This is a genomic window from Rhizobium sp. S96 (genome assembly GCF_030382195.1).
Lineage (GTDB): Bacteria > Pseudomonadota > Alphaproteobacteria > Rhizobiales > Rhizobiaceae > Rhizobium.
The window spans coordinates 57,672-170,719 of sequence record NZ_JAUDRY010000042.1 but is presented as its reverse complement, the minus strand read 5'-3'; the positions used below and the strand labels follow the sequence as shown (position 1 = coordinate 170,719).

The window sequence follows — 113,048 nt, the reverse complement described above, 5'->3', positions numbered from 1 at the left end:
CGACAGCGCCACCTTCTCGCGCAGCGCAATCATGGGAAAATCCAGAATTTCCGAGAACGCGACAGGGGCGGACAACGGCGAGTCCGGCGGAACGATAAGCATCAGGCGGTCCGGCATGAAGCGCCAGCGTTCAAGCCCCGTCATGTCGGCGGAGGAGGCGACAATGCCGATATCGGCATCGCCGTTCTTGAGCATGTTGACGACCTCGAAGCTCGGCTTGTCCTGGACCGTGACATTGATCTGCGGATTGGTTGCCAGAAACGTGCCAAGGGCGAGCGGCATGTGTTCGGAAAGCATGTTCGTGTTGGACAGCAACCGGACGCGTCCCCTGCTGCCTGCGGCAAACTCCTGCAGCTCCAGTTCCGCATTGCGCGCATCGTCAACCAGCTGTCGCGCCCGCCGAGCCAGCATTTCTCCGGCGAGGGTCGGGCGAATGCCGCGACCCGTCCTCTCGAAAAGCTCGAGGCCAACCGATGTTTCAAGCCGGCGAAGCCGAGTGCTGACGGCGGCGACGACGACATTGTTGGCGGCTGCGGCTGCTGTAAGGCTTCCCCCGTCGATGGCGGAGAGGAACATCCTGAGGTCTGTGAGGTCAAACTTCGGCATAAGCTTTCACTTTCTGTGAAATCTGCTTCTATGACAAACTGATGTTCATTGCCAGCGCGGCAGCGCTATGAGCGTGACCAAGCCGCACACGCGACACATCGACACGCCACTGGATCGCTCCACGCGACCAGGCAACAGGCATTTCCATGCCTGAATTGCTCCCTGTGAGTGGCATTCATGCCGATGTTGGCGTCTGGAGTACGGCGACGCGGATCAGCCTTGCTCGTGGGAGGCGAAGCTGGGTCTGGTAGTTGTTGTTCATGCTTGATGAAAGCACGCCGACCATGCTCAATTTTCCTCCCACGCAGCAGCCATCGCTGTTCCGCTCGCTACGCTCGATGGGCCTCTGTCTTTCGGCGCTGGTCGCAATGGCGGGTAGCGCTTTCGCACAAGACGCGTCCGGTGCACCGTCCGACCTCGTTTCCCGCGGCCGCTATCTGGCCACAGCCGCTGACTGCGCCGCCTGCCACACGGCGCCGCATGGCGGCCAGCCTTTCGCAGGCGGCTATGGCATAGCCTCGCCGCTCGGCACTATCTTTTCCACCAACATCACTCCCTCGAAGGAAAACGGGATCGGCAACTACAGCGAAGAGGACTTCGCCCGCGCCGTTCGCGACGGTGTTGCCAAGGATGGAAGCCACCTCTATCCGGCCATGCCCTACACGGCCTATTCCAAGCTCACCGATGACGACATGAAGGCGCTCTACGCCTACTTCATGAACGAGGTGAAACCGGTCGAAAGTGCTCCGCAAAAGACCGAGCTGCCCTTCCCCTTCAACATCCGCGCATCGATGGCAGGCTGGAACCTTCTGTTCCTTGGCAGGGACCGCTTCAAGCCCGATCCGGAGAGATCCGAGCAGTGGAACCGCGGTGCCTATCTCGCCGAAGCGCTGGAACACTGCAGCACCTGCCACAGCCCGCGCAATTTGCTGATGGCCGAATCCTCCAGCAAGCCTCTGGCCGGCGGCTCGCTCGGTTCCTGGTATGCGCCGAACATTACCTCTGATCCGACAAGCGGCATCGGCGGTTGGTCCGAAGATGAGCTTGTCCAGTACATGCGCACCGGCCATGTCGCGGGCAAGGCCCAGGCAGCCGGCCCGATGGCCGAAGCTGTCGAAAACAGCCTGCAGCATCTCACCGACGACGATCTCAGGGCGATTGCCGTCTATGTGAAGTCGACCGAGCCCGTTGCTACCGGTGCCGCCAAGTCACGATACGATTATGGCAAGCCTTCCGAGACCGAAGCAACGCTGCGCGGACTGCCAGACCAGGCGGCGAACGAAAACGGCTTCCATATTTTCAGTGGCAGCTGTGCTACCTGCCATCAGGTCAATGGTCAGGGCAACACGCTCTACCCCTCGCTGTTCCACAACACCGCGACCGGCGCTGCCGAGCCGGACAACCTGATCGCTACCGTCCTCTTCGGTCTCAGCCGCACGGTGGGTGACGCACATGTCTTCATGCCGGCCTTTGGCCCGACAGCCTCCTACACCGATCGCCTGTCGGACAAGGATGTCGCCGACGTCAGCAATTACGTGCTGACGCAGTTCGGCAATCCCGATGTGAAGGTGACTGCGCAGGATGTCGCGCGCATCCGCGACGGTGGCGACAAGCCGCTGATTGCCAAGCTTGCGCCCTATGCGCTCACCGCTGCGATCGCGGCAGCGCTGATCGTCCTCGCCGCACTCGCTTTCGCGCTGCGCAGACAGACGCGCCCGGCCGTCGCCTGACGCCTGCCCCCTCATTCAATCGCATCGAACCCTTCTCGGGAGATCATTTATGCCATCAGAGATTTCTCAACCCACCGCACGTCTGGCGCAAGGAATGAGCCGCCGTGCGCTGCTGCGCGGCTCAGCCGCCATCGGTGGCCTCGCCGTCATCGCCGCCATCGGCGCACCGCTTCCGGCTGCTGCTGCCGATTCAGATATACAGACCTTCACGCGGCTCTCGGAATTCCTCACCGGCTACCAGCTGGATCCCGTTCTCGGTGCTCGCTATTTCGCGGCACTCGTCAAACGCAGCCAGACGTTTCCAGCCGACGTAACCGCGTTGCAGCAGGTCGTTACGCAGTCCGGCGCGCTTGACATGGATGCCTTCCTGGCGCTGCCAGCACTCGACCCCGCCGCCAAGGCAACGGCCACTACGATCGTCTCCGCCTGGTATCTGGGCGTTGTCGGCGAGCCGGCGGACGCAGAGCTCATAACCTATGCCGAGGCGCTGATGTACCGCCCGACGCGGGGCATTCTTCCCATTCCGACCTACGGACCCGGCCCCAACAACTGGGGCCCCAAGCCCGACAGCAAGATCTGACAGGAGCAAGACAATGGCAAACGACTCTTATGATGCCGATTTGATCGTCATTGGCTCCGGCGTCATGGGCGGCATCGTCGCCGCAAACCTCGCAAAGGCAGGCAAGAAGGTCATCGTGCTAGAGGCAGGCCCGCGCGTGAACCGCCGCGAGATCGTCGAGACCTTTCGCAACGCGCCCGTGAAGCTTTCGCTGGCCAACGCCAAGCTGCAGGGCGCGGGGTCACCGTTTCCGAGCCTTCCGCACGCACCATCCACCTATGGCGACTATCTGCAGTATGAAGGCCCGGTAAAGTACAACACCTCCTACCTGCGCGTGGTCGGCGGCACGACCTGGCACTTCGGTTCGGCGCTCTGGCGCATGATTCCGAACGACTTCAAGATCCAGTCGCTCTACGGCCGCGGCCGCGACTGGCCGATCGGCTACGACGATCTCGAACAGTATTACAACAAGGCCGAGCTGGAACTCGGCGTCACCGGCCTCGACGGCCAGGACGAGAGCGGCCAAGGCGGCGGTCCAATGCCGCCGCGCACCATGCCCTTCCCGATGAAGCAGCTTAATTCGAGCTACATGTTCAAGACGCTGGCGGAAAAGCTCTCCGTCGGCGGCTTCAACCCGGTTCTCGAGCCGCATGGCCGCGCCTCGCGCCCCTACGGCAACCGCCCGGTCTGCGCCGGCAACAACAACTGCAACCCGGTATGTCCGATCGGCGCCAAATATGACGGCTCGATGCATATCGACGAAGCTGAACGTCACGGCGCCCAGCTTCTCGACAATTCGGTGGTCTACAAGATCGAAGCCGGCGAAGATGGCAAGATCACCGCCATCTGGTACAAGAAGCCCGACAATTCCGAGCACAAGCTAACGGCCCGCTATTTTGTGCTCGCCGCCTATGGCATCGAATCGGCCAAGCTGCTGTTGCTCTCAACGTCCGACAAATACCCGAACGGTATTGCCAACTCGTCTGACCAGGTCGGCCGCAACCTCATGGACCATACCGGCATCAGCATGAACATGCTGACCAAGGAGGACATGTGGCCCGGCGAAGGCCCGACGGAACTACTGGTCTACCTGAACCAGCGCGACGGCGCGTTCCGCAAGGATTATCCGAGTTACAAGATCAAGGTTCGCAACACCGTACCGACCGCCCAGATGACGGAAGGCTTTATCAAGAAGGGCATCCTCGGCTCGAAGCTCGACGAGCAGATCCGCAAGTATTCGGCCCGATCGCTGAACTGGGCAATCGACTTCGAGCCCTTGCCTTTGGCCGAGAACCGCGTCACCCCGAGCAAGACCAAGTTCGACGCGCTGGGCATCCCGGTGCCGGTTCTGTACTACAGCGTCACGGACTACTGGAACGCCGGTCGCGACCGTGGCCTGCAGGATCTCAACAAGATCGCCGAACTGCTTGATGCCGAGGTGCTGTCGACCGACGTGAAATGGCAGAACCGCCAGCACGTCATGGGCACGACACGCATGGGCGACGACCCGAAGGACTCCGTCGTCGATCGCGACTGCCGCACGCATGACCACCAGAACATGTTCATCGCGGGCACCAGCGTGATGCCGTCCGCCTCGTGCATGAACCCGACGCTGACGGGTGCTGCGCTGAGCGTCCGCATCGCGGAGCAGTTGCTGAAGGAAATATAGGCCTCCTCGCAGGACGTCTCGTCGAACATGCGACGCGGGACGGGCAACACGCCCGTCTCACGTCAAGTTGCCGTCAATTGCCACCGTGTGCGGCAATCGCCTCCTGGAGATCTTTGAGCTCTTCGCAGCCAGTCGGGCAAAGTTGCTTCAGCGAGGCGAGCTGCAGCTTCGCCTTTTCCGTATTGCCAGTCTGCAGATAGAGCTCGCCGAGATATTCGTGCGCCGCCTTGTGATCCGGTTGCAACTCGAGAGCCTTGTTGTAGTAAGCGAGCGAGGTGTCGTATTGGCCGGTCATGCGCAGCGTGTAGCCGAGCAGATTATAGACGTCTGCCTGCTGGTTATCCTCGGCAAGACCGCGCAGCTCTTCCAGCGCACCGGCATAGTCCTTGGCCGCGATCTTGGCGCGTACCGAGGTCAGATCCGGGCCGTTGCCTGTTTGCATGTCGTCGATTGCGAAGGCTGGCATGGCCGTCAGCGTCGAGATCGCGGAACCTGCTGCCGATACCGCGCAGAAGCCGATGACGGCAGCGACGACGTAACTTGTGGACAGTCCTTTCATGACTGTGTCTCCTCAGGCTTGAATGGTTGGCGTGAAGGCATAGGCATTTCCGTCCTTTACGAAGCTGCCTGAGCCGGGGAACGGGAAGTGCGAACCGCAGATGGCGATCTTGTCGGCGATGACGCGGTCAATCAGCTTGCGGCGGCTGTCGATGGCCATCGGTCCGTCCTGGTCGTAGCTGCCCTGCCATTCCGGATGGGGAGCAAGCAGCGCCGGGACGTACATGATGTCGGCCGAAACCAGCAGCTGGTTGTTTGCGGAGCTGACGAGATAGCCTGCGTGCCCCGGGGTGTGCCCGGGCGCCGATACGAGCTGGATCCCGGGTGCCACCTCCGCGCCGTCCTCGACAAGCTTCCAGTTCTTCCAGGTCGGGAAAACCGCGGCTATCCGCTTTCCGGCGGGCTTTCGCCCCTCGGGAAGCGAGTCGACTCGGGCGGGATCCGTCCACCAGTTGTATTCGGTGGAGTGGACAACAAGCTCGGCGTTCGGGAAGACAGAGGCGTTCGAGCCCTTCTCCATCAGCCCCCAGACGTGATCGGGGTGGAAATGGGAGATCATGACCGTGTCGATCTTCCTATAGTCGATGCCGGCGGCGGCCATATTGGCCGGAAGGTGGGTCGCGTTGGCCTGCCATTGGCCAACGCCCGAGCCCGCATCCATCATGATTAGCCGGCCGCCCAGATTGAGCACGACGACGGTCAGCGGGATCGGCATGAAATCGGTCGGGAGATTGGCCTTTGCCAACGCCGCCTTGGTCTCATCGACCGAAGCGTTCTTGATGAAGGCCGGATCATGCGGCTTTCGCCAGATGCCATCGTAGATCGCGGTTACTTCGATGTCGCCGACCTTGTAGCGGTAAAAGCCGGTCGCCGGTTCGTCGGGCGATGCGGCAAGGGCTGGCGCCACTATTTCCAGTTTGGATGCCAGGCCGAATGCGGCTGCGGCAGCAGCCGATCCGAGCACGGCGCGGCGTGACATTTCGAACATGGTAATGCCTCCTTGAGCTTTGAGGGGTGGCTCTGAGCGAGGCGCAGCAATCTGCGATATCCTCGCTGGGAAAATAGATCGCACCGCCCCAGGCCTTATTCCGGCCAGGCACGCGATTTCGCGCAACCATCTGAAATAAAACGCGTAATTTCGTATCGTCATTCGAGATCAAAAAAAGTGCGGTCGCCTGGAATAAAACCGGGCCCCGGATGATCTTGATCATGAGCGGCCGTTGCGCGTGCACCGACCGGAGGGTTAGAATCGGCTGGGTCTGCAGCCCCTGAGGATGTGATGACTGATATCAGTATCGCCTGCCCCGTCCTGCTCGACGACCGGCTGCTATCGGCCGCGCGGCGCTGGCGCTCTTGGTCGCTTGCGAAACTCGTTGCACAAGCCGCGACAGTTATCGTCGGCCTCATGGAAGAGACCAGGGGCGAAGCCCGAGCAGACAAGGCCGAGGTCTCGGCACAGCGGCATCAGGCGGACCTTGCACTGCGTTTTCAGCAGACGATCCTGCCGCATATGGATGCCTGTTATAATTTTGCACGGTTCCTCAGCCGCGATGGCGATGCGGCGCAGGACATTCTGCAGGATGCGTTTCTGCGAGCCTATCGCAGCTTCGAAAGCTATCGCGGTGGGGATCCGCGCGCCTGGATATTCACCATCGTCCGCAATTGCTATCTCGCCTGGCAACAGAAGGGACGCCGCCGCGCCCGGTTCGAGACACCGCTGGACGAGAGTGGCACCGGTTCCGACGAGAGCATGCCATACCAGGTCGCCTCGCAGGACGATACTGCGGAGACCACCATGATCCGCGAAAACGAGTCGGACCTGGTTCGCCACGTGATCAATACTTTGCCCGATCCCATGCGGGAAATTCTTGTGCTGCGCGAACTGGAGGAGCTGTCTTACCGGCAGATCGCCGAGATCATCGATGTCCCGATCGGTACGGTGATGTCTCGTATAGCCCGCGCGCGTCACGAATTCGCCGAGGCGTGGGCCGCCCTAGGAGACATCGAGGTGCCCGCATGACGAAGGACCAGCAACTGGGTTGCGGGCAATGGGGCCCTGTGCTGCACGCCTTCATCGATGGCGAGCTTGATCTCATGCAGGCCGCCCAGCTCGACGCACATCTGGCAGGCTGTGCGGACTGCAAAGCGGAGATCGAAAGGGTGCGCGACGTGCGGCAACTGATCGGACGAGATGGTGTACGCTACACGGCTCCAGAGGATGTACGGGCGCAAGTTCTGGCTGCCCTGCCGCTGGAAGCGGCCGTACCTTCCCCCGCCTTACGTGCAGACATACAGCCGCGACGGACATGGGACCGCGTCTTCCGCTTCGTCCGTGATTGGAGCCTCGTTCCATCTCTGGCCGCGCTCGCGGCAAGTGCCATCCTCTTTTTCAACACGCCGGCGCCCGATCTTGGCGTTGAAAATCAACTGCTAGCCAGCCACGTGCATTCGATGCTGGCCGACCATCTGACTGATGTGCAGACCTCCAACCAGCACACGGTGAAGCCTTGGTTCAACGGCCGCATCGACTTCTCCCCCCCGGTCAACGATTTGTCGAAGGACGGCTTCCCACTCGTCGGCGGCCGAGTGGACTATATCGGCGGCCGCGTCGTCGCCACGCTCGTCTATCGGCACAACGGGCACGTCATCAACCTGTTCATCTGGCCGCAGGCGGCCGCAAGCCAGACAGACAGCGAGCACGACGGCTACAACATGGCGAAATGGTCGGCCGACGGCCTCGTATTCTGGGCCGTATCGGACGTCAGCGCGCCTGATCTTGCCAGGTTCCGGACGAGCTTCATGCGACCGCCGGGCGCTTGAGACCTGGCACCTTTGCTACTGGCGCGTTGGATTACGGGGAAAACCGCGGCCGTCCATTGCAGATTACTGTTTTGTCGAAGATGCTACCTCAAAACCTGAGGAGTGCTCGCAAATGCAGTCAGGCTTGGCAACGATCATCATCGATGATGACGGCTACAGCGAGCATGTTGCTTACGAGCTTTCAAGCCAGACCGGCCTTCTGTTTGGCGCACGCGAGCTTCTTGTCAGAGCCAAACAGGCGAAAGCGGTGCGCCTCTCGATTCTGACAACCCGCCTGGAGCATCCCATTCGCATCGGCAATATCGACGAAAGTTGCGCCAACTTCTCCATCCTTAAAAACACCAGTCGGCGTTGATGAAGCCTAAGATCGCCATACTGTAATCATCACCCGGTCGACGCATCGGTCCGGGAGGTTGCGACCGACTAAAGCGCGCGGGGCAGGCTGATGCACACGTCCAGCCCCCCATCCGGGTGATTGGATAGTGTCACGTCGCCGTCCATTTTCCGCAGCAAAGTCCGCGCGATCGTCAGCCCGAGGCCGGATCCGCCTGTTCTTCTGTTGCGGGAATGTTCGAGCCGAACGAAGGGCTTGAAGACGTCCGTCATGCGGGAGGGGTCTATTCCAGGACCGTCATCGCGCACTTTCAAAAGCACGCGGCGCTGCTCGAGAACGAGCGTCATGTGTGCCCTCGTGCCGTAGCTGATCGCATTCTCGACCACATTCCTGATAGCGCGCCTGAGCGCGATCGGGGACGCGAGACAAACGGGGCGTCCGGTCAGCCCCTCCTGCGCTTCGATTTCAATGTCCCCGTATTCGTCGGCGACGGTTTCAATGATCGACGTCATGTCGATGCGCTCAAGGGTCTCGCCCGCGGAGTCCAGCTTCGCCAGACTGATCACCGATTCAACGGTCTCCTCGATATCCGCAATGTCAGTGGTCAATGCGGATTTCTCCTTGGAGCTTTTGAGGAGAGCGAGCCGCAATCGCATCTTCGTGACCGGCGTTCTCAAGTCATGCGCAAGTGCCGCGGCGAGTAGCGCTCGTTCCTCAACGTGTTCCTGAAGCAGGGCCTGTGCCTTGTTGAGGGCCTTGGCCGCGCTGCGGTAGTCCCGGCTTCCTTTTTCGGCAAGAGGCGGGCTGTTCAGGTTCGATCCCAAGCGGGAAACCGCCGCTTCAAGCAGGTGATAAGGACCGGTAATTCGCGAGACGGCCCAAAATGCGATCAGCACAACGCACGCACTTACAAACAGATAAGTCGGCAGGCTCTCGGGATTGAGCAGCGGCCCGATGGGCGTCAGCGGGGTCACGAAGTTGACCCATTGGCCATCCTTCAGCTGCAACGAAACGGTGTATCTCTGGCTGTTGAGGAAGTCGCGGGCAACTTCCGACAGGTCCTCCTCTACCTCACCTGTGTCCTGCACGGCCGCATCGGCTGGCGGGGATGTGCCCGTCGTGTTTGGTTCATCAAGCCGCACCCGGGCATCCGCAACGCCAAACTTGGTCAGTCTGGCGACAAGAATATCCTCGACCTCGGCAAGCGTATCGGTTGCCGCGACCTGCGTCCCGACGGCGGGAAGCGATGAGAGACTGACGACGACCGTGGAATCGGCAAGCTCCCCGCTGAGATGCTTTCGTTCTTCGGCCGAGAGCGGGCTCATCAACTTTGCCAGCCAGACGGCACGTTCGTTCATTCGGTAGAGGTCGACGATCTCGCTCGAGCTAACGCGATTTCGCGCCATGATCATGAAAAGGGTTGTCTGCGAAACGAGAAGCGTGCCGATCAGGACAATCAAAAGCCATGCGGGTAGCGTACGCGGAAGGAATCGCCAGCGCGTCGTGAAAGGAGCAGTTGCAGTATCGGCCATAACGTCCTCGGGAAACCAAGCTTTAGCAGCCATACAGGTCAGGCGGAACGACTGCGTCATCAGATTTTACAAAACGGAAGCGTCTTTTACACGGTCCTGAAAAGTGCCGCGCGCGATCGCATGCGATACCTGACTGGAAAGAGATTCGCGAGACGTGCAATGCCAGAACCACAACCTGTGAGGAAACCCGCACCCGTGCCGCAGAAGGCAGGGGTCAACGACAACGAACCTCAGATCGATCGTGAGGCCGAGGAACTTCTGGCGCTGCTGGCAGGAGCCGGAGACGCCGGTCGGTTTCGAAGCCCGCGCGGCTTTGCGACGCCCAAGCCCGCCTCAACCGCGTTCGGCATGATCGATGTCGCGTTGGTCGCAGGCATCGCGACCACATCCCTGCTGCTGATCGCGCTGGCCTATTTCTATGTCTAGCTGGCTGGGAGCGCTGTTGGCGGCAGCAATTGCCGGTGACATGGTCAGCGCTGCAAACGCGCAAGAACTCCTGTCCGTACGTGACCAGCGCTGCGCGCGCATGCACCAGCAGCTTCAATCCGCCCTCATTCAGGCCGTTAGCGAGGACGCCAGCGACGAGGCGCGAAAGCTGAACAGCAAGGCGCTTCATCTCTGCGCCAGCGGCCGTCAATCGCAAGGGCTTAGAGCCTTTTCGGCCGCACTCGAGATCCTTCAAAAAGCGGGAGCCGATCGGTGAACAAGATGCGACGTCGTCAGATCTCGGTCCTGTCAATCGCGCTTGGCACCATTCTCCTGCTCGCCGGGACGGGACTGATCCTTGCTTCCGTCTTTTTTGTTGCAGCGATGCTGGCCGGCGCCTCCTACGACCTGAGCACGCCGTCCCTCCTTCTGCTGGGCGGATGCGTGCTCTGCGAGCTGGCATTCACAACCTTGAGAAAGAGGTGATGCCCATGCTCGGTCTGGTTCAGACAATCTTGAACTCCGCTGGTCTTGCGGCGGCGATCGTTTCGTTGCCAGCTTATCTTCCATTTGGCGTTCCCGCGCAGACACGGCCGTCGGAGCTCGGCTGCGAGGCGCTGGCGGGCGGCGTCACGGATCATTCCGGCCAATATTCCTGCATGCGCCTGCCGCGTTCCGATCCGATGTTCGAGCAGTACATCCTTGCCTACGTCGACGGTGTCGGCCTCTGCAACGTGGTCGCCGTCTCTCCCTACATCGAGGACGACGCCAGGGGATCGACAACACGCCACCTCTTCGACCGGGCAGCCCGCTCGATGCAGAAGGAGCTTGGGCCGCCCAGCGAGAGCATCGATCATTCACATACCCCTCTCGTTGCCGAAGACGGACATTTTCGTGAAGGCGTCATCAATCAGGACCGGCAGGTCTTCGATCAGTGGACGGGTTTGAGCCAGCGCTTCAGCAATCTCGACTCGGTCAGTTTGACCGTGTCGGGCGACCCGGACTGGGGCCTCGCTGTCTACGGCATTTACCGGTTCAGCAACAACGATGCCTGCATGCGCGAGATGGAAGTGGTGACAGGACCGGATGGCGAGTAAACCGACGGGAAAAAGCGAACGCATGACAGAATTTCGCCGACGCATGAAAAGGGCCGAGATCGGTTGGAACCTGCTCGGGCTCGGCGCGATTGCTGTCAGTCTCTTCATTCTCGGCCGACAACTGCAAAGCATCTCGCTCTCAGGATTACAAGCAAGTCTGCTTTCGATCGATCGGATGGCGCTTGCGGGATCGGCGCTGGCGTCAATGGCGGCATATCTGCTGTTGGCCTCCTACGATCTGATGGCACTGAAATATCTGCGCCGCCAGATAAGGCCGGCATACGCGCTGGCCTCCGGGGCAACTGCCTTTGCCGTCTCCCATACGATCGGCGCATCCGTTCTGTCGGGAGCGCTGCTGCGATACAGAGCCTATTCGGCAAAGGGAGTTCCTGCCTCGGAGGTCTTGACGATGGTCGCCTTCTGCCTGGCGACCTTTGTGCTCGGCATGCTGTTTGTCGGCGGCATCGTCTTCGTCATCGACCCCTATATCGCCGACCGGCTGACGGAGAGCCTGCCACTTGTCTCCCTGCGCACCGCAGGCCAGGTCATGGTCGGGCTATGCCTGCTCTATGTCGCTTTCAGCTTCTTGCCGTTGGGAAATGTGCGCGTGGCCGGCGTGACCATTTCATATCCGCCCCCGGGAATCGCACTGTGCCAGCTGTCGATCGCGGCTGCGGAGATCCTTAGCGCCTCCCTGGTGATCTATCTGGTCCTTCCCGCCGAGAACAATCCCGGCCTGCTCGTTACAGCAGGCATCTTCACGATTGCGTTCGCCGCCGCGCTGGTATCACACGCGCCCGCCGGTCTGGGCGTCTTCGAGCTGATCTTCATGGCGGGTCTGAGCGAGATGGCCAAGGAGGACGTCCTGGCGGCTCTGCTCGTGTTCCGCCTGTTCTATTTCATTGTTCCGTTCTTGCTGTCAGTCGTCGCGATCGCGATCTTCCAGCTTCGGATGCGGCGGGCGATCGGGTAACGCCGCCACCCGTGGCGACAGATCGCCGAGGTACGACGAAACGATCCCGAAACATCATTCCTGTGGATGCGCACCCGGCGTCCGCCATCACGCGACCAATCAGGTCCTGTTTAGTCCGCAGTGATCTCCGCCACGAATTGGTAACCCCCGCCTCGGACAGTTTCGATCATCGATGGGGTGCGGGGATCGTCGTCGAGCTTGCGCCGAAGTCGGCTGACGAGAATGTCGATGCTTCTGTCGAAGCTCTGGCTTGCATCGCCACCGCACGCCTCAATCAGTTGCTCGCGGCTGAGAACCCGCCCGCGCGCTTCGACGAGGGCGGCAAGCAGGTTGAATTCCGCACGTGTCAATTCAACGCGCACACCCGAGGGGTCCTGCAAGCGCCGGCGCTCGACGTCCATTGTCCAGCCTGCAAAACCGACATGACCGCTCGTGCGCGGCTGCTCCGGAGATACCTCGCCCTTGCGGCGAAGAACGGCACGGATTCTTGCCAGCAGTTCACGCGGATCGAAGGGCTTCGAAACGTAGTCGTCGGCGCCCATTTCCAGGCCGACGATCCGGTCTGCGGTATCCGCCACAGCAGTCAGCATGATGATCGGCAGTTTCGATCGGGAGCGGATCTCCTGACAGAGTTCCAGGCCGCTCTTGCCCGGCAGCATGACGTCGAGCACGACGAGGTCGATGTCGGAAACCTCCAGCGCCGCGAGCAGACCTTGACCGTCTTGCGCAAGCGATACACGCAGTCCGCGCCGCTGAAAAAAGTCCTTCAGCAAGCTGCGAATGTCGGCGTCATCATCAACGATGAGGATATGTGGCAATGAACAGGCCTTCTCGAAGTGCGGACACGCCGCCAGCACTTATGTCGGAGCAAGCGGCGGTCAACTCAATACCATAGGCAAACCCGACATAAACCTTTCAAATTGTTTCAGGACGACGATGATACAATCGAGAAACAATTCACTGAGATGCCAAACCAGAGAAACCGCCGGACAGATAGCCCGGCGGCTTTAGTGCGCCGCGTCTCGACCCGAAGCGGACTGGCGTCGGCATGAGATTGCCTATCGGTTATTCGGCTGCAACCGCCGCGCGCTTGCCGTTCAGCGCGATCAGGCGCTTTGCACGCTCGAGCGACGCGCTCTGCTCGTTGCGATAGCGGGCGCCGATTTCCATCATCAGCACGGTGCCCGGCAGGAACTCGAGTTCGCTGAAGATATCTTCCCAGTCGATATCGCCCCAGCCAAGCGGCATGTGGAGATCACCGATGCCGAGCGCCGTCGATTCCTGTAGGTGATACGGCTTGTAGAAAGCCTGCGGGCGGCCGAAGGAGTCGTGCACATGCAGGTGGCCTGCGACCGGGGCCATGGCGCGGGTCTGCTCCCGGAAGTTCAGGCCGCGATAGGTGGACTCGATGTAGGCGTGACTAAAGTCGATCAGTGCCACCAGGTTCGGGTGACCGACCGCCTTAACCGTCTCCGCGACCTCAACAGGCGTCTGACGATATTGTCCAGGCTCTGTCGTGAAGATGTTCTCGAACGCGACGCGCACATCATAACGCTTGGCGAACTCAGCGAGCTCGAAGAGCGCTTCGCGTTCGCGCTGGTCGGCGTCTGCGCGCTCGAAAAGCTGGTCCGCACGCAAGTTTCCGCCATGCTGAACGATCACGCGAGCGCCGATCTTGTCGCAGACCTCCACCAGCGCCTTTGCGGCGTCAATCTGATAGCGCGCCGTGGCTGGATCCATGAAGTTCGACGAGACGAGCCCATGGACCGTGTAGCGGAACGGAAATTGAGCCGTGATCGCCGCGAGCCGCTCGGCACGCTCCTGGACGACGCGACCGCCCGCGATCAGGTCGATGCTGGTCAGCCCAAGCTCGACGGTTTCGACGCCAAGCCCGGCAAGGCGGCGCAGATCGGCCTCAAGGCTATCGAGTTCGCCGTCGGTGGAACCGGAATTGAAACCGGTCGAGATGATGTTGCTCATGGCAAGTCCTTCTTGAGGTTACGAATAGATGGCGGTGGAGATGGCCACCGCAGGAAGAGGTAAGGCGGCCGGGCTCTTCCGGCAGGAAAGCAGCGCGGTTCAGTTGACGGTCGGGTCGAGCTTGTCACGTAGCCAATCGCCGACGAGCGAAATGGAAAGCGTCGTCAGCATGATGACGCTGGCCGGTGCCAGCATGATCCATGGGGCGCGGGTCAGGTACTCGCGCCCGAAGCCGACCATGTTGCCAAGGCTGGATTCCGGCGGCTGGACACCAAGGCCAAGGAACGAGAGCCCGCTTTCCATCAGGATGATCTCCGGGAAGGTCAGCGTCATCGAAACGATCAGCGTCGAAGCAACATTGGGCAGGATGTGACGAAGATAAACCCGCGTCGGCGTGGCACCAAGCTGCACGACCGCCGCGGCAAATCCCTGGGCTCCGGCGGCAATCGCCAGGCCGCGCGCGATCCGTGCATATCGCTCCCATCCGTAAAAGCCCATGAGGCAGACGAGCAGGATCATGGACGAACCGAAAAAGGCAAGCACCGCCAGGGACATGATCAGGAACGGAAGTGCTGCCTGAAAGTCCGCCAGCACCAGCACGAGATGTTCGACAAAGCCGCGAAAGCGCGCCGCGGCAAAGCCGAGCAATGTACCGAAGACCGCCGACAGTAGCGTCGCGCCGAAGGCGATGACGAGCGAGATGCGGATCGACTGGATAAGGCGCGAAAGCACGTCGCGCCCGAGTTCGTCCGTGCCAAGCCAGTGCTTGGCCGAGCCCGGCGGGGAAAGCCTGCTCGGCAGATCCATGGCCGTGATATTGTAGGGCTTGATATAGCCGGCAAGCACCGCGACCGCGACCATGGCGACGAGCCAAAGGATACCGAACCCGACCAGCAGCGGGACCGTTCGCCGCAGGCGCGAGATCCAGGTCATTCCTTTTCGGGCCGGCAGGGTTTCGCTGAAATCGGCAGTAGCCATCGTATTTTTCCTCAATGTCCCGCGTGCGAACGCAGCCGCGGATCAAGCCAGCCGTAGAGCAGATCGACGACGAGGTTGGAGACGACCATCGTGGCGGCGACGATCAGGAGAATGCACTGGACGACCGCCAGATCGCGGTTGCTCACGGAGACGACCAAGAGGCGGCCGATCCCGGGCCACGAGAAGATCGATTCCACGACGACGGCACCGGCAATCAGCGAACCGACCATGAAACCGACGATCGTGACGATGGGTACTGCCGCATTCGGCAGCGCGTGGCTCCAAACGACGTCGCGCCACTTCAAACCCTTCGCGGCCGCCGTGCGGATGTAGGGCTGGCCCATCACCTCGATCATCGCGCTGCGGGAGAAGCGGGCAAGAATGCCTATCCCGCCGATGCTCATCGTGATCGTCGGCAGGATGCCGTGCATCCAGGTATCCTGCCCACCGGACGGCAAAAGGCCCAGCATCACCGAGAAGATCAGCACGAGAACCAGTCCCATCACGAAGGATGGAATGGTGAAGCCAAAGATCGCGAGGAGGATCACGCCACGATCGGCAAAGCTTTGCCGATGCAGCGCGGCATAGACCCCTGCCGGGATGCCGATGACCAATTTCAGCAGCAATGCCGGCACGGTCAGCTGCAGCGTCGCCGGAACGCGCTCCATGACCAGGTGCAGCGCCGAAGCCTTGTCGCGCATCGATACGCCGAAATCGCCGGTGAAGATGGATTTGAGATAGGCGACGTACTGGACCCACAGCGGCTGGTCGAGACCCCATGCCTTTCGGAAAGCGTCGATCGAATCCTGCGGCACATCTGGCCCCAGCATGACCTGCGCCGGGTCGCCCGACATGCGCAATACGACGAAGGCAAATGTCACGACAGCCAGGATTGTGATCAGTGCGCGAAACAGCCGCACGAGAATGAAGCGGATCATGATGCCTTCCCTACGCTGCGATCCGGGCGTCTTCGCCCGCGGTCACGTGACAGGCTACGGTGCGGCCGTCGTCGATCTGCTTCAACACAGGCGCCGTCACGCGGCAGATGTCCTGCGCCAGTGGACAGCGCGGATGGAACGCGCAACCTGACGGGCGATTGGCGGGATTGGGCGGCTCGCCCTGCAGGATCGTGCGCCCCTGAAGACGTGTGCCCGGCCGAGGCACGCTGGAGACCAGCGCACGTGTGTAGGGGTGAAGCGGCGTACGGAAGATGACGGCCGACGAGGCCTCCTCGACGATGCGGCCGAGATACATGACCGCAACCCTGTCGGCGACATTGCGCACCACCTTGAGGTCATGACTGATGAACACCATGGCGATGCTGTATTGCTGCTGCAGGTCACGCAGCATGTTGACGATCTGCGCCTGGATCGAGACATCGAGGGCAGACACGGGTTCGTCGCAAACCAGAAGCTTTGGCCGGGAGGCGAGTGCGCGCGCAATCACGGCGCGTTGACGCTGGCCACCTGATAACTGGTGCGGAAAACTTGTCGCCTGATCCGGACGCAAGCCGACCGCAGCCATCAGCTCCGAGACCCGCGCTGCGCGATGCTCTTTCGGGATCAGGCGGTGGATTTCCAGCGGCTCGGCAAGCTGTGTGGCAATCGTCAGGCGACGATCGAGCGCTGCAAGCGGGTCCTGATACACCAGCTGCATCTTCGCCCGCAGCCGTCGCCAGTCGGACGTGCCCCGTGCCGGCATCTCCCGGCCCTCGAAGCGAACCTGGCCTTCCTGCGCATCGTCGATGCCAAGCAGCATGCGTCCGAGTGTCGACTTTCCTGAGCCGGATTCCCCGACGATGCCCAACGTTTCGCCCGGCATGACGGCGAGCGAGATGCCGTCAACCGCGCGCACTGGCGTGGCATGACCAAACAGACCGCGGCGAACATGGTAGATGCGAACGAGGTCGCGAGCTTCAATCAACGGTGTCATTGCATCGCCCCTTCTGCAACCCAACCTTTTGTCTCGACGACAATCGGCGCTTGCGAGACCGGGCGCGTGCATGCGAGCCGGCGGTCGTCGCCGATCGACACCAGCGGTGGTAATTCGTGGCGACAGGCCTCGACAGCGCGAGAGCAGCGCGGTGAAAACGAGCAGCCCTTCGGCAGGGACCTGGGATCGGGAACAGTCCCGGCAATCGGAATCAAACGCTGGCGAGGACCGTCGATGCTGGGGATGGCGTCGAAGAGCCCGCGGGTATAGGGGTGGCGCGGATGAGCGAAAAGCTCGCTCACGCTGCCTTCCTCGACGATGCGCCCGGCATACATCACGCAGACCCGATCGCAAACCTGCGATACGGCGCCGAGATCATGGCTGATGAAGACGGTGGCCATTCCCGTTTCGGTCCTGAGCGAGATCAGCAGATCAAGGATCTGTGCCTGGATCGTCGCATCGAGCGCTGTCGTCGGTTCGTCGGCAATCAAGAGGTCCGGCTTGCCGGCAAGCGCCATGGCGATCATCAATCGCTGACACTGGCCGCCTGAAAACTCATGCGGATAAAGATCGAAACGGCGCCGGACATCCGGTATGCCGACCATCTCCATGAGGCGCCACGCTTCTTTTTTTGCGGCCTCGCCGCGCAGGCCGCGATGGATGGCAAGCGCCTCGGTAATCTGGCCGCCGATCTTCAAAACCGGATTGAGCGAACTCGACGGATCCTGGAAGATCATTGCGACCCGACCGCCACGAATGTGCTCGAGCGCGGATCGCGGGGCTCCGCGCAGTTCCTGCCCGTCGATTTTCACCGAGCCGGCTACGCTTGCCTTGCCGGGCAAGAGGCCGAGGGCAGCAAGCCAGGTCACCGACTTTCCGCAGCCGGATTCGCCGACCAGCCCGACAGCTTCGCCTTTTGCGATGTCGAGATCGATGCCATGCAGAACCTGCACGCCGTCGAACGCGACTTTCAACCCGCGCATTTCCACGAGCTTGGTGGCAGTGGTGCTCATCTATTCGCCATTCCTGTCGATCGTTTGCGTCCGTAACGAACGAGATGGGTCCGGCAACTCATGCCGCCGGACCCGGATTTAGCGCCGGGCTCAGCTCGGCCAGTTGTTGGAACGGAAGTCCATCGCGAAGGCCGGCGCGGCCTTCCACTTCAGCGACGACTTCATGCCGGTGAATACGGCGTTCTGGTGCAGGACCTGATAGACGGGGTCTTCGCGCTCGCAGATCTCCATCATGCGGGCAAAGGCCTTCTTGCGCTGTGCGCGGTCCGTGCTGGTCTCCAGAATCTGGGACATCTGGTTGACCTCGGCGTTCGACCAGTCCTTCTTCTGCTGGACTTCGCCATTCGGACCGAACTGGGCAACGATCGAGGAAACCGGATCGTTGAAGTTGGCGGAGGCCGACCAGTCACGCACGCCCTTGACGCCTGCCGGATCGTGGATCTGACCCCAGTTTTCCTTCATTTCGATCTCGACGTTGAGGCCGACCTGCTTCCACATCTCCACCATGATCTGACCGTTGGCAGTCTGGTTGGTGTAGTAGTTGTTGAGCAGACGGAACGGGATCGCGTCGCCCTTGTAGTTGGCCTGCTTCAGAAGGTCCTGCGCCAGCGTCGGATTGTATTCCGGCACGCTCCAGCCTTCGACGAACATGTCACCATAGAACGGGAACTGAAGGCCCGCCGGGATCTTCGTCTGGCCAGCCCACAGCGCCTCGACGATCGCCTGACGATCGATGGAATGCGTCATCGCGCGGCGAACCAACGGGTTCTGCAGAATGGGGTTCTGCGTGTTGAAAACGGAGATGCGATGATTGTTGATCGTCGCGCCCTGCACTTCAAAGCCGGCTGCATTCTGAACCGTAGCGATCTGGTCGGGCGGCAGGTCGCAGGCGAAATCATACTCGCCGGACAGCAGGCCGTTGACGCGTGAGGCAACTTCGGGAACTTCGACAAAACGGATCTGCTCGAGCGGCGGGCGGCCACCCCAATACTCGTCGAAGGCCACCAGCGTCAGCGACACGTCGGGTTTGAATTCAGCGACCATGTAAGGACCCGTCGTAACCGGCTTGCGCGCCCAGTCGACATAGGTCCCCGCCTCGTCCCAGGCGCGACGGTTGGCGATCTGGCTACCGAAGGCGTAAAGGCGACCTTCGAGCGTCACGTCAGGCGTCGCGTTGTGGAAACGGACGGTGTACTTGTCGACGGCCTCGACACCGGCAAGTGCGGGCCACAGGCGGCGACCAACGCCGGGAATCGTTGCAGGCAGTTCCTTCACCGACGTCGGCTTGTTCTCATCTTCGAAAATGGTCTTGCCGCCAGCCGGCTGCGTGCTGCCGAAGACGCGCTGCGAGGAGAAGCTGAAGACAACATCTTCCGCGGTCAGCTCATCGCCATTGTGAAACTTGACGCCCTGGCGCAGCTTGAGTTCCAGCGTCTTGTCGTCGATGCGCTTCCAGTCCGTGGCGAGACCGGCGACAGGACCCTGATTGCCCATCCAGTCGCGCAGGATCAGGCCTTCCCACAGGTTCGGGAAGAACACGCGCTCGCCGACGTTCGACTGCTCGTTCCATATGTCGAGCGTGTTGTTGTTGGTGATCTTCTGAACAGCGATCGTCACGGACGGTCGCTTGCCCTGGCTGAAGGCAAAGCGCGGCAAGATCGCGACGCCTGCCGTTGCACCAAGCAGCCCCAGAGCGCTGCGTCGATTGATTGAAAGCATGAAAGTCTCTCCTTTGACGAGGTTTTCTCGGATACGGCCCCGGTACAAATGTCGCGGTGTTTTTAGGGCCGGGTGCGTGTCGTTTTCTTAATGGTGCGATGAAGTTTTCATGACATTTAATTCATTGTATTTGTTCATTAATATTGAATATTTCGGACGCAGAAAGGCATCCCGAATCCTTCCGGATTCCGGGTCTTGGGGCTCTTCGTTGAGCCGGTTCAGCACTGCAAATTTAAAGACCGTGCCTCCTTTCCCGGGGCTCGGTTGTCACGTTCCCAAAAGGCTCTGCGCTGTGATCTCGTCTGTCATCAAACCGTTGATCAGACGTCCCCTCAGCGCCCCTCGAATGGCCGGCTCTTTCCGCTCGCCCTTTGCCACCCCGATCACCAGGGTTCTGCCGCAGGACGGAATGGGCGCGCTTGCGACCCGGTCATTGGTGATCCCCGCGACCAGCTTGCCGTCCTTGTCAAAGGTCCAACCGACGATCTCACCCACCGCCCCGGCCTGCTGAAGCCGCTTCAGTTCGTCCTTGAGGATGAAGCCATCGAGAAACAGCGGCGCTTCCGGCCCCACATCCCCAATGCCGACAAAGGCAACGTCCGCGCGCGCCGCAAGCGACAGCGTCTGGCGGATGACGGGCTGGCTATGGAGGATGGTCCGCTCCTGCTGCGACGATGCGATGACGGGAACCGGCATTGGATAGCATTTCGCGGTGATCATATCGGCAAGCTTGAAGACAACATTGTAGAACCAGACCGAACCTTCCCGTGTGATGTTGCCGGTCAGGGAGACGATCTTGTGCTGCGGCGCCTCCATCGGCACCATTTCCTCGACCGCGGCCTTAAGGGTGTGACCCGTGCCGATGGCGATCACCGCAGGCTTGTCGCAAGCCAGCCGACGCTCGAGTTCGGCCGCGACCGCCTGGGCAAGACCACCGCTGAGACCGAGCGCCTGATCTCCCGAGGGAATGACCTCCACGAACTGAAGCGCAAACTTGCTCTTCAGTCGGGCCGCCAGGCTCATGCAATCGCCAACCGGATGATCGAGCCGGATCTTGATCAGCCCCTGCTGGACCGCACGCGACACAAGCCGCTGGGCGGTCTGCCGCGAGACACCCAGCTTCTGCGCGATCTCGTCCTGGCTGTGCCCGCCGATGTAGTAGAGCCAGCCAGCCTTGGCGGTGAAATCAAGCCGGCTGCTGTGATCATCCCGCCTTGCGATCATATTGGCATCTCCGCCGCCCCACGCTGGTCGGTCCGGAGCACCGTTCCTGCTGACGGAGCTTCGACCTGCCTCATGGTTCGACCTCCGCGGGCTGCCGGGCCGGATGGTGACCCACACCGAGGCGGCGCAGGATACGCCCCAAGTGTTCGGCGCCGATGGCAACCTCTTGAGCACCAGCCGCGTGCAGGACTTCGCGCCTGCCTGCGCGTGGATCATCGGGCGCTACAAATCCGAGTGCCTTGACACCCGCCGCACGCGCGGCCTGGATGCCGGCCGGGCTGTCATCGATGACAATGCTCGTTTCGGTACTCGCACCCATCCTGGCGAGGCAAAGCTCGATAAGGTCGGGGGCTGGTTTGGGCGCGGCTACCATTTCGGCGCTGAAGACGTTCGGCGCGAAATGCGCCCAGATGTCGAGAAGCCCGAGGCTCATCTTAAGGCGTTCCACCGAGCTGTTCGACGCGACGCATTTCGCGATGTCGAGCCCTTGCAGAACGTCGCCTATGCCATCCATGGTCCGGAGGTCACGCCGGAACTCCGCGAATATCTCGACATGCCATTTGGCAAAGACCGCATCGACACCAGAGAGGCCACGCTCGCGAAGGATGCTCCGCAACTCGGGCTCCGACTTGCCGGTAAACTCGACAAGAACGTCGCGCGGCGTCATCGCGATGCCCGCATGCGTGATGGCATGGGCCAGCGTACGCGCAGCAATCGGTTCGCTGTCGATCAGCACGCCATCGCAGTCAAAAATCAGAAGATCTATTTTGCTCATCAAATATACTGTTCAGTTGAAACGTGGTGGTGCCCGCTTGAAACATGTGACTATGCAGCGGCGTCGCGCGATGCGGCGCGAACTGCCAAGGCAAGAGACGGATCATCGCTCGTGATCCAGCCGACGCCCTGCCCGAGCCAATGCTCGAGTTCCGCGCGTTCGTTCAAGACCCAGCAGCACAGGCGTTCGCGCGAAATGATTGCTTCGATCTCGGCAGCGGAAGCGGCAAGCAACGTCTTTTCGACCGCGACAAGATCGGCCAGTTCGGCGGCCCGCGCCACTGTCGCCGCCACGCCGAGCCGCTCTGCAGACTTCGCGTTGATCGAACACAGGCGTCCGATCTCCGGCGCGACGCTCCGGCACTTTGCCAGGACATCAAGATTGAAGCTCGTGAGCAAGCTGCGAACGACAAGCCCATGGCGCTCAAGCGCGGCAGCGGCCAGCGCTTCAAGTCCTTCATAGGGCACACCGTCGGCGTCGGCCTTTAGCTCGACATGAAGTTCGACCGGACGCGAGGAGACAAACAGCCCAAGCACCTCGTCAAGCGTCGGGATAGACTCTTGTGATCCCCTGAGATTAATCGCCTGCCGCAGGTCGGGTGAGAGCGACCTGACCTTGCCCGTCCCTTCGGCGGTGCGATCGAGCGTAGCGTCGTGAATGACGACGAGCTCACCGGCATCGGTCAGATGCACGTCGAACTCGATGGCATCGACCGGCAGCTCCAGCGTCTTTCTGAACCCCTCCATCGAGTTCTCGAGCCACAGATTGCGCGCTCCGCGATGACCAACGATCTTCGTCATGGAATACCTCGTCCTAAAAATTGGGTGAGCGGAAAAGATTGATGCGCATCGCCGCGCGAACGGAGGGCGACAGCTGTCGCGTCCCTGTTCCCGAGATCTTTGCTAGATAAAATTGCTCAACTGCCGCTCGGTTATTGTTCGCCGGATCGTATAGCGGCGGCAAATAACCGTGGCATGACATCTGCTCCCAGCCGCGAGCAAATGCTCACAACGCGCAAGTCGTGTCTGCACGCATTGGCAATGGAGATCCCGCGGGCTGCGGCGCGCTCATTGAGCGACCTTTGTGCGGTCATCCCGCACGCTCAATCAATCGTGATCCCGTTCCCAGTACCAGGCAACATACATGTTCTTCCTGTCGTGTTGCCGGCCTTTGAGGAAGGCGCGGATGGCGCGCACGTCCTCCTTTTCGGCGGCGAACCAGACGAAGGTCTCGCTGCCCATGAGAGCCACAGCCTTCTTCGTCTCCTCCACGAGTGTGCCCTTGGCCCCAGCGGGATAATCGCAGCGATGCAGCCAGCGAACATCGAGCGAACCGGCAGAAGACAGCTGCTGCTCTTCGGGCCCATCCAGCACCTCGATAATCGCTTGCAACCGGCTACCGGCCGGCAGCTCTTCCGCGATGCGGGCAATGGCGGGAAGCGCGCTTTCGTCTCCGGCAAGGAGAATGGACTGTGTATCCGGAAGGTTACCCCCACCGGGCCCAAGCAGGGCGACGCTCTGGCCGGGCTCGACGTCTCTGGCAAAGTCGGCTCCTGGTGTTTTCACGCCGCGTGCCGGGTGCTGGAGGAAATCAATGGAGAGCTCCCGCCTGTCGATATCGACCGTCCGGATCGTGTACACCCGCACCAGGAGTTCGTCGTCTCCCTCCGGCCAGGCCACGCGGCCATCAGGCCTCAGGCCCGGCCAGACGGGAGTCCGCCCCTTGGCCGGCACGAGCAGCCGAACATGCATGTCGCCGCCAATGAACGGCGTCACGTCGGCGCAGGAAAACGTCACGCGGCGCATCCGCGGCGTAATATCTTCCGAGCGCAGAACCGTTGCCTCGTGGATGTTCGGCAGCAGCGCGAGCGGCGTGGAATCCGACCAGGACAGCTCGAGGGGATCCTCGCCGGCAAAATAGAAGAGGTGCTCCGCAATCGATGTGCGGCTCATCAGCAATGCTTCTGCGGTTGGGCAGGCAAGCTCGATCAGCAGCTTGTCGGCCTTCACGCGGATGCTCACGGTTCCCAGCTTGCTCGTCAACACGGCGACATCGTCGTTCCGCTGCACGTCGGCATGTTCCACGAAATGCTCGCAAACCTCACCGAGCATGGCAACGGCGTCCGTCGGGAACGCGATACCTGTAAGCTTGAATTCCTGAGCTGCTGTCATCGTTTTTCCTATCGAGCCCTTTCGTGGTCAGTCTTGCGGGGTCGTCATGCGGTGCCGGCCGATCGGCAGCATCATTGGCCGGCCAGACGTCGGGTCGGTGATGATGCGGCTTTCAAGGCCGAAAACCTGCCGCACGTTGTCCTCGGTCAGCACCTCTTCCGGGGTGCCGGCAGTGTGAACACGCCCTTCGTCCATGGCGACGAGGTAGTCGGCATAGCGCGCGGCAAGATTGAGATCGTGCAGCACCATGACGACGGTGGTGCCGCGCGCGTGGTTGAGATCGCTGAGCAGATCCAGCACCTCGACCTGATGGCTGATGTCAAGAAAGGTCGTCGGCTCGTCGAGCAGAAGAATGTCCGTCTGCTGGGCAAGGGCCATGGCGATCCAGACGCGCTGCCTTTGTCCTCCCGAGAGCTCGTCAACCGATCGTTCGGCAAGCTCCGATGTCTTCGTTGCGGTCAGCGCACCGTCGACCGCTTCGTCATCCATGCGTGTCCAGCGTGAAAACAGGCCCTGGTGCGGATGCCGACCACGGCTCACCAGGTCGGCGACGGTGATCCCTTCGGGTGCGATCGGTGACTGCGGGAGCAGTCCCAGCGTCCGGGCGAGTTCCTTGGGCGGAGTGCGGTGGATAGACCTGCCGTCCAGCAGGACCTGGCCGTGACGCGGTGACAGCAACCGTGACATGGCGCGCAGGAGCGTGGACTTGCCACAGGCATTCGCGCCAACGATGACGGTAATCTTGCCGGAAGGCACGACGAGATCGAGATCGTGCAAAATCTCGGCCTCCCCGTAGCCGGCGTGAAGCGCGTTGGCCGTCAGAGAATGAGGGGTCATGGCGAACCTCCGGTTCGATTGACGCGCACGATAAGAAAAATCAGATAGGGAGCCCCGAGTGCGCCGGTGACGATGCCGACCGGATAGCGGCTGGGCAAAAGGAACTGGCCCACATAATCGCCCCCGAACACGAGGACAACACCGACGAGCGCCGCGACCACAAGGACAGGCCCGTTGTTTCCAACGATCCGCGCGGCGATCGGCCCGGAAAGAAAGGCGACGAAGGCAATCGGGCCGGTGACCGCCGTCGCGGACGCGATCAGTCCGACCGCCGCGACAATGACAATGGCGCGGGTGCGCGACACGCCAACCCCAAGGGCCGCGGCCGTATCGTCCCCCAAACGCAACGCCTCAAGATCGCGCGCACGGCTGAGGAGCAGCCCACCAAACGCGAGGAGCGCGAGAACGAGCGGAGCGGCTTGGGCAAGCTGCGCGCCATTGACGCTGCCGGTCAGCCACCGGACGGCCTCCTGAAGGCTCCATGCCGGCGCCTGCGAGAGGATATAGGCAATCACGCTTTCCAGCATGGCGGAGACGCCTATACCGACAAGAATCAGCCGGGTTCCCGAAACGCCGTTCCGGTACGACAAACCGTAGACGAGGAGCGCGACGCCGAGGCCGGCGACCACGGCGACGATCGAGACGATTGGCCCCTTCAACGACAGGACCACAATGGCAAAGACCGCCGCTGCGCTGGCGCCGGAACTGATACCGATGATGTCGGGGCTCGCCAGAGGATTGCGCAGCATCACCTGAAAGGCGACGCCGCCGAGGCCGAAACTGAGGCCCGCGAGAACGGAAATTACAGCGCGCGGCAGCCGAAGCTGCCCAATGGTGAAGGCCGCACCCGGCACGTTCTCACCGAGCAGGACTCGGATGACCTCGCCGGGCGGTGTGAACGATTGGCCAAGCGACAGCGCCACCGCGAAAATCGCAAGGACCAGCAAAAGCAGAACCGCAATGACAAGAACATGCTTGCGGTTACGGCGACGGCGATTGGCCACGATCCGGTCGAAGGAGGACGCAGCCATCGTCATAGCTCACGCACCCGCTGGCGCCGCACGATCGCGATGAAGAACGGCGCGCCGATGAGGGCCGTCACGATCCCGACATCAAGCTCGGCGGGTCTGACGACAATGCGCCCGACAATATCGGCGGCCAGCAGCAGACAGGCGCCGGCAACCGTGGCGAACGGCAGCAGCCAACGGTGATCGACGCCGACCAACTGACGGCAGAGGTGCGGCACGACGAGACCGAGAAAACCGATGGGACCGCAGACGGCCGTTGTGGCGCCGCAGAGCAGGATGGCGCCAAACGACGCGACCGCCCGCGCCACAGCGATCCGTTCCCCGAGGCCGGCCGCCAGTTCATCTCCAAGCGCCAGCGAATTCAGCTTTCGCGCCGAAAGAAGACTGATCACAAAACCGATCGCGAGGAACGGCAGGACCGGCATCAGGCGCTCGAAGGTTGCGCCACCCACACCGCCGATCTGCCAAGAGCGAATGCCGCCAGCAATGTCGTTTCTCGGCAGTACGACGGCGATAACCATCGATGCGAAGGCAACCGACGTTGCTGCCCCGGCCAGCGCCAGTTTCAACGGGGTTGCCCTGCCGCGCCCCAGTGAACCAATCGTATAGACGAAGACCGCCGCACAGCCAGCCCCAAGAATTGCTGACCAGATGTAAGCCTCGCCCGAGGTGATGTTGAACCACGCCACGCCGATGACGACGGCGAGCGACGCCCCCATGTTGACCCCCAGGATGCCGGGATCGGCGAGCGGATTGCGGGTCACGCCCTGCATGATCGCTCCGGCGAGCCCAAGAGCCGCGCCAGCCATCACGGCAAGCAGCGTTCTCGGTATGCGTACGCTCACCGCCGCCTGAGCGACCGTGTCCGCATGGCCGAAAAGAGCCGTGCTGATATCGGACCAGTCCACCGCGCGCGTGCCAACGATGACCGAGAGAGCGCAAAGACCAATGAGGAGCGTCGTCAGGCTAATCAGCCAAAGGCTGCGTGCCGTATTTGACCTCCCCGATAACGGCGACAGGCGCAGGGACTGCAGACCGAGAGCCGTCATTGCGACTTGCCGGCGGCGTCGGCAAGCAGGCGCACATAGTCTTTCAGAACCCAAGAGATAGACAGCGGTGTCGGGTTGGCTGCCGTGCCAAGCGGGTTGCGCCCGAGTGTGACAAGCGCGCCCTTGGCGACGGCCGGCATTTTGGCTGTCAGCGGATTCGTCCTGAGCGCTTCAAGCAACCGGTCGTCTCCATAGGTGACGACCACATCGACGTCGTCGAAGGCGTCGATTTGTTCGGCGCTGATGGCGCCGGAGAATTTGCCCGTGACGGACGCCTCGGTAACGCTCTTTGGAGATTTGAGCCCGAGATCGGCGAAGAACTTCACGCGCGCATCGTTGGTCGTGTAGAAATTGACGGTGCTGAGATCCGATGCGTTGAGATGCGTGATGAACATGGCCGACCTGTCATGCAGCTCTGGGTGCCCTCCGGCTGTCTGAGCAATCTCGGCTTCGATCTTGCGGATCAGTGCCTCACCTTCCTCGGACATGCCCAGTCCCGCGCTATTGTAGCGGATCATGTCGCGCCAGTCGGTCGACCAGGGTGCCTGCGGATAGGCGACAACAGGAGCAATCTGGCTCAGCGTATCGTAATCCGACTGGCTAAGACCGGAATAGGCCGCCAGAATCACATCCGGCTTGGTCGCGGCGACGGCCTCGAAATCAATGCCGTCACCCTCGTCGAAAAGCACCGGCTTGTCCGCGTGGAGTTCCTCAAGCTTTTCGGCAACCCAGGGCAGGAGCCCATCACCGTCGTCATCCCCGAAGTTGGCCGCGGCGAAGCCGACGGGGACGATCCCCAGAGCCAGCGGCACCTCGTGATTGGCCCAGGCGACCGTTGCGACACGTTGCGGCTTCTTGGTTATGACCGTCGTGCCGAATGCGTGCTTGATGGTGATGGGATAGGTCGTTCCCTGCCCGGCCGCGGCGTTTCCGGCTACAACAAGCCAAAGGCATGCCGCCAATCGCGCGACGAGAAAACCAATACGCTGCATGCGCCCACTCCAACAACTCTTAAGTGGACTTTCCCTCTCAGGTTAAAACAGTGGCGTCAACCGGCGGGTTTGAGCTTCGTACGAGGAACGGTGAGATTCCCGTTGGTTTCTACAAAACCGGGATTTTTTACAATACTGGATAGTATTTCTCAAGTTAGTAGCCGTCCTGGGGTATATGGACCACGCATCGACTTGCCGAAGCACCGCGAGAGAGAAACCTTGCGGCGGCTTTGGTTGTCAGGCGCCGGTCTGCTTTGCCCAAAAATTGGCAAAGGCGATGGTCTGTCGGCGCTAGTCGACTACGACCGCACTGATTATTGGAACTTGAACATGAACTTCGAAAGAACAGGCAGTCACGCGCTAAAGGCCCCTCGCTTGCGGCTCGCGGCCCTGCTGGGTTGCACGGCGCTTGTCGCTCTCACACCGTCTCTCTCGCTCGGCCAGGAGGCCGGCAATTCAAGTTCCGCCACGGCGCTTGATCCGATCGTGCTGCAAGGCGTCGGCATCGGCCTGGATCTCGACAGCGACTCCAAAACCATTGTCGCGAGGACAACGACAGCCGGTGGTGAGATGGCGACGAATATTCTGGACACGCCCGCGTCCGTCTCCGTCATCACGTCCAAGGAAATCCAGGAGCGCGGAGCCAGTACTGTCGAGCAGGTGCTCCAATATACCTCCGGCGTAACCACCGACTTCTACGGCTCCGACGACCGCTTCGATTACTTCAAGATCCGCGGTTTTGACGCGATGATGTATCGCGATGGATTGGTGATCGGCCGCCCCTTCGGCGGGCTCCGCGAGGAACCCTTCGCCTACGAGCGCGTCGAGGTGCTGAAGGGTGCCAACTCGGCCGGCTTCGGCGTTTCCGATCCGGGTGGCGCCGTCAACTATGTAACGAAACGGCCCAAGAGCGAGCGCTTCGGCGAAGTCTACGCCACCGGCGGCTCCTTCGACCACGCCGAAACAGGTATCGACTTCGGCGACAACATCACCGAAGACGATACGCTGTCTTATCGTATCACCGGCAAGTTCCAGCGGGCCAACGAGGAATACGACTACTCCCAGAACGACGAGAACTTCATCATGGGCGGCCTGACCTGGCGCCCGAGCGGCGATACAAGCCTGTCGGTGATCTTCGATCACCTGGATCGCGACGGTGTCCCAGGCAGCGGCGGCCAGCCGGTCGGGACCGACTTTTCGCGAGACCGTTTCTTTGGCGAACCGGATTTCAACTACCGCGACATCAACAGAAACGCCGTCAGCGTCCTCTTCGACCACGACTTCGGCGAAGGTCTGACCTTCAGCTCGAATGCACGCTACAGCAAGTCGCGTTCGAACTTCGGCTATGCCTACATTTCCAACACGCCGACAGGCGGATCGACGATCGCTGACCGCGCCTTCTTTGCAAACGACGGCTCCGATCAGCAATTCATCGTCGACGCGCACTTCCAGTACGACGCGAACCTCGACAGCGTCGCGACACGCACGTTGCTGGGCGTGGAATACAACAACTACAAGAACGACAGCGCCAACTTCTGGGGCCCGGCGCCGGGTATCGACTGGACCAACCCGGTCTACACGGGCGCGCCAAGCTCGGTCCCGATCTTCGCCGACACCAGAGACAATCAGAAGACCAAGGCGATCTACCTTCAGGAGGAGCTTACCTTCTTCGACAAGCTGATCGCGACTGTCGGCCTGCGAAACGACTGGTTGGATCTCACCGAAACCGACAAGCTTGCGAACACGACGTCGGCCGCTGACTACAGTGAATTCACCACCCGCTTTGGCCTGACCTACAAGATCACCGATGAGCTTGCCGCCTATGCGAGCTATGCCGAATCCGTCGCCCCGCCGCAGGTGGGAACCGATCCGGAAACCGGCAAACAGTATGAAGTCGGCATCAAATACCAGCCGACAGAATTCCCGGCGATCTTCACCGCTGCGGTCTATGACCTGACAAAGCAGAACATCGCGGTCACCGATCCAGTTACATTCGTGCAGTCGTCTATCGGGAAGGTCCGGCATCGGGGCGTGGACCTCGAAGCCAAGGCAGAGGTCACCAACAATATCAGCCTCATCGGCGCCTACTCCTACATCGATTCCAAGATTATGGAAGACGGCGGGAACGGCACCGTGGGCAACCGCCTTTCGCTGGTGCCCACACATTTCGCCTCCGCTTGGGTCACCTATACGCTGGAGGGAAATGGGCCGCGCGGGGACATGACCTTCGGGCTCGGAAGCCGCTACACCGGTTCATACTATCTCAGCGACGCCAACACCTCGAAGTCCAAGCCTAACGTCGTCTTCGATGCATCGTATAGCTACAAGATCCAGGAAAACACTACGTTCCAGCTTAACATCAACAACGTGTTCGACGAGAAGCATGTCGCCTATGGCGGCTTCGGGGCGGATTTCTACAATCCCGGCCGCGCGATCTACGCGACCTTGCGCCAGACCTGGTGATCAGTTGGCCCGCCTCGATCTTGGGGCGGGCCCGTTCCTTGTCACTAACGAAGCTGCCGCATCCGACGCCAGGCGGCCGGTGTATCGCCGGCAATCTGGCGGAAAACCTTGGTCAAATGCGCCTGGTCGGAAAAATCGAGCTGGACCGCGATATCGGCCACTGCGAGATCGCTTTCGACAAGCAGCCTCTTGGCGTGCTCGATCCGCTTGGCCAACTGCCACTGAAGCGGCGTCTTGCCTGTGGTCTGCTTGAAGACGTTGGAAAACCAGCTTTCTGAAAGACCGACAATCTCGGCCATTTCAGCCACCGTCAGCCGGCAATTGCTGGGCCGATCCATGCGGGTAACGAGCTTGTTCATCTGCGCCTGCGTCAGCCTGCCGTTCGGTTGCTCGGCGCCTTGCCCTGACACATCAAGCAATCCGGCGACGATGCTGCCGACCAGGCTCTCACCAAAAAGCGCATGCTTCGACGGCTCGGAGACTTCGCCGACCATCAAACGGGCCAGCGTTTCGATCGCGTCCGCATCCTGAACTTCGACGGGGCGGCGCAGAGCCGCCATCGCCGCGGACGCGCCAATCGACGGAGAAAGATATTTCAGCAGTCGGTCCCGGTGCATGTGCACATTGAGATGCGAGAAGCGGTGCGTCGCACCACTTGTCGTCCACATCGGCGTACCGGGTGGAACATAGACCGCCCGTGCCATCGGACGACCGGCCTGACGAAACTCACCGTCACTGTTGGAGATTCGCACGTGGGGAGACACGTCGTTGAAGAAGACCATGATTCTCGGATCATCGGCCAGATAGTAGCCCCTGGCACCCGCCTGGCTCTCCGCCTCCCAGAGAACACCGACTAGCCCATCGAACTGGCGCCATTTGACTGGCGCCACGACCCGAACACCCTCGGTATGCCAATCTATAGAATGCCAAAAACTCAACCCAGGAATCCACTCATGTTCGGCACCAAGGAAAATGTGCCCCTTTTACTCAGGGTTACGACGGTCCCGCAGACGGGACCGATCCCTAAGCCCTCAGAGCTGGTCATTAAACCACAAATAACATGAGTTCAATATTCATGTTATTTTCGAGTGTCACATTCCGGGTTAGATCGCACCGATGTCATCACGGCGTTCGAGGCGAATGGTCTGAACAAGACCCTTGGGATGGCCGTTCGCAATCTCGATCGTCCCGCCGAAGCGCTCGATGATCTCCTTGGCGATCGCCAACCCCAGGCCCGCTCCCGGAACGGTCTTCCTGCGCGCCATATCGACCCGGAAAAATGGTTCGAACACCTGACTGAGCAGTTCCGCAGGAATCCCCGGGCCATTGTCCGCGATCGTGATCACGGCCGCGCCAGCCTGATCCCGCTGAAGCGTAACGGTCGCGCCGCCACCGTGTGTTGCAGCGTTGATGACCAGATTTCGTATCGCCCTTTTCAGCGCCAGAGGCGCGCCGCGTGCGGGGATGGGTTCAACTGCCCCCGGATGAACCTTCAGCCCAAGTTGCCGCATCTCGCCGACAATCTCGGAAATCAGATCGTCCAGCTGAACGGTATCAGACGCACTTTCGGCAGCAACCTCCTCACGCACCAGGCGGATAGCGCTGTCGGCGATGGAATCCAGCTCCTCGAGATCGGCAAGCCACTTCTCTCTTTCTTCATCGTCCACGACAAACTCGGCCCTGAGCCGCATTCGCGTCATCGGAGTCCTGAGATCGTGGCCCGCGGCCGCGACAAGCCGCATTCGGCTTTCCATCGCGGAACGCAGCCGGGCTGAGAGTCTGTTGAGCGCCTGCGCCGTCGCACGCACTTCACCGGCACCGGTTTCGGGTATGTGCGGCAGCACGCCGTCGGATCCGATGCGGCCCGCCGCACTCTGCAGCAGCTCCAACGGACCGGTGATCTTGGATGCCGCAAAGATGGATACCGCCGTGCTTCCCATGACGATCAGCACCATCCAGCCGGCAAGAACGAACCACCCGTCGGGCGGCGGCCCGTGGTTCGGGACCACGGCATACAGCCACTCCTTGTTGGCCAGTTGCACGCCCGCCGCGGCCTCATTCGACCGCGACTGCTTGGTCACGACAGTCTCGCCGAAGATACCATTGCTTTCGAGCGTCTGCGCCAAGGCCGACGACAGCAGGTCGTCGCGCTCGCCGGAGGGCGGAGCATCGCGCAGCAGCACGCCCGCCCGAAGGGCGCTGTCCCGACCGGACGAGAGCAGCGCCGTCCCCATGCGCATCTGCGCAACGACCGTCGCCAGTCTCACGTCGGTACTCGGTGGCTGCAACACCCTGCTCGCAACGAAAGTGGCGAGCGTCACGACGGTGACGATCGCCAAAATCAGGAGGGCGACAATTCTGTTTCGCAATGACTTCATCGGTTCAACGTCGATAATTTGACAGGAACCGTCAGCTGATAGCCGCCATTCCTGACCGTCTTGAACAATGGGCTCGCAGTCCCGTCGCCGAGCTTGCGGCGCAACCGGCTCACGAGCACGTCGATCGAGCGGTCCAGTGGCTCCCGGCTTCGGCCCTGCGTCACATCAAGGAGCTGATCGCGAGACAACAAGCGACCTGGACGCTCGAGGAACACCTTGAGGAGGTCGAATTCGGCGCCGGTGAGCTCGATTTCGCTGCCATCGTCGCAACGGACGCGGCGCAACTCCGGATCGACCTCGAATTTCGCGAAGTGATAGATCTTCGCCTGGGACGCTTCAGGCTCGACGACCGCCATTCTGCGCAGCACAGCCTTGATCCTCGCCAGCAATTCACGCGGGTTGAACGGCTTGCTGAGATAATCGTCCGCCCCGAGCTCCAGCCCGATGATCCGATCGACGTCTTCCTTGAGCGCCGTCAGCAGGATCACGGCCACTGGCGGACGCCGATCGCGCAGGTCGCGGCAGATATCCAGGCCCGATCCATCCGGAAGCATCACATCCAGCACGATCAGGTCAGGATTGCTCGTCGCAAGCAGGGCTTCGCATTCGCGGCGATCTGCCGCGACGGAAACGCGCATCCCCTGCCCGGTCAGGTACCGTGACAGCAAGGTCCGGATTTCCCGGTCGTCGTCGACAATCAAGATGTGATCACTGTTGCTCATCGTTCCAGCCTGTTTGACTTGCGAATAGCGACCCTATCGCGCTCATGCCGAAGAAATTTGTAACTTTGTATTGCTGGCACGGAGTCAGCAACGTTCATTTACAAATCTCGGAGATTCGGACGAACACAGCAACGTTTCGGCGAAGCGCAGACAAACTCCCCTTGTAAATCGGCTTCATCAATCACCGGGAGCTGCATGGGCAACACGTCCTCCCCTTTTCACACTGCCGCACCGCGGCCCCATGCGCTCCGATCAACCGAAGGTTCGTTGGTGCCGCTCACGCTCCTCCAGCAAACCCGTCCGTAGGGATAATGTTTGTGTCTGTAATCAAGAAAGCAGATTTTCGCCTGGCCGTATTGCCCCTTCTCGCCAGCGTGGCCTTGGCGGGCTGCAACGACAGCAAGACGGCGGCCCAGCCGCCGGTCGTCAAGCCGCAGGTCAGTGTAGTATCGATGCACCCCAAATCCGTTACCATCACCGCGCAGTTGCCGGGCCGTACGGCCGCATCACTCGTCGCGGAGGTCCGTCCGCAGGTCGGCGGCATTATCAGGGCGCGAAACTTCAAGGAGGGAACGGAAGTAAAGGCCGGCGAGATCCTCTACGAAATCGATCCAGCCCCCTATCAAGCAACCTATGACAGCGCCGCAGCCGCGCTTCAAAAGGCACAAGGTGCCCTGCCGAGCGCGCAGGCAAAGGTCGATCGCTACAAGAATCTGACGGCGCAAAACGCAGTCAGCGTCCAGGATCTGGACGACGCAAAATCGACCCTCGTGCAGGCCGAAGCCGATATCGCATCCGCAAAGGCGGCTCTTGAAACAGCGCGCATCAACCTCGATTACACAAAGATCCGGGCGCCCATCGACGGCCGCATCGACGCCTCGGCCGTGACGGTCGGGGCGCTTGTCACCGCCGAGCAGACCACGGTTCTCACAACGGTTCGCGCTCTCGACCCGATCAACGTCAACGTCACGCAGTCGAGCACCAATCTCCTGAAGTTTCGCAAGGCGGTCGAAACAGGAAAGCTCAAGCTGACGGGCGACGATGTCAGCGCTCACCTCACCCTCGAGGACGGCAGCAACTACGGGAGGACCGGCAAGCTGGAATTTGCCGAAGCCTCTGTCGACGAAAGCGTCGGCACCTTCACCGTCCGCGCGGAATTCCCGAACCCCGATCACACCCTTCTTCCCGGCATGTACGTGCGGGCAACTATCGAAGAGGGCGTGGCTGAAAAGAGCTTCCTCATTCCGCAGCGCGCGATCACCCGCGACACGAAGGGCGACCCCACGGCCCTGTTCGTGACGAGCGAAGGCAAGATCGAGCAACGTGTGCTCGGCGTGGATAGGAGCGTTGGAAACAACTGGCTCGTCCTGTCCGGCGTCAACGATGGTGACAAGGTCGTCGTCGAGGGCAGCCAGCGGGTTCAGGTCGGACAGGACGTTGCGGCCAAAGAGGTGACCATCGACGACTCGACCGGCGACATCATGACCTCACAGGCAGAACCCGAACCAACGAAGCAGGCTTCGGCCGCATCGCACTCGCAGCTCTGAGGTCGCTCGTCATGTCCCGCTTCTTTATCGACAGGCCCATCTTTGCGTGGGTCATCGCCATCTGCATCATGCTTGGCGGACTGTTGTCCGTCACCACGCTGTCGATTTCGCAATATCCGCAGATTGCGCCAACAACTGTCACCATTTCCGCGACCTATTCAGGCGCGGACGCCGAGACCGTGGAAAATTCGGTGACCAAGGTCATCGAACAGGGAATGACCGGGATCGACAATCTCGACTACATGACCTCCACGTCCCAGTCGACGGGATCCGCCTCGATCGCGCTGACCTTTACCAACAAGGCAGACCCCGACGTCGCGCAGATGCAGGTGCAGAACAAGCTGCAGCTGGTCGAGGCTCAGCTCCCGCAGAGCGTCCAAAACTCCGGCCTGACAGTCACGAAATCAACCTCCAACTTCCTGATGGTCATCGGCTTCGTATCGACCGACGGCAAGTTGAACTCGACCGATCTTGCCGACTACGTCAACAGCACGCTGAACGACACCCTGAAGCGCGTTGCAGGCGTGGGCGACACACGGCTTTTCGGCTCCGGCTACGCCATGCGGATCTGGGTCGATCCCGACAAGCTGGCGAAATACTCGTTGATGGTCAGCAACGTCACTTCGGCCATCGAGGCGCAGAACACCCAGGTCGCGGCCGGCCAACTTGGCGCGCTGCCCCAGCGCAAGGGCCAGCAACTCAACGCAACGGTCACCGCCAAGAGCCGGCTGCAGACGCCCGAGCAGTTCGAAAACATCATCCTGAAGAGCAACAGCGATGGGTCGCTCGTCCGCCTCAACGACGTGGCTACCGTCGAACTCGGTGCCGAGAGCTATGCAAGCTCCAGCACCTATAACGGCAAGCCTTCGGCCGGATTGGCCATCATGCTTGCTTCCGGCGCCAACGCTATCGATACCGCCGAGGCTGTCCAGTCGACCATCAATGATCTGAAGCAGACGCTGCCCGCCAATGTCGAGGTGGTCTATCCCTACGACACCACGCCGTTCGTCAAGCTCTCGATCGAAGACGTCGTAAAGACACTGCTCGAGGCCGTCGTTCTCGTGTTTGTCGTCATGTTCGTGTTTCTGCAGAGCCTTCGCGCAACGATCATTCCGACTCTCGCGGTTCCCGTGGTCCTGCTTGGAACGTTCGGTATCCTTTCCTACCTGGGATACTCGATCAATACACTAACCATGTTCGGCATGGTGTTGGCCATCGGCCTTCTCGTGGATGACGCCATCGTGGTGGTGGAGAACGTCGAGCGCGTCATGGAGGAAGAAGGTCTTTCGCCTAAGCAGGCGACGATCAAATCCATGGGCGAAATCACCGGTGCGCTGATCGGTATTGCCACAGTTCTCTCGGCCGTCTTCGTTCCCATGGCTTTCTTCTCCGGCTCGGTCGGGGTCATCTATCGCCAGTTCTCAGTCACGATCGTTTCGGCGATGGTGCTCTCCGTTCTTGTTGCGCTGGTTCTGACGCCTGCGCTCTGTGCAACGATCCTGAAAAAGCCGGCGCATGGCGCGAAGAATAACGGGCCGTTCGGCTGGTTCAACCGTGGATTCGACCGCGGAACGCACGCCTATCAACGCAGCGTCGGCGGCATCATCAAGCGCCGTGGGCGCTTCCTTATGCTATTTTTGCTCGTCGCAGTCGCCGTTGGTGTCCTGTTCACGCGTCTGCCCAGCTCCTTCCTGCCGGAAGAAGATCAAGGCATTCTGATCACGAGCGTCCAGCTTCCTGTCGGCGCGACCGCCGATCGCACACAAAAGGTCCTGCAGCAGGTAACGGATCACTATCTCAACGACGAAAAGGAATACGTCACTGGTGTGATGGGCGTTGCCGGCTTCGGCTTCGGCGGACAGGGCCAGAACGTCGGCCTCGCCTTCGTGAAGCTGAAGGATTTTGAGGAACGCACAACCCCACAATCGAAGGCGCAGGCGATCGCCGGCCGTGCCATGAAAGCATTCCAGGGAATTGCGGACGCCAACGTGTTTGCGCTGTCTCCGCCGGCAATTCCGGGGTTCGGCAACAACAGCGGCTTCGATTTCTATCTGAAGGACACGAATGGCGCCGGCCACGAGAAACTGATCGAAGCACGCAATCAGCTGCTCGCTGCGGCTGGAAAGAGCAGCAAGCTTGTCGGCACCCGGCCAAACGGCCAGGAAGACACGCCGCAATACTCGGTCGATATCGATCAGGAGCGGGCGAGCGCACTCAATCTCGACCTGTCGGACATCGATACGACGTTGTCGACGGCTTGGGGCGGTGACTATGTCAACGACTTCGTCGACCGCGGCCGCGTCAAGAAGGTCTATGTCCAGGCGGGCGAGAATTTTCGCATGCAGCCGGAGGATTTCGACCGCTGGTACGTGAAGAATTCCGATGGAAACATGGTTCCTTTCTCTGCCTTTGCGAGCGGCCAATGGAAGTTCGGCTCTCCGCGTCTTGAACGCTACAACGGCTCGTCTGCCGTCGAAATCCAAGGTTCCGCGGCAAGCGGCGTTTCCTCCGGCGACGGGATGAACGAGATCGATGCGCTCGTAACCCAGCTCCCCCAGGGATTCACGCATGAATGGACAGGACTATCAGCGCAAGAGCGTCTATCCGGCAGCCAGGCAATGCAGCTCTACGCGATCTCGATCCTAGTGGTATTCCTGGCTCTCGCCGCGCTTTACGAAAGCTGGTCCATTCCGTTCGCCGTCATGCTGTCGGTACCGGTAGGCGTCTTCGGCGCACTTCTGGCGGCAACCCTCTTCGGGCAGGCCAACGACGTCTACTTCAAGGTCGGGCTACTGACCACGATCGGCCTTGCCGCGAAGAACGCCATCCTGATCGTCGAATTCGCCATTGAGCAGCAGAAGCACGGAAAGAGCCTCATCGAGGCGACTTTGGAGGCCTCCCGCCAGCGCTTGCGGCCGATCCTGATGACCTCGCTTGCTTTTATCCTCGGCGTCCTGCCGCTTGCGCTCGCAAACGGTGCCGGCTCGGGAAGCCAGAACTCGATCGGTATCGGGGTCATGGGCGGGATGATTGCCTCGACGGTGCTCGGCGTCTTCTTCATCCCACTGCTGTTCGTCACGATCCGTGGCTTCTTCAAGGGCACGGTCGAAACACCCGAGGCGCAGCCTTCCGACGAAGCAGTCGCACACCAATCCTAACCAGGGAATTCCGATATGAAGAACGTCAAGTTGGAGCGCTCGCGCGCTCCCACAACGGGTCAGGTGCTACGGCTTTCAGTTGCTTTCCTGTCATTGTCCTTGGCCAGCGGCTGCGTCGTTGGTCCCGACTATCGGAAGCCGACGCTGGCAATGCCGATAAGCTGGAGCAAAAAGACCAAGCAGGAGGCTCCACCAGAGCTTTCGCAATGGTGGAAGAAGCTCAACGATCCGTTGCTCGACCAGCTTGTCGACGAGGCTGTCGCAGGCAACCTCGATGTGGCCTCGGCAAAGGCCAAAGTTCGCCAAGCCCGGGCAACGACGCGAGAACAAGCAGGAAGCCTGCTGCCGTCCGCAACCGCGTCATCGTCTGCGACGCGAAACCGGTCCGCGGCGACCGAGGGCAGCGAAGCCTCGGTCTATCCGCAGTATCAGGCCGGTTTCGATGCAAGTTGGGAACTGGATCTATTCGGCGGCAACAAGCGGGGATTGGAAGCCGCGCGCTACAGCGAACAGGCCTCGGAAGAGGAACTGCGCGACACACTCGTCACGTTGATAGGCGACATCACATCCTACTACGTCCAGGCGCGCGAATATCAGGCCCTTATCGCACTCGCGGAGCGATCGGCCAAATCCCAGCGCCAGACGGCCGCTCTCACGCGCCGGCAGTTCGAGGCGGGTGAAGCAACCGGGGTCGATGCTGCAAAGGCCGATGCCCAGGCGGCGTCGACCGAAGCCGATGTGCCCTCCTATCGCATATCTTACGCGCAGACGATCCACCGCATCGGCATCCTGACAGGAAAATCCCCCGACGCCGTTGAGGCAAGAATGTCGAAAAATGCTCCGATCCCGACGCCTCCAACCAAGGTTTCGCCCGGCATCCCCGCCGACATCCTGCTCAACCGGCCGGACGTGCGACAAGCCGAGCGCCAGCTCGCGCAATACACCGCCAAGATCGGTCAGGCAGAAGCGGATCGGTATCCCTCGATCAGCCTGACAGGCAGTATCTCGAGTTCGGCCACAAGCATCGGCGACCTTGCCAAGAAATCCACGATCGGCTGGTCGATCGGGCCGACCGTCAGCATCCCCCTGTTTCAGGGTGGTCAGTTGAAGGCTGCAGTCGATGTCGCGAAGGCACAGCGCGATCAGTATTTCGTCGCTTACCAATCCTCGGTTCTATCGGCGATGGAAGACGTCGAGAACGCAATCGTGGGGCTCAACCAATCGCGCCTGAAGAACGCCAAGCTTGCCGTCTCCGTGGCAGGCTACCGACAGGCGGCCAAGCTCTCGCGGTCGCTCAACGAAACGGGCGCAACCAACTTCCTGAACGTTCTCGATTCGGAGCGGTCGCTCTACTCCGCCGAAGAGAGCTTCATTCAGGGCCGCGTCGATATCGCCACCTACTACATTGCGCTCAACAAGGCGCTGGGCGGTGGCTGGGATGCTGCACTCGATATCGACAAGCCAGTCGTCCGGGACAAGGGCGAAGCGCCGCATCTCGTGTCGATGCGCTAGGACAACCTCAAATGAGATCGACAAGATGATCAAGAAGAAGACAGCGGGCGCCATACTGGCTCTTTGCGCCGTCGGCACCGTCGCCGCCACCATCTGGTGGCAGGCCCCCGCAAAGGCGAGCAACGTGCTGACGGCGGCAGTCGCCCGCGGTGATATCGAGCGCAGTGTTCTTGCAACGGGCACCTTCAAGCCCGTCAAGCTGGTCGCCGTCGGCGCACAGGTGTCAGGCCGCATCACGCGCCTTGCCGTTCGCCTCGGAGAGGAGATCAAGCAGGGCAGCTTGGTTGCCGAGATCGATTCCACTACCCAGAAAAACAACCTGAAAACCGCGGAGGCAGCCCTGGCCAACGTCAAGGCACAGCTCCAGGAAACGGAAGCCGACCTCGATAACGCCAAGATCACGCTGACGCGACAGCAGAACATCTATGCCAATCGGGCGGGTGCAAAGGCCGATCTCGACAGCGCCGAGGCATCCGTGAAGAAAATCCAGGCGCAGATCGCCGCACTGGAGGCGCAGATCGTCGAAGCGGAGGTTACCGTCGAAACGGCAAAGGCCAACCTCGGCTACACCAGGATCACCGCTCCGATGGACGGCACGGTCCTGGCCGTCGTCAACCAGGAAGGCCAAACGGTCAACGCCGCCCAGACGGCGCCCACCATCGTCGTCCTCGGCGAGCTGTCCACCATGACGGTGCGCGCGGAGATCTCCGAAGCTGATGTGGTGCGCGTGGCACCGGGCCAGCCAGTCTATTTCTCGATCATCGGCGAGCCTGCCCTACGCCATGACGCGGTGCTGAAGTCCATCGAACCCGCACCCGAATCCATCACCAGTGACAGCAGCATCAGTTCGTCGTCCAGCAGCAGCGGAAGCTCGTCGACATCCTCGTCCTCCTCATCCGCCATCTACTATAACGGCATCTTCGATGTGCCGAACGCCGACGGCCATTTCCGGACCTATATGTCAGCCGAGGTGCACATTGTCCTGGCATCCCGGAAAGACGTTCTCGTCGTCCCGGCTGCCGCCGTGACAACCGATCGGAAATCCGGCAAGAGCACGATCAAGTTGGTCGGTGCCGATGGCACGACTTCGCCGCGCACGATCGAAGTCGGCGAGAGCGACGGCGTCAATGTCGAAGTGCTCTCCGGCCTTGCCGAGGGAGAGCAGGTCGTCATTGGTGAAGCGGTGACGACCAAGGCGGCCACGAATGCGGGCGGACCGCCGCCACCGATGGGGATGTGAACCATGGCGCAGCCCCTGATCGAACTGAGCGGCGTTACCCGCATCTACCCCTCGGGCGACGAGAGCCTGACCGTCCTGGACGACGTGAGCCTGACAATCGAACGTGGCGAGATGGTCGCCATCGTCGGCCCGTCGGGTTCAGGGAAGTCGACGCTGATGAACATACTCGGTCTCCTGGATCGGCCGACAACAGGCACCTATGCGATCGATGGCCAAGTCACCGGTGCACTTCCGAGCGACGCGCTTTCCAAACTGCGGCGCGAGCACCTGGGCTTCATCTTTCAGCGCTACCAGCTGTTGCCCGATCTGACCGCTGTCGCCAATGTCGAGATGCCTGCGATCTACGCCGGTCAACCGGCCGCGGTCCGCCACGGCCACGCGAAGGGCCTTCTGGAGCGCCTCGGAATGGGCGCGCGGCTGCATCACAAGCCGGGCCAGCTTTCCGGCGGGCAGCAGCAGCGGGTATCGATCGCACGTGCCCTTGTCAATGGCGGCGACATCATCCTCGCCGACGAGCCCACGGGCGCGCTGGACCGGGAAAGTGGCGAAGAAGTGCTTCGCATCCTCGGCGAACTTCATGCCGACGGACGAACAGTCATCATTGTCACCCACGATCTTTCCGTCGCCTCGCGCGCCCAGCGGATCATCGAGATCGCAGACGGTCGCATCGTGGCCGACCGCCGACAGCGCGAGCAATCACCACCGCCGCCCGCAGCCAATCCTGCGACCAGCAGCAGTGGACGATTTGCGTCGCTTGGCCGCCTTGCGGAAGCCTCCGCGATGGCGTTTCGCGCGCTTGCAGCGCACCGGATGCGCACGTTTCTGACGATGCTGGGGATCATCATTGGGATCGCCTCGGTGATCTGCGTCGTGGCGCTTGGCGAAGGATCGCAGAAGAAGGTGCTGGAAAACATCAGCAGCCTGGGCACCAACACGCTTGAGATCTTCCCAGGCAGCGGATTTGGAGATACCCGCTCCGGGCGCGTCAAGACCCTTCGGGTCGCGGATGCTGATGCACTGTCGAAACTGTCTTACGTGGCCGCGGTAACCCCCACCGTCTCGACCTCAGGAACCGTCCGCTTCTCTTCCCTGGAAGCGAATGCGTTGATCAACGGCGTCGGCGAACAGTATTTCACTGCGAAAGGCTCCAAGCTTGTCGCCGGCAGGTTCTTCAATGCCGCAAGCGTGCGTGACGTTACGCAGGAAGCCGTCATCGACACCAATACCGCCGACGCACTTTTCGGCAAGGCGTCCGATGCCGTCGGCAGCGTCGTGCTGGTCGATTCCGTTCCCGTGCTCATCGTAGGTGTGATCAGCGCCCAACAGGGCGGATTCGGCTCCAGCGACAACCTCTCGGTCTATCTGCCGTATACGAGCGTGCAGACCCGCTTCCTCGGCGACATGTCGTTACGGAGCGTGACCGTGCGCGTCGCCGACGATGCCGAAAGCTCGGTAGCCGAGGCATCGGTGTCGCGGTTTCTGGAGCAGCGCCACGGGAAGAAAGACTTCTTCATCCTGAACACCGACGACATCCGCAAGACGATCACCAGCACGGCGAGCACGCTGACGCTGCTGGTTTCCGCGATCGCGGTGATCTCGCTCGTTGTCGGCGGGATCGGCGTCATGAACATCATGCTGGTATCGGTCTCCGAGCGGGTGTCGGAAATCGGCGTTCGCATGGCCGTGGGCGCCAGACGCCAGGATATCCTTCAACAGTTCCTGATCGAGGCCGTCCTGGTCTGCCTGCTCGGCGGAATACTGGGCATCCTCACGGCTCTTGGCTTCGGCATGCTATTCAATAGCTTCGCGGCAGGCTTCACGCTCGTCTATTCGCCGATGGCGATCATCCTGGCGGCGGCCTGCTCTTGCCTGATCGGGCTGGTCTTCGGATTTCTGCCTGCGCGCAATGCCTCGCGGCTTGATCCGGTTACTGCGTTGGCGCGGGACTAACATGCAGTCCAGTGGTCGGGCCTATGATGCGGCCGCGCGTACGGTGAGGTACCGTGCGCAGAGCGAAAACAGGATGAACGAGAAGGCGCAGAAGGTGACGCCGCCGGTTGCCCTGTAGCCCAGAAACCCGGCAACGCCGCCTAGAAGGAACGACAGGAGCGTTGTGACGTGCAACACGAGCCGGCGGGCGACCATCGGTCGATCCGGCGCTCTTGCGTCGCCTGTCATGAGGGCGAGACCGACTCCGATATCCGTCGCGATTCCGGAGACATGCGTCGTGCGAACCCGGCTGCCGGAAATACGCGTCGAGGCGGCATTCTGCAGACCCATGGTGAAGCTCAGAAGGCCCGCGATGGTGGCACCGTTGACCGAGGACCCGAGCTTTGCCGTATAGATGCCGACGGCCATGAGAAAAATGGCTTCCGACAGCAGCGTAAGCGCGTAGATGTTCGAAAGCCTCCGGCGCTTTCCGAGCTCGATGAAGAGAGAAGCGCTGAACGCGCCGAGAACAAACATCGTGACGATGGTCACGAATGCGATGGCAACCGTAAACTCCTGGATCGAAATGTGATCCGAGATCAGCGAGACGTTGCCCGTCATGTTGGCCGAGAAATAGCCATAGGCGAGGTACCCAGCGCTGTTGACGCCGCCAGCCACAAAGGACAGCGCGGCAGCCAGAAGCAGATCTATTCTCGATGTTCGGTTTTCGCCTTCGTGAATCAGCATCTTGCAACGGATGAAAAACGGTCTGGAGCAACAAAGACTGATTTATCCTCGGTCGCGGCTGCGATGCAAGCCGTTCCCCTCCATGCGCCGATCCGCAGACGCGGAAAGTGCGGCGCTGGGTGAGCGCCGCATTCCAGATATAGGCCCGCGAGGGGCCAGGGCTGGAGTCTGCCCCAGCCCCCCAGGGGAGGAACTCAGGCCTTGGGTGCCGTCTTTTCGTGCAGCGGCTCCTTGCGGTGCCAGTTCTCGAGGATCCGGCCGCTGGTGTGCTTCTGGTTCGCCCAGTGAATGCCGTTGCTGATAACCTTCAGGACGTGGGGGTTGTGGTAGACAGGATAGGTCTCGTGACCGGGGCTGAAGTAGAAGATGCGCCCGCGTCCACGCTGGAAGGTGAAACCGCTTCGGAACACTTCGCCGCCGGAGTACCAGGAAATGAAGATCAACTCGTCCGGCGTCGGGATGTCGAAGGGCTCGCCGTACATCTCCGAAGCCTCCACTTCAAAGTAAGGCGGCAGGCCCTCCGCGATCGGGTGCGACGGGTTGATGACCCACACGCGCTCCAAATCACCCTCCGGCAACTCGCGCCAGGAGAGGTTTGCATTGGTGCCCATCAGGCGCCGGAACAGCTTCGAATGATGGCCCGAGTGCAGGAAGACGATGCCCATGCCCTTCAGGATTCGCTGCTGGATACGGTCAACGAGGCTGTCACTGATTTCCTCATGAGCGACGTGCCCCCACCAGAGCAGCACGTCCGTATCGTTCAAGAGCGAATCCGGCATGCCCTGCTCGGGCTCATCAATGGTGGTCCGGCGGATCTCGAAATCCGGGCTCTCGATGCCCTTGGCGATAGCGCCGTCCATCCGGTCGGGATAAATCTTCTGCACCGCCTCGTCGTGCTGCTCGTGGCGTCCTTCGTTCCAGATCGTGACCTTGATCGTCATTTCTTTCCTCGTTGTCATGCATTGACCGGGCGGATTGCCTGGCCGGATTGATCGAACAGATGGCAAGCGGCGGGGTCCGCCGTCAGTGAGACCCGATCGCCCGGGCGGATTGACAGGTCGCCCTCGGTGCGGACGATCAGTGGCTGGTCGGCCGAGCCGACCGTCAGGTAGGTTTCGACCCCCAGTCGCTCGACGATGCCAACCTCGAGCGAGAAAGGACCTTGGCCGCCGGGCGCGATCTTCAGATGCTCGGGCCGTATCCCGAGCTGCAAATCACCGCGCGGCCCGTTCGTGCCGGCGCCGGGGATATCGAGCAAAATGCCTAGTGGGCTTTCAAGGCGCAGTGCGCCGTTGTCGCCAGCGGCCGCCTTGGTCGGGATCAGGTTCATCTTCGGGGATCCGATGAAGGTCGCCACGAACTCGTTTTGAGGCTGATGATACAGGCTCATCGGCGCCCCTTGCTGGGCAACTGTGCCCTTGTTCAGGACGACGATCCGGTCGGCCATGGTCATCGCCTCGACCTGATCGTGCGTGACATAGACGGCCGTTGCCTTGAGTTCGCGATGGAGGCGCTGAAGCTCGGCACGCATCTGGACGCGTAGCGCGGAATCGAGATTTGACAGCGGCTCGTCAAACAGAATGAGCGACGGCTTCTTGATGATCGCACGCCCGATCGCCACACGCTGACGCTGACCGCCGCTAAGAGCGGCCGGACGGCGATCGAGATATTCCCTGAGCTGGAGAATCTCGGCGACTTCCTCCACCTGCTTGCGGATCTCCGCGGCAGGCACCTTCTTCAGGGAAAGGGAAAAGCCGATGTTCTCGGCCACGGTCATATGCGGATAGAGCGCGTAGCTCTGGAAGACCATGGCGATGCCGCGCTTGTCCGGCGGCACGTCGTTGATGCGCTGGCCATTCAGGATCAGGTCGCCGCCGTCGATCCCTTCAAGTCCGGCGATCATCCGCAGCAGCGTGGACTTGCCACAACCCGAAGGTCCGACGAAGACCGCGAACTCGCCGTCCTCGACCGTGATGTCGACGCCTTTGATGACTTCCAGCGCGCCGTAGTATTTGCGAACATTTCTGAGCGTAATCATGAATGTGTCTCTTTCTCCATCGCGTCGATGGTCAGCCCTTCACGCCGCCGGCGAACGTCTGAACGAGAAAACGTCGCGCGAAGCTGAAGGCGATGACGGCAGGCAGGAGGTAGATGAATGCCAGGGCGGCAAGGAAACCGTAGTCGACCGTGTTGACGCGCAGGAAGGCGCGAAACAGGCCGAGCGGCAGCGGTTGAAGCTCCGGTGATGAAATGAGGATCAAGGGGAGGAGGAAGTCGCCCCAGGCGAAGATGAAGGAAAACAGGCCTGACGCGGCCAATCCCGGCAAGGCAAGCGGAATGAGGACCCGACGAATGCGCTGGGTCATCGTCGCACCGTCCATCAGGGCCGCCTCTTCGTAGTCCTTCGGCAGACCATCGAAAAAGGTCTTCATGATCCAGAGCGCCAGCGGCAACTGGAGCGTGGCGAGGACGAGGATGATGCCGAGATAGCCGTCGATGAAACCCGTATACTTCATGATTGACCGGGTGTAGCTGCCGAAGATCGGCCGCAGCACGGCACCCTCGACATTGTTCATCGTCAGCAGAACCTTGTAGAGCGGCACGATCAGAGCCGTTGGCGGCAGCACCCGGATCAGAAGGATGCCGTAGAGAAACGGCAGCTTCCACCAGGCGTTCGTCCGCGATAGCGCGTAGCCGCCTAGCCCCGCCAGGATCATGACCAGCACCGTCGCGCTCACGACGATGATCAGCGAATTCATCAACCACCGCCCACCATCTTCCTCGAGGAAGATGCGGGTGTAGTTGTTGAACGTCAGCTCGGCCGGCCAACGCAAGAAGAGCTGTGCGTTTGCGTCGAAGGACGCAATCAGAACCCAGAAGAATGGGAGCGCGCAGAAGATCGAAATGATCGACAGCGTCGCATAGGCCATGAGATCGCCCTGGCGCTTGTTTGCTTTCTCGGCAGGAGACATGACTGCCATGGTTCAGACCTCCACCTTCATTGCCTTGACGTAGCCGACACCGATCAACACCGAGATGAGGAGGACGATGACAGCCACGGCAGCGCCGTACCCGAGCTGGTAGGCCGTGAAGGACTGGTTGTAGATGTAGATGCTGACGAGCTCCGTCGCGCCGCCCGGCCCGCCGCGCGTCAGCGCGTAGACGAAACCAAATACCGCGATCGTCGAAACCGCCGAAATGAGCATGTAAAGCATGATGGTCGGCAACATCAGCGGCAGCGTGATGCGCCGGAAAATCTGCGCGGGTGTCGCGCCGTCCATGCGGGCCGCTTCATAGACGTCCTTGGGGATCGTGCTGAGCCCCGCCATCAGAAGGATCATGGCGGTCGCAATGCCGCGCCACGTATTCACGATGATGATCATCGTCAGCGGAAACGTGTTCAGCCAATCCACCGGCTCGACACCGAAAAAGGCCACGATCCGGCTTAGCGTCGCATTCTCGCCACCCGCCAACATAGAAATCCACATGAAGCCTGCGACGACTTCCGGAGCCGCGTTCGGAAGCAGAATAATGGAGGCCAAGGTCTTTCGGAACCTGATCGACCGGCCAAGCGCCATCGCCGAGACGAGCCCCAGAACGAACTGTCCGATGACCGCCGACCCGACTACAAAGATGAAAGTGACAAGAAGCGAGTTCCAGAATTTTCCGTCGCTGAAAAGGCGCGTGTAATTCCTGAAACCTACGAAGCGAGGTCGCAGTGCGCCGGCACCCGTCAGCGCTTCGTTGGTGAAGCTCAGATAGACCGAGTAAAGCGCGGGATAGATGACGAAAGCCAGCAACAGCAGCATCGATGGCAGAAGAATGAGTAGAAGCTGCCGCTGCGTGCGGATTTCATGTGGGTTCATGGGGCGCATCAAAAAGCCGTCCTTGTGCTGACGGCGGGAGACGGCACGAAGCCAGCTCCCGCCGGGAAATTGCGAGGTCGGGCTTTACTTCACCATGTCGTCGCCGAGGGTTTCGGAGACATAGTCCACGAGGATCTTCTGAGCGCCTGCGGCGTCGGTTTCCTTGCGCAAGAGCGCCTCTGTTGCGCGTGCGATACCTTCCTGCAGGGCAGAGAAGCCAGGTGCGGTCTTCAGGAACGTGCCGTTTTCGACAGCGCCCAGGATTGGAACAAGCGCGGTAAGCTTCTGGAATTCCGGATCGCTCGTCGCATCCTTGCGGGCCGGAATGTTGCCGATACCCTTGGCGTAGGCGACGTCTGCGGCAACAGAGCCGATTTCGAGCAGTACCTTCTTGGCCAGCTCCGGATCGCTCGCCTTGGCGTTCACGCCCCAGGGGCTTTCAAGGTCGACAACGACGTGCTCGCCACCGTCCTTACCCGGCATTGCCCAAGTGCCGACAGCATTCGTAACGTCGGGGATCGGATTCTTGGACTCGACGCCCCAGTCATAGATGTAGCACCATGAGCCACAGGTCGTAGCGACCAGCTTACCGGCGGGGAACATCTGATACTTCGGGATCACCCACGGTTCCGGGCCAAGCAGCGGCTGAACCGGCATCAGGTCGTTGTTGATGAGATCCGCGTAAAAGCCAAACGCATCCTTCACGCCTTCATTTTTCAGATTCAGCGTCTCGTCATCATTTGCGATCTGCGGCGTTGATGTCCCGAGTATCAGGTACTGAAAGCCTTCCTGGAATGAACCGCCACCCCAAGTGACACCAGCCGGGAACATCAGTCCGTAGTTGCCCGTCTTCGCCTTGATCTCCTTGGCACGATCCATGAGCTCAGCCCATGTCTTTGGCTGCGCGGTCGAGATGCCGGCCTTTTCCAGGATATCCTTGCGGTAATAGAGCTGCTGGACCTTCAGCATTGCCGGAAGGACATACATGTCACCATCCGCACGCGCGACCAGCTTCTTCGAGACGTCAAACAGCTGACCGTAACCGTCCCATGCCTTCAGCTCGTCGGTGATCGGAGCAAGGTAGCCGGCGGCGACCATGTCGGCGACATCCTGACTGGCGGGCGCGGTGAAGAGGTCAGGCGCATTGCCGGCGCGCAGCTCCGTCAGAAGCTTGGAGAGGTAGTCTTTTTCCGGCGCGGGATATTCAACGATCTCAATCTCTACGCCGTATTTCTTCTCGATCGCCGGCGCGACGGCTTTGAGCGCATCGATACGTGCCTGGCGATGTTCTGCAATTCGAATTGTCTCGGCGAAAGCCGACGACATCGACATGGCCAGCGCTGCGGCACTGATGCCCGTCAAGAGAAACTTCCTCAACATGCACTCCTCCCTGGAGATGACAGAAGACGACCTCCTCGATCGTCGACGGCAAATGTACACGTTTGCACAAAGTCGTCAATACGCCATCTTGAAAGCCAGTAAATAGGCCATTGTAGCCATTTTTAATTGCAAATGCCGCTGTATCGGATATTGAGGCTGTGTGTAACCGTTTACACAAATGGAGGAACCATTGCCCAACAAGTTGAGATTGGCCGTGATCGGCACGGGCCACAAGGCTGTCGAATATGCCGAGAGCTGGTCGCTGATGCCGGAAGTTCAGTTCGTCGCCGCGGCGGATGTAAGCGCTGCCTCGCGCACACGCTTTGCCGACGTCTGCGCCAGAGCCGGAAACAGGCAGCCCCGGCAATTTGAAGACTATCGCGAGATGCTCGCGACCTGCCGGGACGATCTCGACGCCGTCTACATCTCAACGCCGCACGCCTCGCATGGCGAACAGGCGCTGGCAGTCATTGAAATGGGTCTCGACCTCTTCCTGGAAAAGCCGATGGTGACCACCGTTGCCGAGGCCAAGGCGCTGATCGAAGCGCGCAAAAGCAAGGACAGCACGGTTGTTGTGGCCTTCAACGGCGGCCTGTCAAAGCTCGTCCGCGATACCCGCAAGCGCGCCGCATCGGGAGAATTCGGCAAGCTGGTCAGCGTATCGGCCGCGATCTGGGAGAGCTGGCGATCGAACTATGAAGGACATTGGAAGCAGGTGCCCGAGATTTCCGGCGGCGGCTTCATGTTCGACACCGGAGCGCACATGATGAACACGATCTGCGTCTTGGTGGGGTCGGACTTCGAGCGCGTGTCTGCCTACATGAACAATTACGACAAGCCCGTGGACATCACGTGCGCGGTTTCGGCCAAGCTGGAAAACGGCGCCCTCGTCACGTTCACGGCCGCCGGCGAAGGCCCCAAGGGCTGTGCGTCGCACATGACGCTGTTCTATGAAAAGGCTATCGTTCGGATCGACGCATGGGGGGCATGGCGTGAGATCGACATCGACGGCAAGCCTGGCCAACGCGAGGTGGCGGAAGCACCTCACGGCGCGGACCCGCTGAAAACCTTCCTCGCCGTCCGTGCCGGAACCGAGGAAAATCCATCGACCGTGGAAAATGGCCTTCGCTTTGCCCGTCTATGGGATGCTATCAAGGCTTCCGCGGCACGCGAGGGAGACTCGGTGAGGGTTGCCGAGATCGGCTGAATCGATTGTCAGGATTGCGATGAACAAGCGCATTACGTCCAAGGAACTCGCAAAGCTCGCCGGCGTCTCGTCGGCGACGATTTCTCGCGCCTTCAGCTCGGACTCACGCATCAGCGCGGAAACGCGCAATCGCATTCTGTCCATTGCCCAGGAGCACGACTACCAGCCAAACGCGCTGGCCCGCTCCCTCAACAGCCAGCGCTCCGGTCTCGTGGCGCTGGTCGTCAACTCCATCCAAAATCCACCGGAGGCGGAACAGCTGCAATATCTCGTGCAGCGTCTCCAGACGCGTGAGCTTCTTCCGATCATCCTGTGCTGCTCAGGCTATGACGACAAGGCTCACCTGATGCGCATGGCCTCGGCCTATCAGGTCGATCATGTGGTCGTATTTTCCGACATGGTCTCCTATGACGATGCGATCCAAATTTTCCGATCGGCTCGCCCGATCATCGTCTCGTCCGAACCACTCTCCGGGAAACACGCTTCACACATCAACATCGACGGCTCCAACGCGGTCAGGGAAGTCATCGACAAGGCTGTGGCCGATGGGCGAAAGCACTTCGCCTACCTTACCGGCCGCAAATCAAGCTGGATCGACAAGCAGCGAAAGCAATGGTTCGCCGATGCCCTTCGCGCGCATGGGTTGGCGTTTGAAGCGGAAGCTCACGGTGACTATTCCTACGATTCGGGCTTCAAGGAAGCGGTCGTCCTGCTCCGTCGTTCAAAAGTTGACACGGTCATCTGCGGCAACGACGTCATGGCGATCGGCGTTCGCGATGCTGCCACCCGCGTCCTTGGCAAGCGAGTGCCGGAAGATGTCGCGGTTGTCGGCCAGGACGGCATCTCGATGGCCGATTGGGAATGCCTTGATCTGACGACGATTGCCCTCGACGCTGCCGGCTTCATCGACGAAGTGGTAAGGCTGATCGAGCGCGATCAGAGCCAGGACCCTGAACCGGAGCGTGTTGTGCTCGACCTGAAAGTTCGTTGGGGCTCGACGTGCTGATCTAGCGAGAACGCGCTATCTGGTGATCTTTGCGAAAGCCGGGAGTTCGATGCGGCAGCCCATGAACCCATGGGCTGCCTCTCACACCTGTTTAGAGGAAATCGCGCGGGATCGTCTGGTCCCACTTGCGCGTCGTGACGGACTTGCCGTTCTCCTTCGCCTCCAGAGTACCGGAGATGTAGAAGTTGGTGGCGTCCGAGCGCATCTCGGTCCTGCTATCGATCGTGATCATCCAGCCTTCACGTCCCATCTCGTAGGTCTGGGTCAGGACATAACGGGCCGACAGCGGATCGTCGTCGCGGATCGTCAACTCGCGCTTCAGGCTGTGGCTAAGCTGGGTGCCGATATCGTCGAAGCGCAAGATGCCTTCGCCGAACAGGCCGCCGATGCCTTCCGTCACATAGGTGGTTTCGCCAGTCACGTGGTCCTGCGTCGTCCAGCGCCGAACGCTGCCTGGATCGAGCTGCGTGATCGGGGTGAACGGTCCGTGTGCCGGCGCTTCGAAAGCCACGGCTTTTTCCGTCTGGTCGGCCGGCCGGATCGGAAGTTCCAGCGCACTTTCGCCAGCCACGACGGACAGGGTGACGGCTGCCGGCGACGGCCAGACCATCGGCCAGTAACCCGTTGCGATCGAGAGGCGGATACGGTGACCCTTCTCGAAGCGGTAGCCGCAGTCATTGAGCTTGATCGCGATCTCGTAGACTTCGCCCGGGACCAGAGCCGCCGGCACATCGTGGCCGTTGCGGTGGTTCAGGTTGAAGACCTGGTAGCTGACACGCGTAACCCGGCCATCTGGCAGCACATCGGAGAGCCGCAGATTGACCTGAGCAACCGGCTGATCGACCGAGAACTTCAGGCGTGCGACCGGCGCGCCGAGAATGTCGACCGCCGCGTCCAATACAGCGCTGTCGAAAACGATAGCGCCGCCGTCATCCAGGCGCTGATCGGTCGGATGTTCGCCGGGGCAGCCGGTGGCCATCCACTCGCCGCCCGCCTTGCCGTGGCTCTGCGGAGAGGAAACTTTGAGCGTGACAGGCGAAGTCGCCTGTTCGCCGAGCGAATGATCGGCACCGAGCGTGTACGAGCGGCTCTTGATCGTCTTCGACGGCCAGCTCTCCTCGCCGACCCAACGTCCGGCGGTCGTGTCGCGCGAACCGTTTGGCTCGACGGTGTCGTTGATATAGGCGCGCAGCATGGGCTCGTTCATGATGCCGCGGTCCTTGCCCTTCAGCCAGTGATCCCACCAGCGTACGGCTTCCTGCAGGAAGCCGATGGCGGGGCCCGGTGCGCCGTCCTGCGGATAGACATGGCCCCAAGGGCCGATGATGCCGCGCCGCGGAACCTGCAGGTTCTCAAGCAGACGGGGCACGGCATTCGTGTAGCTGTCTGCCCAGGCGCCGACCGCCAGCACCGGGCACTCGATCGCCGACCAGTCCTCGCAGACCGAACCATGCTTCCAGTAGTCGTCGTAGCGCTGATGCTCGAGCCAAAGGGCCGGGAAGAACGGCAGCTTTTCAAGGCGCTCGATCCAGCGAGCGCGCCATTCCTCGCCCACGATCTCGGGGTCGAGCGGTCGGCTCTGGTAGGCGAGCATGATGGTGCCCCACCAGAGATTATCGTTGAGCAGCAGGCCGCCCATGTAGTGGATATCGTCGGTGAAGCGATTATCCGTCGAATAGGCAGTGATGATCGCCTTCAGGGCAGGCGGACGACGGGCCGCGACCTGCAGGCCGTTGAAGCCGCCCCAGCTCTTGCCCATCATTCCGACATTGCCATCGCACCATGGCTGCGCGGCGATCCATGCGATCACCTCGAGCGCGTCATCCTGCTCCTGCTTGAGATATTCGTCGGCCATGTGGCCGTCGGACTCACCCGTTCCCCGCATGTCTACGCGGATCGCGGCATAGCCGTTTTCTGCGAAATAGCCGTGCATCGGTTCGTCGCGGCCGCGTGTTCCGTCGCGCTTGCGGTATGGAATATATTCCAGAACCGCGGGAACCGGCGCGCCTTGCGCTCCGTCGGGCAACCAGAGGCGGGCGCCAAGGCGCACGCCGTCGCTCATCGTGATCCAGATGTGTTCTTCGATCGTCACGGTCATCATTCTTTTCCGGGTATATGGGAGAGCGTGTCAGGCGGCCGTCTGGCCGCGTGACTTCAGGACGTCGTCGAGCCAGTCGCGCCGCAGCTCCGGAACGGAACTGATCAACTGCTCGGTATAAGGCGCATAAGGCGGCTTGAAGATGTCGGCGGTCGTGCCTTCTTCCACCACCTTGCCGTGCTGCATCACCATCGTGCGGTCCGCGAGGCGCTTAACGACGCCGAGATCGTGGGTGATGAAGAGATAGGAGACCTTGAGCTCGTCCTGGAGCTTGCGCAGCAACTTCAGGATTTCCTCGGCCACCAGCGGATCGAGCGCAGACGTCACCTCATCGCAGATAATGAGGTCCGGCTTCGCCGCAAGCGCGCGCGCAATGCAGACGCGCTGCTTCTGACCGCCCGAAAGCGCGCCCGGTAACCGCTGGCCGAAATCTCCCGGAAGCCCGATCAGGTCGAGCAACCGCGCCACCTCGGTGTTTCGCTGCTCTTCGGTCATGCCGAAGTAGAACGTCATCGGGCGACCGATGATCTCGGCAACGGTCTGCCTCGGATTGAGCGCGACATCAGGCAGCTGGTAGACAAGCTGGATGCGGCGAAGTTCCTCGCGCGAGCGGCTGCGGTAGCTCGCCGCCAGCCGGTGACCGTCGAGACTGATCATTCCCGAGGAGTGCGGAGGCAGCCCGGCGATGACGCGGGCAAGCGTCGACTTCCCCGATCCGGATTCACCGACCACAGCCAAGGTCTCACCGCGCCGGATCTGGCAGGAAACGTCGGCCAGAACCTGCTTCTTGCCATAATAGGCAACGGCATTTTTCACTTCGAGAAGAAGCGGGCCGGCCTCATGCACCGAACGATCGCCGACAATGCTCGCTTCGCGCTCCGCCACCAGCTTGCGCGTATAGTCTTCCTTCGGCGCTTCCAGGACCTCCTCGGCGGTGCCGAGTTCGACCTTTTTACCGTGACGCAGCACCATGATGCGATCGGCGATCTGGGCGACCACGGCCAAATCGTGGGTGATGTAGAGTGCAGCGGTATTGTAGCGCTGGATCAGCTCGCGAAGCAGCGCAAGAACCTCGATCTGCGTCGTCACATCAAGCGCCGTCGTCGGCTCGTCAAGCACCAGAATGTCGGGGCGGCAGGACATCGCCATAGCGACCATGGCACGCTGCAGCTGACCACCGGAGACCTGGTGCGGATAGCGGTTCGCGAAGGTTTCCGGCTCCGGCAGCTGGAGCGCCGTCAGAAGCTCCAGCATCCAGATCTGCGCCTGAGCGCGGTTCATCAGGCCGTGGTAGAGCGGCCCTTCCATGATCTGCTGGCCAATCCGCTTGGCCGGATTGAAGGAGGCGGCCGCACTCTGCGCGACGTAGGCGATGCGCGCACCGCGCGCCGCTTCACGCGTCGCACGCGTGCCATCCATCATCGACACCTCGCCGATGATGATACGCCCGTCCGCGATGCGGCAGCCGCCGCGACCGTAGCCCATCGCCGCCAGGCCGATCGTCGACTTGCCGGCACCGGACTCGCCGATCAGGCCGAGCACCTCGCCACGGGCGAGGTTGAGGTCGATATGGTCGACCAGCGTCGCACCGTTCGGCGCTTTGACGACCAGACCGCGAATGGAAAGGATCGTGTCGTCGCTCATCTGTCGGCTCCCTGCATGGCGGTGCGGCTGGCGAGAAGCCAATCCACGACGAGGTTGACGCCCACCGTCAGGATCGCAATCGCGCCTGCCGGGAAAAGTGGTGCGTAGAGGCCGTACAGAATGGCCTGCTGGTTGTCCTTCACCATGCCGCCCCAGTCCGCAAACGGCGGCTGGATACCGAGTCCAAGGAAGGACAGGCCGGCCACGAAGAGGAAGGTGAAGCAAAAGCGCAAGCCGAACTCGGCAATCAGCGGCGGCAGGGTGTTCGGCAGGATTTCCTTGCGGATGAGCCAGCCAAGCCCTTCGCCGCGCAGCCGAGCGGTTTCGGCATATTCGAGCACATTGACGCCCTGCGCGACGATACGTGCCAGACGGAAGACGCGCGTGGAATCAAGCAATGCAATGGTGATGATCAGGACCGGCAGCGACGAGCCGAGCGCCTGCAGGACAACGAGCGCGGAGATCAGCACAGGAATGCACATGACGGTATCGACGATGCGCGAGAGGACCGTATCGATCCAGCCGCCGAAGATGGCAGCAAGAAAGCCGAGCGGCACACCGATCGCGAAGGACAACAGCGAGGCCGACAGCGAAACGCCGATCGACATCTGTGCCCCGAACAGCAATCGAGACACCATGTCACGACCGTTCTGGTCGAGGCCGAACCAGAAATCGGCGGACGGCGGGTCGAACGGCGCGCCCACGATCTGTTCCTGCCCGTAGGGCGCAATCATCGGACCGAAAGCAAAGAAGATCAGGTTCACGGCAACGATCGTAAGGCCGATCCAGGCCGTTACGGGAATGGACTTGCGGATATTGCTCATCGGGGATGCCTCAGGCGCGGATTGAGCGCGATGGCAGCGACATCGGCAATGATGTTGAGAACCACGTAGGCCGCTCCGAATACCATGGCTGCAGCCTGCACCAGCGGCAGGTCGCGCTTGGAGACAGCGTCAACCATGAAGCGACCCAATCCGTTGTAATTAAAGACCGCTTCGACCAGCACGACGCCGGTGATGAGGTATGCGATGTTGAAGGCGACCACGTTGACGATCGGGGCGGCCGCGTTCGGCAAGGCGTGACGCGTGACGACGCGCTTGGTGCGCAGCCCCTTGAGATAAGCCGTCTCGATATAGGCCTGATCCATGACCGACAGAACGGCCGTGCGGGTCATCCGCATCATCTGCGCGACGGTCACGAGCACCAGCGTGAGGGCCGGTAGAGCCGTTGCCTGGATCCACTCGAGGAAGGTCATGCCGTCATAGGTGTCGGCAAGACTTGGGAGGAAATTGAAGCGGATCGAAAGAAACAGGATCAGCAACAGGCCGAGGAAGTATTCCGGCAGCGACACGAAGGCCAATGCCAGGATATTGACCACGCGATCGAAAAGGCTGCCGCGTTTGACGGCACTGATCAGGCCGAGGATGATCGCCACCGGCACGCTGATCACCGCCGCGAATGCGGCAAGAGCCATCGTGTTATAGAAACGCGGCCAGAGGAGGTCGGCAACCGGCTGCTGATTGGCGAGCGAATTGCCGAGGTCACCGGTGACGAAGCCAGTCAGCCAGGTGATGTAACGTTGCAGGATCGGTTGATCGAGACCAAGCTGTTCACGCAATACGGCAAGCGATTCAGGCGTGGCATTCTGGCCAAGGATCGCCGAGGCGACGTCGCCGGGGAGCAACTGGGTACCGGCGAAAATCAACGCCGATACCAAGAGAAGGGTCAGGATCCCGAGGGCGATCCGCCTGAGGATAAGAAGAGTCATTAGGATTCCAGCCAGACCTTTTCTGCGAGGCGTGCGCCCATGAAATTGAACATGGGATGCGTTGTCACGCCCTTCAGCTTCTTCGACGTCGCGTCGAGATAGTCACCGAACATCGGGATCATCGCGCCGCCTTCATTGGAGATCAATGCCTGGAGTTCGGCGTAGATTTCCTTACGCTTGGCCTTGTCGAGCAAAGCGCGCGCTTCGAGCAGCTTGGCGTCGAAGGACTCGTTCTTCCAATGCGTGTCGTTCTGGGCGGACGTGGAGGAGTAAGCGATCGTCAGCATCTGGTCGGCCGTCGGACGTCCGCCCCAGTAAGACATGCAGAACGGCGCCTTCATCCAGACATTGTCCCAGTAGCCGTCGGCAGGCTCGCGCTTGATCGATACGTCGATACCGCTCTTTGCAGCACTGGTGCGGAAGATTGCTGCCGCATCGACTGCACCCGAAAAGGCAGCGTCGGAGGCGGACAGCGACAGCTTGAGATTATCAAGGCCAGCCTGTTTCAGATAGAACTTCGCCTTCTCCGGATCGTAGGGGCGCTGCGGCAGGTCGGCTGCGTAGAAGGGATCGGTGCTCGGGATCGGATGGTCGTTGCCGATGCGGCCATAACCGCGCAGCGCCGTCTTCAAGAGCTGCTCGCGATCGATCGCATGCTTGATCGCAAGGCGAATGTTGTTGTCGGTGAAGGGAGCCTGCGTGCAATCCATCAGGAACGTGAAATGCTGGCCGCCCGCCGACTGCACGATATTGAGGTTCGGGTTGCGCTTCAGGAGATCGACAGTCTTGAAATCAAGCTGGTTGATCGCGTGCACCTGGCCAGACATCATCGCGTTCGTGCGGGCGGAAATGTCGTTGATGACGATGACTTCGACCGCGTCGACCCAAGCCGCATTCGGCTTCCAGTAGTTCTCGTTGCGCTTGAAGCGCGCACGCACGCCCGGCTGATAAGTGTCGTAGACAAATGGACCCGTGCCGACCGGCTTGTTGAAGTCGGTCCAGCCGTCCGGCACGACGAGGAAGTGGTAGTCGGAAAGGATATACGGCAGGTCGGCGTTGCCGCTCGTCAGCACGATCTTCACTTCGCTGTCGGACACCTTGACGACATCCGCGAGCTGAGCTGCCGTGGAACGGGCTGCAGACGTCGTTTCGCCCCGATGCAGGTTAAGCGAGTAGATGATATCGTCCGCTGTCAGCGCCTTGCCGTTGTGGAACGTGACGCCCTGGCGAACCTTGAAGGTCCATTCGGTCGCGCCCGGCTTGGTTTCCCAGCTCTCGAAAAGCTCTGGAATGGCGTTGTTGTTGGCGTCGATTTCGACAAGGCCGTTCATGACCATGTAGGCCTGGTTGACCGGCACCCAATCCTTCAGAATGCGGGGATCGAAATTGTCCGTGGTGCTGCCGCCGCCAATGCCAAGCTTGAGGACGCCGCCCTTTTTTGGCTTCTCCTCGGCGGCAGCAAAAGCCGGTACGCCGAACAGCCCACCGGCCGTCGCCATGCCAAGCCCTGCAGTCCCGGCCATGAAGCGGCGGCGCGTCAATTCAAATCTGGTTTTGTTGTCGGACATTTCGTCGTTCCCTTCATTCACGGCATTTCCGCCATCGAAATTTATGCGCTTGGCCTAGCGCACATCAGCCAGCATGACCAGACCAGCAAAACGCCTCTCCGGTATGACTTTTAGTCATATGGTCATGCCATTTGCGAGCATTGGTTTTTCTCTCAGCCGGGATAAAGGAGCACTCGCCGAACGGTCGAAAAATGACCTTCCGTTCGCAAAAACCTGTTCGTTTTCTGCATCGTACCGATCCTGGAGGATCAAATGAGTCTGCCGGATATCGTCGGCCTTATCGGCGCTGTCTTCTATCTTACGGCCTATGCGCTGCTGCAGCTTCGCATTCTAACTGTCGAGGACAGCAGAACAACACTGCTCAACGTTCTTGGCGGAATTTGCCTGATCTATTCGCTATCCTGCAACTTCAATCTCGGATCGCTGGTAACGCAGGTCGCCTGGCTGATCTTCACCGTCATCGGATACGTGCGTTTCCGCGTCGGGCGCGCCAGCCGCTAAACACTCTGGCGGTGGATACCTATGATTCCAAGTCATCGTAGCTACCGCCATTGCTTGCCACCAACCACTCAGACACCTCTCGGACGATCTTGCGCTGATGACGATCCGCCGGACGCATCAGGTAGAAGTAGGCGTCGGATCGCATCAGGTGGCTGTGAACAGGAACAAGCGTGCCATTTTCGAGCTGTTCGCGGATCAGCCACGTCCAGCCAAGGGTGATGCCCAGCCCCTGTGCCGCGGCCGCCGCGCACAGGCCATAGTCGCCAAGACGCCACTCCAGCGCATTCGCGGGGGGCTTCAATTGCGCATCCTGCCACCAGTCGGACCATCCCTGCCATTCGCGCATGCTATCTTCGATAGAGATCAGCAACGGCGCATCGATATCCATGATATTGGGCGTTCCGGGCGCGGAAACGGGCACGATCTCTTCGCGCGCCAGCACCGTCAGATTGACGCCGATCGGCCGTTCCTTGCGATAAAACAGCGCCAGGTCGAATTCGTCGAGGCGCAGGTGTGCGACATCGTCCGTGACCCGCAACCGGACCTCGATGCCCGGCAGGTCCTTCTTCAGCTGCGCCAACCGCCAGAAAAACCATTGGTCCGCAATGCCGCGCGAGCAGGCGATGGTGATCTGACGTGGCCCTGACCAAGCGCGAAGTCCGTCGGTCACGGAGCTCAGTTCGCCAAGGAGCCGGCTGACGTCGGCAGCATAGCTTTCACCGATCGCGGTCAGCTGCACGCCCGACGGCAAGCGGGCAAAGAGCTTGGAGCCGATAAAAGCCTCGAGCTTGCCGATCTGTCTGCTGACGGCGCTTTGCGTCAGGCCCATTTCGTGACCCGCGCGGGAAAAGCTTCCGAGACGGGCGGCACGATCAAATACGACAAGTGCGTTCAACGGCGGCATGGAGGTGCGCCCGGCAGTCATGATCTTCCTCAATTGAGATGGCGTGGCAGCTAGCACGACACTCCCAGCAACACAATGTTTTCCCGGTCGTCAGAAGCATCAGGATGAGGACCGGGCAGAGGGGCGACAACGCGAACCCAGACCGGCATTTGGATCGGGGGAAGCTCCAGCGGTTCCGATCGATCGCCCTCGTGCCATGTCGGCATATCGCAAAAAGGCAGCGGCATGGACGCAAATCGATGCTTTTCGCATGCCGGATTATCTCCTAGTCACTGGTCGGACCGCAGTGAAAGGGATAGGGGCATGGCGACGCCATTCTATTGGAACGAGCTCAACACGTATGATTTCGCCGGCCTTTCGGCCGACACGACGATCGCCATCCTGCCCATCGCATCGACCGAGCAACACGGGCCGCATCTGCCGATCGCAACCGACGTCACCATCGCCAACGGCATGCTGGCCGAGCTTCGCCGCCAGCGACCTGAAGACCTCGACATCCTTGTTCTTCCAACCCAGGAAATCGGGAAGGCCAATGAGCATGTGTATGGACCGGGAACGCTCTCGCTCTCGGCCGAATTGCTGATACCTGTGTGGACGGCGATCGGCGCGAAAGTTGCCGAAGCGGGCGTGCGCAAGATGGTGATCGTCAATTCGCATGGCGGCAATGTCGACATCATGAGCATCGTTGCCCGCGAACTGCGCGTGCGCCATCAGATGGCGGTCGTCTCGACGCAGTGGGGTCGCTTCGGACATCCCGACGGCATGATCAGCGACCACGAGTCGCGATATGGCATCCACGGTGGAGAGGTTGAAACGTCGCTCATGCTGCATTTCCGCCCGGATCTCGTTCGCATGGAGAAGGCAGAGAACTTCGCATCCAAGGCCGAATGGATGCGGGAGCAGTCGAAGTTCATCCAGCCGCTTCCGCCGCATTCACTGGCCTGGATCGCGCACGATCTCAATCCTAACGGCGTGGTGGGCGACGCGTCACTCGGAACCGTCGAGAAGGGAGAAGCGATCTGCCGCCATCAGGTGCAAGGCTTCGTCGAACTTCTCCGCGACCTGAAGCGCTATCCCCTCACAAATCTCTATTCCCGCTAAGCTCAGGCCGCCGACGGCCTGTCGGGAGCGATATGTCCCTTGGACCGCAGTTCCTGAACGAGACCCGCCAGCTCTGCCAGCAGGTATTCGACGAAAAGGCTGGTTGCCGCGTCGAGCGGCGCGCGAGCGCGGGCAAACAGCTTCATCGGCTGGTGGCGTCCATGCGGCTCGGCGATCGGCCGGAAGACAAGTTCGCCGGCCCGGCATTCGGTAATCACGTCGAGCGGATTGAGCAGGGTCAGGCCCGCGCCACATTTGACGAGTTTCTTCAACATCTCCGATGCATTGCTCTCCAGAACCGGTTCGACGGAAACGTCAAGCCGCGCGAGCGCAAGGTTGATGACATCGCGAAGGCTCGTGCCCGATTGCGCGAGCACCAGCCTCTCCTGAACGATGTCGCCAAGATTGATCGGCCCCGGCCCGATCAAGCGATGCCCAGGCGGCAGCACGACACCGATCGGAATGTCGAAGTTGCCGAGCGTGCGGATCCCCGGGGTCGCCGGAATATTGAAACCAAGGCCGATATCGACATCGCCTGACAATACCGGATTGACCGTGGTCGTGCCGGCATCGTTCCTGATCTGGAAATAGACGCGTGGATGCTCCGACTGGAATCGCGCGATGATCTCCGCAAGCGGCCCTGACGCCAGGCCGACGGTCGTGACCAGCCGGACCTTTCCGGCCTGCTGCATCTTCAGGCTTCTGATCCGCCCTTCCAGCCGGTCGTAGTTTTTCAGAACCTCCCGAATATGTTCGATGCACAGTTCGCCGGCCGCCGTCAGCCGCAGCCCGCGCGGCAATCGTTCAAAGAGCGGCGCGCCGATCTCTTCTTCAAGCGCCAGAATCTGCCGGTTGATGGCTGACGACGCGACGTTCAAGTGCGCCGCGGCCTTGCGGATCGAGCCCGTGCGGGCGATCTCGTTGAGATAGAGCAGCTTCCTGGAATGCAGCATAAGACCCCTCATTGCATCAATTTTAAGCTCTACGCACAAATTAGGCACAGGCCCGTCAAGAGATGCCAAAAAGGCATCGTTGCGCACGAATTTTGATGCTTTTCAAACAGCAACGCAACCGCTCAAATGAAGAAAATCGGACGCCGAAGAGCGCGCTCGAACGGCCTAAAAAGGGGAACGCCGATCATGTCCAAAACATTGAATAACATGGCATTCATCGCAGCTCTGGGAATTGGTTTCACCGCTGCGGTTGCAGCTCCAGGCTACGCGCTCGACAAAGTCAGCTACGGCACCAACTGGCTCGCACAGGCCGAGCACGGCGGCTTCTATCAGGCGGTGGCAGACGGCACCTACGCCAAGCACGGGCTTGACGTAACAATCGTGCAGGGCGGCCCAAATGCGGCGAACACAGCTTTGCTGATCTCCGGCAAGATTGATTTCTACATGGGCGGCCCACAGGGCGAACTTTCCGCCGTCGAGCAGGGTATCCCGCTTGTCGACGTCGCTGCGATCTTCCAGAAGGATCCACAGGTTCTGATCGCGCATCCGGACGCCGGCATCGAGAAGTTCGAGGATTTGGCGAAGCTGAAGACGCTGTTTCTCGGCAAGGACGGCTATCTGACCTACTTCGAGTGGATGAAGGCGAACTATCCGGGCTTCAAGGACGAGCAATACAAACCCTATAACTTCAATCCCGGCCCGTTCCTCGCCGACAAGGAGTCCGGGCAGCAGGGTTACCTGACCTCCGAACCCTATGAAATCCAGAAGCAGACCGGCTGGGAGCCGAAGGTTTTCCTGCTCGCCGACAACGGATATTCGCCCTACTCGACCATGATCACCACGACCCAGTCGGTGATCGACACCAAGTCGGATGTGGTGCAGCGGTTCGTCGATGCCTCGATCGAGGGCTGGTACAACTATCTCTACGGCGACAACAGCAAGGCGAACGAGCTGATCAAGAAGGACAATCCGGAGATGACGGATGGTCAGATCGCCTACTCGATCGCCAAGATGAAGGAATACGGCATCGTTGAATCCGGTGACGCCCTCGACAAGGGAATCGGCTGCATCACTGACGCGCACTACAAGAAGTTCTTCGCCGAGATGGTCGGCATCAAGGTACTCAAAGCCGACACTGATTACACCAAGGCATACACCACGAAATACGTCTGCAAGGGCGTCGGCATGGGCCTCAAGAAGTAAGGCGCCACATGGGCCTTGCCGTCTATGGCGGCAAGGCCGCTCCCCTCATGAAAGAGACAGGCGATGCCTCTAGCCTCAGCCCAGACCCCGGCCAGCAAGGACGCGCGCAGGAGACCGCTTGTTTCCATGCAATCGGTCTCGAAGGTCTTCTCCAGCGGGACGATCGCCCTGTCGGGCATGTCGCTGACGGTGGAAAGCGGCGAATTCATCAGCCTGCTTGGACCGTCCGGGTGCGGAAAATCGACGGCGCTGCGCATCATTGCCGGCCTCGGCGATGTCTCTTCCGGAACCATCGACTGGCCAAGTTCGCGCATCAATGCGCGCGGTTTGCCGGAAGGCGACATCAGCTTCGTCTTCCAGGAGCCGACGTTGATGCCGTGGAAGAACGTCTTTGACAACGTCCACCTTCCCCTGAAGCTCCGGGGCATATCGAAGACCGCGGCGCGCGAGGAGATCCTGACGTCGCTGGCGACTGTCGGTCTGCAGGACTTCGCGGAAGCCTATCCGCGCGAACTCTCCGGCGGCATGAAGATGCGCGTGTCGATAGCGCGCGCACTGGTCACAAAGCCTAAGCTGCTCCTGATGGACGAGCCTTTTGCAGCGCTCGACGAAATCACCCGCCAGAAACTCAACGACGATGTCCTGCGGCTCTGGAAGGAGACCGGCATCACGGTGATCTTCGTCACGCATTCGGTCTTCGAGTCCGCCTATCTCTCCAATCGCATCGTCGTCATGAAGGCCCGCCCGGGGCGCGTCCATGCCGACCTGCCGCTGGTTACAAGCCTCGAGCGAGACGCCTACTACCGCAGCTCCGAAGAGTATCGGCAGGCCTGCGAGACCGTCTCGCGCTCGCTGATCGGCGCCATCAACGCCGCAAAGGAGAACCCATGAGCACGGATGTTGCCGATGCGCCGATCGCGTCCCCGCTAAGCCCGATGACGGCAAAGCGGCGCGACCTTGCCCTGCGGATTGCGGTGCCGTTCGCCACCCTTGCGATCCTCGTCATCGTCTGGGGTCTCTACGTCAAGCTATCAGGTGTCGCGCCCTACATCCTGCCCGGCCCCGGCGCCGTGGCGAGCGCCTTCGTCAACGACTGGGGAACTCTGGCGCCCGCGCTCTGGGTGACAACCAAGATCACAATCATGTCGCTGCTACTGGCGCTGATCGGGGGCGTTGGCTTTGCCATCTTTCTTGTGCAATCGCGGTGGATCGAGATCGCCTTCTATCCGCTGGCGGTGATCCTGCAGGTCACTCCCATTGTCGCGATCTCGCCGCTGATCCTGATCTATGCGCCGTCGACCCAGGTCGCACTGCTGATCTGCGCCTTCTTGGTCGCCTTCTTCCCGATCCTCTCCAACATGGTGCAGGGACTGAAAAGCGTCGATCACAATCTGATCAACCTGTTCGAGCTCTACGGCGCCTCGCGCTGGCAAACGCTGCTCTATCTGAAGCTTCCGGCAGCACAGCCCTATTTCATGACGGGCCTGCGCATTGGTGGCGGGCTCGCGCTGATTGCTGCAGTTGTCGCCGAGTTCGCTGCCGGTTCGGCGGGCGCCGGCTCCGGCCTCGCCTTCCGGCTCCTGGAAGCACAATACCGCATGAACATCCCTCGCCTCTTCGCAGCGCTGCTGATGCTCTCGCTGCTCGGGGTGGCGATCTTCGCGATCACGTCCTTCATCTCCTGGCTCAGCCTGCATCGCTGGCATGAGAGCAGCCTCAAGCGGGAAAACTGATGACATACTCCTTCATGTCACCTCCGAATGCCGGTCGCTTCGTGCTGAGCAATGCGACGCTGCCAGCGATCGCCGTCGAAGGCTTCAACGCGCCGGCAATCGAGGGCCTCGTGCGAGCCGATATCGTCATCGAAAACGGTCTTGTCGCAGCGATCCTGCCAGCCGGCAGCGCTCCTCTGGAACTGGCGAAATCCGATCTCCGCGAAGGCATGGTCTGGCCTTGCTTTGCCGACGTGCACACGCATCTCGACAAGGGGCACATCTGGGGACGCAGCAGCAACCCCGACGGAACATTCATGGGCGCGCTGCAGGCCGTCGGCGCCGACCGCGAGGCGTATTGGTCGGCCGACGACGTGCGCAAGCGAATGGAGTTCGCGCTTCGCTCCGCCTATGCGCACGGGACGAGCCTGATCCGCACGCATCTGGACTCCGCTGCCCCCCAGCACCGGATTTCCTTCGAGGTCTTTGCCGAAATGCGGGAAGCCTGGAAGGACAAGATCGCCCTCCAGGCCGTCGCCCTCTTCCCGATGGATGACATGGTCGACGAGGCCTATTTCGCCGATCTCGTCGCGGTCATTCGCGATGCGGCCGGACTGATCGGCGGTGTCACCAAGATGGGCCCGAACCTCGCAACACAGCTCGACACACTTTTTCACGCGGCGGCCGAGAACGGTCTCGACGTCGATCTTCATGTCGACGAAACGGATGATCCCGGCGCGGAGACCTTGAAGGCGATCGCCGAGGCCGTTCTTCGCAACCGCTTCGTCGGCAAGGTGACGGCAGGCCACTGCTGCTCGCTGGCAAGACAGGACGACGGCGTTGCCGAGCGGACCGTCGAGCTGGTTGCCAAAGCCGGCATCTCGATCATTTCGCTGCCGATGTGCAATGCCTACCTGCAAGATCGCTATCCGAACCGGACACCGCGCTGGCGCGGGGTGACACTCTTCAAGGAGCTCGCGGCAGCCGGCGTCACCACGGCGGTCGCATCCGACAACACGCGTGATCCGTTCTACGCCTATGGCGATCTCGATGCAGTCGAAGTGTTCCGCGAAGCGGTGCGCATTCTTCATCTCGATCATCCGCTGGATACGGCCGCGCGCGTCGTTACCACCTCACCTGCCGACATCGCCGGGCGCCCCGACATGGGTCGCATCGGCATCGGCCGGCCTGCCGATCTCGTGCTCTTCGGCGCCCGTCGCTGGAGCGAATTTCTGTCCCGCCCGCAGTCTGACCGCGTCGTGCTTCGCCGCGGCAAGGTCATCGACCGCAGCCTGCCTGATTACCGTGAACTCGATAGCGTCGTTGGAGCCTGACATGCCGGATTATCTGAAGATCAAGAAGGAACTCGAAGGCATCGCCATCGAGGACAATCCGGCGCTCGTTCGTCAGAAAAGCCGCGATTTCTATTGGTACTCCCCGATCCTCAAGGCGCAGCTCGATGGTGTGACGGCCGATTTGGTCGTGACGCCGAAGAACGAGGCAGAGGTCATCCAGACCCTCAAGGTGGCCTTCGCCCATGGCGTGCCGGTAACACCACGCGGCGCCGGCACCGGCAACTACGGCCAGGCCATGCCACTCTCCGGCGGCATCGTCCTCAATCTCGCCGCCATGGACAAGATCAAGGAAATCCATCCGGGTCGCGTGATCTGCGAACCCGGCATCGTCATCGCCCAGCTCGACAAGCAGACCAAGGCCCACTCCGGCCAGGAACTGCGCTTCCATCCGTCGACCGCGCAAACCGCAACGATCGGCGGCTTCATTGCCGGCGGTTCGGGCGGCGTCGGCTCTATCACCTGGGGCGGGCTTCGCGATATCGGCAACATCATCCGCCTGCGCGTTGTCACCATGGAGGCCGAGCCACGGGTGCTCGACCTCACCGGCTGGGACCTGCAGAAAGTGAGCCACGCTTACGGCACCAACGGTATCATCACCGAAATCGAAATGCCGCTCGCACCAGCCTATGACTGGGTCGATGTGCTGGTGGGCTACGACGACTTCATGACGGCCGTGCGCTACTCGGACGCGCTGGCAAAGTGCAACGGCATTCTCGTCAAGGAAATCGCGCCGATCGCGGCACCCATTCCGCACGAATACTTCACGCGGCACAAACCCTATATTCGCCAGGGCCAGTCGGTCGTCGTGCTGATGATCGCACCGCACGCGATGGATGCCTTCAGCGCCTTCACCGCAGCCCAGAAGGGCGAGATCATCTTCCGCTCCGACAAAGTCGAGAGCATGAAGGGTATTCCGCACGCCTATGAGCTTGCCTGGAACCACACGACGCTGCGGGCACTCAAGGTCGATCCCACTTTCACCTACCTGCAGGTTCAATACCCAGGCCCGGATCATGTGGCGAAGGTGGCCAAGATGGTTGAGATCTTCGGCGACGAGGTACCCGGCCATCTCGAATTCATCAAGTTCGACGGTCAGATCCAGTGCTCCGGACTGCCATTGGTGCGCTACACGAGCGAAGAGCGCCTGGATGAGATCATCAAGATCCACCAGGACCACGGATGCCCGATCTTCAATCCGCATCGCTACACCCTGGAAGAAGGCGGCATGAAGCAGACCGACAAGGTGCAGCTGGCCTTCAAGCATGAGACGGATCCGCAGGGACTGCTCAACCCCGGCAAGATGATCGCCTGGGAGAACCCGAACTTCGACTTCTCCGCCGGCAAGAACTACCTCTTCCCCGGGCTTGCCGCCGTAATGGAGGCCTCGTGAGAGTTCTCGTCCTTCACTCGCATCCGGTGGAATCAAGCTATGGCAATGCGCTTTATCGCCAGACGCTGGAAAGCCTGAAGGCTGCAGGTCATGAGGTCGATGACTGCAATCTCTATGCGGAAGAGTTCGACCCGGTGCTGTCTCGCCGCGACAGGTTGATCTACCATGACTATCCCGAGAATACCGAGCTGGTGAAAGGTTACGTCGACCGGCTGAAAGCCGCCGAAGGGCTGGTGATCGTCACGCCGGTCTGGAATTTCGGCTTTCCGGCCATCCTGAAGGGCTATTTCGACCGCGTCTGGCTACCGGGCGTCTCCTTCGAGCTCGTCGACGGCAAGGTGGAATCCAGGCTACGCCATATCCGCAAGCTTGGCGCTGTCTTGACCTACGGCGCCACGCCTTTCCGGGCCTTCGTTGCCGGCAATCCGCCGAAGAAGATCGTCAAGCGCGTGCTGCGTGCGCAGATCAATCCCGTGCGGCCGGTGACCTTTCTCGCACACTACGACATGAACAACTGCACCGACCAGACACGGGCTGCCTTCCTCGACAAGGTGAAGGCAGCGATGGAGCGGTTCTGACGTCCCATAGGCCGTAGCGTCCGATCAGATCACCTTGGCGGCGGTTACCTCGACTTCAACCAGAAACTCCGGCCGCGTAAACCCGCCAACGACGATCAGCGTCGATACCGGCTTGGGATCGAGCGTGAACCGATCGCGCACCGCCATGTAGGCAGGAAAGTCCTCTCGCCGGGTGACAAAACCAGAGATGCGGATGACATCGGCAAAGGTCATGCCGGCCTCGCTCAGGATCGCATCAATTGCCTTGAAGCACAGCTCTGCCTGCGCGGTCACATCCGCGGGAATGACGTCATCGAGACCGATCCCAAGTTGCCCCGATGTGACCAGAAGGGACGCTCCTGCAGCGACGAGAAGGCCGTGATTGTAGTTCCCGAACGGTTTGCGGACGGAGGAAGGATTGAGTGCGTTCTTCATAAAACACCATGCGAACAATGTGTTGCAGGTTTCAAAGTGTAAGAATCAATCCTTCCCGGTCAAGCCGGCATCGCCGAGGCGGGAGCAGAATTTGCCTGCCACCTTTTTCTACCCTTCCCGCGCTCGAATGGTCAAGACAGGACGGCTGTCGCGAGGATTTCCAGCCGGATGCCGGGCGAAAGAAGCTCGGTGACCACCGTTGCGCGCACCGGATAAGGTGCGCTGAAAAATTCGCTGTAGACACGGTTCATGCCAGGCGCATCCGTGCGATCGATAAGGTAGGCCTGTATCTGCACGACATCGGCAAGCGTGCCGCCGGCCGCTTCCATCGCCTGCCGCAAGTTGGAGAGCACCTGGCGCGTCTGTGTCTCGATGTCGCCGGTCACGAGCTCACCCGTCTCCGGGTTCTTGGCGATATGGGCGGAGCGGACAATATTGCCGGCCTTCACGGTGCCGCTCAGCGGAGCCTTGGAGGCAAATATGCCCGTTTCAACTTTCTCAAACATGCTTATTCCTTGGGAACGTGATCTTAGGCGAGGCCGCCGACTGATTATCGCTTCACTTCGCCGAGTACGGCATGCGCGAGGACCTCGATACGCAGCCCAGCGGACAACAGCTCCTTGACGACGACGGTCGCGCGGACCGGATAAGGCGCCTGGAAGAATTCTGCATAGACCTTGTTCATGCCCGCGGAATCGGTCTTCTCGATGAGGAAGACTTGCATCTGCACGACGTCGGCGAGCGTACCGCCGGCGGCCCGGATCGCCTGGTCGAGATTTTGGAGCGTGCGGCGGGTCTGGGTCTCAATATCCCCCGTGACGATCTCCCCGGTGACGGGATCCTCCGAAATATGCACCGACCAGACGAGATTGCCGGCACGGACCGTATCGCTGACAGGAACGTCGGATTCGCCCATGCCGGTATCGATCAATTCAAACATGTCATTGTCTCCGCAATTGTCGTCGGTCTGCTTGCTACGCCGGAATGGCATCAAAGCGCGTCACGAACTTGGTGTTGAGGTAGCCGTCGAAGGTCTCTTCGCCGCCCTCGCTCCCGTAGCCGCTATCGTTGATGCCGCCGAACGGGGTTTCCGGCAGTGCAAGGCCGAAGTGGTTGATGCTGACCATGCCGGCGGCAAGGGCGCGGGAGGTGTGCTGTGCCTGGCTGCTCGACCCGGTGAAGACGTAGGAGGCTAGGCCGAAGGGCAGGCTGTTGGCGCGACGAATGACCTCTTCGAAATCGCCAAACGGGGTCACTGCCGCGATCGGGCCAAAGGGCTCCTCGTTCATCAGCTGCAACGCATCGGTGCCACCGGCCACCACCGTTGGCGCGTAGAAGAAGCCGGCGTTGCCGATGCGGTGGCCGCCCGTCACGATGTCGGCCCCCTCGTCGCGTGCATCTTGCACAAAGGCTTCCATGGCGGTCACGCGTCTGGCGTGGCAAAGGGGTCCCATCTGTACCCCTTGTTCGAAGCCTCCGCCCACCTTGGTCTGCCCGACCTTTTCTGCAAATCGCGAAAGGAAGCGGTCGTGAGCCCTGGCCTGCACATAGAAGCGCGTGGGCGAAACACAGACTTGACCCGCATTGCGCACCTTCTGCGCGGCAAGTGCATCGGCCGCGGCATGGATGTCCGCATCGTCAAAGACGATCACAGGTGCATGGCCGCCGAGTTCCATGGTCGTGCGCTTCATGTGCTTACCGGCGAGGCTTGCAAGCAGCTTGCCGACCTCGACCGAGCCGGTAAACGAGATCTTCTTGACTTCGGGCGCCGCCAGCAGCGTTTCGGAGATGTGCGCGGACTGTCCCCAGACGATATTGAGGCAGCCATCCGGCAACCCGGCTTCCTGCATCAGACGGCCGATCGCGATCGTCGATGACGGTGACTCCGCCGGCCCCTTGAGGATGACGGTGCAACCGCTCGCCAACGCGGCAACGACCTTGCGCAACGCCTGACTGAAGGGGAAATTCCAGGGCGTGAACGCAACGCAAACGCCAACCGGTTCGCGCAGAACGAGCTGCTGCACGCGCGGGTCGCGAGACGGAATGACGCGGCCATAGATGCGCCGGGCCTCCTCCGCGTGCCAATCGGCGTGATCGGCGGCGAACCGGATCTCGCCGATCGCCTCGGCAAGCGGTTTGCCCTGGTCACGCGTCATGCTGCTGCCGATCTGCTCCGCGTGGCTGCGTGCAAGGTCCGCAAAGCGGCGGAGGATCTGGCCACGCTCAAGCGCGGAGCGATCCTTCCATGCCTCAAAGGCCCGTTGCGAGGAAGCGACCGCCTGCGCCAGATCCTCGTCGGTCGCATGCGGCAGATGGCCGATGACCTGACCGGTTGCGGGGTCGACCACGTCGCCACATTTGGCGGCGTCGTAGATCCACTGCCCCCCGATCAGCATACCGAGGCGTTCGTAGGCGAATGATGTGTTTTCGGATGTCATGTCCGTCCTGCCTTACGCAACATAGCCCTGTGTGCGGGCCCAAGCGAGCGTATCATCGAGCGCCAACCCCATGCGGGTCATGAGATCGTCTACCTGCTCTTCGGTGATGATCATGGCCGGGCAAAGGCTGACCATATCGCCCAGGCCGCGGGTCAGAACGCCGCGACTGGTGGCGAATTTTCCAGCGTGATTAGCGACCTGCCAGGCCGGTGGGAAGTTCTCCTTGGTCGCCTTGTTTCGCACGAATTCCAGGCCGGCGACGAGGCCGACGCCCCGCGCCTCGCCGATCAGCGGGTGCTCGCCCAGCTTGCGGATGCTTTCCTGGAAACGCGGCGTGATCGAGCGAACGTGGGAAACGATGTCGATTTCCTCGTAGATTGACAGCGCCTCGAGAGCGACCGCCGCGGCGACGGGATGGCCGCCGTAGGTGAAGCCATGGGAGAAGGAGCCGATCTTGCGGCTCTGCTCGACCAGAACATTGGCGATCTTCTCGTTGATCATCAGGGCCGAGATCGGCATGTAGGCGGCCGACAGCTGCTTGGCGCAGCTGATCATGTCAGGCCTGATGCCGTAGGTCTGCGAGCCGAACATATTGCCGGTACGGCCGAAACCGCAGATGACTTCATCGGCCACGAGAAGGATGTCGTACTTCTGCAGAACCGCCTGGATCTTCTCGAAGTAGGTCTTTGGCGGCGTGATGACCCCACCCGATACCATGACGGGTTCGGCGAAGAAGGCAGCGATCGTATCGGGACCTTCCTCAAGGATCAGGGCCTCGAGGTTCTTGGCCATACGCGTAGAGAAATCCTCTTCCGTCTCCCCCTCCTCGGCGAAGCGCCAGTAATGAGGGCAATCCGTGTGCCGGATGTTGGCAATCGGCAGGTCGAAGTCCCGGTGATTGAACGGCAGCCCCGTCAGGCTGGCCGTCGCGACTGTCACACCATGATAGGCCTTGCGGCGTGAAATGATCTTTTTCTTGGCCGGGCGCCCGAGCGCATTGTTGTAGTACCAGACCAGCTTGATCGCGGTGTCATTGGCCTCGGAACCGGAGCCCGCGAAGAACACCTTCGACATGGGCACCGGCGCGATGGAGAGCAGTTTCTCCGCCAACCGAATGCCAGGTTCCGTCGATTTGTGCGCGAACGAATGATAGAACGGCATGGCCTTCAACTGTCGCGTCGCGGCCTCGACAAGTCGGGGTTCGCTGAAGCCGAGACCTGCGCAGAACAGGCCAGCCAAGCCTTCGATATAGTGTTTTCCCTCGTCGTCGGTCACGTAGATGCCGTCACCGCCAGTAATCACATGCGGCCCCACCTCCTGATGTACCGCAAGATTGGTGTAGGGATGGACAAGCGTTTGCTTGTCGAGTGCGTGGAGGGAATTCGGACGTTCGTTCATGGCAGGCTCCATCTGCATTGCGCAGGCATATTGCAAAGGTTGGGCAATCGGTTTCAGGCGATCAGGTGCACATCGTCCTTGCGCCAGGTGACATGGCATTCGGACGCGCCATCAAGCTTGCGGGCATCAACGCCAGGCACGCGCATGCGGATTGCCTGTGTGCCGAGCTTCCCAATCACGAGAAGGTTGTCGCCGTAGTTGATGGTCGTTTCGATCTTCATCGGCTGACGTTCCGGCTGTGCGGCATCGGCGATGCGGATCATTTCGGGCCGCAGCAGGAGATCGGCCCTGCTGTTGCGCTCGGCGTCGCTGGCATGCGTCTCGACGATACCGACGGCGGTTTCAAAACGCCCGTCCCCAAGCGAAGCAGCAGGAATGATGTTGCTGTCGCCGATGAACGAGGCGACGAAGCGTGTCGTCGGCGCGAAATAGATCTCGTTGGGTGAACCGACCTGCTCGATGCGGCCCTGGTTGAACACCGCGATCCGGTCCGACATCGTCATCGCCTCGGTCTGATCATGGGTGACGTAGACCATCGTAACACCGAGGTCGCGGTGGATACGCTTCAGTTCCACCTGCATGTGTTCGCGCAGCGCCTTGTCGAGCGCCCCCAGCGGTTCATCGAGAAGAATGACGTCAGGTTCGAAGACCAGCGCACGTGCAAGCGCCACGCGCTGTTGCTGTCCGCCCGAGAGCTCGGCCGGTACGCGCTTCTCGTAGCCCTGCAGATTGACCTTCGCCAGCGCTTCGCGGGCACGGCGCTCTTTTTCCTGCTTGGCCACACCTCGCATGCGCAAAGGAAAGGCGACGTTGTCGGCGATGGTCATGTGCGGAAACAGGGCATAGTTCTGGAAGACCATACCGATGTTGCGCTTGTGCGGCGGCAGGTTGTCGATCGTCAGGTCGCCGAGGCGGATTTCGCCGCTGGTGGGATGCTGGAAACCTGCAATCATCATCAGCGTCGTCGTCTTTCCCGAGCCGGACGGCCCGAGAAACGAGATGAATTCGCCAGCCTTGATATCAAGCGATACGTTGTCTGCCGCCAGATGCTTGCGATCATATGTCTTGGTGACATTACGAAGCGTGAGGGAACGGGCATTCATGGCTTTACTCCTCAATCAGGATGCCGCTGCGGCGGGTTGAGTGGCCCCATTTCCTTGGGATTGATCAGCCGCACGGGTTCGGCGGCGGATCAACTGCGGTGCAAGCCAGACACAGATGCCGGCAAGAACCAGAAGGAAGAGGAAGGAAGAGGCAGCAGAGATCGTCGGATCTGCCTCCTGGCGAACGGCATTGAACATCTGGCGCGGCAAGGTCGCCTTGTCCCGTCCCGAGATGAACAGCGAAATGACGGCTTCGTCGAAGGACGCAATGAAGGCAAAAAGGCCGGCGACCGTGAAGGCAGGCCGCAGGATCGGGAAGGTGATTAGGCGGAACGTCGTGAACGGTGATGCACCGAGGTTCATTGCCGCCCGCTCGACCGAACGATCAAAACCCTTCAACGCTGCGGTCAGGATCAGCGTAGACATCGGCATGGCGATGCAACTGTGCGCCAGGATCACGCCGAGATAGCTCTGAACGAGCCGGAGCTGACCGAAGTAGATGTAGTAGCCGAGCGCCATGACGATGGTCGGCACGATCATCGGCAACATGATCAGAAGGTTGAACAGCGCGCGACCGGCGAAAATATGCCTGACAAGTGCAAAGGACGCGGGCACGGAAAACAACATCGTCACACAGACGGTTCCAAGCCCGATCACGAGGCTGTTCGTGAGCGGCTGCGTCCAGTTGGGATCCGAGAAGAAGTTGACGTAGTTCGCCAGCGTGTAGCCAGGTGGCGGAAACGTTAGTGACGCCGCGGAGCTGAAGGACATCGGAATAACGATGAACATCGGTGCAGCCACGAAGACGGCGATGAGAAGAGCGAGGGCGCGGATCCACGGGTTCATCGGTCAGCTCCCGCCCAAAGCCGTTCAAGGCCGAAGAAACGATTGTAGACGGCATAGATGATCAGCGTCAGTGCCAGCAGCACGATGGAGATTGCCGAACCGAGCCCGAAGTCCAGTGTCTGTTCGATCTGGTCGCCGATCACGCCTGCGATCATCTGGTCTCTTGGGCTACCGAGAAGCACTGGCATGACGTAGAAACCGAGACAGGAAATGAAGACGAGGGTGCAGCCATTGACGATGCCGGGCGCGCTGAGCGGCAGATACACCGTCAAGAATGCCCGAAGAGGATGGGCGCCGAGACTTTCGGCAGCCCTGACGTAGAGCGGATCGATCCGCTTCATCACCGCATAGAGCGACATCGTCATGAACGGGATCAGCGCATGCGTCATGGCAAGCGTGGCGCTGAAGGTCGTGTAGAGAAGCTTTGGTGCCGGGCTCCAGCCAAGCCACGCCAGCAATGCCGTGACCGGTCCGTGATTGCCGAGGATCACCATCCAGGCATAGGTGCGCACGAGGTAGCTCGTCCAGAACGACAATGCGATCACGGTCAGCAGAAAAGTGGCAAAACGCTTGCTGCCATTGGCCGCCGCGTAGGCCATCGGATAGGCCAGCAGAAGGCTGAAAAGTGTGACCACGAACGCCGTCTTGAAGGTCTGGAAAAGGACCGACGCAAAGAGCGTGGAGTGCAGCAATTTGGCGAAATTCTGCAATCCCGGCAGCGGCTGAGAAATGCTCATCCAACCCACATAAGCGAGCGGCACGAGGAAGAAGGCCGTGAGGAAGATCGCCGCCGGCGCCGCCAATGGAATTGGCCCCTGCGTCAAGGCCGAGGATGCCCGGAGTTTCATGATACTGCTCCTTTCCCTCGCTGTAAGGTTCTGGATTGAATGGTTCGATCTGGCGCGCCGGCTTTCGGCGAACGGCTGCAGATCGTTCCAGGGTAAGGGCTTCCGGCCCCGGCACTCGCCGGGACCGGAAGCGTGTTATCAGATGCCGACCCAGCTTTCGAAGCGGGTGGTCAGGTCATCGAGCTGTGGCAGCAATTTTGCACCATCGAGCATGACCGCGCGAGCAAGATGCTCTGGATAGGTCGGCATCGTTTTTGCGATGTCGGCCGGAATGAAGTCGAACGACTTCGGATTCATCGGGCCATTGCTGTCGGCGATGCAGAACTGCGCCAATCCTTCGGCATTCTGGCCGATATGGTTGATCAGCTTGAAGCCGTTTTCGGCATGCGGGCTGTCCTTGGCGACAATCCAGCATCCCTGGTCAATCACCGCCTGGTCCCAGACCACCTCGATCGGATCCTTGGACGCCTTCTTCGCGCCGAGCGCGTCGCTGTCCCAAAGGGCGGCGAGATCGACTTCGCCGTCCGCCAGGATCTGCCGCGCCTGCGGTCCTGCCGTCCACCAGACACGAACGTCCGGCTTGATCTTGTCGAGCGACGCGAAAGCGCGATCGAGGTCATAGGGGAAAAGCTTGTCGGCCGGTACACCGTCTGCAAGTAGTGCGATCGCCAGAACGCGCGCGGCATGGCGCTGCAGACTGCGATTGCCCGGGAATTTCGCCGTATCGAAGAAGTCTGCCCAGTTCTTCGGGCCACCACTTGGGAATTTCGACGCGTTATAAGCTAGCTGCGTGGCAAAGCCATGCGTTGCAAGGCCGTTTTCGTAGACCGCGCCCTTCCAGAGCTTTGCCGGATCAACACGCCCCTTGAACGATTCCAACAGACCGGCGGCATTGGCGCGAGCAACGTCGGCCACACCGAGCGTCGTCACATCGAACTCGTAGACACCCGTGGTCTTCTGAGCCGAGAGCTTGGCGAAGGAAATCGGCGAGACCGTGCGGATCTCGATGCCGGTGTCTTTGGTGAATGGGTCGAAGAGGAACTTCTTGACCGCGGCTTCCCAGTCGCCGCCCCATGTGTTGACATAGAGCACATTGTCTTCTGCGGCTGCTGCGCGCCGTCCGAACGGAGATGCCAGCATCGCCGCTCCGAAAAGGCCTGCTCCCAATACAGCACGCCGGGAAACCGGTAGAGCTGATGCTATCTTGAACTCATCCATTCGTCTTTCTCCTTAACTCGAACGGTCGGTTGCTTTGCTATTCCCGTGGCGGCTCTTCGTATCGAAGGCGCCATTCTTGTTGTTGGATTCCGGCGTTTTGCCGTATCGATCACTCGGGCCTGAACACTTCGGAATAAAGCCGAAGCCAGTTGCCCCGGAGGATCTTGTTGGCCTCTTCCTGATTGAAGCCGACGCGCAGCAGCGCTGGCGCCACTTCCTTGAGATTGTCCGGCTTCAGAAGCCATTCCGGCTTGGCGACCGCGCCGGGTCTTGCCGCGGATCCCGCACCATACTGGACCGAGCGGGTCCAGCGGCCCTTGCGCATCCAGTCATAGTCGCGTGCCGTGTGATTGTGGGAAATGTCGGTGCCGATGCCGACGTGATCGATGCCTGCGAGGTCGACGGTACGGGCAACCATCTCGCACCAGCCATCGACCGTGGCGCAGGCGGCATCCGGCGTGATGTTTCGATAAGCCACGCAACCGATCACGCCGCCGCGTTCGGCAAGCGCCTTGATGACGCGATCGGACTTGTTGCGCTTGTGCTCGAACAGTGAGGCCGCATTGGCGTGGGTAATGGCAACCGGTTTCTCTGACCACTCGATGGCGTCGAGCGTTGTCTTGTCGCCGACATGCGAGAGATCGACGAGCATGCCGACACGGTTCATTTCGCGCACTACGTCCCGCCCAAAGCGGGCAAGACCGCTGTCATTGTCCTCGTAGCACGACCCGCCCAGTTCGTTCTGATTGTTATAGGTCAACTGAACGACGCGGACGCCGAGTTCAGCGAAGAACTCGATAAAGGCGATGCGATCGTCGAACAGATTGGAATTCTGATAGCCGAGAACGACGGCCAGCTTGCCTTCCCTTTCTGCGCGTTCGATATCGGGCGCGGTCTTGGCAATCAGGATCAGGTCGGCATTTTCGCGTTCCATATCACGCCAGCGGGCGAGCGAGTCGAGCGACTCGATCGCACCTTCCCAGAACCCCAGCGTCGGCGTGACGGCGCTGTAACCGCCGCGCTTCAGGGCCTCAAAGGATTCGCGGTTGAAATGGCCGCATTGAAGAGCATCGATGATCATGGCTGTTCCACTCAATGTTTGGAAGTCGAGGCGACGGCTTTTGGCGCGTCGGCCAGCAGCAGGGAAAAGTCTGTCTCGTCCTCGTCCTGGCGTCCGATGACCTTGCCGTCAGCCTCGACGATGATCGGGCCGGCATGGCGACGCGACAGGTAGGAATCAGGCGCCAGCGCGTCGGCCGAGCGGTGGAAGAGTGCCCACCACGTTGCCGCGTCGACGCCCAGGCCGCTTTCCCTGATGCGATCTAGGATCGCGATCTCGGAGGGATCGGCCGCCGGCAACACCTTGATGGTGGCGGAACCGCCGGCGCCATCCGCCGAAACGATCGCCTTCAGGCCAAAACGCTGCGCGAGGGCCTCGACAACTTTTAATTCGCCGCTTTCGATCTGGTTGCGGACGGTAACGACGCCCTCGCCTGCGCTGCGCAGCCTCTCGGTCGCGATGTCGAGTGCAGCCAGGGCGACGATCCAGGCGTGCTGTCCACCGCCGTCGACGACCACCCCTTCGGCGCTGTCGATGATGGTGACCGCATGTGGGTCCGCTCTGCTCAACAGTTCCAGATTGGCATCCAGGCGTGAAAAGCCGCCAAGGCCGAGCGCGGCGGAATAGACAGCGCAGTCTCGCAGCGACGGCACAAGACCGGCTTCAGCGCGCGCGACCTGAACAAGGCGCTCGAAGACCATACGCATTTCGCGGAGGCTGACCGTCAAGGTCGAAGGGAGGTTGGATTGGCACGAATTCATAGGCTTGGCTCCGCTGGGTAGAACCACAGGTCGTCGGCGGTTCCTGAGGCGATGTCTTCCGGGAGGGGAGCGCCGTGGAACATGACACCGCGCAAATTGCGGTCGAGGAAGTCACGGGTCTTGTCGATGCCGTGAATGCCGACATTGAGAAGACGAGTGATATGAGCAGGCGTAAACGCGCCGCTCATGATGTCGGCGTGCGGTGAATGCAGGCCGGTGCCGGCAAGCGCCTGCACGCGGGTGACAATGGCACGATGTTGCGGATGGGCGAGCAGGAAGCGCGCCGTGCTCAGCCCCGGTTCGGCCGCGGCAAGATCCCGATCGAGTGCGACGACCAGCCTTGGCAGATCGAGACCAAGATTGACGACATCTTCACCAACCTCGGCGGCCGGGCCTCGACGAGGTTCCTCAGCCGTGACCGACTTGTACCAGACATAGCGATCAGCGGCGGCGATCTCGAGGTCAAGCTTGAAGGCCCAGGCGTAGTCGTTCCTGAGAATTTCGCGCAGGCGACTGACCGGCATTTCGGGCCGACCCGTCAGCTCTTCGTCAATCACCAGATCTTCGACGAGAGCATCGGCTTCCTCCGCTACGAGTTCGATCAGCAGCGAGTGCAGCGTTTCCATCGCTTCGGCATGAACGCGGTCGGTGAGTGAGGCTGCCAGCTCGGCAAACGGCTCGCTTTCAAAGCGGCTACCGGCTTGCCAACGCTCGAGCAGTCTGGCGACCGCCGCGCGGATGACCTGCAGTTCTTCGGCGAGAACATCGGATCGGGTGACATTTTCGTAGACCGCGCGGTCCTGCGCGCGGAAGCGAATTGCCTTGTCGACCAGACCGAGCAGTTTCTCGATTTCGGTGCCGCCCTCGTCCGGTGTCACCGCCTTGGCGCGTGCAATTGCCTCTTCTCTGACGAAGAGCCAGCGTTCGATCAGACGAGGATGATTATTGACGAACAACATCAGGCCGAGCGCGGAGCCGTTTCCGACACCCAGAAAGCGACGGAGTTCCTTGGCCATATCCGGCGCCTGCGGTGAACCCAGCCGCGCCAGATGTTGAAGAAGATCCTGCGCGAAGACGCGCATCATATAGGCGCAGAGCATTTGCGCGGCCAGCGACCAGCGCAGGGGGTGATCGCCTTCGTAAGCGAGAAACGACTTGGTGCCAAAGGTACCGTTGCCGTCGAGGCCGGTATTGCGCATCAGGTAGCAGGTCTGGGCAAGTTCGGACACATTAGGCTGCTGTCTGGCCTTCAAGGCCTGCCGCGCACTTTCGAAGAAGCGGCCACTGCGGTTGGAGCGGCACCAGATCAGCGTGCCTGGGGTCGCGCGTCCCTCGTAGAGCTTCGGCAACTCGACACGCGTTGTCTCGAAATCCTGCTGGCTCATATTCCCTTCGACGAGCGCACCCATCATATCCCAGGAACGGCCGATGATGCGGCCGGTGCGGCCATGCGGAGACGGTTCGAAAGAATAGACCGGGAAGCTGAAGCGCCAGGAACCGATCTCGATGCGATACTCGGCGACACCATTGCCCTTCTCGTCGATGTCGAAGCGCTTGCAGAGAATCTGCCAACGTTGACGCACTGCCCGGCTCATCAACGCCCGCGACGCGCTAATGCGCGAGGGCTGGATGGCGGCGAGCCGATCGGGTTGCATCATCTCGCCGGGGGATCGCATCAGCCGCGCAATGCGGTGCACGTCCGATTCCGGAGCGGGTTTCTTCAGGGCTGTCATCCTATTGCTCTCCTCGCATACGCCCGGAGCTCGCTGCCGCTGCCGCGACGACGATGTGAGCGCACTTGTCAGTATCAAAACCTGTGAATGGACCGGAAAGCGCGAGCGCACCGACGCACTCGCCTTGGGCGTCCAGAAGCGGCGCGGCCACTGCCGAGACCGTCCGGGGGCCTTCGACTTCCGAAATGGCGTAGCCGTTTGCCCGCACCTGGGCCATGACCTCATCGCTCGGCAGATCAACGCCCTGAGCCTTCAGTCTTTCGATGATTTCCGGTCGTGCAAAGGACACGAGCACACGCCCGAATGCCGTCCGGTCGAGCCGGAGGTGAGCGCCGACCTTCAGGTCTGCCCTCAGCACGCCGCGCGACTCGACACGACGCACGATGACTGCGTCCTTGCCGTCGAGGACCGCGAGCGACGCGGTTTCGCCGCTCTGCGTGACCATTTCCTCGAGCACGCCAGAAAAGCGCGCCCCGAGATTGGATTGTTCGAGGGCGGCCGCGGCATGGCTGACCACACGGAGCGTCAGACGATAACGGCCGTCCGGCGTCTGTTCGACCCAGCCTGCCTCGACCAGCGTCACGAGCCGCTGATGCGCTGCGCCGCGCGCTTCGCCCAGCTGGCGGGCGACGTCGGCGAGACGCAATGGCTCTGGCGCTGCAGCCACGCAATCAAACGCAGCCAACGTTTTCAGAACTGATGAAAGAGGACGTACCGCCATTTTCTGATCGTTCCCGTGTTTTTCCAGTTGTCAAACATTAGAAGACAACGTATATTTACGTTGGACTCGCAATTGGCATCTGTCAACTCGGTTTTTCCGAGGCTGGCGGAAAATATGCGCGCGCCAAATCGACCGTGTGAGACGGTTCGACCGCGCCGTGCGAGGAAACTTTTTAAAAACAGCGACCTAGATGGTCCGTGGCAACGTTCGTCCCGATGAGGTCAGCGAAGTGCGCGGCTGTGGGCTAAGGAGAAACCGGACTGTGAAGCCGGCTATTCAACCGCCTTTCACCCCCGTTTCGATGCGGGACCGAGCGAGCACCTAAATGGAAAAGCAGCCGACAGCGGCGGCAAAGAGATCGCCAGGGCGCGCGAAAATGGTGCGGCTCCCGAGGCCCCAAAAGCGAGTGGGCCGCCTCGGTTTCGAGACAGCCCACCAATATCACAACAATCGAGGCAACCAGCTCAGGCGGCCTGAACGGTCGCATCAAGCGGTATTTCGACGTCGATCTCGAGGATCGACATATGTTCATCACGATCCATCTTCACGCGGACCCGGTCGCTGTCGACCTGCACGTGCTTGGAAATGACGGCCAGGATTTCCTCGCGCAGGACGGAGATAAGATCCGAGCCTGCCGACGAACGTTCGTGAGCCAACAGAACCTGCAGACGCTCGCGTGCCGCTGGTGCGGTGCGTTGCTTGCCGAAAAACTGAAAAATATTCATGCGGCCCTCCGTCCGAAGATCTTGCCGAAAATGCCGCGCTTTTCGCCAGGGATCGTGATCGGGAGAGTCTCGCCGGTCAGCCTGCGGGCGGCATCGAAATAAGCCATGGCGGGCGCGCTGCGGCTATCTGCCAAGGTAACGGGTGCGCCGATGTTTGAGGCGCGCAGCACATCCATGCTCTCCGGAATAATGCCGATAAGTGGGATGGACAGGATATCGAGGACATCGTCGACCTTGAGCATATCGCCGCGCTCTGCGCGGGTCGCGTCGTAGCGGGTCAGCAGGAGATGCTTTTCGATCCGCTCTCCACGCTCGGCCTTGGCCGTCTTGGAGTCCAGCAGGCCAATGATGCGGTCCGAATCGCGCACCGAGGACACTTCCGGATTGGTGACGACGACGGCGATGTCGGCGTGCCGCATAGCCAAGGTGGCGCCGCGCTCGATGCCGGCAGGGCTGTCGCAGATGATCCAGTCGAAGTGCCGCTTCAGGTCGTTGATAACACGTTCGACACCCTCTGCCGTCAGGTTGTCCTTGTCGCGGGTTTGCGAGGCCGGCAGCAGGAACAACGTTTCCAGCCGCTTATCACGGATGAGTGCCTGGGAGAGCTTGGCATCACCCTGAATGACATTGATCAGGTCGTAGACGACCCTACGCTCTGCGCCCATCACGAGGTCGAGGTTGCGCAACCCGACGTCGAAATCGACGACGACGACCTTTTCGTTGCGCTGCGCCAGGGCCGCTCCGAGTGCGGCCGTCGAGGTGGTCTTGCCAACCCCGCCCTTGCCTGACGTGACTACAATCACTTTCCCCATCTTGCTCTCCTATGCCCTAGCCGGCCGCCGGCCTAGATAAGTTTCTCTGCCATGATCGCATCATCTTCGAGCCAGAGCTGGACCGCCTGGCCGCGAAGATTAGGTGTCATGTCGTCTGCCATTTTGTAGATGCCGTCGATCGCCACGAGTTCAGCCTCGAGCTTCCGGCAAAAGATCCGCGCGGACGCATTGCCGATCGATCCGGCCATCGCTCGTCCTCGCAAGGTTCCGTAAATATGGATCGAGCCGCCGGCGATGATCTCCGCACCCGAGGCAACGGAGCCGACGACCGTTACGTCGCCTTCCGGGAAGATCACCGATTGGCCCGAGCGCACCGGCTCTCTCAAAACGATGGACTGCGTCGTCGATGGTTGCACAGGTGCTCGCACATCAGTCGACGACGGGCGCTCTTGCGGCTCGACAGTCGCTTCCTTCTCCGCGATCGCCGTGTCGGCAACCGGGCGACCACCCTTGAGCGACGGCGGCATGCCTGGCCCCAGCAGCGAAGGCCGTCCGCCCTCGATACCCATGATGCTGACATTGCGCGCAGCAAGCTCCGCAATCAGGTCCTTCAGCTGAGCCCGGTCGATCGGCAGATCGCTCACATCGAGCACAACGGGACGCCCGAGGAAAAAGCCGGCCGAACGCGCCGCAAGGTCGTCGAGTCGAACCAGCCAGTCATCGAATGGCAGGTCCGGCGATAACATGACCGCGAGGAAAGAGCGGCCCTTGATACGGATCGAGCGAGCGTCTGTTAGCACTTTGGTCATCTATGTTAAGAAATCGTTGATCCTGTTTATCGTCCAGGATGGTTAACAAAAGGTTAACGCGACAGGTTTCGGGCGATCACGAACCGTGTGTTCCGAAATTAAAAAGTGGGTGTTTCAGCAATGAATTTGCTACGCCGTCATGCCGGTAAGAAGGGCGGTCGAAATAGTCCCGGCAACTCATAGGCGGTTGAAAACGCTACTTATATGGCCGATCTTACCACGCCGAGATTTGGCCAAGACGCTAGGGATGCTGGATGAGGTACAGCCTTCAGTGGGCACTAAAGGCTGCATGTCAGGTGGAGTCGCCTGATATCAGGCTTGCGCCTTATGCAGACGGTTGTAGGCGCCGTCGCGTGCCACAAGGTCGTGATGCGTTCCTTGCTCAACGATACCATTGGCGTCGATCACGACGATACGATCGGCGCTGCGGATGGTTGCCAGGCGGTGCGCGATGATCAGCGTCGTGCGGCCCTTGGCCAGTTCCGCTAGCGACTTCTGGATCGCCCGCTCGGTTTCGGTGTCCAGCGCCGATGTCGCCTCGTCGAGAATCAAAATCGGCGGGTTCTTGAGGAACATCCTGGCGATCGCCAGTCTCTGCTTCTGGCCTCCCGACAGCTTGACGCCGCGCTCGCCAATGACCGTGTCCAAGCCATCCGGCAAGGCTGCGATCATTTCGTCGAGCTTGGCGCGCTCGGCGGCCGCAACGATGTCGGCCTCCGGGGCGCCCAGGCGGCCGTAGGCGATATTCTCCCGGATGGTGCCGGCAAACAGGAAGACATCCTGCTGTACGATGCCGATCTGGCGTCGCAAGGACGACAGCGTCATATTGCGGATGTCGATGCCATCGACCGAAATCGTTCCACCGGTGACCTCATAGAAGCGCGGCAGCAGGGAACAGATCGTCGTCTTGCCAGCCCCCGATGGCCCGACGAACGCGACCGTTTCGCCGGCACGGATCGTCAAGTCGACCCTGTCGAGCACGGTCCTTCCATCCGTGTAGCCGAACGACACGGCATCATAGGTTATTTGTCCGTTGAGATGCTCGACGGTGATCGCTTCTGCGGCGTCCGAGATATCCGGCTCGGTATCGAGCAATTCGGTAAAGCGGCGGAAGCCCGCGATGCCCTTCGGATATGATTCAATGACGGAATTGATCTTCTCGACCGGTCGGAAGAACACTGCAACAAGAAGCAGGAAACCGATGAAGCCGCCTGCCGTGAGTTCTCCAGCGAGCACAAAATAGCTCCCCGCGATCATCACGACCATCTGCGTCAGGCGCATGGCCATATAGCTCAGCGACGTGCTGGCGGCCATGATACGGTAAGCCTCGAGTTTCGTTCGGCGATAATTCTGATTATCCGTCTCGAAGAGACCGCGCTCGTGATCCTCATTGGCGAAAGCCTGCACCACGCGGACACCACCCACGCTCTCCTCGATCCGGACGTTGAAGTCGCCGACGCGCCCGAACAGGGTGCGAGCGTTCCGGCTCATCCTGGCGCCGTAACGGCTGGTGAGCCACGCCGTCAACGGAACGATCGCCGCCGTGATCAAGGCAAGCTGCCAGTTGACGGTGAGCATCAGGACGAGAGCCCCGGCAAACGTCATGGCGGCAATGAAGAGGTCTTCCGGACCATGGTGGGCGACCTCCCCGATCTCCTCAAGGTCCTTGGTCAATCGCCCGACGAGATGTCCGGTCTTCTGGTTGTCGTAGTAGCTGAACGAAAGCTTCTGCAGATGGTCGAAAGCCGCGCGGCGCATGTCCGCTTCGATATTGATGCCGAGCATGTGGCCCCAATAGGTAACGACCGCCATCAGACCGGTGTTGATGGCATAAACCGTAATCAGGCCGGCCGAAGCCAGGAGAATAAGCAGCCAGTCGTGGCTCAACAGCAGGCGGTCGACGAACAGCTTCACCGCCATCGGGAAGCCAAGCTCCAGCAGGCCGGAGACTATGGCGCAGCCGAAGTCGAGGATGAACAAGCCCCGGTATGGGCGATAATAAGCAAAAAAGCGGCTGAGCATTCGACCTTACTTCATTGTCGCTTGAAAAGCGTCCCGATGCGGGCTCCGAAAAATATGATGCGAGTTCTCATATTTCTCCCCGAAAGCCAACAGGGAAAGTTGGTCGATACCCCTTTGAAGCGAACACGCTGGCGTTACCGGCGCGACAGGTCGTGTCTCCGCACGCTGATCGCCAGGAACGACGTCAGACTGCTATCAACACCACCGCCTCAATACCAGGCGCCCGGTCCGGGACCCCAATGGTAGGATTCATACTCGGACAGTGAGCGTTCGGCGTCTCCACGTCGATCGCTAGACTTGATTTCCGGTAATAGCGAGAACCAGCGCACGAAGCGGGCTTTCACGGCATGAACGAAATTGGCTGTCATGCTGACCTCCTTTTTTTTCAAAACACGTTGTCGCGCTGCGTCACCCGATTAGCGAATGGCGCCGGGCATTGGCCAGCAGCTTGTCCGGTGAGGCAAAGGTTCCGAAAAGCATGAGAAGACGGTTCTCCTCCCTCTTGTCGAGGCGATATCGCCGGGCGAAATCGAAGACGCTCCAGAGTTCCTCGGATAGGGATGGATGCTCAACCTTGGCCATGCCTGCCTCCTGTGCCTGAGGGTGGAAAGAGGCCCAAGTATTCCCTACAAAAATAGCAGACTAAAGAAAGGCTCGTCTCTGTTTGCTCGGCGTTATGGAAAAACCATCCATGAGGATCGCCGCGTACGTCCTTTACGGTGCGCACATCTCAAGCCCGGCGATCGGGTTTTTCGCAGCCCCGCACACCCGTACGCGCTGCCAAGCGCTCGCAACTCATGTGGGCGGGTCCATCCAGATTGTGTTTCGAGCATATACGTCTGTCGCGGCTGGCAAGAAGGAAATTTCCTGCCTCGAATCGTCGTCTTGAACCGGGCATCGTGGGGCAAATGGAACCCGGAGAGACCCTATGAATGCGCCTTTGCACGAACTGACACCTGACCGCGTGGCCACGAATTTGCTTGAAAACGAACAGCAGGTGATCACTGCCGCACAGGAGCTCGCAGCGCGATTTGCAGTCTCGGCCTCCCGGCGCGATAGCGATAGATTGCTGCCCTTCGAAGAGCTGGATCAACTGGCTCGGTCCGGGCTTCTGGCAATAACGGTGCCTTCGCAATATGGCGGGCTCGATGTGTCGAATGCCGTCCTGGCAGAGGTGACGGCGATCCTTTCCGAGGCAGATAGCTCGATCGGGCAAATTCCGCAGAACCATTTCTATATCTTGGAAGCCCTACGCACTGATGGCAGCGAAGAACAGAAGCGTTATTTCTTCGGCAGGGCGCTGGCCGGCGATCGCTTCGGCAACGCACTCTCCGAGCGCGGCACCAAGACGGTCGGTCACTACAACACGCGGATCACGCCGGACGGACCGGGCTACCGCATCAACGGCCAGAAATACTACTCGACCGGCGTGATCTTCGCCCACTGGATCACGATCTTCGCCGTCGATGCCGAGGACCGGTTGGTCATGGCTTTTGTGCCGAAGGGAACCGAAGGCGTCGAGATCGTCGATGACTGGGACGGTTTCGGCCAACGCACGACCGGCAGCGGAACGACCGTGCTGAACAACGTCTACGTCAGGGCCGATTCCGTCGTCCTCCACCACAAGGGCTTCGAACGGCCGACCACGATCGGTTCGGTCGGGCAGATCATTCATGCCGGTGTCGATCTGGGTATCGCCCGGGCGGCTTTTGCTGAAACGCTTGACTTCATACGCACGAAATCCCGGCCCTGGACGAACAGCGGCGTCGAACGCGCATCCGACGATCCGCTGACGATCGCCAAGGTTGGCGATATCGCCATCAAGCTCGAGGCCGCAACAGCCCTGGTCGAGCGTGCCGGTCGCAAGGTCGATGCGGCGCAGATCGACGCGACCGAGGAGAAGGTTGTCGAGGCGACGCTATCCGTGGCCGCAGCCAAGGTACTGACGACGGAAATCGCCATTGAAGCGTCGAACACACTTTTCGACCTGGCCGGTACATCCTCGGTCAAGCTCGGGTTAAATCTCGACCGGCACTGGCGAAACGCCCGCACTCACACCTTGCACGATCCGGTGCGCTGGAAGCACCATGTGGTGGGCAATTACCACCTGAACGGCGTGGCGCCGCCGAAAAGCGGCGCGCTCTAGGCTGTATTCGCCTAACGAAAAACCCCATTCCCGGCAGCGGGAATGGGGTTTTCTTTGTCGCGAGGAAAGGCCGACATCAGCTGTAGAGACTGACCTCGGGAATCTTGCCATTCAGCACGAACTCGCCAACTTCCTTGGCCTTGTAGAACACGGGATCGTGGAGCGTGTGAGTGCGGACATTGCGCCAGAAACGATCGAAGCGGTAGGCGTCTGCCGTCGAACGCGCACCCGTCAGTTCGAAGACGCGTGAGGTGATATCAAGCGAGACGTTGGTGGTATGCACCTTGGCGGCGTAGGCTTCCGCCGCCGCTTCCCCACGTTCGCGCGCGGTTACGGCATGTCCCTTGGCGAGAGCCGCCTGGACTGCCGCCGCGGCATTGTCTGCCAATGCGGCAGAGGCCTTGAGAGCGGCAGTGAACTCTCCAGCCCGCTCCAGGATATAGGGATCATCGGCGGCGCGTGCGACGCCCGATGTGATCCACGGCCGCGTTGTCGTGCGCACATAGTCGATGGCGGCCCGCAAAGCACCTTCGGCCGTTCCGAGATAAAAATTGACGAAGACGAGCTGGATAAAGGGCGTGTTGAATGTCGACAGCACCGGCGGCGCGACGTCGGGCGCCGCCGGCACGCCCACAAAATCCTCCTTGTTGACTGGGAAATCGCGGAACTCGACGCTGCCGCTATCAGACAGGCGCTGCCCGAAATTATCCCAATCATCATTGGCGATGTAACCCGGCCGGTCGGTTGGGACCGCAAAGCCGACGATCTTGTCACCCAACGCCGCATTGGCATTGATGTAATCCGACACATGCGCGGCGGTCGAGAACGACTTTCGACCGTTCAGAACGTAGCCGTTGCCGCGCTTCGTCAGGGCTAGGCCGGGATCGCGCGGATTGACCGCCGCACCCCAGTAGAGGTTCTTGGCAACGGTCTCCGCACCGAGCGCATTGGCGCGCGCGGCATCGAGCGCCCAGTAGACATACTGGCTGTTCACGAAGTGGTAGCCGAGCAGCTGCCCGATCGAGCTTTCGCCGCGCGCGAGAATGCGCACCAGCCGCAGACCGTCGACCCAATCGAGCCCCGCCCCGCCGATCTGCGGCGGATGCAGCGCATTGAGCAACCCGGCATTCTTGAGCTTGACGATCTCGCTCAGCGGCGGGCGCCCTTCGCGGTCAAGCGCGGCGGCGCGCTTTGAAAGATCAGTCGAAATTTCTTGCGCGCGCGCGAAGATTTGTTCTCGCGTTGTGCTGCGGTTGGTCGCGAAAACGACATTGGACTGGCTCATGGATGAGACCTCCGGTTCTATCAAAAAGATCCGGCGGGAGCCGTACGGCACCCGCCGGAAGATCGAGGCAGGCGGCTTAGAAAAGCTTGTCCGGAATCCAGCTCGCGGTCGCCGCATCGCTGGTGCTGAAGGCCGGGATTTTCTGCGCCAGGTCTTCGATCGTCTTGACACCGGCGGCGCGCAGGCTTTCCTGCGTGAGCAGCGTCGGCTTTACGGTGATCTGATGAGGAATTTCCTGCCCGGCAATCTGAAGGGCTGCGGCGCGCACCGATACAGCGCCAACAACAGCAGGGTTGGTCGCGACCGTTGCGACCCACGGGCTTCCCTCCTCGGTAATTTCCTGGATGTCGGCAGTCGACACATCCGCCGAATAGATCTTGAGCTTGTTCGAAATGCCGAGATCGTTGGCTGCAAGCTTCACGCCGCGCGCGAACTCATCATAAGGCGCGAAGACGACGCTGATATCTGGGTTGGCCGTCAGCGCAGCCTTGGCCTGGTCGGCAGTCGACGTTGCGGTCGTGTCGCTGACATTGCCGAAATGAGCCTTTTCAACAACGCCCGCATTATCCGACTTGAACTTTTCCCAGACCTCGTTGCGACGGTCGAGCGGCGCGAAGCCGGCAACGTAGACGTAGCCGGCGTTAAAGCTCTTGCCGTTTTCCTTGACGGCCTGCTCAAGCGCCAGGCGAGCCAGCTCATGATCGCTCTGTTCCACCTGCGGAACCTTGGGATTGTTCAGATTGACGTCGAAGGCAACGACCTTGATGCCCTTGTCCAGCGCCTGCTGCACCACGTCGCCAAGCGATTCCGGCAGGCCATGATCGATCACGATGCCAGAGACGCCGAGGTTGATCGCCTGGAGGATCTGCTCGCGCTGCTGGGCTGCGTCCTGTCGTCCCGGGAAGACGCGCAGGTCTATATCGAGTGCCTTTGCCTGCGCTTCCGCGCCCGCTTGGTAGGCCTGGAAGAAATCGCCCGCGGAAATATAGCTGATCAGCGCCAGCTTCACGTCTCCCTTGTCGAAAGGAGTCGGCGCGCCGGCGATGCCTGCGGCAGAGGCCGCTTGCGAGAACAGGAGAGGAATGACGGCGGTAGATAAAGCGAGCCGTACAAGGGATTTCATCGTCGCGATCCTTCTGATCAATCGGAAGCGCCGTCTGATGGGCTGAGTGGTTCCCGGCGACGCGTGAATTTATTAGATATAATCTCTATGTTTTTAGTAGATTAAATGATGCGATTTTACGATCGCGAGGAGATTCTTTGTTCCCGGCGCTGTCCATCGACGGGAAAGCCTTGCTGGAGCTTAGCGGGCTGACCGAGGCAGTATTCGGGCTCCGAAGCAGACCGGAACAGCTTTTGATGCCGCTTCTCAATGTCGAAAATATAACCCGCAATTTCGGGTCCACCCGCGCACTTGCGGGTGCCAGTCTAACGATCGAACGAGGCGAGATCGTCGCGTTGATGGGCGCCAACGGCGCTGGCAAATCGACGTTGGTCAAGATTCTCTCAGGCGTCGTTTCCGCGGATGGCGGCACAGTCCATCTGAATGGCCAGCCATTTGCGCCACACAGCCCTTCGCAAGCGGCAAAGGCCGGCGTCGTCACCGTTCACCAATCGACCGATCTGGTCGGTGCCCCGGGCCTGACGGTCGCCGACGCCCTGCTCCTCAACCGCTTTGCCGAACGAAGCACGCCCTTCTTCCTGTCACGCGCCAGCGTTCGCCGCGAGGCAAAAACACTACTGGACGCCGCAGGTTTCTCCTTGCCGCTCGACCGTGACTTCGGCGATCTCGCCGCCGCGGACCGGCAGTTGGTTGCGATTGCCCGCGCAGTGGCCAACAAGGCCGAGCTGTTGATCCTGGACGAGCCGACCGCGAGCCTTTCAGGCGAGGAGAGCCGTCGGCTTTTCGACATCCTCCTGCGCCTGCGCGCTCAGGGTCTCGCGATCCTCTACATTTCCCACCGCACCGCCGACCTGCAAGCCATTGCCGACCGTGCACTTGTGATGCGTGGTGGCCAGGTCGTTGGCAGCTTTGCGCGCCCGATCGACTTCGCAAGTGCGATCGAGACGATGATCGGGCGCCGACTGGAAGCGGCGCGGGCGGATACCCGCGCTACGACAGGCTCCGTCATCTTCGAGATGCGCAATGCGCAGCTGCTTGCCGCGAGCGAGCCCTTCGATCTGAGCCTCCATGAGGGCGAAGTCGTCGCCGTGACCGGTGTCCTCGGCGCCGGCAAGAGCCGGCTCCTATCCGCTATCTTCGGTGTGACCCGGCTTGCCGGCGGGCATATGTCTCTCGATGGCAACCCGTACCGTCCGGCGTCCCCGTCGGACGCAATCGCCGCCGGTGTCGCCATGGCGGCGGAGGACCGGCACCGCTCCTCGCTGATGCCCGCCGGGTGGCCGGGCAATTCGCTGGCGGCCACCATCAGCCTGCCGCATCTCGCCAAGTGGTATCCGAACGGTTTCCTGTTCGGCCGTCGCGAGCAGCACGAGGCCAAAGAGGCCATTACCCGCCTTGGAATCAAGGCGGGCGGCCCCCTTGCCTCGGTCTGGACCCTCTCCGGCGGCAATCAGCAGAAGGCGGTGATCGCCCGCTGGGAGGCGGAGCCAAGCCGGCTGCTGCTCCTCGACGAACCCTTTCAGGGTGTCGACATTGGCGCCCGACGCGACATCATTCAGGCAATCCGCGCTCGCACGGATCGCGTCACCCTCATTGCGACATCCGATCCGGAGGAGGCCTACGAGGTCGCCGACCGCATTCTGGTCATCGACGGCCACACGCTGCGGCCGGTGGCCGGAGGCGCCTCTTCCCTTTCCGCCATTCAGGAACTTTCCGCATGACGACCATCGACGACGACCTCCTTGCAAAGCCAGGCGTAACGAAACCGGCCACCGCTGCCGACAGCCGCATGGTCGCACTCGGTGGCTTCCTGCGCGCCGGCGCAGTCTTCATCCTTCTCGGCCTGATGCTGGTCGGCTTCACGCTCGCACAGCCGGCCTTCATCAATATCGGCAACCTGATGAGCATCCTGCAGGCGGTATCAGTGGTCGCCATTCTCGGCGCCGGCGTGACCGTCACGCTCGCCGTCGGCGGCTTCGACCTGTCGATCGGCGCTGTTGCCGCATCGAGCGTGATGGCGGCAAGCTACGCAATGATCGTCTGGCATCTCGATGCCTTCGCCACCGTGCCGCTGGTCCTTGCATTCGGCGCCCTCATCGGTCTGGTCAACGCCTATCTCATCGTCCGCCTTCGCGTGCCGGATCTGCTCGCGACGTTGGCCATGATGTTCCTGCTATCCGGGCTGCAGCTTATCCCGACGGCCGGCCGCTCGATCTCCGCCGGCCTTGTGTTGCCCGACGGCTCCAAGGCAACCGGAGCCTACGATCCGGCCTTCCTGTTGATCGGCCGATACAGCATTTTCGGCGTTCTGCCGATATCGGTCGTACTGATGGCCGCTGTTGCAATCGTCCTCTTCGTCCTAACCGAGCGCACCCGCATCGGCCGGCTGCTCTTTGCCACCGGCGGCAACGAAGTGGCGACCCGGCTTGCCGGCGCCTCGACGACGCGGTTGAAGACGCTCGCCTACGTCATATCTGGAACGCTTGCCGCATTGGGCGGAATCGTCATCGCCGCCCGTGTCGGTCGCGGCGATGTATCCTCAGGCGGCTCGCTGCTGATGGACGCCGTCGCTGCGGCGCTCATCGGCTTCGCCGTGCTCAACCTCCGCCGTCCGAACGTACTCGGCACGATCGCGGGCGCTGTTTTCGTCGGCGTACTCCTGAACGGCCTGACCATGCTCAATGCCCCCTATTACACCCAGGACTTCGTCAAGGGCGCCGTGCTCGTCGGCGCGCTCGCCCTGACCTATGGCCTCGGCCGCAGCAATCCCTGAATACAAGGAAGAAGAACATGACCCGCGAAATCAGACTGAACGCCTTCGACATGAATTGCGTCGGACACCAGTCCCCGGGCCTCTGGCGCCATCCGCGCGACAAGTCGTGGACCTACAAGGATCTCGACTACTGGGTCCATCTGGCGAAGACGCTGGAGCGCGGCAAGTTCGATGGCCTGTTTATTGCCGACGTACTCGGCGTCTACGACGTGTTGAACGGCAATGTCGATGCGGCACTGCGCCATTCGGCGCAGGTGCCCGTCAACGATCCGTTGCAGCTCATTCCGACCATGGCTTACGAAACCGAACATCTGGGCTTCGGGCTAACCGCTTCTCTTTCCTTCGAGCATCCCTACACCTTCGCCCGCCGCCTTTCGACGCTCGATCACCTAACAAAAGGGCGGGTTGGCTGGAACATCGTCACCTCCTATCTGAACAGTGGCGCACTCAACATTGGCCAGCCGGCGCAGACCAACCATGACGACCGCTACGACCTTGCCGAGGAATATCTCGAAGTTTGCTACAAGCTCTGGGAAGGCAGCTGGGAAGACGACGCCGTGGTGCGCGACCGCCAGAAAGGCATCTTCACCCGTCCGGAGAAAGTGCATCCGATCCGCCATTCGGGCAAGCACTTCACCGTGCCGGGCATTCACCTGAGCGAGCCTTCGCCGCAGAGAACACCGGTGCTATATCAAGCCGGCGCCTCGAGCCGCGGCAAGGATTTTGCCGGCGCGCATGCCGAATGCATCTTTGTCGCTGCCCCCTCGAAACCTGTGTTGAAGCGATACGTCGCCAATGTTCGCCAGGCCGCAGAACGCCTCGGCCGCAACCCACGCGAAATTCTTGCCTTCAATTTGCAGACCGTGGTGCTCGGCGAGACCGACGCGGAGGCTCAACGCAAGTTCAACGAATACCGGCAGTATGCATCCTTCGAGGGCGCACTCACGCTGATATCCGGCTGGACCGGCATCGATTTCGGCCAGTTCGGGCCGGACGAGGTGCTTCGCCACCGCCACACCAACGCCGTACAATCAGCCGTGGAGACCTTCACGACCATTGATCCTAACAAGGAATGGACAGTGCGCGAGATGGCGGACTGGGTCGGCGTCGGCGGCTTTGGTCCTGTTTTCGTCGGCTCGCCCGCCACCGTCGCCGACCTCATGCAGGAATGGGTGGAGGATACCGATGTCGATGGCTTCAATCTCGCCTATGCCGTGACGCCGGAAAGTTTCGAGGATGCCGTTGATCTGCTGGTGCCTGAGCTGCAAAAGCGTGGCGTCTACAAGACGCAGTATCGACAGGGCACGTTGCGCGAAAAGCTGGGCGGCCAAGGTCCACGGCTGAGCGCACCGCATCCCGGCGCCGACTATCGCAATCTTCAGGCGACATACGCACAGTCCGCGGAATAGTACCGATGTGATCTGTTGGCATGACCGAACTCAGAACGCCGGACTATTCCCGAAACGGCGCCCTGCTGCGAGGGCTAGACGCTGACGAGCAGCAGGACATAGGCGATAACGGTCACCATCAACCCGCGGAAAGCCAGGGTGACGCAGCGATATTTGCCGCGGGCGATGGCGGCGAGAATGTCGGCATTCTCCAGGTATTGGCTGAACAGATATCCTGTATCACGCCGTGCCGCCGCCTGACGGAAATGATCGCGGTGCTTCGGCCAGGCGCCCCAGAAGAGCGACGTCGAGGAATTCACGTGTCGCGGAAGCACGACCATGATCGCGCACAGGATCGAGAAAACCGAGGCAATCGCCAGCATGCCGGAAAACAGGATTCCCTGTGGCGTCCCCTGTGCATAGCGCGCCCAGGTAAACACCTCACGCCCCTCGCTGGAGGTGATGAGAAAGGCAAGCATGAACGTGAAGATATAGGCGGCCTTCTGGTCGGATATCTTGATCTGATCGTAGAATATGTCGTTGACCTTCTTGATATGGTCAAAATACTCGCTGCCGACGCTTCCGGTCGAAGGATAGCTTTCTAACGAATCCGACGAATTTTCAAAATCACTCACGTCCTGCCCCCATATCCAAGTGTTACCCTGATATTACACTTGGCTAACAAAGCAAATACAACGCTTGGTCACACATTGACTTTCAAAACGGGCTGGCAAATGTTTGCCGCATGAGGGGTAGTTTTGCGCGATACGCGTGCGGGGGCACGGCGATCACGCTGGTTGCGTTATGCCTGACGCAGCCGGCACAGGCGGAGCCTCTTCAGCGCACGGCTCGTGCTGCAGGCTCCGTCATCGATCGCAAGATGGGCGAGGAGGTTCGCTTCGTCGATCTCTCCAACTGGCAAAACGTTGTACTTCACCAGGATCTCTTGGGCGGCGACGTGCTGCGCACCAACGCCAACGGCCAGCTCGCCATTCTGTTTGCGGATCACACGCAGGTCCGCCTCGGCCGTAACTCCGCATTGCAGGTCAAGCAGATGTCTGCCACGGGAGACACGGTGCTGAATCTCCAGTCCGGTACGATGTGGGGTCGCGCTCAGCGCGGCGGGCAAGGCCTGACGGTGGAAACGCCGGCTGCGGCAGCGGCCATTCGCGGCACCGACTGGACGTTGACAGTCAAGGGCGACCAGACCTCCCTGATCGTTCTCGAAGGCCGTGTGCAGTTGAAGAACGAACTCGGCAGCGTCGACGTTGCACAGGGCGAGGCGGCCGTCGCCACGATCGGACAGGCGCCGCGCAAGCTGATTATCGTCGCCCCCGACGATCGCGAACAGATGCTGTTCTATTTGACGCTTCGTAGCGGCTTCACCTTCATGCCGGCCTCGCCTCTGCCCCTGCAGAAGATGCGCAGCGAGCGCGGACGTATCGAGGCAAAGACGCCGGAAGCAAGGAATGCCGAGGATTGGCTATCCCTGGCTGAGATTCAGCTGTCCGTGGATGGGCGGCAGACAGCACTTCAATCGCTGGCGAGAGCACGTAGCCTCGGTCTATCCGCCCGACAGCGCGCTCGCGCCGATCTCATCGAAGCGCTGATCGCAGGCGCTGAAAAGCGCTACGACGATGCAGCAGCGCTGTTTAAGCGGGCCGAGCCGGCGCTCGATCCAGAGCGGCGCAGTATCGCGGCCTATGGCGGGTATTATTCGAGATCACTGCGCGACCCGAACCATGTAGAGATGCCGCCGGCGAACATCACCGGTCCCTACGCAGCCGTGATGAAGGCCTACACCGCCGGTTTCCTGGAAGACATTCCGGCAGCGATCGAGACCATGAAGCAGGCAGAGGCCCGCTACCCCACGGACTCGCGGTTGCCGGCACTGCGTGCGCAATTGGCTCTCCTGATCAACGATCGGGAACAGATGAGGGAGGCGATCGAGCGCTCTCTGTCGATCGATCCGAACGATCCCGACGGCCTTCAGGCTCGTGCGCGCCTGCGCGCCGATATCGAGGGTAACCTCGACGCGGCTCTGGAAGATCTCAACAACGCGATCAAGGTGGCGCCGGGTTCATCCATGGCCTGGAACGATCTCGGGCTGCTGCAGGACGCCCGAGGCGCAAGCCGCGAGGCGGAAACAGCTTTCAAGAAAGCTATCGAGCTCGATCCCGATGATCCGATCAGCCACGCCAACCTGGCGGTCTTCTATCTCGACCACTCGCGAATGAAGGAAGCCAAGCGCGAGATCGACCTCGCGCTTGCTGCCGACCCAGCTTTCGACGTCGCGCTGCTCGCACGTGGCCGCTACTATCTGCAGACGGGCGAGATGGACAAGGCGATCGACGATCTGCTCGCCGCCTCCACGGCCAATCCCGGCTATTCCCAGGCCCAGCTGATGCTGGCGGCCGGTCATTACGAAAAAGGCGATCGCGACCCATCCAATCAGGCGCTCGACAACGCCGACAGGCTCGACAAAAACGACCCCGTCATCTCGTCGTTCAGAACAGCTGTAGCGATCGATGACTATGACGCGGACGGCGCCATTCGATATGCGCAGGAGTTCCTGCGGCGCTCCAAGGCGCAGGGCGGACATTACAGCTCGCTCGGCGCCAACCAGGACGCTGGTTCGACCCTCAACAACGCCTTCCGACTGCAGGGATTGAATGCCTGGGGCCGCTACTACGGCGACGCGGTCTTCGACCCGTTTGCCGGCAGCGGATATGTTGACCAGTCGATCCGCGGCAATATCAGGTCGTTCGTCAACGTGGCGAGCTTCGACGAGGAAATCGACCCATACAGGCTCAATCCGGACAGTTTCTCGGCGTTGCTGCAGGGTCTACTGCTTGATCCGCATATGCTGTCCGGCCGGTCACGTTCTGCAAACTTGTTGCGGCGACCCTTCCTGGAAGGATCGCTTGGGACGGGCGTCATGCATTCGGGCGGCGAGAACAAGCTGATCGGCGAAGCCGAAATTCAAGGCCTTGCCAACGAGCCTTTCCCGATCAGCGGTTATGCCAACCTCAACTGGAACAATGTCCCCTTCGAGGGCGATTATCAGCCCTTTCTCGGGCAGGGCCAATTCAGCGGCGAACTTCGCGCCCTCTCCGGAAACGCCTACCTGACGGCAACGCCCGCCCCCGATGACCGGTTCGTCCTCTATGCAAACCATTCCGACAGCAAGATCGATCAGGATATAACGTTCCCGCTGGCTCCCTACAGCGAGAGTGACAAGATCGACACCCAATCGACCGCCGCCGGTATCGGTTGGAGCCACACCTTCGGCTACCGCAATGTCATGAACGCCGCGGCGCTTTACACGGGCGTCGACCAGGACCTGTCGCAATCCATCGTCTTCGGGGGACCATTCGCCAGAAACGCCGACGCGTCGCAGCGGAATTATGTCCTTGCCGTCAATCATCTCTATGGCGCTGACGAACTCACGTGGCGTTACGGCATCGAAGGCGGCATTGTCGAAGTGAAAGCGAATGATCCACTGTCGACGCCGGTTGACGAGACCGTCAATATCGGCCGCGCCTATGTCGACCTGCTCCACGAGATCACACCCGACCTGAAGGCCGAGTACGCTCTGTTCGGCACGCTGATCAACGGTGAGACCTCGGATATCAGCCGGCTGGAGCCGCGTCTCGGCGTTGCCTGGGCGCCTGCGGATGGTCAGTGGCTACGCGCAGCCTTCATGCGTCAGAGCTTCGACTTCGGTTCTCCGACACTGTCGCCGATCGGCGTCCTCGGGATACAATCCATCCAGCCATTTGTCGGAATCGAGGGCTATACCGATACGATCGCTCTGCAATGGGACGCTCAGTGGACAGAGAGCCTGTTCACCAGCGTCGACTACCAGCACCAGGAAATCCGCAATCTCAACCTGGCCTATCCGACAACGGCGCCGTTTCTCGTCTTTCCGTTCGGGATCAGCATTGATGACGGACGCCTCGATCGCGTCAGTGCAACGGCAAACGTCGCGCTCGGCTACGGTTTCGGGATCTCCGCGACAGCCGCGTACGCCAATTCCAAAAACAACGACGCGAGCAGTCCTGGCTTTGGGGGCCCCCTCCCCTTTGTGCCCGACAAGTTTGGGCAGCTCGCCGTTACCTGGGTGAACGAGGCGAATGTCAAAGTCACGGTTGCGGCCAATTATATCGGTGAACGTCAGGGTGATGATGGAACCCTTGGTAGCGTCCGCCTCGGCGACTACTGGACCCTGGATGCCAACATGATCTGGGAGCCGCTCGACAAGCGTTTTGCGCTCGAGGCCGCGGCATTCAACCTGCTTGACGAAGACTTCGAGGTTGCTCCGGGCGTGCCCGGGTGGGGCCGCGCCGTCAAGGGCACTTTCAAAGTCCGATTCTGATGAACGCAGCCTCGGCGCTCAGTCATTCCTCACGTCCACCGGGCTGGCCATTCAGCAGCCGCGGCCTGCGCTTGTGCGTGCTGGTGCTCGTGACGCTGGTTGCCACCTTGCTTCTGTCGCGACTGCCCGCATGGCCGCTGCTCGAGCTTCGATCGTTCGACTACCTGTCGACGATAGACAGCCTGCCCCCACCGTCAGATGGACCGGTCATCGTTGCGATCGACGAGCCGTCGCTCGCTGCCATCAACGCGCAGTGGCCCTGGCCGCGCAGCCTGCATGCCGAGCTTGTGCGCCAGTTGAGAGCGGCCGGTGCCAAGGCGATCGGGCTTGATATCATCATGGCCGAGCCGTCGACGCAGGAAAATGATGCCGCCATGACGGCAGCCGTCGGGCCGGATGTCGTGCTGGCGGGTGACGAGACGCTGATCCAGACGCCCCAGGCCGACCAGCTCGTGCGCGCCACCCCGTTGCCGCAGTTGACCGCCGCAGGCGCCCGCACCGGCATCGCGTCCATTGAGCTCGGCGGCGACGGTGTCTTCCGCAGCATGCCGCAATATGTCGACGGGTTTGCGGTAACGTTGCTGGAAACGACCGGCACCACCGGGCGGACGATCCCCGAAGCCGCAATGATCCAGTCTTTTGGTCCCGCCCGAAGCTACCCGACCGTGTCCTACTACCAAGCGCTGGATCCGAAGAATTTCCTGCCGCCGGATTTCTTCAAGGGTCGCGTCGTGCTGGTAGGCTTGAGCCTTCAGAATGCGCCAGAGATCGACAAGGGAGGCGCTGACGCCTTTGCGACGCCCTATACGATGCATACGGGCAAGCTCACCGCCGGCGTCGAGATACAGGCGACCATCTACGACAATCTCCGCCGCCAGGCGGCGATCGCGCAGTCGAGCGGGTTGGCCTTTGTAGCTTCCGTGCTCGTCGCCGCGCTGCTCGCCGCGGCCACCGTCTGGCGGTCGACGGGCTGGCCGACCCTGGTCATGGCCTTTCTCGCCGTCTGTGTCTTTGCGGGGTTGAGTTACACGGGTATTCGCTTCGGCCATCTCTTCGTGTCGCCGCTCGGGCCAACGGTTGCCTACATATCGGTCGCCTTTGGTCAGGCCGCGCTCGACTACGCCGAAGAACGCAGGAACAAGCAGCGCATCACGCGCGCCTTTTCGCAGTATATATCGCCCGATCTCGTCAAGCGGTTGTCCGACGATCCTTCTCAGCTCAAGCTTGGGGGCGAACGGCGCACGCTATCGGTTCTCTTCTCTGATGTTCGTGGTTTCACGACAATCGCCGAGACGATGAAAGATGACCCCGAGAAGTTGACGGGCCTGATCAATCGGCTGCTCACGCCTCTCTCCGATATCGTCATGGATCAAGGCGGTACGATCGACAAATACATGGGCGATTGCATCATGGCCTTTTGGAACGCGCCGCTCGACGATCCGGACCACGCGCTCCACGCTGTCACTGCCTCCCTCGAGATGCAGGCGGCAATCGGACGCCTGAACCAACAGCTTGAAAGGGAAGCCAGGGCGACAGGCGCGCCATTGCACGTGCTGCGCATGGGTGTCGGCATCAATACAGGCGACTGCGTCGTCGGCAACATGGGCTCGACGCGCCGTTTCGACTACTCCTGCCTTGGAGACGCGGTCAACCTCGCCTCCCGTCTGGAGAGCGCTTCGAAGAACTACGGCGTTGCGCTCCTGCTCGGCGAGGAGACGGCAAAGCAGATCGCCGGTCATTACACTGTCGTCGAATTGGATCGCATCATCGTCAAGGGACGCACCGTTCCCTCACCGATATTCACGGTTGCCGACGATGCCGACGGTCTGGGTCTCGCCTCGCACAAAGCGTTTTTGGATGCAAAGTACGACAAGACCCTGACGCCGCTGGATGTTCGGTTTGAGACCTTGCCACAGATGATCCCGTCGCTTGCTCCCTACTACGAAATCATCCGCACGCAGCTCTCGACGTCGCAGGACGACTGACCGCGACGATGCGGCTGGCCGGTGAGTTGGGACAATATCTTGTCAGTCAAGCCGTTGCCGTGCCCGCCATTGTGCCGGGGTTAGGCCGAGCTCGACCCGGAAAGCCGTTCTTAGGGCCTGCGCATCGGGAAAGCCGCAGCGGGCGGCAATATCGTCAAAACCACGCGCACCCGCAGCGAGAAGCTCCTGTGCCCGTGCAATACGCACACGCCTGAGCCACCCGCCGAAATTGTCGCCTGTCTGCGCCCTGACATGCCGGGTGAGGCTGCGACGGCTCATGCCCGCGCGCTGCGCCAATTCATCCAGCGAGGGGGTACGGGATGGGTCCGTGCGCAGGCTTTCCAGAATTTCGCTGATCCTGCGATGGGTCGATCCGCCAATGGTTGGCTTGTCGATCAACTGGGGCTGATGTCCTGCACGTTGGGGTGCGACGACAAGCTGGCGGGCGATACGATTGGCTTCGGCGACGCCGGAGATGCGCGCGACCAGGTGAAGGCAGCAATCCAGACCGGACGCAACGCCAGCAGAAGTCAGTATCTGGCCCTCATCGACGAAGAGGGCCCCGGCATCGACCGTCACCCGGGGATAACGGGCAGCAAAGGTTTCGGCCTGCGTCCAGTGCGTCGTCGCCCGCCGTCCATCGAGCAACCCCGCCTCCGCCAGCCCGAAAGCGCCGAGGCAAAGGCCGACGACGACTGATCCTCGCGCTTCAGCATCGCGCAGTTCCGAGATGATCTCCGGCGGTATGGGCTCAGCCGCGTCGCGCCAGCCGGGCAAGATGACGATGTCGGCGTCGCGCGCTGCTTCCAACGTACGCGGCACCTCTATCGTGAGCCCGCCGGTTGCAGAAAACCTCGCCTGTTTGGCACAGACATCGAGCCGATGCCCACCCACCAGAAATTGCTCGCCAAAGACGGCGAGAGGCGTCGACAACATGAACGGGCTAATCCCGTCGTAGGCAAGAACAGCAAGATGCATTGGCCCAATCTACACGTAACATGGCCATCGGGCCACTCATGGATAAGCAAGAAGACGGCTAAATAATCAGCACAACCTTCTCAGGAGTTTTTTGATGGCCCGCACTCTTCTCGTGATCGATGTTCAGAACGACTATTTTGCGGGAGGCGCGTTGCCGCTTTGGCAGGCCGAAGAAACCGAAGCAAGGATCGTCTCTGCCATCGCTCGGGCGCGCGCTGCCGGCGACAAGGTCGTGCTGGTGCAACACGTTTCGACAGCAAGCCAGGGCTTGTTTGCCGCTGACGCTCCCGGCACCGCCATCCGTCCGGACATACTTGCCGCCGCCGGAAACGCAGCAGTAGTGACCAAGCGCAATGCCGACGCCTTCCAGGACACCGACCTTGCAAAGCATCTGGAAGGCACGGAAGACCTGCTCTTCTGCGGGATGATGACCCAGAACTGCGTTGTCTTCACAGCGATGTCGCGCGCGGCGGATGACTTCAAGGTACAGGTCATCGGCGACCTGTGCACCGCCCCGATGGAGATCGTCCATCGCATCGCTCTGAGTGCGTTGAATTCGAAGCTTCCCGTTACCACTGCGGAGCAGGTCTGGTCCTAGGACGGCGATCCTCATCTGCCCCATGAAAAGCTGGCCGAGACCGGATCAAGGCCAGCCGTTGACCCATGGCCAGCCTGCCGATATCCATCCGCTCAGCAAGGTGACTGAAGCGGATATCGGCATTTTGCCATGCACACGCTTGTTCTCGTGCGAAATGCGCATTCATAGTCAGCACCCGATCGGCAACGGAGCGCAAGGCCATGGATATTCGCAATTTCACCGGCTTCGTCCTGGCCGCCGAGCTTATGAATATCACCCTGGCTGCTCGGCGGCTGAATGTGACGCAGTCCGCCCTCTCCCGCCAGATAAAGGGACTGGAGGACTACCTAGGCGTCAAGCTGTTCGAGGACCGAAATGTCTGACTGACGGCCAAGGTGAAGCCTTGTTTGCCCGGATCAACGGCGCGATCGGGACCGCCGGCTCAAACGACAAGGTCGCCCTCGCCCTGCGGCACGGCTATGAACATGAGAGCAGGACTTTGTTTCCGTCGTCAAGGAACTGACAGGAGGACGCGGATGTGCCGAGGTCTACGACAGCGTCGGCGAGGACACGCGGTTCGCTGATGTCTGCGGCACTTCGGCATGCTTGTGAATTTCGGCCAATCCTCGGGCCCAGTCCGCAATCTCGCATTATCCGATCTGGCGACCGACTCTCTGTCGGCAAACCGGCCGGTGCTCTTCGTATTATATCGGAAGTCGGGAAGATCTCGAGACCACTTTTCCGCGCCTGTTGAGCATGCAGATACGTGCAGACGCCGTGACCAAATACCCACTACGACAGGCGGTCGAGGTTCACAGCTTGCTAGAACGTCGCCGGACCGTGGGCACGAACGCCCTAATTCTTTGACGGTAAAGGCTTTTCTAGCCGAGACGCATGCAATACGAGCCTTGGGGATCCAGTTTCAACCAATTGTAACGCATTGATATAGATTCATATTCTCTATTGGACGGAAGCTATCTCACGCTTAACTTTCTCTAGCGCCCGTTCGGCACGGGGTTACGTCTCTTCCTTGCTCTTCATTTTTCCGCCGTCTCGTGGCGCCCAATGGCTTTTGTAGCGGGCTAATTATGGTCCGCGTAGCGACACGGACTCCTCAACGCACCGGTCCTTAACCTTTCATTAACCAACCTTACCTAGCCTTAACCCCGCTCACAGAGATGTAGCCGAAATCACGTCATCGCCCTGATGAGCGTTCGAACCGCGCTTCGCCGCATCAGGCGAGACGGTCCCAGAACACGCCAAGGAGGTCGAAATGCCCCTCGTCGCAATACCCGGAAAGATCAAACCCATCGGGGGAGATCGGATTATCGTCATGGATGCCGGAGCGAACCACCAGGCGGTGCATATAACCGAAGATGCTCTCCTACACGATTGCCGGCCCGCTCCGGGCGCAAGCCACGCGCTCAGCCAACTCTCGCTGTTCGAGCAGGTCGCCAGCCACAAATTCGACAATGGCGAGCTCGCCTTCGACGGCAATGTCTGGATCACCGCGTCCGACATTGCCGAATGGCAGCGAGAGCGCTCGCACTGAAGCCGCAAATCTGCGGCATCACCCCTCGAACTGAGGTGACATTGTTGTCACGTTGCTGAACCGCCAATCGTCTTGGCGCACCTCGCCGTATTCCACATAGTCTTTCCGCCACGGCTGATCATTCCCTCTTCGAAACGGGAGTACGATCGGGTATGAAGCAGACCAATCAAAACAAGGCGAGAAACCGATGGAAACCGTAACAATCGACAATCGAAGCGACTTTGCTCTTTGGGCAATCGAACGCGCCAAACAGATCGTGGCGGAGCAAGGTACAGCCCTGGCGCTGGCTGCCCGCGACATGAACGATACGGCGATCGGCGAAGCCGGCAATGCCCTGGGGCAGGCGATTGCCGACGCCATGCTGGAAGTCTTTGACGGCCTGATGGATGGCCTAGGCGCCGACTAACCTAATTCAGAGACGCCTCGGCGTCCCTCGCCGCGATCGTCAGATCGCGGCGAACATTGACTATGCGTCTTGACCGCGCGCCGCAGCATCAGTCCCGTCGCTTGGTGCTCCGCTCCGCCAGAAATTCGGCGTGAAGCTTATCCAGTCTCTCAGTCAGGAACGCAGCAAAGTCCGGCACAACGCGCTCATCAAACGTGATGCGCGTCTTCTTACCAGCACGCTCGATAAGCGCCGCATTCTGTCCCTTGGCATTTTTCCAGTGCGTACCGACGTCCCCGGCCTTTTTCACCTGCGCTACCGCGGCCAGCACCTTGGCGAAGCGTTCATCCGACGGAAGCGAGAGAAAATCGTCACGGACCAGCAGGGTCTCGACGTCCTCTCCCCTTGCCCCGATGGCATCGGCTAAGCCTATCCACCGCGAGCGTCCTGCCTTAGGCGCCGGCCCGATTGCCTGTACGACGGCCTCCGGGATGGAGCGTGCGACTGAGATGTACCGGCTTAGATCCCCCTTGTCGGTGGAGAGCGCCGCAGCAATCACATCGCGCTGGTAACCGGCATCCTCCAGGCGTCGGGCGAAGAGCGCCTTCTCGATATAGGAGAGATCCTGCCGGTCCAGGTTCTCTTTGCCCTGAGCGATGACCAACTCGTCATCCGTCAGGTTCTGGACGATCGCTCTGACGTTGCTACCGATCGCCACCGCGGCGCGCAGCCGCCGCCGCCCGTATGCGATCTGATAGTGGCCGGCGCGGTCCGGTTCGGGCCGAACGAGGATCGGCACCTGCTGGCCATGCTCCCGGATACTCGCAACCAGGTCGTCGAAACCGGGATCCACGTCGATAGTGATACGATCGCTGACCGAGGAGTTTGTAACCACACTCGGGTCGAGCTCGATGATGACAGTACCGGAGGCAAGCTGCTCCTGCAGGCGCGCCGCCGCGCGGGCGCCCTCGCTCATTTCCTGCAGCGACGCCCCCATTGCCGATATGGCGCCGGTGCGAACGCGATCCGCATTCTTCTCTGCCCCCGGCGTTGCAGCTGATGCCTCGGGCTTTCTCATGAAGAGCGAATTAACGGTGTCTTTTCTGCTCATGCCGAAATCCTGCCAATGGAATTGCACACAACGGCGCTGCCACTAGAAAGAGCCAACGTTGGGAGCTCCCAACAAGTCGCCACACCACGCTCGGTGGCACGCCATGGCGCCGAGCTAAGACCCCAGGAGCTTCGGCTAGGCCCCACGTCAAGCGAAACCGACAAAGCGAGATATGTTGGGAGCTCCCAACTTTTGGACGCCCCTCCTCTCATCGCTTGCTGCGCCCCCACGCCGCTCTGATCATTCCCTCCACTTCAGCGTTGACCGCGTCCAGTGACTCCATCGCGCGATCATAGGTCGTGCGGGTCAAATTCTCTCGGCCAACCTCGTATAAAGTTTGTTTGGTCAACCCGGCGTCCGAGACCGCTGCGGATTTCACCATCGGGTTGGTCATGACGCTATCGTCGAACAGATTGCGCAGGAGTGCGGCAACCTTCGTCTGCGGCGCATCCTGAGGCTCGAAACGCGTCAGCAGATAGCGGATGAAATCATAACGAAGCTCACCGCCCGCCTCTCTCACAACAGCCAGCAGGTCATGCGTCATCAGCAGGAACTGGCTCATGGATGCGATGTCGAGCATCTGCGGATGAACCGTGACGATCATCGACGTCGCGGCGCACAGCCCGCTCAGCGTCAGGTAACCCAACTGCGGCGGGCAATCGATGACCACGACGTCGTAACGATCCGCAACGTCATCGAGCGCGCGGGCAACGCGCATGAAGAAGATCTCATCGGCCTCCTTCTTCCCGCTGGTCAGCGCCCGTGGTGTCGTATGCTCGAACTCCATGAGTTCCAGGTTACCCGGAACGAGGTCGAGGCCATTGAAGTATGTCTGGCGAACCACGTCGCTCAACGGGCGTCGCTCATCGTCATAGCGTATGGCGGCATAGAGCGTTTCGTTGGCGCCGACGTCTGTCTCCGGCAGCACTCCGAGGAGGGCGGACAGACTTGCTTGCGGATCGAGATCCACTGCCAGCACACGATAGCCTTGCAAGGCAAGGTATTGCGCGAGATGCACTGATGTCGTCGTCTTCCCGGATCCGCCCTTGAAATTCGTGACGGCAAGGACCTGCAAGTGATCATCCGGCCCACGGCGCGGCAGAAAATCGTGCGCGTCGCGCCCACGCGCGGTGGCGGCCAGCCGCTGACGCAGTTCATTGATCTGGGCGAGGGAGTAGAGCCGGCGGCCGTTGCTGGTCACCTCGGGCTGCGGCCCGTCACCCGCCAGGCTCATCTTGCGCAGAGTGGAGTCCGAGATACCCATCAGCTTTGCAGCTTCGCCCGACGTAAATCGCCGCAGCAGCTTGCTCGCCGCAGGCGGAAAGATGACCTCACTGATTGCCTGCAACTGCGAACTGAGGATCGACGCATGCTCGCCGATGGCCTCATCCACGGTCTTTTGCGCGGCAGCCCTGGGAGATCGAAGTAGCTTGTTCACGGTCAAAAACTTTCGTCACGGATAAAATGCAGTTTCGGTGTTTAAACCGTGACGATAAGGAAATGCGCGATTCGTGCAAGATTTTTTTGGTTAACAAGGCGTTAGCACGCCGGTCGTCGGGAACCGGCGGGCCAGAGGCTACTTGGTAGGCAGTCGTAAGCGGTCCCATGACGCATCAGGGGAGGGGACCACAGCAAACCGCAAGCCTTCCCAACAATATCTTAGCCGCCCCGAGTTGCGCAACTCATCCGAGCTATTGCACCAACTCCTGTGCGGGCAGGGGAATCAGACGGGGCCGCCGGCGAAGTTGAAATAGAGCCAGACGATCACAAATGCCGCCACGATCCCGAGGACCGTCAGCAGCTTCCGAAGCCCAGGACGCGGCGCCTTCGGCGGCGTTGGCTTCCTGAACTGAATGACATTGTTATTCATCTGGCCGACCTACTATGTTCCATTGCTCTGAGAGCTGTCTGTCTCATAGCAGCAGTCTTCAAAACGAAAAAGGCGCTCGACCCTTTCGGGGAGCGCCTTTTCTTTCCCGGACAGCGAAACGCGATCGACCTTGAGGGCCGAACCTGCAGACTGTGAACACGGGTAGTGACGGCTATATGACAGCAGTCTTCCCATATTTCAAGGCCGGGATGAAAATTGTTTCTCCGCTCCTGCCTCCGCGGCTCGCACTAGATCGGCACGTGTTGCAGGGGAGGGGAGGGCAGGGACGAGGATCCACACAAGAGCTCTCTATGCGCGGATCCGTCAGACTTGGCCACCATGCAACATCTGACGTCCAGAACCGCCTTACAGCACACGAGGCCGCTAAGTCGCGAAAGCAGCACCCCGACACACCGACACACCGACACACCGACACACCGACACACCGACTGAAGTAATCACCCTATTTTCTTCCGGTAAAGCCGTTGACCGTCAGAGATTCAGCGTACTGCGACAGGCGATGTCAGCAACCTCTGGTCGTCCGAGTTGGCTCCAGCTCAATACTCAGCGTCATTTCCTGTAACAAAGCGCAGCCGTCGTACGTAGATCCCGTTAGACCGGCCTGAACCGGACCCAATGCACGAATGGGAGGCTAGACGATGCTGACGAGACGCATTCTGCTCCGGAACGCAGCGCTCGCTTCAGTGGTGGCAGGAATCTCGCTCAACGGCCCCGCAGCGGAAGCCAACAGCTCCTTTGCGGTGACGCATACGGATGCGGAATGGCGCAAGCTGCTTACCACAGGGCAATATTCAGTCCTGCGAGAGGGTGACACCGAACAGCCATTCACCAGTCCGCTACTAGACGAGCACCGCAAGGGCAAGTTCGCCTGCGCAGGCTGCAGCCGGGATCTATTCGCATCCGCGACGAAGTTCGACAGCGGCACAGGCTGGCCGAGCTTCTGGGCGTCCCTCGACGCCGCGGCGGTCGGCATCACCGCCGACACGTCGTTTGGCATGGTTCGCAAGGCTGTCCATTGCTCGCGCTGCGGCGGGCACCTCGGTCACGTCTTCAATGACGGCCCGAAGCCAACAGGGTTGCGATATTGCCTGAACGGCATTGCGCTGCAATTCCATCCGGCATCAGGCACGTAACGTTTGCGCTTGTAGAAAGGAGCCCATCGTGAAGAAGGAATCCACAATGCCTCGTCGTTGGCCCGCACTCGCCATATGCGCGCCAGCAATGGCGCTTGCCATCGCTGCCGGTGTCGAGGTCACAGCCTCATCGGCAGAACAGGCACGCACCATTCCTGCCCCCACACAGGACGAACAGAAGAATACGCAGACAGAGACGGCCATTTTGGCCGGTGGCTGCTTCTGGGGCGTTCAGGGTGTGTTTCAGCATGTCAAAGGCGTTGTCAGCGCGAAGTCCGGCTACGCCGGTGGTAACAGGAATACCGCCCAGTATGAGACTGTGAGCAACGGCGATACCGGCCACGCCGAGTCTGTTGAGATTGTTTTCGATCCAGCAAAAGTCAGCTATGGCCACCTGCTTCAGATCTACTTTTCGGTCGCGCATGACCCGACGGAGCTGAACCGCCAAGGCCCTGACACGGGAACGCAGTATCGCTCGGCGATCTTTCCAACGACACCGGAGCAGGCGGCCGTCGCCAAGGCCTATATCAGCCAGCTCAATCATTCGCATGTCTTCGATGGCCCGATCGTCACCAAGATCGAACCCGGGAAAACATTCTACCCGGCGGAGAATTATCACCAGGACTTCCTGACAAATAACCCAACCTATCCCTATATAGTGATCAACGACTTGCCGAAGATCGAACACCTCAAGCAGTTGTTTCCCATGGATTACCGCGCCAGGCCCGTCCTGGTCTCGGCTAAGGGTTCAACTGATTGATGGCAGGTCATTGATAGGAGATCTCAAATGCAGCCTTACAGCAAAAGCGCGGCGGCCATATCAAAGCTCTCGCCGGAACAGTACCGTGTGACGCAACAGGCCGGCACGGAACGGCCGGGGACCGGCGAATACCTCAACAACAAGGAACCGGGGATCTACGTTGATATCGTTTCCGGCGAGCCGCTCTTTGCCTCATCCGACAAATACGAATCCGGTTGCGGATGGCCAAGCTTTACCAAGCCGATCGAAGTGGAGAACGTCAGCGAATTAACCGACCGTTCTCACGGCATGCTCCGCACCGAAGTTCGCTCGACGTATGGCGACAGCCATCTGGGCCACGTGTTCCCCGACGGACCCGTCGACAGGGGCGGCCTGCGGTATTGCATCAATTCGGCATCCCTACGCTTCGTCCATCGTGACAAGATGGAAGCTGAAGGCTATGGGGCCTATCTAAACCAGGTGGAGGAAGTTCAATGACAACAGAACGTGCAGTGCTCGCCGGTGGTTGCTTCTGGGGTATGCAGGACCTCATCCGCCGCTATAACGGCGTCATCTCAACCCGCGTGGGCTACACCGGCGGCGAGGTTCCGAATGCGACCTATCGCAACCATGGCAATCACGCCGAAGCGATCGAAATCATCTTCGACCCTGCGAAGATCAGCTACCGTGATCTCCTAGAGTTTTTCTTCCAGATCCATGACCCGTCGACTCTGAACCGACAGGGCAACGATCTGGGCGCAAGCTATCGTTCCGCAATCTTCTACACGAGCGACGAACAGAAGCGCGTTGCCGAAGAAACGATCGCCGACGTCGATGCCTCCGGCCTCTGGCCGGGAAAAGTCGTGACCGAACTGACGCCTGCGAGCGATTTCTGGCAGGCCGAACCCGAGCACCAGGATTATCTGGAGCGCATACCCAACGGATATACGTGCCATTTCGCCAGGCCCGGTTGGAAGCTTCCAAGCCGGCACGCAGCCGCCTAGCGCTGCGGGGCAAATGAACAGCCATCCCAGCGGGTAAACGATCATTTGGGGATTACAGTAGAGGCGCCTGGCGATCGGGCGCCTCTTTCGTTCACGACCGAGGGCGTGATATTGCGCCGATGCGCCCTAAGCATCCCGCCCAGCGCATAACGCATGGCTGACCTGCAGATTTCTGCCTACCTTTTGAGCTCAGATCCTGTATATACATATTCATCGAAGCGATGCACCTCCTCCCGCAACGCTTCGAATTGCAGGCGGCCTTCTCCTCCTCCCAAGGGCGCCTGTGGAACAACAGCACTCCTCCTCCCAGCTGTTGTTCGGTTATTTCAAGAAAGCCTGCCGCACCTCCTCCCGCGGCAGGCTTTTTTTGTATTCACCGGTCTGCACAGAGTTTGTCGAGAACAGGAACGACTCGTCGAGCGTTTCGAGAGAATCGTCGATGCCGCTGCAGTGACCACATAGCCGTCACGGGGCTATAGGCGTGCATCTTCAATTTGGATCGAGATTAATTTCCGTTATCGTCCGACGCCGATACTTCGCTTCGACGATCTGCCTGAGAAGCGCAAATCGAAGTTCCAAAGCCGTCGTCTCGACTGACGAAGGCAGCTTGCTGAGCTCCTCCGCGAAAACATCAAATTCCTTGACCAGAAATGGCAGGTCAACACCGTCATTTTTCATTTTGCCGCCTTGCGATTCATGCAAGCGATTCTTGCACTTGCCGGTTTACACGCTGCAACGCGAAGTCTCTCAGGCCGTCTTCTTTATCGTTAATATTCAATAATATCTATGTATGCGCTGTCACGAATTGAGACGGATCCACTGCAGGACGAGGAAAAGGGCCTCCAGATTGTTGTCTGCAGACAACAATTCCTCGGCCATTATTGTCCCCGATCCCCGTCTAGTCTTCACCCACCCGACTCCAGGCACGCTGGGCGCGCCACAGAACCGTGCTGTCGGCATACCCCAAGGCGTCCGCAATCTGCGCCTTCTTCACATCACTACTGAGATGAAGCCGCGCTATCGCCTGCCGATGGTCGCGGACCAAAGCTCGCAACGACGTTCCTTCTTCAGTCAGCCGCCGCTGGAGTGTGCGAGACGACACGCCCAGCTCCCTGGAAATCGCGTCAAGCGTAATCGGCTTGTGGCCGAGATAAATAGCAATAAGCGCACGCACCTTCTGCCGGAGATCCGGCTCAAAGTCCGCCTCCTCGATCAGGTCGGCGATATGGCGCTCGAGGATTGCGGTCAGATTGCGATCCTCGTGTCGGTAGATCCTGTCGGCGTCCTTCTTGGCGATCACCAGCCTGTTGCCGGATTGGCCAAAAAGCACCGGTGCCCGGAAAATCTTATGGAGCGGGGAGGCGTCCCGCGGTGCCTGATGCTCGAAATGAACCTCCAACGGCTTCCAACTGCTCGTGAAGCAAGATCTCACCAACTCGCAGGAGGCGGCCAGCGAGTACTCGCTGTCCTGCCGACGCGGCCACATGCCAGGATCGATCAGACCATAGTTCCAGACGAGCTCGCCGTTTTCCTCGAACAGACCGGAACTCGTGGCTCCCTGAACTGATGTGACGTACTTCGACATGCGTTCGAAAGCGCGCCTGATCGTCGGCGACAGAGAAAACAGCATGCCGATTGGGCCGATATCGGCCGGCTTGAAGAGTGTTCCCATCCGAGCGCCAAACGCCGGCTCGCCGATAAGCACAGCAGCCTCTTCGAACAGCGCGATGTAACGCGCCATCGGTACAACGGCATAGGGATCGTTGAGTTGAGACCGCAACATCCCGTGGCTGGCGAGCAAAATATCCGCCTTGCCTGTCTTTTTGTCGAGTTGCTGAACCAAGACGTCGAGCACCGAGGCTCGAATTGAAGCAATCGCAGGCATCCTGCTGATGAAATGCGGTGCAGTTGCCATTTTGGATGCCTTCGCGACCAGCCGTGGCGCAATTTATCGATTCTCTGGCATAACCTGCAATTCTTGGGCCAGCGCGCGACAGCTACCTTCTTTGCAATCGTCAAGAAAAAGAGGGGTTCCCATGTCTTATGAAGCAAGCATGCCGGCCGCGGCGCCCGAGCGCCTGGCCAAGAATTCCGTCGGGCTGGCCCATATTGTCTTCTTCGTGGTTGCGGCCGCCGCGCCCCTGACGGCAGTGGTCGGCGCATCGCCGGCGGCCTTCGCCTTTGGAAACGGCGCCGGCGTTCCCGGGGCATTTGTGCTCGCGGGCCTCCTCTATCTCATTTTTTCTGTCGGATTCACCGCCATGAGCCGTCATGTCGGCGGGGCAGGGGCGTTCTACACCTACATTGCACAAGGTATCGGCAAACCGGCCGGCGTCGGCGGCGCCCTGATGGCGCTTCTCACGTACAACGCGGTCCAGATCGCAATCTACGCCCTGTTCGGTGTCTTCATGTCTGGGGCGATCGCGCCGCTCGGGCTCGATCTGCCGTGGTGGACATGGTCATTTCTCGCATTGATTGTCGTACTGATATGTGGTCAACGCAACATTGCATTCAGCGGAACAATCCTCGGCGCTTGCATGATCGCGGAGATCGCCATCCTGCTACTACTGGATCTCGGAATCCTTTTTGCAGGCGGTGGCCCGGAGGGCCTCGGGATCACGTCGTTTGCCCCAGCCTCCATCTTCACCCCGGGCCTCGGCGTCGCGCTGGTCTTTGTGATCGGCTCCTTCATCGGTTTCGAGGCGACCGCGATTTTCGCCGAGGAAGCTGAGAACCCCGAGAAGACAATCCCGCGCGCTACTTACGTCGCCGTACTTCTGATCACGCTGTTTTATGCCTTCTCGACCTGGGCGATCGTGCAATTCTATGGTCCCTCAGTTGTGCAGAAGACGGCAGAGGGCAGCCTCGAGACGTTCTATTTCAACGCCGCCGGATCAGTACTCGGTGCATGGTCCGTGCAGGTCATGAATGTGCTCCTGATCACCAGCCTCTTTGCCTGCGTCTTGTCCTTCCATAACACCATCAACCGCTACTTCTTCGCACTCGGGCGTGAAGGCCTCGCGGTTCGCGCCCTTGGCAAGGTCCATGCAAAGCATGGCTCGCCACATATCGCCGGACTTGTTCAAAGTGCAATCGCAGCCGTGATCCTGCTTGGTTTCGTGCTGGGAGGTGCCGATCCCTATGCCGTTGTCTTCTCCTGGATGTCGGCGCTGGCTGTCATTGGCATCCTGGCCGTGCAGGCGCTCGTATCGGTCGCGGTCATCCTGTTCTTTCGCAGGAATACCTCGTCCCACGGAATCTGGACGACCACCATTGCGCCGGCGATCGGCCTCGTTGGCCTACTTGGATCGCTGTGGCTGGTAATCTCCAATCTGCAATTGCTCTCGGGAAGTGACAGCATCATCGTCGCCTCGTTCCCCTACGCCATTGTCCTGGTCGGCCTGTTCGGCGCAGCCTTCGCAAAGCAGCTCAGCCGGACACGTCCCGAACTTTATGCCTCGCTGGGGAAGGTGTTCGAATGACAACCGCGATCTCCCTCAAGGGCCCCGACCGCTTGCTTGCCGGCGCGTTCGCGACGCTGTTGATCGCGACCGCCTTTCTCGCCGCAAGCAACGCGCATCTGCTTTGCGCCGTCTTCTGCATTCACAGCGGAAGCGAGATGGCGCCGACTGAAATCTGCTCGCGGGTCGATCTTCGCTGATCATCGCAACCCGACGGCCTCGCGATGCGCATTTGCGCGCATCGCCCAAGGAATATGAAGAGGACTTTCCCATGGACGCTCAAGTCGTGTTAACACACCCGCTCGATCCCCTCAGCCTTTCCGAAATTGCCCATGCGG

General features: G+C 60.8%; 107 protein-coding genes (2 of these 107 cut by a window edge). 44 read left to right on the top strand and 63 right to left on the bottom strand.

Going from position 1 to position 113,048, the window contains the following annotated elements:
- Positions 1–606, bottom strand: the 5' portion of a protein-coding gene (locus QTL94_RS27070; RefSeq protein ID WP_289803698.1) for a LysR family transcriptional regulator. 291 nt of this gene lie to the left of the window's left edge; 606 of the gene's 897 nt are visible here — the first part of the coding sequence; its start codon is at positions 604–606; its stop codon lies beyond the left edge, outside the window.
- Positions 607–866: 260 nt separating this feature from the next.
- Between QTL94_RS27070 and QTL94_RS27065 the strand changes: the two genes are divergently transcribed.
- The 3 genes from QTL94_RS27065 to QTL94_RS27055 are packed head-to-tail and all read left to right on the top strand — an operon-like array spanning position 867 to position 4,564.
- A complete protein-coding gene (locus tag QTL94_RS27065) occupies positions 867–2,336 on the top strand; it encodes a c-type cytochrome (RefSeq protein WP_289803697.1) in 1,470 nt (489 codons plus the stop codon).
- Between the two features lie 49 nt (positions 2,337–2,385).
- A complete protein-coding gene (locus QTL94_RS27060; RefSeq protein WP_289803696.1) occupies positions 2,386–2,916 on the top strand; it encodes a sugar dehydrogenase complex small subunit in 531 nt (176 codons plus the stop codon).
- Positions 2,917–2,929: 13 nt separating this feature from the next.
- A complete protein-coding gene (locus tag QTL94_RS27055) occupies positions 2,930–4,564 on the top strand; it encodes a GMC family oxidoreductase (RefSeq protein ID WP_289803695.1) in 1,635 nt (544 codons plus the stop codon).
- A 73-nt stretch (positions 4,565–4,637) separates the two neighbouring features.
- On the opposite strand, the gene QTL94_RS27050 is transcribed toward QTL94_RS27055, so the two are convergent.
- Both QTL94_RS27050 and QTL94_RS27045 read right to left on the bottom strand, forming a co-directional pair.
- Positions 4,638–5,123: a tetratricopeptide repeat protein gene (locus tag QTL94_RS27050; protein WP_289803694.1), complete on the bottom strand. Its 486-nt coding sequence runs from the start codon at positions 5,121–5,123 to the stop codon at positions 4,638–4,640.
- 12 nt (positions 5,124–5,135) lie between these two features.
- Positions 5,136–6,110 carry an MBL fold metallo-hydrolase gene (locus QTL94_RS27045; RefSeq protein ID WP_289803693.1) on the bottom strand — a complete coding sequence of 325 codons (975 nt, stop codon included), beginning with the start codon at positions 6,108–6,110 and terminating at the stop codon, positions 5,136–5,138.
- A gap of 288 nt (positions 6,111–6,398) precedes the next feature.
- Between QTL94_RS27045 and QTL94_RS27040 the strand changes: the two genes are divergently transcribed.
- From QTL94_RS27040 to QTL94_RS27030, 3 genes are all read left to right on the top strand, one after another.
- Positions 6,399–7,142 carry a sigma-70 family RNA polymerase sigma factor gene (locus QTL94_RS27040; protein WP_502944199.1) on the top strand — a complete coding sequence of 248 codons (744 nt, stop codon included), beginning with the start codon at positions 6,399–6,401 and terminating at the stop codon, positions 7,140–7,142.
- Entirely contained in the window at positions 7,139–7,942 is an 804-nt protein-coding gene (locus tag QTL94_RS27035; protein WP_289803691.1) for an anti-sigma factor family protein, read from the top strand. The genes QTL94_RS27040 and QTL94_RS27035 overlap by 4 nt, the downstream gene beginning before the upstream one ends.
- A 124-nt stretch (positions 7,943–8,066) precedes the next feature.
- Positions 8,067–8,297 carry a hypothetical protein gene (locus QTL94_RS27030; protein ID WP_289803690.1) on the top strand — a complete coding sequence of 77 codons (231 nt, stop codon included), beginning with the start codon at positions 8,067–8,069 and terminating at the stop codon, positions 8,295–8,297.
- A 68-nt stretch (positions 8,298–8,365) separates the two neighbouring features.
- Here the strand turns inward: QTL94_RS27030 and QTL94_RS27025 are convergent, their stop codons facing one another.
- Positions 8,366–9,808 carry an ATP-binding protein gene (locus QTL94_RS27025; RefSeq protein ID WP_289803689.1) on the bottom strand — a complete coding sequence of 481 codons (1,443 nt, stop codon included), beginning with the start codon at positions 9,806–9,808 and terminating at the stop codon, positions 8,366–8,368.
- A 195-nt stretch (positions 9,809–10,003) separates the two neighbouring features.
- Between QTL94_RS27025 and QTL94_RS27020 the strand changes: the two genes are divergently transcribed.
- From QTL94_RS27020 to QTL94_RS27000, 5 genes are read left to right on the top strand one after another with little or no spacing between them, the layout of a single operon-like run.
- The gene (locus tag QTL94_RS27020; RefSeq protein ID WP_289803688.1) at positions 10,004–10,234 is read left to right on the top strand and encodes a hypothetical protein; all 231 of its coding nucleotides are present in this window, start codon (positions 10,004–10,006) and stop codon (positions 10,232–10,234) included.
- Positions 10,235–10,250: 16 nt separating this feature from the next.
- On the top strand, positions 10,251–10,511 hold the full coding sequence (locus QTL94_RS27015; RefSeq protein ID WP_289803687.1) for a hypothetical protein: 261 nt from the start codon (positions 10,251–10,253) through the stop codon (positions 10,509–10,511).
- A complete protein-coding gene (locus QTL94_RS27010) occupies positions 10,508–10,720 on the top strand; it encodes a hypothetical protein (RefSeq protein WP_065693247.1) in 213 nt (70 codons plus the stop codon). The genes QTL94_RS27015 and QTL94_RS27010 overlap by 4 nt, the downstream gene beginning before the upstream one ends.
- Positions 10,721–10,725: 5 nt before the next feature.
- Entirely contained in the window at positions 10,726–11,331 is a 606-nt protein-coding gene (locus QTL94_RS27005; RefSeq protein WP_289803686.1) for a hypothetical protein, read from the top strand.
- Between the two features lie 22 nt (positions 11,332–11,353).
- Positions 11,354–12,304 carry a lysylphosphatidylglycerol synthase domain-containing protein gene (locus QTL94_RS27000; RefSeq protein ID WP_289803685.1) on the top strand — a complete coding sequence of 317 codons (951 nt, stop codon included), beginning with the start codon at positions 11,354–11,356 and terminating at the stop codon, positions 12,302–12,304.
- Between the two features lie 110 nt (positions 12,305–12,414).
- Here QTL94_RS27000 and QTL94_RS26995 read toward each other — a convergent pair whose 3' ends face one another.
- The 15 genes from QTL94_RS26995 to QTL94_RS26925 form a co-directional block, all read right to left on the bottom strand.
- Positions 12,415–13,122 (bottom strand): response regulator, encoded by a 708-nt coding sequence (locus QTL94_RS26995; RefSeq protein ID WP_113522125.1) that lies wholly within the window; start codon positions 13,120–13,122, stop codon positions 12,415–12,417.
- Between the two features lie 247 nt (positions 13,123–13,369).
- The gene (locus QTL94_RS26990; protein WP_289803684.1) at positions 13,370–14,284 is read right to left on the bottom strand and encodes a TIM barrel protein; all 915 of its coding nucleotides are present in this window, start codon (positions 14,282–14,284) and stop codon (positions 13,370–13,372) included.
- 99 nt (positions 14,285–14,383) lie between these two features.
- Positions 14,384–15,217, bottom strand: coding sequence for an ABC transporter permease (locus QTL94_RS26985; RefSeq protein ID WP_502944210.1), 834 nt, complete (start codon positions 15,215–15,217; stop codon positions 14,384–14,386).
- 56 nt (positions 15,218–15,273) lie between these two features.
- On the bottom strand, positions 15,274–16,200 hold the full coding sequence (locus QTL94_RS26980) for an ABC transporter permease (protein ID WP_113522128.1): 927 nt from the start codon (positions 16,198–16,200) through the stop codon (positions 15,274–15,276).
- Between the two features lie 10 nt (positions 16,201–16,210).
- Positions 16,211–17,194, bottom strand: coding sequence for an ABC transporter ATP-binding protein (locus QTL94_RS26975; protein ID WP_289803682.1), 984 nt, complete (start codon positions 17,192–17,194; stop codon positions 16,211–16,213).
- Entirely contained in the window at positions 17,191–18,207 is a 1,017-nt protein-coding gene (locus QTL94_RS26970; protein ID WP_289803681.1) for an ABC transporter ATP-binding protein, read from the bottom strand. Before QTL94_RS26970 ends, QTL94_RS26975 begins: the two co-directional genes overlap by 4 nt.
- 90 nt (positions 18,208–18,297) lie before the next feature.
- Positions 18,298–19,926 (bottom strand): ABC transporter substrate-binding protein, encoded by a 1,629-nt coding sequence (locus tag QTL94_RS26965; protein ID WP_289803680.1) that lies wholly within the window; start codon positions 19,924–19,926, stop codon positions 18,298–18,300.
- Positions 19,927–20,193: 267 nt separating this feature from the next.
- Positions 20,194–21,150, bottom strand: coding sequence for a sugar-binding transcriptional regulator (locus tag QTL94_RS26960; RefSeq protein ID WP_289803679.1), 957 nt, complete (start codon positions 21,148–21,150; stop codon positions 20,194–20,196).
- Between the two features lie 70 nt (positions 21,151–21,220).
- On the bottom strand, positions 21,221–21,925 hold the full coding sequence (locus tag QTL94_RS26955) for an HAD-IA family hydrolase (RefSeq protein WP_289803678.1): 705 nt from the start codon (positions 21,923–21,925) through the stop codon (positions 21,221–21,223).
- Positions 21,926–21,975: 50 nt separating this feature from the next.
- Positions 21,976–22,725, bottom strand: a complete 750-nt coding sequence (locus tag QTL94_RS26950; RefSeq protein ID WP_289803677.1) for a glycerophosphodiester phosphodiesterase family protein — start codon at positions 22,723–22,725, stop codon at positions 21,976–21,978.
- A 306-nt stretch (positions 22,726–23,031) separates the two neighbouring features.
- Positions 23,032–24,096, bottom strand: a complete 1,065-nt coding sequence (locus tag QTL94_RS26945) for a DUF2218 domain-containing protein (protein ID WP_289803676.1) — start codon at positions 24,094–24,096, stop codon at positions 23,032–23,034.
- A gap of 27 nt (positions 24,097–24,123) precedes the next feature.
- Complete coding sequence (locus QTL94_RS26940) at positions 24,124–24,933, bottom strand: ABC transporter ATP-binding protein (protein WP_289803675.1); 810 nt, start codon at positions 24,931–24,933, stop codon at positions 24,124–24,126.
- Positions 24,930–25,964 (bottom strand): FecCD family ABC transporter permease, encoded by a 1,035-nt coding sequence (locus QTL94_RS26935; RefSeq protein ID WP_502944197.1) that lies wholly within the window; start codon positions 25,962–25,964, stop codon positions 24,930–24,932. Before QTL94_RS26935 ends, QTL94_RS26940 begins: the two co-directional genes overlap by 4 nt.
- Positions 25,965–25,966: 2 nt before the next feature.
- Positions 25,967–27,010, bottom strand: coding sequence for a FecCD family ABC transporter permease (locus tag QTL94_RS26930; RefSeq protein WP_289803673.1), 1,044 nt, complete (start codon positions 27,008–27,010; stop codon positions 25,967–25,969).
- Positions 27,007–28,002 carry an iron-siderophore ABC transporter substrate-binding protein gene (locus tag QTL94_RS26925; protein ID WP_289803672.1) on the bottom strand — a complete coding sequence of 332 codons (996 nt, stop codon included), beginning with the start codon at positions 28,000–28,002 and terminating at the stop codon, positions 27,007–27,009. The genes QTL94_RS26930 and QTL94_RS26925 overlap by 4 nt, the downstream gene beginning before the upstream one ends.
- Positions 28,003–28,332: 330 nt before the next feature.
- On the opposite strand from QTL94_RS26925, the gene QTL94_RS26920 reads away from it, so the two are divergent.
- Positions 28,333–30,465, top strand: coding sequence for a TonB-dependent siderophore receptor (locus QTL94_RS26920; protein ID WP_289803671.1), 2,133 nt, complete (start codon positions 28,333–28,335; stop codon positions 30,463–30,465).
- A 44-nt stretch (positions 30,466–30,509) separates the two neighbouring features.
- Here the strand turns inward: QTL94_RS26920 and QTL94_RS26915 are convergent, their stop codons facing one another.
- The 3 genes from QTL94_RS26915 to QTL94_RS26905 form a co-directional block, all read right to left on the bottom strand.
- Entirely contained in the window at positions 30,510–31,403 is an 894-nt protein-coding gene (locus QTL94_RS26915) for a helix-turn-helix domain-containing protein (RefSeq protein WP_289803670.1), read from the bottom strand.
- A gap of 165 nt (positions 31,404–31,568) precedes the next feature.
- On the bottom strand, positions 31,569–32,843 hold the full coding sequence (locus tag QTL94_RS26910) for an ATP-binding protein (RefSeq protein ID WP_289803669.1): 1,275 nt from the start codon (positions 32,841–32,843) through the stop codon (positions 31,569–31,571).
- Complete coding sequence (locus QTL94_RS26905; protein ID WP_289803668.1) at positions 32,840–33,565, bottom strand: response regulator; 726 nt, start codon at positions 33,563–33,565, stop codon at positions 32,840–32,842. Before QTL94_RS26905 ends, QTL94_RS26910 begins: the two co-directional genes overlap by 4 nt.
- Before the next feature lie 311 nt (positions 33,566–33,876).
- Between QTL94_RS26905 and QTL94_RS26900 the strand changes: the two genes are divergently transcribed.
- The 5 genes from QTL94_RS26900 to QTL94_RS26880 are packed head-to-tail and all read left to right on the top strand — an operon-like array spanning position 33,877 to position 42,972.
- On the top strand, positions 33,877–35,112 hold the full coding sequence (locus QTL94_RS26900; RefSeq protein WP_289803667.1) for an efflux RND transporter periplasmic adaptor subunit: 1,236 nt from the start codon (positions 33,877–33,879) through the stop codon (positions 35,110–35,112).
- Positions 35,113–35,123: 11 nt separating this feature from the next.
- A complete protein-coding gene (locus QTL94_RS26895) occupies positions 35,124–38,270 on the top strand; it encodes an efflux RND transporter permease subunit (RefSeq protein ID WP_289803666.1) in 3,147 nt (1,048 codons plus the stop codon).
- 15 nt (positions 38,271–38,285) lie between these two features.
- Entirely contained in the window at positions 38,286–39,782 is a 1,497-nt protein-coding gene (locus QTL94_RS26890) for an efflux transporter outer membrane subunit (RefSeq protein WP_289803665.1), read from the top strand.
- A 25-nt stretch (positions 39,783–39,807) separates the two neighbouring features.
- Entirely contained in the window at positions 39,808–41,022 is a 1,215-nt protein-coding gene (locus QTL94_RS26885) for an efflux RND transporter periplasmic adaptor subunit (protein ID WP_289803664.1), read from the top strand.
- 3 nt (positions 41,023–41,025) lie between these two features.
- Positions 41,026–42,972: a MacB family efflux pump subunit gene (locus tag QTL94_RS26880; protein WP_289803663.1), complete on the top strand. Its 1,947-nt coding sequence runs from the start codon at positions 41,026–41,028 to the stop codon at positions 42,970–42,972.
- A gap of 21 nt (positions 42,973–42,993) precedes the next feature.
- On the opposite strand, the gene QTL94_RS26875 is transcribed toward QTL94_RS26880, so the two are convergent.
- The 6 genes from QTL94_RS26875 to QTL94_RS26850 all read right to left on the bottom strand — a co-directional run bounded on the left by QTL94_RS26875 (position 42,994) and on the right by QTL94_RS26850 (position 48,941).
- Entirely contained in the window at positions 42,994–43,698 is a 705-nt protein-coding gene (locus QTL94_RS26875; RefSeq protein ID WP_289803662.1) for a YoaK family protein, read from the bottom strand.
- A gap of 194 nt (positions 43,699–43,892) precedes the next feature.
- A complete protein-coding gene (locus QTL94_RS26870) occupies positions 43,893–44,639 on the bottom strand; it encodes a ThuA domain-containing protein (RefSeq protein WP_289803661.1) in 747 nt (248 codons plus the stop codon).
- A gap of 14 nt (positions 44,640–44,653) precedes the next feature.
- Positions 44,654–45,736: an ABC transporter ATP-binding protein gene (locus tag QTL94_RS26865; RefSeq protein ID WP_289803660.1), complete on the bottom strand. Its 1,083-nt coding sequence runs from the start codon at positions 45,734–45,736 to the stop codon at positions 44,654–44,656.
- 31 nt (positions 45,737–45,767) lie between these two features.
- Complete coding sequence (locus QTL94_RS26860) at positions 45,768–46,679, bottom strand: carbohydrate ABC transporter permease (RefSeq protein WP_289803659.1); 912 nt, start codon at positions 46,677–46,679, stop codon at positions 45,768–45,770.
- Positions 46,680–46,682: 3 nt separating this feature from the next.
- Complete coding sequence (locus QTL94_RS26855; RefSeq protein ID WP_289803658.1) at positions 46,683–47,564, bottom strand: carbohydrate ABC transporter permease; 882 nt, start codon at positions 47,562–47,564, stop codon at positions 46,683–46,685.
- An 84-nt stretch (positions 47,565–47,648) separates the two neighbouring features.
- A complete protein-coding gene (locus tag QTL94_RS26850) occupies positions 47,649–48,941 on the bottom strand; it encodes an ABC transporter substrate-binding protein (RefSeq protein ID WP_289803888.1) in 1,293 nt (430 codons plus the stop codon).
- A gap of 193 nt (positions 48,942–49,134) precedes the next feature.
- Between QTL94_RS26850 and QTL94_RS26845 the strand changes: the two genes are divergently transcribed.
- Both QTL94_RS26845 and QTL94_RS26840 read left to right on the top strand, forming a co-directional pair.
- Positions 49,135–50,151, top strand: coding sequence for a Gfo/Idh/MocA family protein (locus tag QTL94_RS26845; RefSeq protein WP_289803657.1), 1,017 nt, complete (start codon positions 49,135–49,137; stop codon positions 50,149–50,151).
- A gap of 19 nt (positions 50,152–50,170) precedes the next feature.
- Positions 50,171–51,157, top strand: coding sequence for a LacI family DNA-binding transcriptional regulator (locus QTL94_RS26840; protein ID WP_289803656.1), 987 nt, complete (start codon positions 50,171–50,173; stop codon positions 51,155–51,157).
- Positions 51,158–51,248: 91 nt separating this feature from the next.
- Here QTL94_RS26840 and QTL94_RS26835 read toward each other — a convergent pair whose 3' ends face one another.
- From QTL94_RS26835 to QTL94_RS26815, 5 genes are read right to left on the bottom strand one after another with little or no spacing between them, the layout of a single operon-like run.
- Entirely contained in the window at positions 51,249–53,255 is a 2,007-nt protein-coding gene (locus QTL94_RS26835; protein WP_289803655.1) for a CocE/NonD family hydrolase, read from the bottom strand.
- 30 nt (positions 53,256–53,285) lie between these two features.
- The gene (locus QTL94_RS26830) at positions 53,286–54,899 is read right to left on the bottom strand and encodes an ABC transporter ATP-binding protein (RefSeq protein ID WP_289803654.1); all 1,614 of its coding nucleotides are present in this window, start codon (positions 54,897–54,899) and stop codon (positions 53,286–53,288) included.
- Positions 54,896–55,723 (bottom strand): ABC transporter permease, encoded by an 828-nt coding sequence (locus QTL94_RS26825; RefSeq protein WP_502944195.1) that lies wholly within the window; start codon positions 55,721–55,723, stop codon positions 54,896–54,898. The genes QTL94_RS26830 and QTL94_RS26825 overlap by 4 nt, the downstream gene beginning before the upstream one ends.
- A complete protein-coding gene (locus tag QTL94_RS26820) occupies positions 55,720–56,667 on the bottom strand; it encodes an ABC transporter permease (RefSeq protein WP_065693276.1) in 948 nt (315 codons plus the stop codon). The genes QTL94_RS26825 and QTL94_RS26820 overlap by 4 nt, the downstream gene beginning before the upstream one ends.
- A complete protein-coding gene (locus QTL94_RS26815; protein WP_289803653.1) occupies positions 56,667–58,235 on the bottom strand; it encodes an ABC transporter substrate-binding protein in 1,569 nt (522 codons plus the stop codon). Before QTL94_RS26815 ends, QTL94_RS26820 begins: the two co-directional genes overlap by 1 nt.
- 252 nt (positions 58,236–58,487) lie before the next feature.
- Between QTL94_RS26815 and QTL94_RS26810 the strand changes: the two genes are divergently transcribed.
- Positions 58,488–58,736 carry a CBU_0592 family membrane protein gene (locus QTL94_RS26810; RefSeq protein ID WP_065693277.1) on the top strand — a complete coding sequence of 83 codons (249 nt, stop codon included), beginning with the start codon at positions 58,488–58,490 and terminating at the stop codon, positions 58,734–58,736.
- Between the two features lie 19 nt (positions 58,737–58,755).
- Here the strand turns inward: QTL94_RS26810 and QTL94_RS26805 are convergent, their stop codons facing one another.
- Positions 58,756–59,661 (bottom strand): LysR family transcriptional regulator, encoded by a 906-nt coding sequence (locus tag QTL94_RS26805; protein WP_065693278.1) that lies wholly within the window; start codon positions 59,659–59,661, stop codon positions 58,756–58,758.
- Between the two features lie 282 nt (positions 59,662–59,943).
- Here QTL94_RS26805 and QTL94_RS26800 point away from each other — a divergent pair, with 282 nt between their 5' ends.
- Entirely contained in the window at positions 59,944–60,741 is a 798-nt protein-coding gene (locus QTL94_RS26800; RefSeq protein ID WP_289803652.1) for a creatininase family protein, read from the top strand.
- 2 nt (positions 60,742–60,743) lie between these two features.
- Here the strand turns inward: QTL94_RS26800 and QTL94_RS26795 are convergent, their stop codons facing one another.
- Positions 60,744–61,694: a LysR family transcriptional regulator gene (locus QTL94_RS26795; protein ID WP_289803651.1), complete on the bottom strand. Its 951-nt coding sequence runs from the start codon at positions 61,692–61,694 to the stop codon at positions 60,744–60,746.
- Between the two features lie 186 nt (positions 61,695–61,880).
- Here QTL94_RS26795 and QTL94_RS26790 point away from each other — a divergent pair, with 186 nt between their 5' ends.
- From QTL94_RS26790 to QTL94_RS26765, 6 genes are all read left to right on the top strand, one after another.
- Positions 61,881–62,897 carry an ABC transporter substrate-binding protein gene (locus tag QTL94_RS26790; protein WP_113361525.1) on the top strand — a complete coding sequence of 339 codons (1,017 nt, stop codon included), beginning with the start codon at positions 61,881–61,883 and terminating at the stop codon, positions 62,895–62,897.
- A 63-nt stretch (positions 62,898–62,960) separates the two neighbouring features.
- On the top strand, positions 62,961–63,788 hold the full coding sequence (locus QTL94_RS26785) for an ABC transporter ATP-binding protein (RefSeq protein ID WP_289803650.1): 828 nt from the start codon (positions 62,961–62,963) through the stop codon (positions 63,786–63,788).
- Positions 63,785–64,630: an ABC transporter permease gene (locus QTL94_RS26780; RefSeq protein ID WP_289803649.1), complete on the top strand. Its 846-nt coding sequence runs from the start codon at positions 63,785–63,787 to the stop codon at positions 64,628–64,630. The genes QTL94_RS26785 and QTL94_RS26780 overlap by 4 nt, the downstream gene beginning before the upstream one ends.
- On the top strand, positions 64,630–65,943 hold the full coding sequence (locus QTL94_RS26775) for a cytosine deaminase (protein WP_289803648.1): 1,314 nt from the start codon (positions 64,630–64,632) through the stop codon (positions 65,941–65,943). The genes QTL94_RS26780 and QTL94_RS26775 overlap by 1 nt, the downstream gene beginning before the upstream one ends.
- Before the next feature lies 1 nt (position 65,944).
- Positions 65,945–67,354, top strand: coding sequence for an FAD-binding oxidoreductase (locus QTL94_RS26770; protein WP_289803647.1), 1,410 nt, complete (start codon positions 65,945–65,947; stop codon positions 67,352–67,354).
- The gene (locus tag QTL94_RS26765; RefSeq protein ID WP_289803646.1) at positions 67,351–67,932 is read left to right on the top strand and encodes an NAD(P)H-dependent oxidoreductase; all 582 of its coding nucleotides are present in this window, start codon (positions 67,351–67,353) and stop codon (positions 67,930–67,932) included. Before QTL94_RS26770 ends, QTL94_RS26765 begins: the two co-directional genes overlap by 4 nt.
- Positions 67,933–67,956: 24 nt before the next feature.
- Here the strand turns inward: QTL94_RS26765 and QTL94_RS26760 are convergent, their stop codons facing one another.
- The 19 genes from QTL94_RS26760 to QTL94_RS26670 all read right to left on the bottom strand — a co-directional run bounded on the left by QTL94_RS26760 (position 67,957) and on the right by QTL94_RS26670 (position 85,383).
- Positions 67,957–68,346, bottom strand: a complete 390-nt coding sequence (locus QTL94_RS26760) for a RidA family protein (protein ID WP_289803645.1) — start codon at positions 68,344–68,346, stop codon at positions 67,957–67,959.
- Between the two features lie 131 nt (positions 68,347–68,477).
- Positions 68,478–68,852, bottom strand: coding sequence for a RidA family protein (locus tag QTL94_RS26755; protein ID WP_289803644.1), 375 nt, complete (start codon positions 68,850–68,852; stop codon positions 68,478–68,480).
- A 44-nt stretch (positions 68,853–68,896) separates the two neighbouring features.
- A complete protein-coding gene (locus tag QTL94_RS26750; protein ID WP_289803643.1) occupies positions 68,897–69,286 on the bottom strand; it encodes a RidA family protein in 390 nt (129 codons plus the stop codon).
- Positions 69,287–69,320: 34 nt separating this feature from the next.
- On the bottom strand, positions 69,321–70,784 hold the full coding sequence (locus tag QTL94_RS26745) for an NAD-dependent succinate-semialdehyde dehydrogenase (RefSeq protein WP_289803642.1): 1,464 nt from the start codon (positions 70,782–70,784) through the stop codon (positions 69,321–69,323).
- Positions 70,785–70,796: 12 nt separating this feature from the next.
- Positions 70,797–72,182, bottom strand: a complete 1,386-nt coding sequence (locus QTL94_RS26740) for an aspartate aminotransferase family protein (RefSeq protein ID WP_289803641.1) — start codon at positions 72,180–72,182, stop codon at positions 70,797–70,799.
- Positions 72,183–72,235: 53 nt separating this feature from the next.
- Positions 72,236–73,285, bottom strand: coding sequence for an ABC transporter ATP-binding protein (locus tag QTL94_RS26735; protein ID WP_289803640.1), 1,050 nt, complete (start codon positions 73,283–73,285; stop codon positions 72,236–72,238).
- Between the two features lie 15 nt (positions 73,286–73,300).
- Positions 73,301–74,131, bottom strand: a complete 831-nt coding sequence (locus QTL94_RS26730) for an ABC transporter permease (protein ID WP_113522164.1) — start codon at positions 74,129–74,131, stop codon at positions 73,301–73,303.
- Positions 74,128–74,979, bottom strand: coding sequence for an ABC transporter permease (locus QTL94_RS26725; RefSeq protein WP_289803639.1), 852 nt, complete (start codon positions 74,977–74,979; stop codon positions 74,128–74,130). Before QTL94_RS26725 ends, QTL94_RS26730 begins: the two co-directional genes overlap by 4 nt.
- 138 nt (positions 74,980–75,117) lie before the next feature.
- The gene (locus QTL94_RS26720) at positions 75,118–76,197 is read right to left on the bottom strand and encodes an extracellular solute-binding protein (RefSeq protein ID WP_289803638.1); all 1,080 of its coding nucleotides are present in this window, start codon (positions 76,195–76,197) and stop codon (positions 75,118–75,120) included.
- A gap of 109 nt (positions 76,198–76,306) precedes the next feature.
- Positions 76,307–77,278, bottom strand: coding sequence for a membrane dipeptidase (locus tag QTL94_RS26715; protein WP_289803637.1), 972 nt, complete (start codon positions 77,276–77,278; stop codon positions 76,307–76,309).
- An 11-nt stretch (positions 77,279–77,289) separates the two neighbouring features.
- A complete protein-coding gene (locus tag QTL94_RS26710) occupies positions 77,290–78,018 on the bottom strand; it encodes a hypothetical protein (protein WP_289803636.1) in 729 nt (242 codons plus the stop codon).
- The gene (locus QTL94_RS26705) at positions 78,015–79,751 is read right to left on the bottom strand and encodes a hypothetical protein (protein WP_289803635.1); all 1,737 of its coding nucleotides are present in this window, start codon (positions 79,749–79,751) and stop codon (positions 78,015–78,017) included. Before QTL94_RS26705 ends, QTL94_RS26710 begins: the two co-directional genes overlap by 4 nt.
- Before the next feature lies 1 nt (position 79,752).
- Positions 79,753–80,472, bottom strand: coding sequence for an IclR family transcriptional regulator (locus tag QTL94_RS26700; RefSeq protein ID WP_065693298.1), 720 nt, complete (start codon positions 80,470–80,472; stop codon positions 79,753–79,755).
- A gap of 464 nt (positions 80,473–80,936) precedes the next feature.
- Positions 80,937–81,197 carry a cell division topological specificity factor MinE gene (minE, locus tag QTL94_RS26695; RefSeq protein WP_065693299.1) on the bottom strand — a complete coding sequence of 87 codons (261 nt, stop codon included), beginning with the start codon at positions 81,195–81,197 and terminating at the stop codon, positions 80,937–80,939.
- Complete coding sequence (minD, locus tag QTL94_RS26690) at positions 81,194–82,009, bottom strand: septum site-determining protein MinD (RefSeq protein WP_065693300.1); 816 nt, start codon at positions 82,007–82,009, stop codon at positions 81,194–81,196. The genes minE and minD overlap by 4 nt, the downstream gene beginning before the upstream one ends.
- 32 nt (positions 82,010–82,041) lie before the next feature.
- Positions 82,042–82,779 (bottom strand): septum site-determining protein MinC, encoded by a 738-nt coding sequence (gene minC, locus QTL94_RS26685; RefSeq protein WP_289803634.1) that lies wholly within the window; start codon positions 82,777–82,779, stop codon positions 82,042–82,044.
- Between the two features lie 312 nt (positions 82,780–83,091).
- Entirely contained in the window at positions 83,092–84,801 is a 1,710-nt protein-coding gene (locus QTL94_RS26680) for an ABC transporter ATP-binding protein (RefSeq protein ID WP_289803633.1), read from the bottom strand.
- Positions 84,802–85,010: 209 nt separating this feature from the next.
- Positions 85,011–85,169 carry a hypothetical protein gene (locus QTL94_RS26675; RefSeq protein ID WP_289803632.1) on the bottom strand — a complete coding sequence of 53 codons (159 nt, stop codon included), beginning with the start codon at positions 85,167–85,169 and terminating at the stop codon, positions 85,011–85,013.
- 40 nt (positions 85,170–85,209) lie between these two features.
- On the bottom strand, positions 85,210–85,383 hold the full coding sequence (locus QTL94_RS26670) for a hypothetical protein (protein ID WP_289803631.1): 174 nt from the start codon (positions 85,381–85,383) through the stop codon (positions 85,210–85,212).
- A gap of 346 nt (positions 85,384–85,729) precedes the next feature.
- Between QTL94_RS26670 and QTL94_RS26665 the strand changes: the two genes are divergently transcribed.
- On the top strand, positions 85,730–86,947 hold the full coding sequence (locus QTL94_RS26665; RefSeq protein WP_289803630.1) for an SfnB family sulfur acquisition oxidoreductase: 1,218 nt from the start codon (positions 85,730–85,732) through the stop codon (positions 86,945–86,947).
- Between the two features lie 76 nt (positions 86,948–87,023).
- Here QTL94_RS26665 and QTL94_RS26660 read toward each other — a convergent pair whose 3' ends face one another.
- Positions 87,024–88,232, bottom strand: a complete 1,209-nt coding sequence (locus QTL94_RS26660) for an acyl-CoA dehydrogenase family protein (RefSeq protein WP_289803629.1) — start codon at positions 88,230–88,232, stop codon at positions 87,024–87,026.
- Between the two features lie 76 nt (positions 88,233–88,308).
- The gene (locus QTL94_RS26655; protein WP_289803628.1) at positions 88,309–89,355 is read right to left on the bottom strand and encodes a substrate-binding domain-containing protein; all 1,047 of its coding nucleotides are present in this window, start codon (positions 89,353–89,355) and stop codon (positions 88,309–88,311) included.
- 236 nt (positions 89,356–89,591) lie between these two features.
- Between QTL94_RS26655 and QTL94_RS26650 the strand changes: the two genes are divergently transcribed.
- Genes QTL94_RS26650 through QTL94_RS26640 form a run of 3 tightly spaced genes read left to right on the top strand, consistent with a single transcriptional unit; the run spans position 89,592 to position 93,537 of the window.
- Entirely contained in the window at positions 89,592–91,076 is a 1,485-nt protein-coding gene (locus tag QTL94_RS26650; RefSeq protein WP_289803627.1) for a sugar ABC transporter ATP-binding protein, read from the top strand.
- Positions 91,073–92,128: an ABC transporter permease gene (locus tag QTL94_RS26645; RefSeq protein ID WP_289803626.1), complete on the top strand. Its 1,056-nt coding sequence runs from the start codon at positions 91,073–91,075 to the stop codon at positions 92,126–92,128. The genes QTL94_RS26650 and QTL94_RS26645 overlap by 4 nt, the downstream gene beginning before the upstream one ends.
- Positions 92,129–92,145: 17 nt before the next feature.
- Positions 92,146–93,537 (top strand): LLM class flavin-dependent oxidoreductase, encoded by a 1,392-nt coding sequence (locus tag QTL94_RS26640; protein WP_289803625.1) that lies wholly within the window; start codon positions 92,146–92,148, stop codon positions 93,535–93,537.
- A 74-nt stretch (positions 93,538–93,611) separates the two neighbouring features.
- Here the strand turns inward: QTL94_RS26640 and QTL94_RS26635 are convergent, their stop codons facing one another.
- Complete coding sequence (locus QTL94_RS26635; protein ID WP_065693310.1) at positions 93,612–94,151, bottom strand: Pycsar system effector family protein; 540 nt, start codon at positions 94,149–94,151, stop codon at positions 93,612–93,614.
- A gap of 110 nt (positions 94,152–94,261) precedes the next feature.
- Between QTL94_RS26635 and QTL94_RS26630 the strand changes: the two genes are divergently transcribed.
- Together QTL94_RS26630 and QTL94_RS26625 are read left to right on the top strand one after the other, a co-directional pair.
- Positions 94,262–97,894 carry a FecR domain-containing protein gene (locus QTL94_RS26630; protein WP_289803624.1) on the top strand — a complete coding sequence of 1,211 codons (3,633 nt, stop codon included), beginning with the start codon at positions 94,262–94,264 and terminating at the stop codon, positions 97,892–97,894.
- Positions 97,894–99,879 carry an adenylate/guanylate cyclase domain-containing protein gene (locus tag QTL94_RS26625; protein WP_289803623.1) on the top strand — a complete coding sequence of 662 codons (1,986 nt, stop codon included), beginning with the start codon at positions 97,894–97,896 and terminating at the stop codon, positions 99,877–99,879. Before QTL94_RS26630 ends, QTL94_RS26625 begins: the two co-directional genes overlap by 1 nt.
- Before the next feature lie 42 nt (positions 99,880–99,921).
- On the opposite strand, the gene QTL94_RS26620 is transcribed toward QTL94_RS26625, so the two are convergent.
- Positions 99,922–100,857: a GlxA family transcriptional regulator gene (locus tag QTL94_RS26620; protein ID WP_289803622.1), complete on the bottom strand. Its 936-nt coding sequence runs from the start codon at positions 100,855–100,857 to the stop codon at positions 99,922–99,924.
- A gap of 94 nt (positions 100,858–100,951) precedes the next feature.
- Between QTL94_RS26620 and QTL94_RS26615 the strand changes: the two genes are divergently transcribed.
- From QTL94_RS26615 to QTL94_RS26600, 4 genes are all read left to right on the top strand, one after another.
- Positions 100,952–101,455: a cysteine hydrolase family protein gene (locus QTL94_RS26615; RefSeq protein ID WP_289803621.1), complete on the top strand. Its 504-nt coding sequence runs from the start codon at positions 100,952–100,954 to the stop codon at positions 101,453–101,455.
- Between the two features lie 200 nt (positions 101,456–101,655).
- Positions 101,656–101,817 carry a LysR family transcriptional regulator gene (locus tag QTL94_RS26610; RefSeq protein ID WP_289803620.1) on the top strand — a complete coding sequence of 54 codons (162 nt, stop codon included), beginning with the start codon at positions 101,656–101,658 and terminating at the stop codon, positions 101,815–101,817.
- Positions 101,818–102,707: 890 nt separating this feature from the next.
- Positions 102,708–102,986, top strand: coding sequence for a hypothetical protein (locus QTL94_RS26605; protein WP_289803619.1), 279 nt, complete (start codon positions 102,708–102,710; stop codon positions 102,984–102,986).
- A gap of 187 nt (positions 102,987–103,173) precedes the next feature.
- The gene (locus QTL94_RS26600) at positions 103,174–103,392 is read left to right on the top strand and encodes a hypothetical protein (RefSeq protein WP_289803618.1); all 219 of its coding nucleotides are present in this window, start codon (positions 103,174–103,176) and stop codon (positions 103,390–103,392) included.
- Positions 103,393–103,480: 88 nt separating this feature from the next.
- Here QTL94_RS26600 and repB read toward each other — a convergent pair whose 3' ends face one another.
- The 3 genes from repB to QTL94_RS26585 all read right to left on the bottom strand — a co-directional run bounded on the left by repB (position 103,481) and on the right by QTL94_RS26585 (position 106,352).
- Positions 103,481–104,482, bottom strand: a complete 1,002-nt coding sequence (gene repB, locus QTL94_RS26595) for a plasmid partitioning protein RepB (RefSeq protein WP_289803617.1) — start codon at positions 104,480–104,482, stop codon at positions 103,481–103,483.
- Positions 104,483–104,690: 208 nt separating this feature from the next.
- Positions 104,691–105,920 (bottom strand): plasmid partitioning protein RepA, encoded by a 1,230-nt coding sequence (gene repA / locus QTL94_RS26590; protein ID WP_289803616.1) that lies wholly within the window; start codon positions 105,918–105,920, stop codon positions 104,691–104,693.
- 285 nt (positions 105,921–106,205) lie between these two features.
- Complete coding sequence (locus QTL94_RS26585; RefSeq protein ID WP_289803615.1) at positions 106,206–106,352, bottom strand: hypothetical protein; 147 nt, start codon at positions 106,350–106,352, stop codon at positions 106,206–106,208.
- Between the two features lie 659 nt (positions 106,353–107,011).
- Between QTL94_RS26585 and msrB (QTL94_RS26580) the strand changes: the two genes are divergently transcribed.
- Genes msrB (QTL94_RS26580) through msrA (QTL94_RS26565) form a run of 4 tightly spaced genes read left to right on the top strand, consistent with a single transcriptional unit; the run spans position 107,012 to position 109,249 of the window.
- The gene (gene msrB, locus QTL94_RS26580; protein WP_289803614.1) at positions 107,012–107,506 is read left to right on the top strand and encodes a peptide-methionine (R)-S-oxide reductase MsrB; all 495 of its coding nucleotides are present in this window, start codon (positions 107,012–107,014) and stop codon (positions 107,504–107,506) included.
- Between the two features lie 46 nt (positions 107,507–107,552).
- Positions 107,553–108,266, top strand: coding sequence for a peptide-methionine (S)-S-oxide reductase MsrA (gene msrA / locus QTL94_RS26575; protein ID WP_502944193.1), 714 nt, complete (start codon positions 107,553–107,555; stop codon positions 108,264–108,266).
- 27 nt (positions 108,267–108,293) lie between these two features.
- Positions 108,294–108,743 (top strand): peptide-methionine (R)-S-oxide reductase MsrB, encoded by a 450-nt coding sequence (gene msrB / locus QTL94_RS26570; RefSeq protein ID WP_289803613.1) that lies wholly within the window; start codon positions 108,294–108,296, stop codon positions 108,741–108,743.
- Entirely contained in the window at positions 108,740–109,249 is a 510-nt protein-coding gene (msrA, locus tag QTL94_RS26565; RefSeq protein ID WP_289803612.1) for a peptide-methionine (S)-S-oxide reductase MsrA, read from the top strand. Before msrB (QTL94_RS26570) ends, msrA (QTL94_RS26565) begins: the two co-directional genes overlap by 4 nt.
- Positions 109,250–109,738: 489 nt before the next feature.
- Here msrA (QTL94_RS26565) and QTL94_RS26560 read toward each other — a convergent pair whose 3' ends face one another.
- Both QTL94_RS26560 and QTL94_RS26555 read right to left on the bottom strand, forming a co-directional pair.
- Positions 109,739–109,951, bottom strand: a complete 213-nt coding sequence (locus QTL94_RS26560) for a hypothetical protein (RefSeq protein ID WP_065693323.1) — start codon at positions 109,949–109,951, stop codon at positions 109,739–109,741.
- A 196-nt stretch (positions 109,952–110,147) separates the two neighbouring features.
- On the bottom strand, positions 110,148–111,164 hold the full coding sequence (locus QTL94_RS26555) for an AraC family transcriptional regulator (protein WP_289803611.1): 1,017 nt from the start codon (positions 111,162–111,164) through the stop codon (positions 110,148–110,150).
- A 121-nt stretch (positions 111,165–111,285) separates the two neighbouring features.
- Here QTL94_RS26555 and QTL94_RS26550 point away from each other — a divergent pair, with 121 nt between their 5' ends.
- From QTL94_RS26550 to QTL94_RS26540, 3 genes are all read left to right on the top strand, one after another.
- The gene (locus QTL94_RS26550; protein ID WP_289803610.1) at positions 111,286–112,731 is read left to right on the top strand and encodes an APC family permease; all 1,446 of its coding nucleotides are present in this window, start codon (positions 111,286–111,288) and stop codon (positions 112,729–112,731) included.
- Complete coding sequence (locus tag QTL94_RS26545) at positions 112,728–112,910, top strand: hypothetical protein (protein ID WP_065693326.1); 183 nt, start codon at positions 112,728–112,730, stop codon at positions 112,908–112,910. Before QTL94_RS26550 ends, QTL94_RS26545 begins: the two co-directional genes overlap by 4 nt.
- Before the next feature lie 71 nt (positions 112,911–112,981).
- Positions 112,982–113,048, top strand: the 5' end (the start) of a protein-coding gene (locus tag QTL94_RS26540) for a primary-amine oxidase (protein WP_289803609.1). 1,943 nt of this gene lie beyond the right edge of the window; only the first 67 of its 2,010 coding nucleotides appear in the window; it begins with the start codon at positions 112,982–112,984; the stop codon falls past the right edge of the window.

What these genes read in the sequence shown, in the direction of transcription:
- QTL94_RS27065 (WP_289803697.1), top strand. Translation starts at nt 867, where the DNA reads ATGCTTGATGAAAGCACGCCGACCATGCTCAATTTTCCTCCCACGCAG.
- QTL94_RS27060 (WP_289803696.1), top strand. Translation starts at nt 2,386, where the DNA reads ATGCCATCAGAGATTTCTCAACCCACCGCACGTCTGGCGCAAGGAATG.
- QTL94_RS27055 (WP_289803695.1), top strand. Translation starts at nt 2,930, where the DNA reads ATGGCAAACGACTCTTATGATGCCGATTTGATCGTCATTGGCTCCGGC.
- QTL94_RS27050 (WP_289803694.1), bottom strand. Translation starts at nt 5,123, where the DNA reads ATGAAAGGACTGTCCACAAGTTACGTCGTCGCTGCCGTCATCGGCTTC.
- QTL94_RS27045 (WP_289803693.1), bottom strand. Translation starts at nt 6,110, where the DNA reads ATGTTCGAAATGTCACGCCGCGCCGTGCTCGGATCGGCTGCTGCCGCA.
- QTL94_RS27035 (WP_289803691.1), top strand. Translation starts at nt 7,139, where the DNA reads ATGACGAAGGACCAGCAACTGGGTTGCGGGCAATGGGGCCCTGTGCTG.
- QTL94_RS27025 (WP_289803689.1), bottom strand. Translation starts at nt 9,808, where the DNA reads ATGGCCGATACTGCAACTGCTCCTTTCACGACGCGCTGGCGATTCCTT.
- QTL94_RS27005 (WP_289803686.1), top strand. Translation starts at nt 10,726, where the DNA reads ATGCTCGGTCTGGTTCAGACAATCTTGAACTCCGCTGGTCTTGCGGCG.
- QTL94_RS27000 (WP_289803685.1), top strand. Translation starts at nt 11,354, where the DNA reads ATGACAGAATTTCGCCGACGCATGAAAAGGGCCGAGATCGGTTGGAAC.
- QTL94_RS26990 (WP_289803684.1), bottom strand. Translation starts at nt 14,284, where the DNA reads ATGAGCAACATCATCTCGACCGGTTTCAATTCCGGTTCCACCGACGGC.
- QTL94_RS26985 (WP_502944210.1), bottom strand. Translation starts at nt 15,217, where the DNA reads ATGACCTGGATCTCGCGCCTGCGGCGAACGGTCCCGCTGCTGGTCGGG.
- QTL94_RS26980 (WP_113522128.1), bottom strand. Translation starts at nt 16,200, where the DNA reads ATGATCCGCTTCATTCTCGTGCGGCTGTTTCGCGCACTGATCACAATC.
- QTL94_RS26975 (WP_289803682.1), bottom strand. Translation starts at nt 17,194, where the DNA reads ATGACACCGTTGATTGAAGCTCGCGACCTCGTTCGCATCTACCATGTT.
- QTL94_RS26970 (WP_289803681.1), bottom strand. Translation starts at nt 18,207, where the DNA reads ATGAGCACCACTGCCACCAAGCTCGTGGAAATGCGCGGGTTGAAAGTC.
- QTL94_RS26965 (WP_289803680.1), bottom strand. Translation starts at nt 19,926, where the DNA reads ATGCTTTCAATCAATCGACGCAGCGCTCTGGGGCTGCTTGGTGCAACG.
- QTL94_RS26960 (WP_289803679.1), bottom strand. Translation starts at nt 21,150, where the DNA reads ATGATCGCAAGGCGGGATGATCACAGCAGCCGGCTTGATTTCACCGCC.
- QTL94_RS26955 (WP_289803678.1), bottom strand. Translation starts at nt 21,925, where the DNA reads ATGAGCAAAATAGATCTTCTGATTTTTGACTGCGATGGCGTGCTGATC.
- QTL94_RS26950 (WP_289803677.1), bottom strand. Translation starts at nt 22,725, where the DNA reads ATGACGAAGATCGTTGGTCATCGCGGAGCGCGCAATCTGTGGCTCGAG.
- QTL94_RS26945 (WP_289803676.1), bottom strand. Translation starts at nt 24,096, where the DNA reads ATGACAGCAGCTCAGGAATTCAAGCTTACAGGTATCGCGTTCCCGACG.
- QTL94_RS26940 (WP_289803675.1), bottom strand. Translation starts at nt 24,933, where the DNA reads ATGACCCCTCATTCTCTGACGGCCAACGCGCTTCACGCCGGCTACGGG.
- QTL94_RS26935 (WP_502944197.1), bottom strand. Translation starts at nt 25,964, where the DNA reads ATGGCTGCGTCCTCCTTCGACCGGATCGTGGCCAATCGCCGTCGCCGT.
- QTL94_RS26930 (WP_289803673.1), bottom strand. Translation starts at nt 27,010, where the DNA reads ATGACGGCTCTCGGTCTGCAGTCCCTGCGCCTGTCGCCGTTATCGGGG.
- QTL94_RS26925 (WP_289803672.1), bottom strand. Translation starts at nt 28,002, where the DNA reads ATGCAGCGTATTGGTTTTCTCGTCGCGCGATTGGCGGCATGCCTTTGG.
- QTL94_RS26920 (WP_289803671.1), top strand. Translation starts at nt 28,333, where the DNA reads ATGAACTTCGAAAGAACAGGCAGTCACGCGCTAAAGGCCCCTCGCTTG.
- QTL94_RS26910 (WP_289803669.1), bottom strand. Translation starts at nt 32,843, where the DNA reads ATGAAGTCATTGCGAAACAGAATTGTCGCCCTCCTGATTTTGGCGATC.
- QTL94_RS26905 (WP_289803668.1), bottom strand. Translation starts at nt 33,565, where the DNA reads ATGAGCAACAGTGATCACATCTTGATTGTCGACGACGACCGGGAAATC.
- QTL94_RS26900 (WP_289803667.1), top strand. Translation starts at nt 33,877, where the DNA reads ATGTTTGTGTCTGTAATCAAGAAAGCAGATTTTCGCCTGGCCGTATTG.
- QTL94_RS26895 (WP_289803666.1), top strand. Translation starts at nt 35,124, where the DNA reads ATGTCCCGCTTCTTTATCGACAGGCCCATCTTTGCGTGGGTCATCGCC.
- QTL94_RS26890 (WP_289803665.1), top strand. Translation starts at nt 38,286, where the DNA reads ATGAAGAACGTCAAGTTGGAGCGCTCGCGCGCTCCCACAACGGGTCAG.
- QTL94_RS26885 (WP_289803664.1), top strand. Translation starts at nt 39,808, where the DNA reads ATGATCAAGAAGAAGACAGCGGGCGCCATACTGGCTCTTTGCGCCGTC.
- QTL94_RS26880 (WP_289803663.1), top strand. Translation starts at nt 41,026, where the DNA reads ATGGCGCAGCCCCTGATCGAACTGAGCGGCGTTACCCGCATCTACCCC.
- QTL94_RS26875 (WP_289803662.1), bottom strand. Translation starts at nt 43,698, where the DNA reads ATGCTGATTCACGAAGGCGAAAACCGAACATCGAGAATAGATCTGCTT.
- QTL94_RS26870 (WP_289803661.1), bottom strand. Translation starts at nt 44,639, where the DNA reads ATGACGATCAAGGTCACGATCTGGAACGAAGGACGCCACGAGCAGCAC.
- QTL94_RS26865 (WP_289803660.1), bottom strand. Translation starts at nt 45,736, where the DNA reads ATGATTACGCTCAGAAATGTTCGCAAATACTACGGCGCGCTGGAAGTC.
- QTL94_RS26860 (WP_289803659.1), bottom strand. Translation starts at nt 46,679, where the DNA reads ATGGCAGTCATGTCTCCTGCCGAGAAAGCAAACAAGCGCCAGGGCGAT.
- QTL94_RS26855 (WP_289803658.1), bottom strand. Translation starts at nt 47,564, where the DNA reads ATGAACCCACATGAAATCCGCACGCAGCGGCAGCTTCTACTCATTCTT.
- QTL94_RS26840 (WP_289803656.1), top strand. Translation starts at nt 50,171, where the DNA reads ATGAACAAGCGCATTACGTCCAAGGAACTCGCAAAGCTCGCCGGCGTC.
- QTL94_RS26835 (WP_289803655.1), bottom strand. Translation starts at nt 53,255, where the DNA reads ATGACCGTGACGATCGAAGAACACATCTGGATCACGATGAGCGACGGC.
- QTL94_RS26830 (WP_289803654.1), bottom strand. Translation starts at nt 54,899, where the DNA reads ATGAGCGACGACACGATCCTTTCCATTCGCGGTCTGGTCGTCAAAGCG.
- QTL94_RS26825 (WP_502944195.1), bottom strand. Translation starts at nt 55,723, where the DNA reads ATGAGCAATATCCGCAAGTCCATTCCCGTAACGGCCTGGATCGGCCTT.
- QTL94_RS26820 (WP_065693276.1), bottom strand. Translation starts at nt 56,667, where the DNA reads ATGACTCTTCTTATCCTCAGGCGGATCGCCCTCGGGATCCTGACCCTT.
- QTL94_RS26815 (WP_289803653.1), bottom strand. Translation starts at nt 58,235, where the DNA reads ATGTCCGACAACAAAACCAGATTTGAATTGACGCGCCGCCGCTTCATG.
- QTL94_RS26810 (WP_065693277.1), top strand. Translation starts at nt 58,488, where the DNA reads ATGAGTCTGCCGGATATCGTCGGCCTTATCGGCGCTGTCTTCTATCTT.
- QTL94_RS26805 (WP_065693278.1), bottom strand. Translation starts at nt 59,661, where the DNA reads ATGACTGCCGGGCGCACCTCCATGCCGCCGTTGAACGCACTTGTCGTA.
- QTL94_RS26800 (WP_289803652.1), top strand. Translation starts at nt 59,944, where the DNA reads ATGGCGACGCCATTCTATTGGAACGAGCTCAACACGTATGATTTCGCC.
- QTL94_RS26795 (WP_289803651.1), bottom strand. Translation starts at nt 61,694, where the DNA reads ATGCTGCATTCCAGGAAGCTGCTCTATCTCAACGAGATCGCCCGCACG.
- QTL94_RS26790 (WP_113361525.1), top strand. Translation starts at nt 61,881, where the DNA reads ATGTCCAAAACATTGAATAACATGGCATTCATCGCAGCTCTGGGAATT.
- QTL94_RS26785 (WP_289803650.1), top strand. Translation starts at nt 62,961, where the DNA reads ATGCCTCTAGCCTCAGCCCAGACCCCGGCCAGCAAGGACGCGCGCAGG.
- QTL94_RS26780 (WP_289803649.1), top strand. Translation starts at nt 63,785, where the DNA reads ATGAGCACGGATGTTGCCGATGCGCCGATCGCGTCCCCGCTAAGCCCG.
- QTL94_RS26775 (WP_289803648.1), top strand. Translation starts at nt 64,630, where the DNA reads ATGACATACTCCTTCATGTCACCTCCGAATGCCGGTCGCTTCGTGCTG.
- QTL94_RS26770 (WP_289803647.1), top strand. Translation starts at nt 65,945, where the DNA reads ATGCCGGATTATCTGAAGATCAAGAAGGAACTCGAAGGCATCGCCATC.
- QTL94_RS26760 (WP_289803645.1), bottom strand. Translation starts at nt 68,346, where the DNA reads ATGAAGAACGCACTCAATCCTTCCTCCGTCCGCAAACCGTTCGGGAAC.
- QTL94_RS26755 (WP_289803644.1), bottom strand. Translation starts at nt 68,852, where the DNA reads ATGTTTGAGAAAGTTGAAACGGGCATATTTGCCTCCAAGGCTCCGCTG.
- QTL94_RS26750 (WP_289803643.1), bottom strand. Translation starts at nt 69,286, where the DNA reads ATGTTTGAATTGATCGATACCGGCATGGGCGAATCCGACGTTCCTGTC.
- QTL94_RS26745 (WP_289803642.1), bottom strand. Translation starts at nt 70,784, where the DNA reads ATGACATCCGAAAACACATCATTCGCCTACGAACGCCTCGGTATGCTG.
- QTL94_RS26740 (WP_289803641.1), bottom strand. Translation starts at nt 72,182, where the DNA reads ATGAACGAACGTCCGAATTCCCTCCACGCACTCGACAAGCAAACGCTT.
- QTL94_RS26735 (WP_289803640.1), bottom strand. Translation starts at nt 73,285, where the DNA reads ATGAATGCCCGTTCCCTCACGCTTCGTAATGTCACCAAGACATATGAT.
- QTL94_RS26730 (WP_113522164.1), bottom strand. Translation starts at nt 74,131, where the DNA reads ATGAACCCGTGGATCCGCGCCCTCGCTCTTCTCATCGCCGTCTTCGTG.
- QTL94_RS26725 (WP_289803639.1), bottom strand. Translation starts at nt 74,979, where the DNA reads ATGAAACTCCGGGCATCCTCGGCCTTGACGCAGGGGCCAATTCCATTG.
- QTL94_RS26720 (WP_289803638.1), bottom strand. Translation starts at nt 76,197, where the DNA reads ATGGATGAGTTCAAGATAGCATCAGCTCTACCGGTTTCCCGGCGTGCT.
- QTL94_RS26715 (WP_289803637.1), bottom strand. Translation starts at nt 77,278, where the DNA reads ATGATCATCGATGCTCTTCAATGCGGCCATTTCAACCGCGAATCCTTT.
- QTL94_RS26710 (WP_289803636.1), bottom strand. Translation starts at nt 78,018, where the DNA reads ATGAATTCGTGCCAATCCAACCTCCCTTCGACCTTGACGGTCAGCCTC.
- QTL94_RS26705 (WP_289803635.1), bottom strand. Translation starts at nt 79,751, where the DNA reads ATGACAGCCCTGAAGAAACCCGCTCCGGAATCGGACGTGCACCGCATT.
- QTL94_RS26700 (WP_065693298.1), bottom strand. Translation starts at nt 80,472, where the DNA reads ATGGCGGTACGTCCTCTTTCATCAGTTCTGAAAACGTTGGCTGCGTTT.
- minE (WP_065693299.1), bottom strand. Translation starts at nt 81,197, where the DNA reads ATGAATATTTTTCAGTTTTTCGGCAAGCAACGCACCGCACCAGCGGCA.
- minD (WP_065693300.1), bottom strand. Translation starts at nt 82,009, where the DNA reads ATGGGGAAAGTGATTGTAGTCACGTCAGGCAAGGGCGGGGTTGGCAAG.
- minC (WP_289803634.1), bottom strand. Translation starts at nt 82,779, where the DNA reads ATGACCAAAGTGCTAACAGACGCTCGCTCGATCCGTATCAAGGGCCGC.
- QTL94_RS26680 (WP_289803633.1), bottom strand. Translation starts at nt 84,801, where the DNA reads ATGCTCAGCCGCTTTTTTGCTTATTATCGCCCATACCGGGGCTTGTTC.
- QTL94_RS26675 (WP_289803632.1), bottom strand. Translation starts at nt 85,169, where the DNA reads ATGACAGCCAATTTCGTTCATGCCGTGAAAGCCCGCTTCGTGCGCTGG.
- QTL94_RS26670 (WP_289803631.1), bottom strand. Translation starts at nt 85,383, where the DNA reads ATGGCCAAGGTTGAGCATCCATCCCTATCCGAGGAACTCTGGAGCGTC.
- QTL94_RS26665 (WP_289803630.1), top strand. Translation starts at nt 85,730, where the DNA reads ATGAATGCGCCTTTGCACGAACTGACACCTGACCGCGTGGCCACGAAT.
- QTL94_RS26660 (WP_289803629.1), bottom strand. Translation starts at nt 88,232, where the DNA reads ATGAGCCAGTCCAATGTCGTTTTCGCGACCAACCGCAGCACAACGCGA.
- QTL94_RS26655 (WP_289803628.1), bottom strand. Translation starts at nt 89,355, where the DNA reads ATGAAATCCCTTGTACGGCTCGCTTTATCTACCGCCGTCATTCCTCTC.
- QTL94_RS26650 (WP_289803627.1), top strand. Translation starts at nt 89,592, where the DNA reads ATGCCGCTTCTCAATGTCGAAAATATAACCCGCAATTTCGGGTCCACC.
- QTL94_RS26645 (WP_289803626.1), top strand. Translation starts at nt 91,073, where the DNA reads ATGACGACCATCGACGACGACCTCCTTGCAAAGCCAGGCGTAACGAAA.
- QTL94_RS26640 (WP_289803625.1), top strand. Translation starts at nt 92,146, where the DNA reads ATGACCCGCGAAATCAGACTGAACGCCTTCGACATGAATTGCGTCGGA.
- QTL94_RS26630 (WP_289803624.1), top strand. Translation starts at nt 94,262, where the DNA reads ATGAGGGGTAGTTTTGCGCGATACGCGTGCGGGGGCACGGCGATCACG.
- QTL94_RS26625 (WP_289803623.1), top strand. Translation starts at nt 97,894, where the DNA reads ATGAACGCAGCCTCGGCGCTCAGTCATTCCTCACGTCCACCGGGCTGG.
- QTL94_RS26620 (WP_289803622.1), bottom strand. Translation starts at nt 100,857, where the DNA reads ATGCATCTTGCTGTTCTTGCCTACGACGGGATTAGCCCGTTCATGTTG.
- QTL94_RS26615 (WP_289803621.1), top strand. Translation starts at nt 100,952, where the DNA reads ATGGCCCGCACTCTTCTCGTGATCGATGTTCAGAACGACTATTTTGCG.
- QTL94_RS26610 (WP_289803620.1), top strand. Translation starts at nt 101,656, where the DNA reads ATGGATATTCGCAATTTCACCGGCTTCGTCCTGGCCGCCGAGCTTATG.
- QTL94_RS26605 (WP_289803619.1), top strand. Translation starts at nt 102,708, where the DNA reads ATGCCCCTCGTCGCAATACCCGGAAAGATCAAACCCATCGGGGGAGAT.
- QTL94_RS26600 (WP_289803618.1), top strand. Translation starts at nt 103,174, where the DNA reads ATGGAAACCGTAACAATCGACAATCGAAGCGACTTTGCTCTTTGGGCA.
- repB (WP_289803617.1), bottom strand. Translation starts at nt 104,482, where the DNA reads ATGAGCAGAAAAGACACCGTTAATTCGCTCTTCATGAGAAAGCCCGAG.
- QTL94_RS26585 (WP_289803615.1), bottom strand. Translation starts at nt 106,352, where the DNA reads ATGAATAACAATGTCATTCAGTTCAGGAAGCCAACGCCGCCGAAGGCG.
- msrB (WP_289803614.1), top strand. Translation starts at nt 107,012, where the DNA reads ATGCTGACGAGACGCATTCTGCTCCGGAACGCAGCGCTCGCTTCAGTG.
- msrA (WP_502944193.1), top strand. Translation starts at nt 107,553, where the DNA reads ATGCCTCGTCGTTGGCCCGCACTCGCCATATGCGCGCCAGCAATGGCG.
- msrB (WP_289803613.1), top strand. Translation starts at nt 108,294, where the DNA reads ATGCAGCCTTACAGCAAAAGCGCGGCGGCCATATCAAAGCTCTCGCCG.
- msrA (WP_289803612.1), top strand. Translation starts at nt 108,740, where the DNA reads ATGACAACAGAACGTGCAGTGCTCGCCGGTGGTTGCTTCTGGGGTATG.
- QTL94_RS26555 (WP_289803611.1), bottom strand. Translation starts at nt 111,164, where the DNA reads ATGGCAACTGCACCGCATTTCATCAGCAGGATGCCTGCGATTGCTTCA.
- QTL94_RS26550 (WP_289803610.1), top strand. Translation starts at nt 111,286, where the DNA reads ATGTCTTATGAAGCAAGCATGCCGGCCGCGGCGCCCGAGCGCCTGGCC.
- QTL94_RS26545 (WP_065693326.1), top strand. Translation starts at nt 112,728, where the DNA reads ATGACAACCGCGATCTCCCTCAAGGGCCCCGACCGCTTGCTTGCCGGC.